General features: G+C 37.5%; 90 protein-coding genes, 25 tRNA genes, 3 rRNA genes, 1 pseudogene, 1 riboswitch and 1 other annotated feature (2 of these 121 running past the window's edge). Of the genes and pseudogenes, 100 read left to right on the top strand and 19 right to left on the bottom strand.

Annotation, left to right across the window (positions count from 1 at the left end):
• The 7 genes from IGL98_RS15200 to IGL98_RS15170 all read left to right on the top strand — a co-directional run.
• Positions 1-783 carry the 3' portion of a tyrosine-type recombinase/integrase gene (locus tag IGL98_RS15200; protein ID WP_206842800.1) on the top strand. 324 nt of this gene lie to the left of the window's left edge, so only the last 783 of its 1,107 coding nucleotides appear in the window; its start codon lies off the left edge, out of view; the stop codon is at positions 781-783.
• Between the two features lie 345 nt (positions 784-1,128).
• The gene (locus IGL98_RS15195; RefSeq protein WP_206842799.1) at positions 1,129-1,842 is read left to right on the top strand and encodes a winged helix-turn-helix domain-containing protein; all 714 of its coding nucleotides are present in this window, start codon (positions 1,129-1,131) and stop codon (positions 1,840-1,842) included.
• 49 nt (positions 1,843-1,891) lie between these two features.
• The gene (locus IGL98_RS15190) at positions 1,892-2,548 is read left to right on the top strand and encodes a hypothetical protein (protein ID WP_206842797.1); all 657 of its coding nucleotides are present in this window, start codon (positions 1,892-1,894) and stop codon (positions 2,546-2,548) included.
• Between the two features lie 41 nt (positions 2,549-2,589).
• A complete protein-coding gene (locus tag IGL98_RS15185) occupies positions 2,590-3,423 on the top strand; it encodes a DUF916 and DUF3324 domain-containing protein (RefSeq protein ID WP_339099535.1) in 834 nt (277 codons plus the stop codon).
• 45 nt (positions 3,424-3,468) lie between these two features.
• Entirely contained in the window at positions 3,469-3,657 is a 189-nt protein-coding gene (locus IGL98_RS15180) for a hypothetical protein (RefSeq protein WP_339099537.1), read from the top strand.
• A 1-nt stretch (position 3,658) separates the two neighbouring features.
• Complete coding sequence (locus tag IGL98_RS15175) at positions 3,659-3,976, top strand: hypothetical protein (protein WP_069645586.1); 318 nt, start codon at positions 3,659-3,661, stop codon at positions 3,974-3,976.
• Between the two features lie 42 nt (positions 3,977-4,018).
• Positions 4,019-4,756, top strand: coding sequence for a hypothetical protein (locus tag IGL98_RS15170; protein ID WP_339099539.1), 738 nt, complete (start codon positions 4,019-4,021; stop codon positions 4,754-4,756).
• A gap of 96 nt (positions 4,757-4,852) precedes the next feature.
• Here the strand turns inward: IGL98_RS15170 and IGL98_RS15165 are convergent, their stop codons facing one another.
• Positions 4,853-6,037: an IS110 family transposase gene (locus IGL98_RS15165; protein ID WP_339099541.1), complete on the bottom strand. Its 1,185-nt coding sequence runs from the start codon at positions 6,035-6,037 to the stop codon at positions 4,853-4,855.
• A gap of 318 nt (positions 6,038-6,355) precedes the next feature.
• On the opposite strand from IGL98_RS15165, the gene IGL98_RS15160 reads away from it, so the two are divergent.
• The 3 genes from IGL98_RS15160 to IGL98_RS15150 all read left to right on the top strand — a co-directional run bounded on the left by IGL98_RS15160 (position 6,356) and on the right by IGL98_RS15150 (position 8,972).
• The gene (locus IGL98_RS15160) at positions 6,356-6,826 is read left to right on the top strand and encodes a nucleoside deaminase (protein ID WP_206847346.1); all 471 of its coding nucleotides are present in this window, start codon (positions 6,356-6,358) and stop codon (positions 6,824-6,826) included.
• A gap of 268 nt (positions 6,827-7,094) precedes the next feature.
• Positions 7,095-7,658: an elongation factor P gene (gene efp / locus IGL98_RS15155; RefSeq protein ID WP_069647519.1), complete on the top strand. Its 564-nt coding sequence runs from the start codon at positions 7,095-7,097 to the stop codon at positions 7,656-7,658.
• 150 nt (positions 7,659-7,808) lie between these two features.
• The gene (locus IGL98_RS15150; protein ID WP_206911368.1) at positions 7,809-8,972 is read left to right on the top strand and encodes a cation:proton antiporter; all 1,164 of its coding nucleotides are present in this window, start codon (positions 7,809-7,811) and stop codon (positions 8,970-8,972) included.
• A 50-nt stretch (positions 8,973-9,022) separates the two neighbouring features.
• Here the strand turns inward: IGL98_RS15150 and IGL98_RS15145 are convergent, their stop codons facing one another.
• Entirely contained in the window at positions 9,023-10,492 is a 1,470-nt protein-coding gene (locus IGL98_RS15145) for a peptide MFS transporter (protein ID WP_206846686.1), read from the bottom strand.
• 188 nt (positions 10,493-10,680) lie between these two features.
• Between IGL98_RS15145 and IGL98_RS15140 the strand changes: the two genes are divergently transcribed.
• The 7 genes from IGL98_RS15140 (at position 10,681) to IGL98_RS15110 (ending at position 18,133) form a co-directional block, all read left to right on the top strand.
• Entirely contained in the window at positions 10,681-11,058 is a 378-nt protein-coding gene (locus IGL98_RS15140) for a YbgA family protein (protein ID WP_206846687.1), read from the top strand.
• Positions 11,059-11,270: 212 nt separating this feature from the next.
• Positions 11,271-12,107, top strand: coding sequence for an ABC transporter permease (locus IGL98_RS15135; RefSeq protein ID WP_069647522.1), 837 nt, complete (start codon positions 11,271-11,273; stop codon positions 12,105-12,107).
• The gene (locus IGL98_RS15130; protein ID WP_206846688.1) at positions 12,100-12,879 is read left to right on the top strand and encodes an ABC transporter permease; all 780 of its coding nucleotides are present in this window, start codon (positions 12,100-12,102) and stop codon (positions 12,877-12,879) included. The genes IGL98_RS15135 and IGL98_RS15130 overlap by 8 nt, the downstream gene beginning before the upstream one ends.
• A gap of 57 nt (positions 12,880-12,936) precedes the next feature.
• Entirely contained in the window at positions 12,937-13,977 is a 1,041-nt protein-coding gene (locus IGL98_RS15125; protein ID WP_206911369.1) for an ABC transporter ATP-binding protein, read from the top strand.
• 27 nt (positions 13,978-14,004) lie between these two features.
• On the top strand, positions 14,005-15,069 hold the full coding sequence (locus IGL98_RS15120; protein ID WP_206846691.1) for an ABC transporter substrate-binding protein: 1,065 nt from the start codon (positions 14,005-14,007) through the stop codon (positions 15,067-15,069).
• A 21-nt stretch (positions 15,070-15,090) separates the two neighbouring features.
• A complete protein-coding gene (locus tag IGL98_RS15115; protein WP_206846694.1) occupies positions 15,091-16,830 on the top strand; it encodes an adenine deaminase in 1,740 nt (579 codons plus the stop codon).
• Positions 16,814-18,133 (top strand): amidohydrolase, encoded by a 1,320-nt coding sequence (locus IGL98_RS15110; protein WP_206911370.1) that lies wholly within the window; start codon positions 16,814-16,816, stop codon positions 18,131-18,133. Before IGL98_RS15115 ends, IGL98_RS15110 begins: the two co-directional genes overlap by 17 nt.
• 50 nt (positions 18,134-18,183) lie before the next feature.
• On the opposite strand, the gene IGL98_RS15105 is transcribed toward IGL98_RS15110, so the two are convergent.
• Positions 18,184-19,287, bottom strand: coding sequence for an NAD(P)/FAD-dependent oxidoreductase (locus IGL98_RS15105; protein ID WP_206911371.1), 1,104 nt, complete (start codon positions 19,285-19,287; stop codon positions 18,184-18,186).
• 225 nt (positions 19,288-19,512) lie between these two features.
• On the opposite strand from IGL98_RS15105, the gene IGL98_RS15100 reads away from it, so the two are divergent.
• Positions 19,513-21,159 (top strand): peptide ABC transporter substrate-binding protein, encoded by a 1,647-nt coding sequence (locus IGL98_RS15100; RefSeq protein WP_206911372.1) that lies wholly within the window; start codon positions 19,513-19,515, stop codon positions 21,157-21,159.
• Between the two features lie 28 nt (positions 21,160-21,187).
• Positions 21,188-22,249, top strand: a complete 1,062-nt coding sequence (locus tag IGL98_RS15095; RefSeq protein ID WP_206911373.1) for a C45 family autoproteolytic acyltransferase/hydolase — start codon at positions 21,188-21,190, stop codon at positions 22,247-22,249.
• Positions 22,250-22,293: 44 nt separating this feature from the next.
• Here IGL98_RS15095 and IGL98_RS15090 read toward each other — a convergent pair whose 3' ends face one another.
• Genes IGL98_RS15090 through IGL98_RS15080 form a run of 3 tightly spaced genes read right to left on the bottom strand, consistent with a single transcriptional unit; the run spans position 22,294 to position 26,472 of the window.
• The gene (locus IGL98_RS15090; RefSeq protein WP_206911374.1) at positions 22,294-24,462 is read right to left on the bottom strand and encodes a DUF4129 domain-containing transglutaminase family protein; all 2,169 of its coding nucleotides are present in this window, start codon (positions 24,460-24,462) and stop codon (positions 22,294-22,296) included.
• The gene (locus IGL98_RS15085) at positions 24,452-25,528 is read right to left on the bottom strand and encodes a DUF58 domain-containing protein (protein ID WP_206846704.1); all 1,077 of its coding nucleotides are present in this window, start codon (positions 25,526-25,528) and stop codon (positions 24,452-24,454) included. Before IGL98_RS15085 ends, IGL98_RS15090 begins: the two co-directional genes overlap by 11 nt.
• A 2-nt stretch (positions 25,529-25,530) precedes the next feature.
• On the bottom strand, positions 25,531-26,472 hold the full coding sequence (locus IGL98_RS15080; protein ID WP_206846706.1) for an AAA family ATPase: 942 nt from the start codon (positions 26,470-26,472) through the stop codon (positions 25,531-25,533).
• Positions 26,473-26,751: 279 nt separating this feature from the next.
• Between IGL98_RS15080 and IGL98_RS15075 the strand changes: the two genes are divergently transcribed.
• Complete coding sequence (locus IGL98_RS15075; RefSeq protein WP_206846708.1) at positions 26,752-27,801, top strand: zinc-binding alcohol dehydrogenase family protein; 1,050 nt, start codon at positions 26,752-26,754, stop codon at positions 27,799-27,801.
• Between the two features lie 109 nt (positions 27,802-27,910).
• Here IGL98_RS15075 and IGL98_RS15070 read toward each other — a convergent pair whose 3' ends face one another.
• Positions 27,911-29,884 (bottom strand): MucBP domain-containing protein, encoded by a 1,974-nt coding sequence (locus IGL98_RS15070; protein WP_206911375.1) that lies wholly within the window; start codon positions 29,882-29,884, stop codon positions 27,911-27,913.
• Positions 29,885-30,209: 325 nt separating this feature from the next.
• Here IGL98_RS15070 and queG point away from each other — a divergent pair, with 325 nt between their 5' ends.
• Entirely contained in the window at positions 30,210-31,355 is a 1,146-nt protein-coding gene (queG, locus tag IGL98_RS15065) for a tRNA epoxyqueuosine(34) reductase QueG (RefSeq protein ID WP_206911376.1), read from the top strand.
• Positions 31,356-31,407: 52 nt separating this feature from the next.
• On the opposite strand, the gene IGL98_RS15060 is transcribed toward queG, so the two are convergent.
• Positions 31,408-31,707, bottom strand: coding sequence for a hypothetical protein (locus IGL98_RS15060; RefSeq protein ID WP_206846711.1), 300 nt, complete (start codon positions 31,705-31,707; stop codon positions 31,408-31,410).
• 229 nt (positions 31,708-31,936) lie between these two features.
• On the opposite strand from IGL98_RS15060, the gene IGL98_RS15055 reads away from it, so the two are divergent.
• From IGL98_RS15055 to IGL98_RS15045, 3 genes are read left to right on the top strand one after another with little or no spacing between them, the layout of a single operon-like run.
• Positions 31,937-32,641, top strand: a complete 705-nt coding sequence (locus IGL98_RS15055) for an NAD-dependent protein deacylase (protein WP_206846712.1) — start codon at positions 31,937-31,939, stop codon at positions 32,639-32,641.
• Positions 32,642-32,653: 12 nt separating this feature from the next.
• A complete protein-coding gene (locus IGL98_RS15050; protein ID WP_206846713.1) occupies positions 32,654-33,493 on the top strand; it encodes a chorismate mutase in 840 nt (279 codons plus the stop codon).
• Between the two features lie 21 nt (positions 33,494-33,514).
• Complete coding sequence (locus IGL98_RS15045; protein WP_206911377.1) at positions 33,515-34,033, top strand: transcription repressor NadR; 519 nt, start codon at positions 33,515-33,517, stop codon at positions 34,031-34,033.
• 172 nt (positions 34,034-34,205) lie between these two features.
• On the opposite strand, the gene IGL98_RS15040 is transcribed toward IGL98_RS15045, so the two are convergent.
• On the bottom strand, positions 34,206-35,186 hold the full coding sequence (locus tag IGL98_RS15040; protein ID WP_206846716.1) for an L-lactate dehydrogenase: 981 nt from the start codon (positions 35,184-35,186) through the stop codon (positions 34,206-34,208).
• Positions 35,187-35,533: 347 nt separating this feature from the next.
• Between IGL98_RS15040 and pth the strand changes: the two genes are divergently transcribed.
• The 50 genes and pseudogenes from pth to IGL98_RS14790 all read left to right on the top strand — a co-directional run bounded on the left by pth (position 35,534) and on the right by IGL98_RS14790 (position 69,602).
• A complete protein-coding gene (gene pth / locus IGL98_RS15035) occupies positions 35,534-36,100 on the top strand; it encodes an aminoacyl-tRNA hydrolase (protein ID WP_206846718.1) in 567 nt (188 codons plus the stop codon).
• 33 nt (positions 36,101-36,133) lie between these two features.
• Positions 36,134-39,667 (top strand): transcription-repair coupling factor, encoded by a 3,534-nt coding sequence (mfd, locus tag IGL98_RS15030; RefSeq protein WP_206911378.1) that lies wholly within the window; start codon positions 36,134-36,136, stop codon positions 39,665-39,667.
• Between the two features lie 285 nt (positions 39,668-39,952).
• A complete protein-coding gene (locus IGL98_RS15025) occupies positions 39,953-41,536 on the top strand; it encodes a putative polysaccharide biosynthesis protein (protein ID WP_206911379.1) in 1,584 nt (527 codons plus the stop codon).
• Positions 41,537-41,541: 5 nt separating this feature from the next.
• On the top strand, positions 41,542-41,817 hold the full coding sequence (locus IGL98_RS15020; RefSeq protein WP_069647547.1) for an RNA-binding S4 domain-containing protein: 276 nt from the start codon (positions 41,542-41,544) through the stop codon (positions 41,815-41,817).
• Between the two features lie 62 nt (positions 41,818-41,879).
• The gene (locus IGL98_RS15015) at positions 41,880-42,341 is read left to right on the top strand and encodes an FtsB family cell division protein (protein ID WP_206846721.1); all 462 of its coding nucleotides are present in this window, start codon (positions 41,880-41,882) and stop codon (positions 42,339-42,341) included.
• A gap of 43 nt (positions 42,342-42,384) precedes the next feature.
• The gene (locus IGL98_RS15010; protein ID WP_206846722.1) at positions 42,385-42,858 is read left to right on the top strand and encodes a S1 domain-containing RNA-binding protein; all 474 of its coding nucleotides are present in this window, start codon (positions 42,385-42,387) and stop codon (positions 42,856-42,858) included.
• 94 nt (positions 42,859-42,952) lie between these two features.
• Positions 42,953-44,335 (top strand): tRNA lysidine(34) synthetase TilS, encoded by a 1,383-nt coding sequence (gene tilS, locus IGL98_RS15005; protein ID WP_206846723.1) that lies wholly within the window; start codon positions 42,953-42,955, stop codon positions 44,333-44,335.
• Positions 44,336-44,414: 79 nt separating this feature from the next.
• Entirely contained in the window at positions 44,415-44,960 is a 546-nt protein-coding gene (hpt, locus tag IGL98_RS15000) for a hypoxanthine phosphoribosyltransferase (RefSeq protein ID WP_069647551.1), read from the top strand.
• 100 nt (positions 44,961-45,060) lie between these two features.
• Positions 45,061-47,223: an ATP-dependent zinc metalloprotease FtsH gene (gene ftsH, locus IGL98_RS14995; protein ID WP_206846724.1), complete on the top strand. Its 2,163-nt coding sequence runs from the start codon at positions 45,061-45,063 to the stop codon at positions 47,221-47,223.
• 133 nt (positions 47,224-47,356) lie between these two features.
• A complete protein-coding gene (gene hslO, locus IGL98_RS14990; protein ID WP_206846725.1) occupies positions 47,357-48,253 on the top strand; it encodes an Hsp33 family molecular chaperone HslO in 897 nt (298 codons plus the stop codon).
• 12 nt (positions 48,254-48,265) lie between these two features.
• On the top strand, positions 48,266-49,270 hold the full coding sequence (gene dusB / locus IGL98_RS14985; protein WP_206846726.1) for a tRNA dihydrouridine synthase DusB: 1,005 nt from the start codon (positions 48,266-48,268) through the stop codon (positions 49,268-49,270).
• A 94-nt stretch (positions 49,271-49,364) separates the two neighbouring features.
• Positions 49,365-50,861 (top strand): lysine--tRNA ligase, encoded by a 1,497-nt coding sequence (lysS, locus tag IGL98_RS14980; RefSeq protein ID WP_206911380.1) that lies wholly within the window; start codon positions 49,365-49,367, stop codon positions 50,859-50,861.
• Positions 50,862-51,577: 716 nt separating this feature from the next.
• Positions 51,578-53,138 (top strand): 16S ribosomal RNA (locus IGL98_RS14975).
• A gap of 281 nt (positions 53,139-53,419) precedes the next feature.
• A 23S ribosomal RNA gene (locus IGL98_RS14970) occupies positions 53,420-56,331 on the top strand.
• Between the two features lie 96 nt (positions 56,332-56,427).
• A 5S ribosomal RNA gene (gene rrf / locus IGL98_RS14965) occupies positions 56,428-56,543 on the top strand.
• Together the 16S, 23S and 5S rRNA genes with 25 tRNA genes alongside form the textbook arrangement of a ribosomal RNA operon.
• Before the next feature lie 14 nt (positions 56,544-56,557).
• A tRNA-Val gene (locus tag IGL98_RS14960) sits at positions 56,558-56,630 on the top strand.
• A 6-nt stretch (positions 56,631-56,636) separates the two neighbouring features.
• Positions 56,637-56,709: transfer RNA gene (locus IGL98_RS14955), tRNA-Lys, on the top strand.
• Between the two features lie 12 nt (positions 56,710-56,721).
• Positions 56,722-56,803 (top strand) — tRNA-Leu (locus IGL98_RS14950).
• Between the two features lie 35 nt (positions 56,804-56,838).
• Positions 56,839-56,911 (top strand) — tRNA-Thr (locus IGL98_RS14945).
• A gap of 8 nt (positions 56,912-56,919) precedes the next feature.
• Positions 56,920-56,991: transfer RNA gene (locus IGL98_RS14940), tRNA-Gly, on the top strand.
• Between the two features lie 15 nt (positions 56,992-57,006).
• A tRNA-Leu gene (locus tag IGL98_RS14935) sits at positions 57,007-57,092 on the top strand.
• 98 nt (positions 57,093-57,190) lie between these two features.
• Positions 57,191-57,264: transfer RNA gene (locus IGL98_RS14930), tRNA-Arg, on the top strand.
• Positions 57,265-57,274: 10 nt separating this feature from the next.
• A tRNA-Pro gene (locus IGL98_RS14925) sits at positions 57,275-57,348 on the top strand.
• A 10-nt stretch (positions 57,349-57,358) separates the two neighbouring features.
• A tRNA-Ala gene (locus tag IGL98_RS14920) sits at positions 57,359-57,431 on the top strand.
• 18 nt (positions 57,432-57,449) lie between these two features.
• Positions 57,450-57,523 (top strand) — tRNA-Met (locus IGL98_RS14915).
• A 20-nt stretch (positions 57,524-57,543) separates the two neighbouring features.
• Positions 57,544-57,617 (top strand) — tRNA-Ile (locus IGL98_RS14910).
• A 37-nt stretch (positions 57,618-57,654) separates the two neighbouring features.
• Positions 57,655-57,744, top strand: a tRNA-Ser gene (locus tag IGL98_RS14905).
• 60 nt (positions 57,745-57,804) lie between these two features.
• Positions 57,805-57,878 (top strand) — tRNA-Met (locus IGL98_RS14900).
• Positions 57,879-57,935: 57 nt separating this feature from the next.
• Positions 57,936-58,009, top strand: a tRNA-Asp gene (locus tag IGL98_RS14895).
• 12 nt (positions 58,010-58,021) lie between these two features.
• Positions 58,022-58,092, top strand: a tRNA-Gly gene (locus IGL98_RS14890).
• Between the two features lie 4 nt (positions 58,093-58,096).
• Positions 58,097-58,170: transfer RNA gene (locus IGL98_RS14885), tRNA-Ile, on the top strand.
• A 19-nt stretch (positions 58,171-58,189) separates the two neighbouring features.
• A tRNA-Ser gene (locus tag IGL98_RS14880) sits at positions 58,190-58,277 on the top strand.
• A 9-nt stretch (positions 58,278-58,286) separates the two neighbouring features.
• Positions 58,287-58,358 (top strand) — tRNA-Glu (locus tag IGL98_RS14875).
• Positions 58,359-58,376: 18 nt separating this feature from the next.
• Positions 58,377-58,466 (top strand) — tRNA-Ser (locus tag IGL98_RS14870).
• Positions 58,467-58,526: 60 nt separating this feature from the next.
• Positions 58,527-58,600 (top strand) — tRNA-Met (locus tag IGL98_RS14865).
• Positions 58,601-58,657: 57 nt separating this feature from the next.
• Positions 58,658-58,731 (top strand) — tRNA-Asp (locus IGL98_RS14860).
• 15 nt (positions 58,732-58,746) lie between these two features.
• A tRNA-Phe gene (locus IGL98_RS14855) sits at positions 58,747-58,819 on the top strand.
• Positions 58,820-58,836: 17 nt separating this feature from the next.
• Positions 58,837-58,907 (top strand) — tRNA-Gly (locus IGL98_RS14850).
• Between the two features lie 12 nt (positions 58,908-58,919).
• Positions 58,920-58,993 (top strand) — tRNA-Ile (locus IGL98_RS14845).
• 16 nt (positions 58,994-59,009) lie between these two features.
• A tRNA-Glu gene (locus IGL98_RS14840) sits at positions 59,010-59,081 on the top strand.
• 254 nt (positions 59,082-59,335) lie between these two features.
• Positions 59,336-60,175 carry a BglG family transcription antiterminator LicT gene (gene licT / locus IGL98_RS14835; protein ID WP_206846908.1) on the top strand — a complete coding sequence of 280 codons (840 nt, stop codon included), beginning with the start codon at positions 59,336-59,338 and terminating at the stop codon, positions 60,173-60,175.
• Positions 60,176-60,327: 152 nt separating this feature from the next.
• Positions 60,328-62,229, top strand: coding sequence for a beta-glucoside-specific PTS transporter subunit IIABC (locus IGL98_RS14830; protein WP_206846907.1), 1,902 nt, complete (start codon positions 60,328-60,330; stop codon positions 62,227-62,229).
• A gap of 78 nt (positions 62,230-62,307) precedes the next feature.
• A complete protein-coding gene (locus IGL98_RS14825; protein ID WP_339099554.1) occupies positions 62,308-63,741 on the top strand; it encodes a 6-phospho-beta-glucosidase in 1,434 nt (477 codons plus the stop codon).
• A 16-nt stretch (positions 63,742-63,757) separates the two neighbouring features.
• Positions 63,758-64,579, top strand: a complete 822-nt coding sequence (locus IGL98_RS14820; protein ID WP_206911782.1) for a histidine phosphatase family protein — start codon at positions 63,758-63,760, stop codon at positions 64,577-64,579.
• Positions 64,580-64,712: 133 nt separating this feature from the next.
• The gene (locus IGL98_RS14815; RefSeq protein ID WP_206911783.1) at positions 64,713-65,471 is read left to right on the top strand and encodes a tyrosine-protein phosphatase; all 759 of its coding nucleotides are present in this window, start codon (positions 64,713-64,715) and stop codon (positions 65,469-65,471) included.
• 27 nt (positions 65,472-65,498) lie between these two features.
• Positions 65,499-65,981 (top strand): nucleoside deaminase, encoded by a 483-nt coding sequence (locus IGL98_RS14810; RefSeq protein WP_206847223.1) that lies wholly within the window; start codon positions 65,499-65,501, stop codon positions 65,979-65,981.
• A gap of 195 nt (positions 65,982-66,176) precedes the next feature.
• A complete protein-coding gene (locus IGL98_RS14805) occupies positions 66,177-66,494 on the top strand; it encodes a cupin domain-containing protein (RefSeq protein ID WP_206847224.1) in 318 nt (105 codons plus the stop codon).
• Positions 66,495-66,515: 21 nt separating this feature from the next.
• Entirely contained in the window at positions 66,516-68,153 is a 1,638-nt protein-coding gene (locus IGL98_RS14800) for a peptide ABC transporter substrate-binding protein (RefSeq protein WP_206847225.1), read from the top strand.
• 192 nt (positions 68,154-68,345) lie between these two features.
• Positions 68,346-69,063 (top strand): annotated as a pseudogene (locus tag IGL98_RS14795) (DUF1003 domain-containing protein).
• Between the two features lie 98 nt (positions 69,064-69,161).
• Positions 69,162-69,602, top strand: coding sequence for a GNAT family N-acetyltransferase (locus tag IGL98_RS14790; protein ID WP_206911784.1), 441 nt, complete (start codon positions 69,162-69,164; stop codon positions 69,600-69,602).
• Positions 69,603-69,640: 38 nt separating this feature from the next.
• Here IGL98_RS14790 and IGL98_RS14785 read toward each other — a convergent pair whose 3' ends face one another.
• Together IGL98_RS14785 and IGL98_RS14780 are read right to left on the bottom strand one after the other, a co-directional pair.
• Positions 69,641-70,216, bottom strand: a complete 576-nt coding sequence (locus IGL98_RS14785; RefSeq protein WP_206847229.1) for an NAD(P)H-dependent oxidoreductase — start codon at positions 70,214-70,216, stop codon at positions 69,641-69,643.
• Between the two features lie 23 nt (positions 70,217-70,239).
• Positions 70,240-70,680 (bottom strand): MerR family transcriptional regulator, encoded by a 441-nt coding sequence (locus IGL98_RS14780; RefSeq protein WP_206847230.1) that lies wholly within the window; start codon positions 70,678-70,680, stop codon positions 70,240-70,242.
• A gap of 431 nt (positions 70,681-71,111) precedes the next feature.
• Here IGL98_RS14780 and IGL98_RS14775 point away from each other — a divergent pair, with 431 nt between their 5' ends.
• From IGL98_RS14775 to IGL98_RS14720, 12 genes are all read left to right on the top strand, one after another.
• Positions 71,112-71,543 (top strand): hypothetical protein, encoded by a 432-nt coding sequence (locus tag IGL98_RS14775; protein ID WP_206847231.1) that lies wholly within the window; start codon positions 71,112-71,114, stop codon positions 71,541-71,543.
• 819 nt (positions 71,544-72,362) lie between these two features.
• Positions 72,363-73,052 (top strand): winged helix-turn-helix domain-containing protein, encoded by a 690-nt coding sequence (locus IGL98_RS14770; protein WP_206847232.1) that lies wholly within the window; start codon positions 72,363-72,365, stop codon positions 73,050-73,052.
• A gap of 331 nt (positions 73,053-73,383) precedes the next feature.
• A complete protein-coding gene (locus IGL98_RS14765) occupies positions 73,384-76,731 on the top strand; it encodes an isopeptide-forming domain-containing fimbrial protein (protein WP_339099558.1) in 3,348 nt (1,115 codons plus the stop codon).
• 16 nt (positions 76,732-76,747) lie between these two features.
• Positions 76,748-77,095 (top strand): LPXTG cell wall anchor domain-containing protein, encoded by a 348-nt coding sequence (locus tag IGL98_RS14760; protein WP_339099559.1) that lies wholly within the window; start codon positions 76,748-76,750, stop codon positions 77,093-77,095.
• A complete protein-coding gene (locus tag IGL98_RS14755) occupies positions 77,092-77,898 on the top strand; it encodes a WxL domain-containing protein (protein WP_206847235.1) in 807 nt (268 codons plus the stop codon). Before IGL98_RS14760 ends, IGL98_RS14755 begins: the two co-directional genes overlap by 4 nt.
• 38 nt (positions 77,899-77,936) lie before the next feature.
• A complete protein-coding gene (locus IGL98_RS14750; protein ID WP_206847234.1) occupies positions 77,937-78,773 on the top strand; it encodes a WxL domain-containing protein in 837 nt (278 codons plus the stop codon).
• 97 nt (positions 78,774-78,870) lie between these two features.
• Positions 78,871-79,956: a DUF916 and DUF3324 domain-containing protein gene (locus IGL98_RS14745; protein ID WP_339099560.1), complete on the top strand. Its 1,086-nt coding sequence runs from the start codon at positions 78,871-78,873 to the stop codon at positions 79,954-79,956.
• A gap of 28 nt (positions 79,957-79,984) precedes the next feature.
• Complete coding sequence (locus tag IGL98_RS14740) at positions 79,985-80,653, top strand: hypothetical protein (protein WP_206912921.1); 669 nt, start codon at positions 79,985-79,987, stop codon at positions 80,651-80,653.
• Between the two features lie 19 nt (positions 80,654-80,672).
• The gene (lepB, locus tag IGL98_RS14735) at positions 80,673-81,392 is read left to right on the top strand and encodes a signal peptidase I (protein WP_206847172.1); all 720 of its coding nucleotides are present in this window, start codon (positions 80,673-80,675) and stop codon (positions 81,390-81,392) included.
• 135 nt (positions 81,393-81,527) lie between these two features.
• Positions 81,528-81,669: riboswitch (SMK box riboswitch) on the top strand.
• The gene (metK, locus tag IGL98_RS14730; protein ID WP_206912919.1) at positions 81,667-82,854 is read left to right on the top strand and encodes a methionine adenosyltransferase; all 1,188 of its coding nucleotides are present in this window, start codon (positions 81,667-81,669) and stop codon (positions 82,852-82,854) included. It overlaps the preceding riboswitch by 3 nt.
• A 369-nt stretch (positions 82,855-83,223) precedes the next feature.
• Positions 83,224-84,687, top strand: a complete 1,464-nt coding sequence (locus IGL98_RS14725; protein ID WP_206912917.1) for a DHA2 family efflux MFS transporter permease subunit — start codon at positions 83,224-83,226, stop codon at positions 84,685-84,687.
• A 240-nt stretch (positions 84,688-84,927) separates the two neighbouring features.
• A complete protein-coding gene (locus tag IGL98_RS14720) occupies positions 84,928-85,716 on the top strand; it encodes an alpha/beta hydrolase (RefSeq protein ID WP_206841587.1) in 789 nt (262 codons plus the stop codon).
• Positions 85,717-85,769: 53 nt separating this feature from the next.
• On the opposite strand, the gene IGL98_RS14715 is transcribed toward IGL98_RS14720, so the two are convergent.
• Positions 85,770-86,417: a TetR/AcrR family transcriptional regulator C-terminal domain-containing protein gene (locus IGL98_RS14715; protein ID WP_206841591.1), complete on the bottom strand. Its 648-nt coding sequence runs from the start codon at positions 86,415-86,417 to the stop codon at positions 85,770-85,772.
• Positions 86,418-86,654: 237 nt separating this feature from the next.
• Here IGL98_RS14715 and IGL98_RS14710 point away from each other — a divergent pair, with 237 nt between their 5' ends.
• Positions 86,655-88,364 (top strand): ABC transporter ATP-binding protein, encoded by a 1,710-nt coding sequence (locus IGL98_RS14710; protein ID WP_242590282.1) that lies wholly within the window; start codon positions 86,655-86,657, stop codon positions 88,362-88,364.
• Positions 88,357-90,126: an ABC transporter ATP-binding protein gene (locus tag IGL98_RS14705; RefSeq protein ID WP_206841598.1), complete on the top strand. Its 1,770-nt coding sequence runs from the start codon at positions 88,357-88,359 to the stop codon at positions 90,124-90,126. The genes IGL98_RS14710 and IGL98_RS14705 overlap by 8 nt, the downstream gene beginning before the upstream one ends.
• A gap of 356 nt (positions 90,127-90,482) precedes the next feature.
• On the opposite strand, the gene IGL98_RS14700 is transcribed toward IGL98_RS14705, so the two are convergent.
• Positions 90,483-90,968 (bottom strand): hypothetical protein, encoded by a 486-nt coding sequence (locus tag IGL98_RS14700; protein ID WP_206841600.1) that lies wholly within the window; start codon positions 90,966-90,968, stop codon positions 90,483-90,485.
• Positions 90,969-90,986: 18 nt separating this feature from the next.
• Entirely contained in the window at positions 90,987-92,282 is a 1,296-nt protein-coding gene (locus IGL98_RS14695; RefSeq protein WP_206841602.1) for a helix-turn-helix domain-containing protein, read from the bottom strand.
• Between the two features lie 448 nt (positions 92,283-92,730).
• On the opposite strand from IGL98_RS14695, the gene IGL98_RS14690 reads away from it, so the two are divergent.
• The 6 genes from IGL98_RS14690 (at position 92,731) to IGL98_RS14665 (ending at position 99,853) form a co-directional block, all read left to right on the top strand.
• The gene (locus IGL98_RS14690) at positions 92,731-95,703 is read left to right on the top strand and encodes an isopeptide-forming domain-containing fimbrial protein (RefSeq protein WP_206912908.1); all 2,973 of its coding nucleotides are present in this window, start codon (positions 92,731-92,733) and stop codon (positions 95,701-95,703) included.
• A gap of 12 nt (positions 95,704-95,715) precedes the next feature.
• On the top strand, positions 95,716-96,114 hold the full coding sequence (locus tag IGL98_RS14685) for an LPXTG cell wall anchor domain-containing protein (RefSeq protein WP_206841609.1): 399 nt from the start codon (positions 95,716-95,718) through the stop codon (positions 96,112-96,114).
• Positions 96,111-96,920 (top strand): WxL domain-containing protein, encoded by an 810-nt coding sequence (locus IGL98_RS14680; protein WP_206841612.1) that lies wholly within the window; start codon positions 96,111-96,113, stop codon positions 96,918-96,920. The genes IGL98_RS14685 and IGL98_RS14680 overlap by 4 nt, the downstream gene beginning before the upstream one ends.
• A gap of 40 nt (positions 96,921-96,960) precedes the next feature.
• Entirely contained in the window at positions 96,961-97,743 is a 783-nt protein-coding gene (locus IGL98_RS14675) for a WxL domain-containing protein (RefSeq protein WP_206912904.1), read from the top strand.
• Between the two features lie 328 nt (positions 97,744-98,071).
• Positions 98,072-99,058: a DUF916 and DUF3324 domain-containing protein gene (locus IGL98_RS14670; RefSeq protein WP_242590281.1), complete on the top strand. Its 987-nt coding sequence runs from the start codon at positions 98,072-98,074 to the stop codon at positions 99,056-99,058.
• 114 nt (positions 99,059-99,172) lie between these two features.
• Positions 99,173-99,853: a winged helix-turn-helix domain-containing protein gene (locus IGL98_RS14665; protein ID WP_206841619.1), complete on the top strand. Its 681-nt coding sequence runs from the start codon at positions 99,173-99,175 to the stop codon at positions 99,851-99,853.
• A gap of 124 nt (positions 99,854-99,977) precedes the next feature.
• On the opposite strand, the gene IGL98_RS14660 is transcribed toward IGL98_RS14665, so the two are convergent.
• The 5 genes from IGL98_RS14660 to IGL98_RS14640 form a co-directional block, all read right to left on the bottom strand.
• Positions 99,978-100,559, bottom strand: coding sequence for a tRNA (mnm(5)s(2)U34)-methyltransferase (locus tag IGL98_RS14660; RefSeq protein WP_206841622.1), 582 nt, complete (start codon positions 100,557-100,559; stop codon positions 99,978-99,980).
• On the bottom strand, positions 100,559-101,527 hold the full coding sequence (locus IGL98_RS14655) for a TIGR01212 family radical SAM protein (protein ID WP_206912903.1): 969 nt from the start codon (positions 101,525-101,527) through the stop codon (positions 100,559-100,561). The genes IGL98_RS14660 and IGL98_RS14655 overlap by 1 nt, the downstream gene beginning before the upstream one ends.
• A 14-nt stretch (positions 101,528-101,541) precedes the next feature.
• Positions 101,542-102,192 carry a phosphatase PAP2 family protein gene (locus IGL98_RS14650; RefSeq protein ID WP_069646455.1) on the bottom strand — a complete coding sequence of 217 codons (651 nt, stop codon included), beginning with the start codon at positions 102,190-102,192 and terminating at the stop codon, positions 101,542-101,544.
• A gap of 189 nt (positions 102,193-102,381) precedes the next feature.
• Positions 102,382-103,413, bottom strand: a complete 1,032-nt coding sequence (locus IGL98_RS14645) for a DUF4097 family beta strand repeat-containing protein (protein ID WP_206841628.1) — start codon at positions 103,411-103,413, stop codon at positions 102,382-102,384.
• A gap of 1 nt (position 103,414) precedes the next feature.
• Entirely contained in the window at positions 103,415-104,071 is a 657-nt protein-coding gene (locus tag IGL98_RS14640) for a DUF1700 domain-containing protein (RefSeq protein WP_206841630.1), read from the bottom strand.
• A 309-nt stretch (positions 104,072-104,380) separates the two neighbouring features.
• Here IGL98_RS14640 and IGL98_RS14635 point away from each other — a divergent pair, with 309 nt between their 5' ends.
• The 6 genes from IGL98_RS14635 to IGL98_RS14610 all read left to right on the top strand — a co-directional run.
• Positions 104,381-106,459 (top strand): muramidase family protein, encoded by a 2,079-nt coding sequence (locus IGL98_RS14635; RefSeq protein WP_206912892.1) that lies wholly within the window; start codon positions 104,381-104,383, stop codon positions 106,457-106,459.
• A gap of 51 nt (positions 106,460-106,510) precedes the next feature.
• Positions 106,511-106,792, top strand: a binding site (T-box leader).
• Positions 106,793-106,998: 206 nt separating this feature from the next.
• The gene (gene leuS / locus IGL98_RS14630; RefSeq protein ID WP_206841634.1) at positions 106,999-109,512 is read left to right on the top strand and encodes a leucine--tRNA ligase; all 2,514 of its coding nucleotides are present in this window, start codon (positions 106,999-107,001) and stop codon (positions 109,510-109,512) included.
• Between the two features lie 72 nt (positions 109,513-109,584).
• Positions 109,585-109,986, top strand: coding sequence for a FosX/FosE/FosI family fosfomycin resistance hydrolase (gene fosX / locus IGL98_RS14625; RefSeq protein WP_206841636.1), 402 nt, complete (start codon positions 109,585-109,587; stop codon positions 109,984-109,986).
• 436 nt (positions 109,987-110,422) lie between these two features.
• Positions 110,423-112,024 carry a ribosomal protection-like ABC-F family protein gene (abc-f, locus tag IGL98_RS14620; RefSeq protein ID WP_206912883.1) on the top strand — a complete coding sequence of 534 codons (1,602 nt, stop codon included), beginning with the start codon at positions 110,423-110,425 and terminating at the stop codon, positions 112,022-112,024.
• A 348-nt stretch (positions 112,025-112,372) separates the two neighbouring features.
• Positions 112,373-115,024, top strand: coding sequence for a fibronectin type III domain-containing protein (locus IGL98_RS14615; protein WP_206912875.1), 2,652 nt, complete (start codon positions 112,373-112,375; stop codon positions 115,022-115,024).
• Positions 115,025-115,034: 10 nt separating this feature from the next.
• Positions 115,035-115,343: the 5' portion of a hypothetical protein gene (locus IGL98_RS14610; protein WP_206912871.1), read on the top strand. 231 nt of this gene lie beyond the right edge of the window; 309 of the gene's 540 nt are visible here — the first part of the coding sequence; it begins with the start codon at positions 115,035-115,037; its stop codon lies off the right edge, out of view.

The following is a 115,343-nucleotide window of genomic DNA, read 5'->3' as shown; positions in this document are numbered from 1 at the left end:
TTACATCGTGTGGATAAGAAGCAACTGGAACGGTTAGTCGATCAGCTAAAAGAAAAACTGTCTCCAGCATCTATTCACATTGTCTTTCGATTAGTAAAAAGCTGTTTGAAAGGAGCCAGAGACAGAGGCTATCTCTATACAAACCCGGCGGAAGACATCTCTTTGCCGAAGGTTCAAAAAGAACAAGTCCCCGCATTAAATCGCCAACAACATACCAAAATTTTAAAAGAAAGTAAGAAAACCATCTACGGGCTCCCCATCGTTATTGCGCTAGAAACAGGCATGCGGATTGGCGAAATCAGTGCATTAAGATGGGAAGATGTCGATTTTGAACAACAAGTGATCCATGTACGTCGAACAAAACAACGTATTTTTGATTATGTAAATAAGTCATCCAAAACAAAATTGATTGAAACGGCGCCTAAAACACAACGGGGGAAACGGATTATTCCCATGACTCCTTGTTTAAATGAACAGCTTATTCAGGCAAAGAGTCAAGCAACGTCCTCATATGTCATAGAATATCACGGGAAATCAATAGAGCCAAGAACGATTAGCTACCGATTTGAACGAATTAAAGCAAAAGTAGGGATAGGAAATGTCGGTTTTCATGCGCTACGCCATACATTTGCGACCCGTTGTGTAGAATTAGGGATTAGCATCAGTACAGTGAGTGCTTTATTAGGGCATGCGTCTATCAAAATGACATTGGACACGTATACCTATTCTTTTCTTGAGGATCAGCGTCAAGCAATGAGTAAATTCTCCCTTTTATCAGTGTAAATTTGCTAAAAAAATTGGAAAAGTGGGTTAAAGCCCTTTTCTCTCACAATTAAATAACGTTCGTTATTTAATTGTGAGAAGTACAAAATAAAATAGTAAGAACAACTAGCCGATCTATTTTTGATAGGCTTTTTTTTATAACCGTCACTTTCGCCGTCAAAGGGGAATTCAATCCCCTACCTATCAAATAAAAATAGAAGTCATTCTCGTTTTGCTTAAAAACGAGAATGACTTCTATTGATAATTACTATTACCGATTTTACGTTCATATGAAAAAAAGTGCAACAGATAACCCTAAGAAATGAAACAACCAAGGGATATAAAACAAAGGAGGTAAGAGAAACAATGTACAAGCTAGGTATTTTAAAAGAAGAAAGACAACAAGATACACATGTGAATGAGTTTTCTAACTCTTCCGCATTCACTCCTTCTTTTTTCACCTGTATAAATAAAAATGAAGAGATCTTGTCGAATATGAATGCGATTCTGATTGAAGAAGGCGAGAACAGTGGATTTGAATCCATTTGTGAATCAATTCTGGAATTGAGGAAATGGTTTGAAGGCGTCATCTGGGTATTCTCGACGAAAATTTCCGATTTCCATCAAATGATTTATTACCAATTAGGAGCGGATGGTATTTCAGATGTAGAAGGAAACAAAGGATTGTTTCTATTACAACTGGAAAATTTATTGAAACACACAGGGCATAAAACCGAAGTAATCAAAGAGACACAAGAAGGACCAGAGAAACTTAGAGACTTTGAACTGAACGAAGGAAGCTTGAGCCTAATCCTAAAAGATGGCTTTGAGATTTCGCTAACAAAATTAGAGTTCTTTGTTTTAAGAGAATTATTTAACCGTTCAGGTGAAACATTATCGTATGAAGAGCTTTACCAAAAAATTTGGACAGAAAAAAAGAATGGCACGGACGCAACATTCAGACAATATCGGGTCACCAATCTTATTTTTCATTTACGGAAAAAATTTGAAGCAGCACCTGGAAGCCCAGAATACATAAAAACAATCCGTTCGAAAGGCTATAAATTAGATATTAAATAAGTGACACATACTGGCTAGGAAAGTCAAAAATAAATAGGGTGATTGAGGGTTGAAAAAAAGGATGACGACAGAACAAACAGAAAAACATCAAAATAAAGGGTTGAAATATATCCTAGTAATAGAAGGAATCTTTTCCATCATGTGGGTCACGTACTTAGTGATGTTTTATTCCTACTATAAGGAAGCATACTTTTATGTGGATAAACGACTCTCCTTATTCTATCAATTGTTGCTTATCGTGAATGATAACGGACTTGAATCTATTGTGTACTTTGCACTGAGTGCTCTGTTAATGACCATGACTTTCGTGTTTATGTACTTTCTATTTCTTACGAATAAAAGAAGACCGTATCCTAAAGCCATGTTGGTTGGATTTATAGGTCTAAATCTTCTTTACTTCTTACTATTATTCATCAATGTATATGGGGTTGCTTTTTTCATCATAGCCGCTCTATCTGGAAGTATTGTGTATGCGTTGGCGATGATTGGGAAAAAGGAAGACTTTGAGGAAGAATTAGAATATGAAGAAGGCGATGTGATTGAGACAAAGGGACCATTTGAAACAAAGGCCTCCGCGCACCAAGCAGCTCAATTGTTCTTAGAAACATGGCAGGAAAAAGAAACCGTGATTTTAGAAGAAGATTTGTATCAAGAAGAAGACAATCATTACTATGTAGACATTTATGTTGAAGCGATAAAAAAATAATGTTTCTAGAGTGTGATAGATAAGGAGCAATTGAAAATTCAATGAAAAAAAATAATTATATAGCTGTCCTGTTACTTATGGGACTATGTTTTATCTTATTTCCAAACCGAGCACATGCAGCAGATAATCTAGGATACACTGTTTCAGCTGTCCCAAGTAGTAAGCAAATAGATTTCGAACAAAGTTACTTTTATCTCCAAACGACGCCAGGGGAAAAACAACAATTAAAAGTAAAAGTAAAAAGTACACAGAAAGAGCCAGTAAAAATAAAAATTTATCCAACGGATGCTTACACCGGTGAAAAAGGAACAATCGAATATACAGAGGATTCTAAGTTATTAGATGAAACTTTAAAAGAACCAGTTAGCTCATTAGTGAAAGTGGAAACACCAACTATAACAGTAGAGAATTTTGAAGAAAAAGAAGTAACGATTCAGTTAACTCCACCAAAAGAAAGTTATTCAGGAGTCAAAATGGGTGTACTAGTATTTGAATTAGATGATTCTGGGGAAAAGAAATCAATGGTGAAAAATAAATTTTCATTTCGACTTGGTTTAGTCATCTCAGAAACGGGTGATGATTATAGAGATTCAAAATCTTTAAATCTATTAGAGGCAAAATCAACACTTAGACGAGGGAAAAAAATGGTTTTAGCGACCTTACAAAACCCAGAACCTAAAGTATTATCTGACTTAGAAATACAAGCGGAAGTAAAGGAAAAAGAAAGTAATAAAATTATCAAAAAAGAGACAGTTAAAGGGTATAAAATGTCGCCAAATAGTCGCTTTGATTTTGAAATGGATTGGGGAACAGCAACAATCAAAGGAGGAACCTATGTATTAAACATGACGGTAACCAATGGCTATAATGATTGAAAATTTGAAAAAGAATTTAGAATTACGAATGAACAAGCAAGAGACATGAATGATAAAAGTGGCTTCAAAATTATTACCCCTACATGGATAAAAGTAGCTACTACTATGTTAATACTATCAACGGGAGTCATTGTGATTTTGTTACTTGTTAGACGAAAGAAATTGGAAGAGCAGTGGAAAATAAAGAAAAAGAAAAGAAAGAGGAAGAAGAGAAAAAAGAAAGAAGGAAAATAAGATGAAAAAAGGAATCATTGTTCTATTTTTTCTAACCTGTTTTGTTAGCTTGTTTTTTGGAGAAATGACAGAAGCGAGCGCTCGCAAAGGTGAGACTGAAGTAGGCATTATATTTTCTGAAAAACAAAAAGATAGTATACAGCCACCTAATAAAATAACGCCAAATACGTCGAAACCGATAGGGAAATTACCTTCGACAGGGGAATTGATTACCTCAGTCATTTGGATGCTTTTAGGTACCTCTGTCCTTATCTTTTTTGTGGGAATGATCAGTTTAAAAGCGATTATGTCAAATAATCTATGGGAGAGAGTCTGCTAAATGATAAATTATTTATGGTTATTCATATTGGGGGGAATAGCAGTGACTGCACTACTATTTTTCTTATTAATGTTGTCACGAGATGCATTTTTAATCAGAAAGGTGAAAAGAAAGAAAGGACCATTGCTCGTAAACTTTAGCTTACTTGTGATTACATTGAGTAGTTTAGGCTTAGCTGGAATCGATCAAAATAGTTTGGACGTTCATCCGCTGAATCTACCATTGATCGATGAGGTTCGGGAAAAATTAAATCCGAATCAACAATATATTCGTGGTTTATTTACTGGTGGAACGCTTTGTGATGAAGCCATGTTCACTGCAAAAGAACGTTTTTCTGATGTGTATAGTAATATCGCTACGGATCAAGAACATCTTTTGCATTTTGGTGATGCAAGCAAAGCACACACGTTTATTGATTTCGGTGCAGATGAATTTACCAATGGCAAACCGCATCCAATGATCGATCCGTCTAATCGAATCGCTCGTTTTACAGAAGAAGCAGCTGATCCTACAGTGGGTGTTATTCTAATGGATTTTGTACTAGGATATGGCGCGCATCCAGATCCGGTCGGTGTGATGGTTCCTGCGATGAAAGCAGCGAAAGAGCGAGCGGCAGCCGAAGGTCGACATTTAGAAATCATTGGCTATGTTTTAGGAACAGATTTAGATAAACAAAATATCAATGAACAAGTCGAAAAATTGACATCGATCGGTGCAACATATGCCAGCAGCAGTCAAAATGCAGGATTATTGGCAAGAGAATTTGTTGTGAAAGACTAACTATAAGAAGTCAAGTAAAGAATAAAAAAATTAGTCCAAAATTTAATAACAAAAAAGTGCATAACAAATAAGAGAAAGCAAAGGTATTTTTTTGAGTTACATTCGTATTTCGTAAGGTTCGTTCTTTTTGAGAATCGCATGAACGATGTAACATAACTTTCTGGAAACTGCTCCAAGAGCTGTGAGGTGGTGTTTCCCTTCAGAACGTTTCTTTTCGTAGAAGGCTTTAAGAACATGATCATGTTGTACTGCAATTAAAGCAGCTGAAAATAAGGCTTTTCTAAGATAAGGGGAACCACGTTTACTCATAACGTTATGTGTTGCTTGATATTGACCAGACTGAGAAACAGTCGCGTCTAGACCAGCGTATGCGACTAATTTTGTAGGATTGGAAAATTTACTAATGTCTCCAATTTCCCCAAGAATAGTAGCGCCATTGATTGGTCCGATCCCTGGGATCGTTTCAATGACAGAATGCAGAGTAACCATGATTTTTTTGATTTCAGTTTCAGTATCTTTAATTTGGGCTTCCAGAAATTTAAGTTGTTCAATCATTGATCGTAATTGGAAAGTAAAGGTCTCTTGAGCAAAAGTAATACCAAAAGATCGACTCGCAGCACTTTTTAAGGCATTGGCTTTATCTATCCCTAAACGATTGTGACTCGCTTCTTTAAGTAGTTTCGCAAGAGTATTCGCAGAGATATCATGGAGTGTTTCAGGAGAACTAAATTCAAGTAAAATTTCTTTTGATGCTTTACCAAAAACACCTGATTTACCGAATACTGAGTCATACTCAGGGAAAACTTGGTCTAATACGGCAATGATTTTACGTTTAAAGTCACTCGCTGTCCCAACTAGGTAAGTACGATAACGGGAAAGCTGTTTAAGAGAAAAAATATTTTCATCAGAGAGTGTCGTTTCAACAAAGGAACCGAAGCGAATCAGATCTGCAATTAAAACTGAATCAATAATATCATTCTTACGTTTACGAATTTCTGTCCCTTTACGCCACCCATCCGTTTGGAGGGGGTTAAGAACATGAATTAAAAACTCTTTTTCATGTAAGTATGAAAAAACCGTTAACCAATAATGACCGGTAGCTTCCATACCTACAGTAAAATCATCTGATGAAGAAGAAAAATCATGAATTTTTCCAAGTAATTTTTCTCCACCTTCAATGGTATTCGGAAAAGAAAATCCTTTAAGAACAACCTTTCCTTCATCATTCATGATTGAAGCAACATGGGAACGTTTCCCAATATCAATTCCAATGTAGAACATAATTATACCGCCTTCATAAGGATTTGGATTGAAATCCACTCAACTGAAAAGCGTTACTACCTTGTTCTAGATACGGAGTAAAGCCAGAAGGCTTTCAACATCTAACTCATTCGTAAACAGCTAAACAGAGAGAGGTGTCAGTCTTTCGATGACGAGCTCATAGACTCAAGGAGAAAACGACATAGCCTCTCAATCCAGTAATTATATTATCTCAAATTTATTGAGTTAATACCTAATGAAAAATAACAATGGTTCATAAGGTTATCCACTAAAATCGGAAGATTAAAACCTTAAATATAATATACAAGGAGAAAAATCATGAACTATATGAAAATGGCGGCAGAAGCGACAGTTGCCGGAATGGAAAAGAAATTTGGCGGCCCTTTTGGTGCAACCTTAGTTAGAAAGGGTGAAGTGATCGTGTCAGTCAGTAATACGATGATGCGAGATACAGATCCATCAGCGCATGCAGAAATGGTTGCAGTGCGTGAAGCGTGTAAAAAATTAGATACAATGGATTTATCCGATTGCGAAATTTATGCAACGTGTGAACCTTGCCCAATGTGTGTTGGGGTTATTTTATGGGCAGGAATCAAAACAGTTTATTATTCAAATACTAGAGAAGATGCAGCAAAACATGGTTTTTCGGATATGCATTTACGAAATTATCTAGATGGTTCCGACCAATCATCGCTAGCAATGGTTCATATGGAAGGATGCCCGGAGTGTGATTCTTTATGGGAAACATTTAATAAAATCAAGTTGAATGACGAGTTGAATGAAGCCTAGTGTTTTTTTTTGAAGCTTTTGTTGATATGGATTATGAGTGGCTGGAAGATAACCCAAAGAGTTATCTCCCAACCACTTTTTTCTTTCTAAAAATGAGATTTTACCGCAAAAAAATGAATCCAACTAACGTATTCTCTAGAATATCGGCGGGGAATCTGCTACAATAGGTGAGAAGATTTTTTTAAGAAATAGCTATAATCTAGAGGCACTACACTAACGTTTCGATCAGACTTTTCGGTCGAACCTTAAAGAAAGAGGAGAAAACAACATGATAGCAGTAAGTGATCTTAAAGCAGGTATGACTTTTGAACAAGACGGCAAATTAATCCGTGTAATGGATGCTAGCCACCACAAACCTGGTAAAGGAAATACGGTTATGCGTATGAAATTGAAAGATGTTCGTACAGGCGCTACAACAGATACAACGATGCGTCCAGACGATAAAGTAAAGAAAGCTTTTATCGAAAGCAAACCTGTTCAATATTTATACAGCCAAGATGATACAGCCAATTTCATGGATTTAGAAACATATGAACAATATGAAATTCCAACTTCTGTGATCGAATATGAATTAAAATATCTTCTAGAAAATATGGAAGTAAAAATCCAATTTTATGGATCAGAAGTAATCGGCGTAACATTACCGACAACAGTTGTTTTAAAAGTAAAAGAGACACAACCATCGATCAAAGGTGCAACTGTTTCAGGTTCAGGGAAACCAGCAATCATGGAAACAGGACTTGTAGTTAACGTTCCTGATTTTATCGAAGCGGATGAATTATTAGAAATCAATACACAAGAAGGTACGTATTTAAAACGTGCATCAAAATAGTTTAACTAAAATAGCTGACAGCTGACAGGTGAGAAATCAATCTGTCAGTTTTTCATTATGCTCATGTTTAGTAATCCTTTCGTAATTACTAAATCCAGCTGGCATGGTACAATAGGTTATGTATTTTTATATGTAGAAAGGGAGAGAAGTATGGGTTTTCTATTAACATTGTGTCTGGTCTTATTGTTTACCAAACTTGCTGGACACTTTTGTAATCGAGTGGGGGTTCCTTCTGTAATTGGGGAATTGTTAGTCGGTATTTTGATTGGACCAGCATTATTAGGCTGGATTAAACCAGATGATTTTATGCATTATTTTTCAGAAATCGGTGTTATTATTTTAATGTTTATTGCAGGATTGGAAAGTGATTTGGAATTATTGAAAAAATATTGGCGGCCAGCCTTATCAGTTGCGCTTTTAGGCATTGTATTTCCAGCAGCGATGGGGTTTGGTGTTGGGGAAATGTTTCAGTTTTCCTTGCAGAATTCGATTTTTTTAGGTGTTCTTTTTAGTGCCACATCTGTTAGTATTTCGGTTCAAGTTTTAAAAGATTTGAAAAAAATAGACAGCGAAGAAGGGGCGACGATCCTTGGTGCGGCTGTGGTCGATGATATTGTTGTTGTTTTGATCTTGGGAATCATGTTGAGCTTGATGAATCGCTCTACGCCAGGCAGAAGTTTGCCGATGTGGGAAGTTTTATTGTTGAAAGTCTTCTTCTTTGTTGTGATTTTTGCGGCCAGCAAATGGCTAGTACCTTGGCTCTTGAATTTGAGTAAGAAGTTGATTGCGATTGAAGCGGTTTCTGCTATTTCCTTGGTGATTTGTTTAGGCTTTGCTTATTTTGCAGAGATGTTGGATATGGGCGCGATCATTGGGGCCTTTTTTGCAGGTGTAGCAATTGCACAGACTGATTATCGTAAGCGAGTGGATGAGAAATTAGAAACAATTGGCTATACTGTGTTTATTCCGATGTTTTTTGTTTCTATTGGTTTAAATATGACATTTGCCGGCATGTCGAAGCATTTTCTTTTTATTATCGTTTTAACGGTTGTTGCCGTGTTGTCGAAATTACTAGGTGGTGCTTTAGGTGCCCGTGTAACGGGGTTCAAAGGCGTATCTACATTGATCATTGGTTCAGGAATGGTATCTAGAGGGGAAATGGCACTGATCATTACCCAAGTCGGATTGACCTCAAGTTTTCTTTCAGAAGAGTATTATTCTTCTGTGATCATTGTTATTATTGCTACAACGATCATTGCACCATTGTTGTTAAAAGCAACAATCATGAAACAAGAAAAACAACTTCAGTATTAGAATAAAAAACAGTTTCTACCAAAGCGTGCTTTGATAGAAACTGTTTTATTTTAGTGGATAGAACCCATTAATTTTTTGATTGGATTCTTAGAAAGAATCAGTAGAATACCCGCAATAACCGCCACGATTCCGACGATCCCGAAATAGGCTGATTCAGTTTGAGGTGTGTAAAAACGTGCGATTTGAGCATTGATGGCTTGTGAAGCAGCATCGGCCAATAGCCAAATTGCAACGGTTTGTGATTCAAAGGCTTTAGGAGCAAGCTTTGTTGTAATCGATAGTCCAACTGGTGAAATACACATTTCCCCTACGATCATAATGAAGAAACTAAAGAATAACCACAATGGACTAACACGTGTATCCGTACCATAAAGCAATCCAGGCAGCATTAACAGTACAAAAGAAAGACCTGCAAAAACCAATCCTAATGAAAATTTGACCACGGTTGACGGTTGTCTTTTCCCCAATCTTGTCCATAAAGTCACGAAAACGGGTGTTAAAACAACGACAAAAATCGGGTTTAATGATTGAAACCAACTAGGTGCAATCGAAAAGCCAAATAATGTATCATTTGTTCGTTCATTTGCAAATAATGCTAAAATTGAAGAGCCTTGTTCTTCTAATGACCAAAAAACAATTCCAGCTAAAAATAATGGGATGTAACCAAGAACCCTAGGTTTTTCTTCTGCTGTTACGTTTTTGGAAGTCAGCATCTTGATAAAATAATAAACAGGCAACAAAATTCCCAGCACACTAACACTATTGATAAAGAAACCAATCGTTAAATGGCCCATAAGAAAGGCACCGCCAAAAAGTATAATGACAAAAGCAAGAGCAATCAAAGAGGAGCGCATGAACGTTTTACGTTCTTCTGTCCCAATCGGGTTTGTCGGTTTTAAGCCGATACCAGCTAATGATTTTTTACCTTGTAAATAATATTGCAGTAAGCCGAAAAACATACCGAACGCAGCTACAGAAAATCCAACATGATAGTTATAGGTTTGACCTAATGTTCCGACAATAAATGGTGCCAATAATGCGCCGATATTGATTCCCATGTAAAAAATAGAAAAACCAGCATCACGACGGGTATCTGTTTTTGAATAAAGATGTCCGACCATACCAGAGACATTTGGTTTTAACATCCCTGTGCCGATCACGATCAGTAAAATAGAAAGAAATAATGCTGCGATGCCAAATGGTGTCGCTAGAACAATGTGACCGATCATAATGAATACGCCACCGAAGAAAACCGTTTTTCTAGCACCAAACACTCGGTCGGATAGCCAGCCACCAACAATGCTGGACATAAAAACCAGAGATCCGTAGATCGACATGATTGCCAAAGCTGTTTCTTTTGGTAAACCTAAACCGCCATTTGCTACTGTATCATAGATATAGTACAGTAAAATGGCCCGCATACCGTAGTAACTAAATCTTTCCCACATCTCAGTAAAGAAGAGTGTAGACAATCCTTTTGGCTGACCCAAAAACGACTTGTCTAACTGCTGCTCGTCCATAAATAATAACCTCAATTCTTTTTAATATTCAGAAAATTCATTTAACCTAGTGTTTCTGAAAAAAGTATATGACATATATTCTAAACTTTTACTCTTTTAAATATCATAAATTTTCATGAATAGACTATAAGAAAATCGGTGTTTTTATTCATTTTTTTATCATATAAGAATAGAAAGGAAGAGTTTTATTGAAAATAATAGCACAAAGACAGCAAGAATGGCGCTCACTGAAGTATTTGATTTTGTCAAAGTCTCAACCAGATTATAGAGCGATCAGGAGATTGTTTACGGATGACGAGTGGGATGAAAGAAAAGAACAGGCATTTCGAGGTTATCTGCAACACGCATTAGCTGAGCCACCAAAAAAAGGCAATCTTCTAAATGCGTACCAACATGTGTGGGGATATTTTAAAAACAGAGCGACAGAGACAGAGCGACAAAAATATGAAGAACTGATTGAAACATTTTCTATAGATCAGGATGAATTACTCTCTTTTTTTAAAGAACTCACATTAAAATACCAAGAGCCATATCTACTACAGTCAAAACTTCTCTTTCCTCAATAGGACAAATAACTAAATAATCAGAAAAAAGCGATTCAAATAGCGAATCATAGTTTTAAGTTCGTTATAAATGTTTGAATTCGCTTTTTTCTATGTGTAAAGACGATTATTTGTCAATACACGAATATTTATTGTTTGAATTTAAAAAATATATTGAAATTGGTTTGTAAAATGAGTATACTGAATCAGTGGAAAAACGAACGAGGAGTGTACAAATGAACAAGAATGTTCCGTATTTTATTGTAGCACCTGGAATGATTTTATTACTATTTTTCTTAATGATTCCTTTGGCTACAAGTATTTTACCAACTATTTTTTCAGACCAAGGGGTGACGTTGAGTAACTACCTTGATTTTTTTAAAGACGAATATAATCTATCGATCTTTTGGCGCACGATCAGAGTTTCGCTGATTGTTACGTTTATTTCAATTTTACTGGGGATTCCAACCGCTTATTACATCGCGGGAGTCAGTAAAAAATGGCGTGGAATTTTAATGGCGATGACCTTGTTTCCGCTATTGACTAATTCAGTTATTCGCAGTTTTGCTTGGATCAACATTTTAGGAAAAACAGGCGTGGTCAATTCGTTGTTGTTGAAAACAGGTTTGATCGCTCAGCCCCTGAATTTACTTTATACAGAATTTGCTATTATTATTGGCTCTGTTTATCTTTTTTTACCAACGATGATCATGACGCTTGTAGGCGTTATGGAAAATATTGAAGGGGAAATGTTGGAAGCAGCCGAAACGTTAGGTGCAAGTCCATTCACGGCTTTTCGGAAAGTTGTATTGCCGCTTTCAATTCCTGGGACGATTGTTGGGAGTATCTTAGTTTTTACTGGGACACTGACAGCCTACACCACACCGCAATTGTTAGGCGGCAATCAGAAAATGATGATGTCGACCTTTTTATATCAAAAAGCCAATACATTAGGAGATTGGAAAGCAGCAAGTGTTTTAGCCTTGATTATGATCGTTGTAACGTTGATCGTTATGAAGGGACTTGATGTAGTCGCTAAAAAAGTTGATAGGAGAGAGGCAAACAATGCGTAAACAAAAAGGGATGACGCTGATTGCGATCCTAGTATTCTTATTTTTATTCTTACCACTTTGCTTGATTGTTGTTACGTCCTTTGGAACAGCTGCAGCAATTCAATTTCCAATCAAAGGATTTACTTTAGATTGGTATGCAAAAGCTTTGCAATCAGATACGTTTATGAGCAGTTTTAAATTGAGTTTGGTCATCGGTGTACTAGCGACTGTTTTAGCCTTAATTGTTGGGATTCCAGCTTCTTACGCTTTGGCACGCTATTCAGTTAAAGGAAGAAACTTTATTAAAAGCTTCTTTTTATCACCAACTGTGATTCCCGGAATTGTCGTGGGGTATACATTATTTCAATATATTGTCATCAAATTAGGTTTGCCAATTTTTCAAGGCTTATTGATTGGTCATTTTTTGATTAGTTTGCCGTATATTATTCGAGTGGTCGGTTCAAGCATGGAGCAGTTGGACTATTCGATGGAAGAAGTTGCCTGGACCTTGGGGTGTACAAAAACGCGTGCATTTGTTCAAATCGTTTTACCGAACGTTTCTTCAGGTATATTTGCGGCTTTTATGTTAGCTTTTGTAAATTCATTTAATAATGTTCCAGTGTCGATGTTTTTATCTGGACCAGGAGTTACAATGTTACCGACTTCGTTACTTAGTTATATGGAATACAACTATGATCCAACTGTTTCAGCCATTTCAGTAATGCTGATGTTACTGACAATGGGCTTGATGTTTTTGATCGAAAAAACATTAGGATTAGCTTCGATTGCGTAACTAATAGAAAGAGCAATCGTAAATTTCGGACTTAATAGGTAGAAAGAGGAGAAAATTTTGACTTTTGTTGATTTAAAAGAGATACGTGTCAGCTATGATGGCAAACAAGATATATTAAAAGATTTAAGCATTTCAATGGAAAAAGGGGAATTGGTTTCACTTCTTGGCCCAAGTGGTTGCGGAAAAACAACAACGCTCCGAGTGATCGCGGGATTGATCAAACCAAACGACGGTTCTTTTAAGCTGGATGAGGATGATTTGACGAAAGTACCTGTGCATAAACGAAATTTTGGTATGGTATTTCAAAGTTATGCTTTATTTCCACATTTGACAATCGCTGAGAATGTTGCATTTGGGTTGAAATTAAGAAAAGAATCGAAAGAAAGTACAAAAGAAAAAGTGGAGAAAATGTTAGAAGTTTGCGGTTTAGAAAATCTTGGCGATCGTTATCCCAAGCAGCTCTCAGGCGGACAAAGACAACGTGTCGCTTTAGCTCGTGCCTTGATCATTGAACCGAAACTATTATTATTAGATGAACCTTTAAGTAATTTAGATGCGAAATTAAGAGTAGCAATGCGAATCGAAATCAAACGGATCCAACAACAATTAGGGATCACAACCGTATTTGTGACGCACGACCAAGAAGAATGTTTTTCTATTTCAGACAAGGTCGCGATCATGAATAACGGCGTGATCGAGCAATATGATTCACCAGAGATGATCTATCGGTTGCCAAGAACAAAATTTGTAGCACAATTTATCGGATTTGAAAATTTCTTTGCTGTGACGAAAAATGCTGAAGGGCAATATAAAAGTGAAAATGGTCAACTATTCACTACGACGAATCCACAACCAATGGCAACTGAGACAGTTGCAACGATTCGCCCAGAAGACATTGAAATTGTGGCCGCAACAACGCAAAATTCAATCGAAGGAACAGTTCTGGTTAGAACCTTTTTAGGGAAAAGTTATCAATATGAAGTAACAACGCCGCTTGGAAAACTATTAGTCAATGGAACGAGTGAACAGATTTATGAAACAGGAGACAAAATCAACTTGGTATTTCCAGCAGATAAACTAGTTGTTTTAGAAAAATAAACGATAAGATGAAGGGGAGTAAATAAAATGAAAAAGAAACTAATGATCAGTGTTTTAGCAACAGCAACTTTGTTAATGGCAGCATGTGGGAATAGCGAGGCAAACACGAAAGAAGAGAGCAAAAGTGGCAGTAAAGCACTTGTTGTTTCTACCTTTGGTTTAAGTGAAGATCTTGTAAAAAAAGATATTATTGCCCCTTTTGAAAAATCAAATGATGCAAAGGTTACCCTAGAAGTAGGAAATAGTGCAGATCGTTACACAAAATTATTGAATAATCCCAATGCTGGAATCGACGTGATTGAATTAGCGCAAGCCAATGCAACACAAGGCGAAAAAGAAGGTCTTTTTGAAAACATAACAGAAAAAGAAGTACCGAATATCAAAGATTTAACTGCTGGCGCAAAGGAAGTCTACGAAAGTGGAGCTGGTATCCCAATCGCAGTTAATAGCATAGGTATTGTTTATAACAAAGAAAAAGTCGGCAAAGAAATCACCAGCTGGGACGATCTATGGTCATCTGACCTTAAAGGGAAAATTTCTGTACCAGATATTTCAACAACGGCTGGACCGTTGATGCTATATATTGCGAGTGATCACGCAGGGGTAGATATCACGACCGATAAAGGCAAAGCAGCGTTTGACGCAATGAAAGAGTTAAAACCAAATGTTGTGAAGACTTATTCAAAATCATCAGACCTTGCCAACATGTTCCAATCAGGTGAAATTGAAGTAGCAGTCGTTGCTGATTTTGCTGTAGACATCATTCAAGGTGCTTCTAAAGAGGCAACATACGTTGTTCCTGAAAGTGGCACCTATGCAAATTTCAATACAGTAAATGTACCTAAAAGTTCTAAGAATAAAGAATTAGCGTATACATTTGTCAATGAGAGAATTAGCGAAGCGTCACAAAAAGCAAAAGCCATTTCACTAAACGAAGGCCCGACAAATAGTAAAGTAACACTTGACGAAAAACAAGCAGAAAATAAAACCTACGGTAAAGTAGCAGATCGAGCAAAAACAGTTGATTTTTCATTCATTAATGACAACTTATCCAATTGGGTCGACCAATGGAATCGTACAATGAACCAATAAACAACAAGAAAGGCGATAAGTATGAACGTAGATATGATCATTCAAGATGTTTGGGTTTTCCAAACAGCAACACAATCCTTTATCAAAAAAAATGTCTCTATTAAAGATGGGAAATTTTACTACATCAGTACTACAGAGATGAATAACTTAACGCCTGAAACAATCATCAAAGCCGAGAATCAGTATATGATTCCCGGCTTGATTGATGCCCATATGCACATTGAAAGTTCAATGACGACACCGACGATTTTTTCAAAAGCAGTATTGCGTTATGGTGTAACAACGGTCGTGGCAGATGCACATGAAATGGCAAATGTCTTTGGTTTAGAAGGCTTAGAGGAATTTATGAAAGCAGAAACTGAGTTGGATATTTTTCATGCGATTCCATCTTCGGTACCTTCGACTACACCAGAATTAGAAACAACTGGCGGTATCATTGGACTTGCCGAAGTGGCAGAATTATTGAAAAATCCTAAGATTGTTTGTCTAGGTGAAGCGATGAATTTTAAAGGAATTGCCTACGAACCAGAGTCCTTGATCCGACAAATTATCGATTTATGCAAAAAAGAACGGCCGACGATGCCTTTAGAAGGGCATTGCCCAAAGATTTACGAGGAAGAGTTGGCAGCTTTTTTATTTAGCGGAATCACCTCAGATCATACGCATCAGTTTCCAGAATCGTTAAAAGAAAAAATCGAGGCAGGCGTTTTTATCCAATTCCAAAATAAATCTATCACGCCTGAAAATATGCGCGTTATTATAGAAAATGAGTTTTATGAGTACGCCAGCATCATCACCGATGACGTGATGGCGGATGATTTGCTCCATGGGCATTTGAACGAGAACTTAAAAAAGGCAGTAAAAGCAGGTTTGCCGATCGAAAAAGCCATTTATATGACAACTTACACACCTGCAAGACGGATGGGCTTCCATGATCGTGGGGAAATTGCGCCAGGTCGTACGGCTGATTTCATTTTATTAAATGATTTGGAAGAGTTTACGTTTGATGCTGTTTATAAATCAGGCAAAAAAGTTTATGAACAAGGAGCAAAAATCGAATATCCTACTGTGATTGAGTCATTTCCAGCTGAGTACAAAAAATCTGTCCACTGCAAACCACTTACAGTGGCTGACTTAGTGATCAAAGTAGCAACTGACAAAGAAACTGTTCGCTGTAACGTGATCCAAAAACAAGAAATAGGAACATTCACCGAGCGGATCACGAAAGAAATTCCAGTGAAAGCTGGGATTTTACAATGGCAAGAAGCGGACTGCGCTTTATTGCTCGTGATGGAAAGATACGGTAAAAATGGCAATATCTCGATATCGTTGATGGATAAACCAATCAGTGAAAAAGGTGCCATTGCTACAACTTGGGCGCATGATCATCACAATGTAATGGTTATGGGCAATTCGTTAGAAGATATTGTACTGGCGCAAAATGAATTAATCGCGATCCAAGGTGGTTACATTGTTGTTACAAATGGAGAAATTACAGGGAGATGTCCGTTGCCAATAGGCGGAATCCTCTCACAAGCGCCAATTGAAGAGCTAGGTGGAGACTTACAAAAAGTCCGTGCAAGTATGCAAGCGTTAGGCTACAAAAACATGAATGAAATCATGTCTTTTTCTACATTATCTTTGCCTGTTTCACCCGCTATCAAGGTGACAGATATGGGGATGATGAATACGAAAACACAAGAATTTTACCCATTGATTTTTCCAGAAGATGGAGCGTTGCTGAATGAAGACTCTTATTAAAAATGTTCATATCCTTTCAATGGATGATTATTTTTCAGAAGTTAAAGATGGATTTGTAATGATCGAAGATGATTTAATTACAAAAATGGGGAATGTTTCTGAACTTGTTTCAGTAACTATTCAGGCTGATAAAGTAATCGATGGAAAAAACGGATTACTGATTCCTGGTCTGATCAATACGCATACACATGCCGGGATGATCCCATTTCGTTCTTTAGGAGATGATGTACCAGATCGACTGCGACGTTTTTTATTTCCTTTAGAGCAACATATGACAAAAGAATTAGTAAAAGCGAGCAGTGATTATGCGATTGCTGAAATGTTATTGAGTGGTGTGACGACGTTTTGCGATATGTATTATTTTGAAGACGAGGTCGCAAAAAGTTGTAAGGAAATGGGAATCAGAGCCCTTTTGGGTGAAACGATTATTGATATGCCAACTTGTGACAGTCCGAGACCATCTGGCGGCTATGAGTACTGTGAAGCCTTTTTAGGAAAATGGCAGGACGATCCGTTAGTGACACCGATCATTGCGCCACACGCACCCAATACAAATAATTTGGAAATGCTGGAGAAAATCGTGGCACTTAGCGAAAAATACAATGCACCAATTACGATGCATGTATCTGAAATGACCTATGAAATTGAGGAGTTTCAAGAAAAATACAATCAAACACCAATAGAATTTTTACAAACTTTAGGGTACTTTGAACGCGATTTTATTTTAGCTCATTGCATTTTAACAACCGAAAACGATTTAGATATCCTTGTGGCCTCAAATGGAAATGCTCGTGTGGCTCATTGTATCGGTGCGAATACAAAATCAGCAAAAGGGATTGCGCCCGTCAAACAAATGCTTGAAAAAAACATCGTTGTAGGCCTAGGAACAGATGGGCCAAGCAGCGGCAATACCTTAGATTTATTTAGCCAAATGCGTCTATTTGCTAATATGCATAAAACCCATAATCAGGATCGCACGCTTTTTCCTGCAAAAGAAATTGTCCGTCTAGCAACAATTGGCGGCGCAGAAACATTGGGTTTAGCAAATCAAGTAGGGTCGATCGAAATCGGAAAAAAAGCAGATTTAACCCTAATTGAAACGGAGTCTGTTAATATGTTTCCCATTTTTGATCCATATTCAGCCATTGTCTATTCAGCTAACGCCGGCAATGTGGATTCAGTTTGGGTAAATGGTCGCCAATTAGTTAGTGAGAAAAAAATGGTTGATCAAGGGTTGGAAAAAATCAAAGAAACGTTATATTATGAAATGAAAAACTTTGTTGTGGAAGCAAAAAAATTATAATAAAAAATGAGCAGGAATAAAACATGTCGGGTTTTATTCCTGCTCGTTTTTTATTTTGATACGTAAGTTTCGATCGGTTTTTGATAGTTCTCCCAATCGTTGTTCCCCTCATTGAAATACTTCGCTAAAAGAAAACCAATATACGGTCCAGTTGTCAGTCCAGAAGAACCTAAACCACTTGCTACAACAGCCGTGGGATTATCCGATAAATAATTGAAAAAAGGAGCAAAATCGGATGTATAAGCGCGTGTTCCTACACGATAGGCAGCATGGTAGGTTTCAAAAAAAGTCGATTCAGTCAAAAAAGGAACTGTTTTTTGTTGTAGCAGAGAAAAAGCTTCTTTTGTTGGCGTTAAATCAAATCCACCATCATTCTCATGTGTTGCGCCAACTAGAATTTGCCCATCTTCAAAAGGAATCAAATCGCTTTCCCCATCTAACATTGCGACGGGCCAACTGCCGCTGTTTTTGAAAGGTGTTTCAAATGCTAATAGTTGCCCTTTTTGCGCTCTAATATCCGTTGAATATCCAAGAGAATTTAACAATGAAGGCAAGCCTGGACCAGCACATAGTGCAACTGCATCAAATTGTTCTGTTTCGTCAGTTGTCTGAACGAGCCATTGATCCTGTATTCGACTAAGCTTAGCGGTATCATTTTTTAGAGTGATCCTTTTTGTGAGGGCACGTTGTCTTAATGTTTCTAAGTAGCTAGCACCGTCTAATTTCCCGCCACCTGTGATAAATAAGGCAGGTTGCGCTTTTAATAAAGGCAGCTTTTCTGCGACTTGTTCCGCAGTCAATAATTGGATTTCTCCGATTTCAGGAGCGGACTGTTTTCGTTCTTCTGCAAGCTGCATAAGAGGACCAAGCTCACCATCTTTTCGAAGAATCAGAGTGCCGGTTTGTTGATAAACGTTATTGGGTAGAGAAAAGTCCTGAACTAATTTAGGATAAAATGCGGCTCCATCTTTCGCTAGTTGGTACCATTTTTTGTTGCGGCGTTTTGAAAGCCACGGTGAGATGATGCCGGCGCTAGCTTTAGTGGCTTGCCCAACAGGATTGTCATAAACAGTTACACTATATTTTGTTAAATCAATGTAGTTGGCTAAGGTCAAACCAATGATCCCGCCGCCTATGATCGCTAATTTTTTCATGAGGAACTCCTTTTATATACGTATAAAATCAAGTAACTCATTTTCACATAAGATTGTAGAGGATGCAAGAAATTTTGAAGACTAAGGGGTTAGAGAATATTTTCGGAAAAATAAAATTTGGTAAAAGAATAACATGATTTTAATGAGAAAACGCTTATTTTTATGGTATGATAATGAGTGTTATATTTTTTGAAAATAAATGTCGATCATGTAGGAGGTTACTAAATGAGAAATACAAGATTAGGGTATTTACTAGCTGCAGCAAGCTGTATTATTTTGCTTGGCGGATGTGGTTCTGGTAAAGAAAAGACTGACGAAACGAGTCAAAAATCAGCAAACAACGGACAAACATTTTCAGTTGTTGCAAAACAAGAAATTCCATCGATCGATGCATCTGTCACAAACGATGTTGTCGGTTGGGGTGTTCTGAAAAATACGGGTGAAGGGTTATTCCGTGCAGATAAAGCAGGAAAATTAGTTCCAGCAGGTGCGGCAGAAATGCCAAAAGTCAGTGAAGATGGTTTGACTTATACGTTTAAATTACGCGAAGATGCGGTTTGGTCAAATGGTGATCCTGTTATTGCAAAAGATTATGTGTATGGTTGGCAACGGACTGTTGAACCAAAAACTGCATCAGAAGTGGCTTACCTATTTGAATCAATCAAAAATTATCAGGCAATCATGGACGGAAAAAGACCGGCAGAGGAATTAGGTATAAAAGCATTGAGCGATCATGAATTAGAAGTGACGCTTGAATCACCTGTACCATATATGGAATCTTTATTGTCTTTACCACCGTTTTTCCCGCAAAATGAAAAAATCATCAACGAAAGTGGCGAAAAATATGCCAGTTCAAGTGAGCATATGGTTTATAATGGACCGTTCGTATTAAGTGATTTTGAAGGGGCAGGAACAGATACAAAATGGGCATATATGAAAAATGAGAAGTATTGGGATCAAGCCAATGTTACGATGGAGAAAATCAATTTTGATGTCGTAAAAGAAGATGCTACAGCTTTAAATCTATTTCAAGATGGTCAAACAGATGACATTGTTGTGACGGGGGAACTTGCTCAGCAAATGGTAGATGATCCAGCCTTTTTCTCACAAGATATGTCGAATGCGACTTATGTGGAATATAATCAAAGCAAAAAAGAATTCCAAAATGAGAATCTTAGAAAAGCCATTTCCTACGCATTAGATCGTCAAACTCTAGTAGACCAAGTTTTAGGAGACGGGTCGATCGTGGCAACTGGCTTAGTGCCGAAAAATATGTCATTTAACCCTGAAACAGAAGCTGATTTTGTGAAAGATTCTGGTAATCATTTGAAGTATGATCCAGAAAAAGCCAAAGAATATTGGACTAAAGCAAAAACAGAACTAGGAATCGTCACTTTAAAAATCAATTTGCTTTCGTCAGATGCCGATTCTGCAAAAAAAGTGGTAGAATACATGCAAGGTGCAATTCAGGGAACCTTGAAAGGTGTGACAGTCGAAGTTTCGTCAGTACCACTTTCTGTTCGTTTGGAACGTGGCAATAAAGGCGACTTTGATATGATTTTAGTGGGCTGGGGTGCAGAATATAACGATCCTAGTGTATTCCTAGAATTATTTGCATCGGATAATATCAATAATAGTGGTAAATATACCAACAAAGAATTTGATAAATATTTGAAAGCTTCTGCTACAACGAATGCAGGTGATCCAAAAGCTCGTTGGAATGATTTGATTGAAGCGGAAAGTGTTTTAATGGATACGATGGGTGTTTGCCCGGTTTATCAAAAAGCTGAAGCGCATTTGCGTAACCCAAAAGTCAAAGGTATATTGCCATCTGGTCCGGAATATGATTATAAATGGACATTCATTGAATAGTAACTGAACGTAGAAAAGGTGGGATTAGATGATTCATCGCTATATAGAAGTAACAGGCTCAGCATTTGAACGTGGGGTCAAAATTGGCGAAGTATTAAAAATGCAGATCGAAACAAACTTAACCAGTCAAAAATTATTTTATAAAGATCCAACTGAGATCATTGCCAAATGGTTGGAAAAAGCACAGACATATCTTGAATTTACAGAAAAATTTGCACCTGATGTAGCCGCTGAAATGCGGGGCGTTGCGAAAGGGAGCGGGTTGGATTTTCAAGAGATTTTGTATTTGTATACTGTTTATGAACGATCATTTTTTGACGAATTGATCAGTGATAAATGTACCTCATTTGCAGCGAAAGGAAATGCTACTTTTGACGGGTCCGTGATATGTGGTCAAACCAATGATGAACGCCTTGATGAATATCGTTCTGAGGTCGATTGTGTTGTACATCATCGTGATAGTGAATCTGATTTTGAATCTTTGATTTATAGTCATCCAGGCATTCCAGCTTATATGGGAATGAATAATTATGGTTTAGCCGTGATGTGGACGTATATCGATAACGGTCAGCGCAAAGAGGGCGTTCCGACAGCAGGAATTATTAGAGAGCTGATCAATAAGAAAAGCTTGAAAGAAGCACGGGATTACCTGTATAGCGTCCCTCGTGCTGTGCCGAATCAATTCAGCTTATCTCATGCTACTGAAGGAATCGCAAGCTTTGAGTGTTTTCCAAATAAGATTTATGAAAACGAGCAGGCAGATGTAATGATCCATGCAAATCATAATAGTATTGCGTTAGAAGAACCAGAAGAAGGCGGCTCTAAAACATCTCATTCTCGTTTTGAAGCGATGGAAGCAATCGTTAATGAAAATTACGGTATTATCGATGCGGATCTGGGAAAACAGTTTTTAGCCAACCACCGTAATTTTCCAAAAAGTGTCTGTAATCATCCTTCACCAGAACATCCATTATCAAAATCATTAGCTTCGATGATCTTTGATTTAGGCAAAGGTGAGATGCATTTAGCGTTTGGGAATGCTTGTGAACAGCCATTTCATACGTATCGATTCAAGCAATGGTTTGGATAATCAAAAAACAATCAATGTCTTGATTTTAGACATTGATTGTTTTTTTAACGTTCCTTCTTCAAATCTGTCAATAATCGTGCCGTATGCCTCAATAATCCAGCATAATCAGCTACTTTAGGTTTTACACCACCATACAAAGTTTGCTCATACAATTCCGTCAGCTGAATAAAACTACCGTGAAGCTGCGAATACGTACGCTCAAATCGTTTCGCATAAATAATTAAGGGTTCATCGGCTTGGCGAGACAAAATATGTTCTGCTTTGCGTAGTAGTATAGTATAAGCATTGCTAAACTTGTGAGGATATACTTTAAGATACAGGCCAAAACGCAGTAAGAAAAAGTATTTTTTCAAAAAGAAACTGCAGATCCCAAGTAAAACGATCAGTAAAACCAGTACGATATTACGTAAAACTGGCACCCATTTAGTCAATGCAGAGTCCTGTGCATGTTCTTTAGTTGAGCTTTCTGTACTGTTGGACGTAATTTCTGTTGTTTCGTTTGTTTCAGTAGGAGTACTTGTTTCAGCACTGCTGTTTGTAGTTGTGCTTTCGGGCGTAGTGTTGCTAGTAACTGTAGGCTGACTAACATTATTCGTAAAACTAGGCGTCGGTTCAAATGGAATCCAACCATACCCTTCGAAATAAACTTCCGGCCAAGAGTGAGCATCGCTATTTCTAATGGTATATTCTTGATACTCGGAGTTGCTGCTACTCAGAATTTCACCAGGAGCAAATCCTTTTGCCCAACGACTAGAAATACCGATCGAACGAAGTAAAATGATCATTGAACTGGAGAAATTATCACAATAGCCAACCTTCGACTCAAAAAGAAAATAATCAACGTAATCTTCATTTTGTGGAGTAAAAGGAGTATCCGTTTTTGAGTAGCGATAATCGCCCTCTTCTTTTAGATAGTGTTCGATTGTTTTGACCTTACCGTAAAGGGTTTCCTGATTTTCCGTTAATGAAAGAGCTAATTCCCGAATACGTTTTGGGGTAGTCATAGGGACTTGTGTCATTTGCACATCTTGAGAAAATTGATAAGGAACCTGTTTTAGGACTTCTGGTGTAAAACTAGGTTTTTGCCACGCAAGCTTGATAGTATCTGGTGCAGCCAAAAGATTGATGCGCTGTTTATCTTTGAGTTGCTCTGTTTGCCCAATCTCGCTAAGTGGCACTGAGACACGTCCATAAGGATAAGGTAAATATTCTTTTTGATAGTTGAATGATAACGTAATCGTAGTTTCGATATCCGTTGTATCCTGATATTCTGGATTTGTTGAAATGGTCAGTAGTGGCTCATTAGAAACAGAAACAGCTTCTGACGTATTTTTCCAGCCCTTTCCAGTAAAATAATTCTTTGTCTCTACACGCCAATAATGTTCGCTTGTTTGTTTCGCTGTAAAAAGAATCAGTTGATCATCTGACATGGGTCCACCTAATTGGTCATCGTTATCACTAAAACCAGCTTTGGAAGGACCATTCGAGCCGTAGCCTTCAATTTGCCGATAAATCCCTTGACGATTCATATAACTACGAATGCTTGCGGTCTGAGTAATTAAAAAATTCTGCGATTGAGGAAATACAATAGGGAAAAAATAAGAACCTCCTGCAATCAAAAACAAAACAAACCCACTTAATAGGAACAATCTCCTTTTTTCTTTTCCAGCTAAAGCTAGTGAAGACTGTTTCAATCCATAAAAAAGAATAGCAAAAATTGTGATCAAAATTACCTGAACACCTAAATTTAAATGATTAAAAACTGACAACATAAGCAAGTAACCAATAAGCAACAAACAACCGAGTGTCCAACGTTCGTAACGAATAAAAAGAACACTTAATAGAAGCAACAAAAATAAAATAATAGACAAAGCAAAAAAATCAGGTAGATAATTGGTTTCACCACTAAGCATTTTCGGATAGGTATGTAGCATTTTCTGTAAAAAACTGCCAAACCAAGTAAAACCAAACAGCTTACCCAATGGAAAATAATAATAGAGCGTAAATAAGTAACTAAGAATATAAAACGGAAAAAGAATCAGTTGATTCTTGATGAGCAAGTTCATAAAACAAACGAATGCGAGCATACCAATAAAAAACAATGTATTCGCTGGGGCCAAATCATAGACTTTTAAAAAAGGCAGACTAGCCGTTGTTAGTATAAAAAAGCTTAGAAGTGCAAAGGGCCATTTTTCTTTTATTCTACTTCTCAAGAATAGGACCTCCTTTATGGATAGCACTGACTTGATCTTCCCGCTGTAGACATAGCGCTCCATCAAGAAATGTGATCAGATAGATGTCGTTTCTCTTCTTTAAATCATTTAGTTGTTCAGACAGTTGAGTGGTTTTACTTGGAGCAAAAACCACTAATTTTTTATTTGAAAAAGCGGGTAAACGACATTCTTTTGCCAAGGGAGATGCCGTTGCTAGTGTATATTCCTTTGGCGTAGAATCGGGAATCTCAGCAAGAATCGTTTGCTGCAAAGTCCGTTTAGTTTCAACCAAACGGATAAATGAATAGTAAATGGAAAGAAGCTCTTCAAAGTTTTTATGAGACAAACCATAAAATACGAAATGTGTCTCTGCTTCTGCTTCGTGCTCATATTCTTTAATGATCAACTCATTTCTTTTACCAGATTGCTTCCAGTCGACAGAATTTAACGAATCTCCTACCTGATATTTACGGAAATTACGAATCGAGAATGTCTGATTCCCTAAAGGAAAAATGAAATTCGGCATAGATTTCAGTAATTGTTGGTAAATCTGTTCCGCCAAATCCAATTGTAGTGTGGGCATGATTACAATTGGTCCTGATAATGCTAGTTCCGACTGTTTAGAGAACAGTCGAAACAAATCAGAACCAGTTAGTACAAATGAGAGCTGGTGAAAAATTCCTCTTTGTGTAGGAGTCCATTCAAACGTCAGTTCCTTTTTCTGCCCTGAATAAAGTGTTACGTATTGTTTTTTGACAAATGAATTATTTTTGAGATTAATCATCAGCATGGGCAGTCTCAGTAAAGTTGGACGATAACGAAACATTTCCAGTTTGATGTTATTCGGGCGGTTTGCTTCATAAATTATGCTTTCGATTAATCGAATCTGGATTTTTCTTAAGGATGGAATCATTGTGAGAAAATCGAATAACAATAAAAATGTCAAAAAGAAGAAGAATAGCCAACCTGTTGAAGTATTAAAAATGATCGTATACATAAAAACAGCAACATAAAAAATAGAAATACCTAGAGTTCTTATAAGGTTAGTGATCATGTATCGTTTCATCACTATTTCCTGACCGGAACAGGCACTCGTCTGAGAATTTGACCAAAAATTTCTTGTAGCTGTTCGAACGATGCCGTATGTCCGTCTTTTAATAATAACCGATGACCAAATGTTGCTGGTAAAATCTGCTGTAGATCACCAGGTGTGACATAATTTCTTCCTTCAGTCAAAGCGAAAGCTTTAGCTGCTCGAATAAAAGCAACCGATCCGCGTGGACTGATGCCAAGAGCAATTCCACCATGATTACGAGTCGCGTGAACCAATTGCAACGCATATTTAGCAACTGCTGAATCAACATAAATATCTTCAACAATTCTTTTTAATTGAGTGATTTCAGAGGCGTCTAAGACTTGTTGTACTGTATTCAATTCGTGGCCTGTTTGATTCAATATCAAGTTTAGTTCATCTGAAAATTCAGGATAGCCGATATGAAGTTTAAATAAAAAACGATCCAGTTGAGCTTCTGGCAAAGGATAAGTTCCTTCATATTCTAGTGGATTTTGCGTAGCCAAGACAAAAAAGTGTTCATCTAATGAATAAGTTTGATTGTCGATCGTGACATGGTTTTCAGATAAGGCTTCTAATAAAGCAGCTTGAGTTCTAGGTGTGGTCCGATTAATTTCATCTGCTAATAAGACTGTTGTAAATACTGGCCCACGATGAAACTCAAACATTTGAGCAGTTGTATTATAGATAGAGACACCTAAAATATCACTAGGAAGTAGATCTGGTGTAAATTGAATTCTGTTAAATTTCCCATGAGTGGCTTTGGCCAAAGTTTTTACCATCATTGTTTTACCAACACCAGGAATATCTTCAAATAAAACATGTCCGCCTGCTAAGAAAGCGGTAACAGTTAGTTGGAGGACTTTGCGTTTTCCTAAGATCACTTTTTCCATTTCATCAATGAGCAAAGTGATTTTTCTGTGAGCTGATTCGATCATATTGTGTATTCTCCTTATTTTAAAAGCTGAATGGACTGGTTGCAAACCAATCAGCAAAGTTAGATAACGTATGTATTTATTTTATTGTATAGATAACAGTAGTCCAGTGCAAGATGTCATAAGAGTTTCTTAAGATAATGATAAAATCGATAAGACTGAAATTTCCCCTTATGGAATTATATTTATAGGGAAGAATGGATTCTACAAGACAAATAAATGTCAATCTTAAAAGAATGGGTTCATACTAATCATTAAAAAAGTAACAGGAGGCAAAAACAAATGGATGAAAATAAACGAATGAAGGTAGTCGGTTTTTTTGAAGGACTCCCTATTAAAAATGAAGCTAGTTTTATAGACGGATATAAGCAAATTCCGATTCCTGGTCCGCAAGATATTCTTGTAAAAGTCAAAGCTGTTTCCGTAAACCCCGTAGATACAAAATTAAGACAAACGACAAGAAAGCAAAATCAATTAAACGTTTTAGGATTTGATGGAGTCGGAGAAGTCGTTTCTGTGGGGAAAAACGTTAAAAAGTTTACTATAGGTGACCGTGTTTTTTATGCAGGGACAACAAAACGTGCAGGTAGCAATCAAGAATTTCAATTAGTAAACGAGGAAATCGCAGCTTTAGCGCCTAGCAATTTAAGCGATGAAGAAGCAGTCTCTTTACCTTTAACATCATTGACAGCCTATGAATTATTGTTTGAAAAATTCGGTTTGATTCCCAAAAAAAATGCCAATCAAGGGAAAACAATTTTAGTGATCAATGGAGCAGGCGGCGTAGGATCAATTTTAAATCAACTTGCTCATTGGACAGGGATGACCGTTTTTGCTACAGCTAGTCAAGCAAACTTTGATTGGTTAAAAACAATCGGCGTAGATCATCCTCTTGATTACCATCATGATCTTAAACATGACTTAGCAAAAACAGGTACGCACACAGTTGACTATGCTGCGGTTTTATTCAATATTATGCCGTATTTTGATACAGTAGCGGATCTGATCAATCCCTTTGGGCATATCGGGACGATCGTTGGTTTGGATGAAAAACTAGATATCAGCTACCTGAAAAATAAGTCTGTTAGCTTTGATTGGGAGTATATGTTTGCGAAAACTGATTTCGATTATCGAATCGAAACCCAAGGAGAAGCACTCGCCGTAATCAGTCATCTTGCAGAAACTGGGAAAATAGTAGCGACTGTGGGAAAAACATATTCAAGTGGAATCAATGCAGCTAATTTAAAAAAAGCCACAGCAGATATCGAAGGCGGGCATATGAGAGGAAAAGTTGTTGTCAGTGGTCCGTTTAACGGAGTGCCGGAAAGGTAAGAATAGTTGAAAGCATCTTTAAGTTCATCAGAACAATCAAAAAACACAAGAGCAAAGCAAAAGCGTTTTATCACTTTCGTCTACTCTTGCGTTTTTGATTACAAAGCGTTTATTTTTCTTGTTTTACTTTTTTTAATACATACTGATAGTTAACGAATCCAATAATAACAAGACCGAGGACTAACCAAGCATAGTTTGATTGTTCACCAGTATCAGGAAGTTTCTTTTTAGCGGAAGCATTTGAACTCGTGCCTGTTTTTGGTGTTTGGCTGTTATTGCTAGAAGAATTAGTTACTTGATCAGCAGAATCTTTTGTTCCTGTATTATTTGTTGTTTTTTCAGTACTAGAAGTAGTCGAATTGGTCGTTTCAGAAGAATCAGTAGATGTAGTAGGATCTGTTTTATCTTCATCTTCGGTATAAATATAAGTTACTTCTTGATCTTCTTCAGCAAATGTACCTGTTGTTTTGCCTTTGACTTCTTTAAACGTGTAGCCTTTGAATTCGAGTTGCTCTGTTGTAAAGGGTTTTCCAATTGTATCAGTTTGCGGTACCTTTTTAATCACCTTGTCGTTTGTATCAACATAATAAGCAGTCACTTTACCTTTAATTTCAATGATCGGTACAGATTTCGTTTTGTACACAAATGTTACAGTTTGTTCTTGATCAGTGAAGTTGCCAGATGCATTATTAGGCAGTTGTGTTAGCTCATAATCGGGAATGTCTGGAGCCGTGATATTGAAAGCTTGCCCAACTAAACCTGAACGAGTTTCGGTAGGTAGTAATTTATTACCATCAGTATCTTGATAGTGAATCGTCACGGGTTCGCCGTCATTAAGGACATTGAATTGGTGCAAATAAGTCCCTGATGATATAGCATAAAAAGCAAAGCCTGGTGGTTGAGCGTATGATCCAGCCGGATTATTTAAACGAGCATTATATTCAAAGGTAGAGAGATTTGCAAATTCATCCTCTGTTACGCCGGCAATCGTGATTCCTTGATCTGTGATTTGTAAACGACTTGCAGGTAATTGTGTCCCGTTAAAATCAAGATAGGTATTGCTGGCAGAATTCGATGTTGTAAATGGTGGAACATAACCATCAAAGTTTGTCAGCCTGTTTGGCATCATTGAAAACGGTATGAATAACGTTTCTTGGTCAAAATCATACTCTAGGGAAGAACGACCGATTGTAGTGGGTAGATCATTTCGTCCTGTATTTTGTCCAAATGCGGCTAGATCGTTAAGAACAGGGAACTCTTTGATTACTGTGAAATCTGTGATTCCGCAAAACTGGACAGAAAGTGATTTTAGATTAGGAAGAGCTTTAAAAGGTGCAATGGTCGTAATGTTCATATTTGAATCCATGTAAATCCTTGTTAAGGATGTTAATTGAGCAATTTTAGGTAAGATTGTGTCATCGATACTTGTTGAACCTAAACTCAGATTTGTAATGCCAATATTTTTACTTAAATCAGGAAAGTTAGTACTGGTTAAACTTTTTGTTTGAAGCGTAACATAGGTTAAAGAAGTTAGTTGCTCTAACGGACTAAAATCAGTTATATTATTTGTTGTATTCATATAAATAGAATTTAGATTTGTTGCATGCTCTAATCCTGAAAGAGAGCTGATTTGAGCAGAATTAAGAGAAAGATTCGTTAGACGATCCATGTCTGCTTGTGTCAACTCGCTATCAGCAGGTAAGCCTAGCGTCGATAAAATCGTTTGTTTTAAAATCGGATCTGCAATAGTAATAGTATCAGCTCTCGGAGCAATCATAGCGGCAGGTGCATCTTCAGTAGTGGTATCTGTCGTTGAAATCGGTGTTTCATTTTCAGTTGAAGTACTTATTGCTGTACTCTCTTGTGGGACAGAACTTTCAAGCGAGCTAGAAGATTCAAGTGTTGTTTCTGACATTTCGGTGCTTTCTTGTGTTTGAGAAGGAGTCGTTTGCTCAGTTGCGAGCGTATTATCTTCGGCAAAAACAAAGGATGAAGATAGAATAGTCGGTGCTAATAGAGCAAGTAACATGACTGCGTGGATCGTTGTTTTCTTATGTAGTGGTACGATGGTTTGATTTTTCATATGTAGTCCCTCCGTGGTTCATAATAAAGTGTGTGATGATGATAAAAGAATATTATCACAAATCATTTTATCATAAAAATGTGAATAAATTTCAATTATATTTTAAAAAAATGAATATTTTTGTTAAAAAACGTTTGTTTTTATTGGAAAAATGACATTTTTTAATATTTTTATAATAAAAAATCGTTATTTTAGAGTTGAAAGCAAAAAGATGACAAGTTTTTAATAGGTAGATTATAATAAAATGAATTATTGGAAAGCGAAGCGGCTATTTTAAGACGAAGCTGAACAAGTTTATTCAGCTTTTAAAATAAGGAGTATACAGATGACATTAAAACAAAAAATTATAGAAGAAAGTAAACGTTTAGGAATCGATAAGATAGGTTTTGCTTCAGCTGAACCGTTTTATGATTTAGAGGATTCGTTGAAAGAACAAAGAGAGCTTGGTTATAACTCAGGTTTTGAGCATCAAGTGATCGAAGAACGGATTTATCCTGAAAAAACATTTGAAAATCCTAAAACGATTATTTCTATTGCATTGGCCTATCCAACGAAAATCGAAGGGAAAGTACCGAGAGATGAAAAACGCGGGATGTTTGCCAGAGCTTCATGGGGAATCGATTATCATGATGTTTTACGCGATCGATTATCAAAATTGATCGATTTTATTCACTCACAAGCCCAAAGCTTAGAGGAAACTGGTGAATGGCGTTTTGCCCCTCAAGTTGATACTGGAGAATTGGTTGATGTAGCAGTTGCCCAACGTGCAGGATTAGGGTTTATCGGAAGAAACGGCTTGTTGATCACAGAAGAGTTTGGTTCGTTTGTTTATTTAGGAGAAATCGTAACCAACATCGATTTTGAAGTAGATGAACCTGTACCTTTTGGTTGTGGAGATTGTACTCGTTGCGTTACGGCTTGTCCTACGCAAGCACTTTTAGGTAATGGCAGTATGAATGCTAAAAAATGTTTATCCTATCAAACACAAACCAAAGATATGATGCCAGAAGAATACCGGAGAAAAATGCATAACGTAATCTATGGCTGTGATATTTGTCAGTTGGTCTGTCCTTATAACAGAGGAAAAGATTTTCATTTTCATAAAGAAATGGAACCTGAGGTGGATACTGTTTACCCTAAGCTAAAGCCGATGTTGAGTATGTCAAACAAAGAATTTAAAACGCAATTCGGACATTTGTCGGGTTCTTGGCGGGGAAAAAAACCATTGCAAAGAAATGCATTGATTGCATTAGCGAATTTGGGTGACCGTAGTGCACTGCCAGAAATTTTAGTTTGTGCAAAAGAGGATGTTCGTCCTGTAATCAGAGGAACAGCTGCTTGGGCGATCGGTAAATTAGGAAATAAAGAAGCAGAAAAATGGATCGATGTTTTAACTGAGTTGTTGGAAGTAGAGCCAGAAACAGAAGTGCTTGAGGAAATACAGAATGCAATCAAACAATTGAAAAAATAATAAAGAAAAAGCGCTGAAAAGAACATCTCTTCAGTGCTTTTTGATATTAAAATTAAGCTTTAGCAGCTTCTTTAGGTTCGCGGCCTAAAATAGCTTGTAAGACGGTTAAGACACCATATGAAGCTAAAATTGTGTAAATCAAGCTAGAGTATGTTGAAATATCAAAATCCCACGTTTTGTAAATAACTAAAACAATTGCTAAAACAATAGCTGCAAGAACATTCAAGAATGCGAACGCCCATAGATTTCCGTTTTCTTTACGTGAAAGATAATAGATCGAAAACCATAAACTTAATACGCCCCAAGCGATGCAGACCAAAATAGCTGCCCAATAAATAATAAATGCTACCACGAAGTTTCACCTCACTTTTATACATTAAGTATTCTATCACGTTCTCTTTTGTTTGTCATGAAAAGACAGTGAAAAACCTAACATTCTTAAAAGCTTCTCACTTGTTTTTGGCCGTTTGTAAGTAGCATTTCAATTGAGTAGAATAAAGTATTTCTTTTTTATTTGATGCGAATATTTTTTCTCTCTGCTCCTCATATACGCTATAATGGACCTAATGGGAGATGAAAATATGCAAACGATTGATGAGAAAAAAGCCGTAAGCCTGATTGAGCAAGCCGGAAAGATCACATTCTTAACTGGCGCTGGCGTTTCGACCGCTTCAGGTGTGCCTGATTATCGCTCGCTGTCTGGAATATATCATGGCATCGAACGCCCAGAATATTTGCTAAGTCATTCTTGTATGCTTGAAGAACCAGAGAAATTTTATTCATTTGTGCAAACTTTATATCATCCACAGGCAAAACCGAATAGTATCCATTTGAAAATGGCAGAATTGGAAAAAATAAAAGACACATGGGTCATTTCACAAAATATAGACGGGCTTCATGCAGCAGCAGGAACACAACGCTTAGTTAATTTTCATGGGGATTTGTATGATTGCTATTGCAGAAAGTGTGGACAAAAAGTTTTAGCGAAGACGTATTTACTATCTGATCGTCATGATCAATGCGGTGGTCAAATCCGTCCAAATATCGTATTGTATGAAGAAGGTTTAGACGAACAAGCGATTGCGGTATCGATTGAAGCCGTTGCTAAAGCGGAACTGATCGTTATTGTAGGCACTACTTTCCAAGTACATCCATTTTGTGACTTGATTCATTATGCAACAGATACCGCAAAAATCTTAGTGATCAACCAAACTGCGGTTCAATTAAATAGAGAGGCTTACTTTTTTAAACAAGATGCAGTGAAGGTCTTTGAAAATATTTTATAGAGGAGTTTTTTTATGGAAGAAATCAAATCAGAACGACAAAAGATGATCGATGGCGAACTTTATTTTGCAGGTGACCCAGAACTCGCCACAGCCCGCAAATTTGCGAGAGAACAAATGAAGTTGATCAACAAAGAAGAAGATAGTCAAATTCGCCGTCAATTAGTAGAAGAAACATTCGGAACAGTAGGAACAGGTAGTTACATTGAACCGTCGATTAGCTTTGATTACGGATTTAATATTCATGTAGGGAAAAATTTCTATGCTAATTTTAACAGTATTTTTCTAGATATATGTCCGATTACGATCGGTGATAACTGTATGTTCGGACCAAACGCTCAATTATATGCAGCAACGCATCCGTTACATCCCGTTAAACGAAATAGCGGTTTGGAATACGGTAAGCCTATTACCATCGGTGATAATGTTTGGCTGGGTGGTGGTGTTGTAATCACGCCGGGTGTGACTTTAGGAAATAATGTCGTGGTAGCAGCAGGTTCGGTTGTCACAAAATCATTTCCGGACAATTGTGTGATCGGCGGAAATCCTGCGAAAATCATCAAGGAAATAGAACTAGATGAAAAACGGTCACCACTCACGATTCAGCGCGATAAAATCAATGCGCTAGACAAACAAATTGTTGCTTTATTAGAAGAGCGCATGGATGTAGTTGAAGCAATCGCTACAATCAAAAAAACATCAGAACAGCCAATATTAGATATTTCAAGAGAGCAAGAAGTTCTAGCAAAAATCGACACATATATTGAGAACGATCAATACAAAGAAACAATCAAAGAAACGTATCAAGGGATCATGGATGCTTCGAAACGATTCCAGCAAAAGCAAATGGATTAAGAGACAACAGGAGGAAATTGGATGGATGGTATTAAAAGACGAGAAGCAATTTTACTCGAATTAGAATCAGCAGATAAACCAATGAGTGCCAGTCGTTTTGCAAAAAAATTCAAAGTCAGCCGCCAAATCGTGGTTGGAGATGTAGCACTGTTAAGGGCCGCAGGTTATGAAATTATCGCAACAGCTAGAGGCTATTTGCTTGAGTCTGAAAAAGACAAACAAGGCGTTGTCCGAAAAATAGCTTGCCAGCATATGCCGGAGCAAACCGAAGACGAACTACTAACAATCGTTTCTCTAGGTGGCGAAGTGCTAGATGTGGTGGTCGAACATCCGATTTATGGTGAATTAACAGGAGGCCTGCATATTCACACGGAAAAAGAAGTGAAAGAGTTTGTTAAAGCCTATGAAAAAAGCAAGGCTTCGTTATTATCTGAGTTGACCGGTGGAATTCATTTGCATATGATTCGTTGTGAAAATGAAGACACCCTTAACCGTATCAAAGAAGCATTAGCACAAAAAGAAATTTTGTATAAAGGCTAATGGTAGAAGCCGGCTTTTTTCTCGCCATTTATTTTTGGTTTAAAGTGTGCAAAGAAAAAACAAATCATGTTAGAGTATTTACCAAGATAAGTAGAGAAAATAAAATAGATCCATAAAAAAGCTTTATCAGAAATCAAAATGACTTCTGATAAAGCTTTTCAACTGTCTTTTTTTAATTATCTTCTGCTTCAAATTTCTCAAAAGCAGATTTAATGACTTCCTTCAGTGCGTTAGCAGAAGCATTCATGCGATCCATTTCAGAATCTGTCAATGGAATTTCAATGACTTGTTTGATTCCTTGACGATTGATTACAGCAGGTGCGCCGATGTAAATATCATTTTGTCCATACTCGCCATCTAAATAAACAGATAGTGGGAAGACAGAATCTTCATCGTCTAAAATTGCTTTTGTAATTCGAGCTAAGGCAGCAGCGATTCCGTAGAATGTCGCACCTTTTTTCTCGATGATTGAATAAGCAGCATCTCTTACATTGAAGAATAAGTTGACCATTGCTTCCTCATCTACATCTGGGTTGTTTTTGACCCATTCATAAATTTGTAAGCCGGCAACGTTGGCATGAGACCAAACTGGAAATTCGGTATCTCCGTGTTCGCCTAAGATATAAGCATGGACATTACGAGCATCTACATCAACTAATTCAGCGATTGCTTGACGGAAACGAGCTGAGTCAAGAGATGTCCCAGAACCGATAACGCGTTCTTTTGGAAATCCTGAGAATTTCCATGTAGAATAAGTTAAAATATCAACTGGGTTAGCAGCGACTAAGAAAATGCCGTTAAAGCCAGAATCAACGATGGCAGTGACGATTTGTTTGTTGATCTTTAAGTTTTTATGAACTAAATCGATTCTTGTTTCACCAGGTTTTTGTGCAGCTCCGGCCGTCAATACGACAAGATCAGCATCATGACAATCGTCATAAGTGGCCGCATAAATCTTTTTAGGAGAAGTAAATGCTAATGCATGAGATAAATCAGCCGCATCTCCTTCGGTTTTCTTTGTATCTATATCAATAATACCAACTTCTTGAGCAATATTTTGAGTGACTAAGGCAAAAGCATAACTAGATCCGACAGCGCCATCTCCAACTAAAATTACTTTTTGGTGGTCTTTGTTCCCAACTGCTGCAGTCATGTGTATCATTCCTTTCAGATAATTGTTTTATCACAATGATAATACCACCGTTTGTGAGGTTTGTCACGTTTTTTGTTTATATAAATTAATACAGTTTTCAGGGGTGTTTCATAAGAAAACTCTTTCATGTGCGGTATTTCACTATTTGCGATTTTACTGAATTTTTTTATCTTTAAAGAATTAAATCAAGCTTATGGCTTTTTTAAGAATTTAAATGAGTCGGCAATCGTTTGTTTTATGGTATAATTATAAAAAACTGGGCAAGGGATTCTCCTGCCCAGATATTTTGTGTTGGAGAATGAATAAATGGTGGTAAAAGAGCACCTCTTTAAGGAGAATATAAATAGATGAAAATGATCGTCGGATTAGGTAATCCTGGAAGTAAATATCAAGAAACAAAACATAATATCGGGTTTATTACTGTAGATGAAATCGCTCACCGATACAATGCAACCTTTAATAGAAGTCAATTTGAAGCAGATATTGCTGAATTTTTTATAGGAACAGAAAAAATTATGTTGGTCAAACCACTTACGTTTATGAATGAGTCTGGCCGTTCAGTAGGTCCTTTAATGACCTATTATGGTGTAGAAGATGAGGACTTGATCGTTATTTATGATGATCTAGATTTGGAAATAGGTAAGATCCGTTTACGTGGAAAAGGTAGTGCTGGTGGCCATAATGGTATTAAGAGTTTGATTTCGCATTTAGGAACAAATGTGTTTCCAAGAATCAAGATTGGCATTGGTCGTCCTATTGGCAGTAACACAGTTGTCCATCATGTATTGACTGGTTTTCCTAAAGAAAAACATGAGGAGATTTTATTAGCAGTGAAAAGCGCAGTTGATGCCGCGATTTATGCATGTGAAGGACATACGTTTGTTGATACGATGAATCAATTTAATGGAAAATAAGCAAAATAGAACGTGTAGAAGGAGGAGCCCGTTTTGAACATCATTGAACGAATTGGTGCAAGTGAACTAGCCCGAGAGTGGCAAAAGCAACTAACAGGAAATACGCGCCAACTGATTACAGGTTTAGCCGGCTCTGCTAAAACATTGGTCATGACGAGTGGCTACAAAGAAAAAAACAAAAAAATCGTTGTAGCTGTTCCAAACCTTTATTATGGAAACCAGCTAGTTGAAGATTTTCGTAATATTTTATCAGATGAAGAAGTGTATATATTTCCTGTAGATGAAGTATTGTCTGCTGAAATGGCTTTTTCTTCACCAGAAGCTAGAGCAGAAAGAGTTGCGGCACTTAATTTTCTTTTAACAGATCAAGCGGGGATCATCGTTGTTCCTGTAGCAGGTCTAAGAAAATATTTGCCAAGTAAACAAACGTGGAAACAAGCACAGCTTTACTGGGAAATTGGCGGAGAAATTGAACTGGATACATTGGCACAGCAACTAGTTTTGATGGGCTATGAGCGCCAATCTTTAGTTGGCAAGCCTGGTGATTTTAGTATTCGGGGCAGTATTGTCGATGTCTATCCGTTAAATTATGAATATCCAGTCAGAGCAGAGTTATTCGATATTGAAATTGATTCTCTACGTTATTTTGAAGCAGATACCCAACGCTCTGTAGAAGCAATTGAATCTGTGATGCTTTCACCAATGACTGATCTTGTCTTTTCAAAAGAAGACTTGATTCATGGTGAAAAAGAATTGAGCAAAGCGTTAGAAAAAAGAGTAGCGATTGCTAAAGATACTGCTGAAAAAGACTTTCTTCAGGATTACTTTGGTCAGTTAGCGACCTCGTGGAGTCAAGGGATTCCTACAGACACAGCGCATTACTATACAGATCTTTTATATGAAACAAAAACAACGTTGCTGGATTATATCGGAGAAGAAAGTTTAGTCTTTGTGGATGATTATGCGCGGATTTTAGAAGCCGAACGTGAAATTATTCGTGAGGAAAATGAGTGGCAAGTGCTTAAATTAGAAGAAATGCGTGTTTTCCCAGAGCAAACATTTGGCTTGGAGTTTCATGAGCAAGTAAGGAAAATGACCTTTTCGACAACGTTCTTTTCATTATTCCAAAAAGGAATGGGCAATCTACGTTTTCAAGCAGTTCATAATTTTCAGTATCGTTCGATGCAACAGTTTTTCGGTCAAATGCCGTTACTAAAAACGGAAATGGATCGCTGGCAAAAACAAGATCAAACTGTTGTGGTTTTTGTACCAACGAAAGAACGTAGTCAAAAAGTCGAAGAGCTGTTTCGTGATTTTGATATTTCAAGTGTGACCGTTTCTGCTGATAAATTAATAGAAGGAAAAATTCAAATCGTTGAAGGTTCGTTGCAATCCGGGTTTGAATTACCTGTAGAAAAAATCGTAGCCATCACGGAAAAAGAAATTTTCCATACCACAACGAAAAAAAGAGCACGCCGCCAAACCGTTTCAAATGCAGAACGCTTAAAAAGTTATAGTGATCTAAAAAATGGGGATTATGTCGTTCATGCGAATCACGGTATCGGTAAGTATATTGGGATGCAAACACTAGAAGTTGATGGCGTTCACCAAGATTACATCACGATTTTATATCAAAATGATGATAAGCTATTTATTCCAGTCACGCAACTCAACCTGATCCAGAAGTTCGTAGCGTCTGAAGCAAAATCGCCTAAAGTTAACAAATTAGGCGGTAGTGAATGGAGCAAAACTAAGCGTAAAGTGTCTTCTAAAATCGAAGATATCGCAGACGATTTGATCCAACTTTACGCCTCAAGAGAATCTGAAAAAGGCTATGCTTTTCCGCCGGACGATGCTTACCAAAAAGAATTTGAAGATGCCTTTCCTTATAGTGAAACAGATGATCAGTTGCGTAGCACTGCTGAAATCAAACATGATATGGAAAAAACACGACCAATGGATCGATTGCTGGTCGGTGATGTGGGCTACGGAAAAACAGAAGTAGCGTTACGTGCTGCATTCAAAGCAATCAACAATAATAAACAAGTGGCTTTTTTAGTTCCGACAACGATTTTAGCACAGCAACATTACGAGACTATGTTGGACCGATTTGAAGGGTTTCCTGTCGAAGTAGGCTTGTTGAGTCGTTTTAGAACGAAAAAGCAACAAAGTGAAACAATCGAAAAAATCAAACATGGACAAGTGGATATCGTAGTTGGAACCCACCGTTTGCTTTCTCAAGATGTGAATTTTAGTGATCTTGGGTTGTTGGTAATTGATGAAGAACAACGTTTTGGTGTAAAACACAAAGAGCGTTTGAAACAATTACGAGCACAAGTAGACGTTTTAACACTGACTGCAACGCCGATCCCTAGAACATTGCATATGTCGATGCTTGGCGTACGTGATCTTTCAGTCATTGAAACACCGCCAGAAAATCGTTATCCTATCCAAACGTATGTCATGGAAAATAATCCAGGTGCAATCAGAGAAGCAATCGAAAGGGAAATGGCTCGCGATGGGCAAGTTTTTTATCTTTATAATCGAGTTGACACGATCGAGCAAAAAGTTGAAGAAATTCAAGCGCTGGTTCCGGATGCCAGAATTGCATACGCGCATGGCCAGATGACTGAAGTTCAATTAGAAAATACCTTATTTGACTTTATTGAACGGCAATACGATGTTTTAGTTACAACAACGATCATTGAGACAGGTGTTGATATTCCCAATGCCAATACCCTTTTTGTAGAAAATGCTGATTATATGGGCTTATCTACATTGTATCAATTACGTGGCCGGGTTGGTCGGAGTAACCGTGTCGCATATGCTTATTTCATGTATGAGCAACAGAAAATTTTAAATGAAGTCAGCGAAAAGCGTTTAGAAGCAATCAAAGATTTCACGGAACTAGGTTCTGGATTTAAAATTGCGATGCGTGATTTATCCATTCGTGGTGCTGGAAATCTATTAGGCGCGCAACAACATGGCTTTATCGACTCTGTCGGTTTTGATATGTACTCACAAATGCTTTCAGAAGCAGTTGCCCGCAAACAAGGGAAAAATATCCAAGACCAAAAAACATCTGTTGAGATCGACTTGGGTATCGATGCTTATTTACCAACGAGTTATATTTCAGATGAGCGTCAAAAAATTGAGATTTATAAACGAATTCGTCAGTTAGAAAATATGGATATGTATGATGAACTAGAAGCAGATCTGCTTGATCGATTTGGAGAATACCCAGATGAAGTGGCTCATTTATTAACGACAGGTCAAATCAAAATGGATGGTGACCGTGCCCTAGTTGAAACAATTCGTAAGAGAAAGCAGGAAATTACCTTTACTTTAAGTAAAATAGGTACGAAGACCTATAATGTCGAACAGATATTTGAGGCGCTATCTCAGACTCAATTAAAAGCGGATCTCGCTGTCGATAATGAAAAAATGTCCGTTCGTTTAAAAGTGCCTAAAGATATGAAAGAAGCTGCTTGGTTGCAGGAAGTAGCGTTGTTTACCACAGCATTGAGACAAGAAAAATATAAAACTACGGCTGTTGAGACAGAATAAAAAAGACGGGTTTATTCAGATTTTAAACTTATCTAGCTTCACGAGCTAACCTCTCGGAAAAAAGATAAAAATAGAGTGAGGTAAAAAGCACCTCAATCGATTTTTCCTATTTTTCAGTCGAGGTTAAACGAGCTCGTTACGCTTTTAAACTTATCTAGCTTCATGAGCTAGCTCTTCGGAAAAAAGATAAAATATGAATGAGGTAAAGAACACCTCGGTCCTATTTTCCTATTTTCTGTCAGAGCTGAACGAGCTCATTCAGCTTTTAAAATAGGAGGTCAACGAATGGCACATAAGGAAATGCGGTCAATGATGCAAGGTGCAGCTATTCTAACTATTGCATCGTTTATTGCCAAAGTGCTGAGTGCGGTTTACCGGGTGCCTTTTCAAAACTTAGTTGGTGATGAAGGGTTCTATGTTTACCAACAGGTTTATCCAATTTATGGTATTGCCATGACCTTAGCATTGTCGGGGCTGCCTCAGTTTATTTCGAAAGTCGTAGCAGAACAACCAGACATTAGTGAACAGAAAAAAGTTTTACAAAAACTCTTTCCCTTTGTCTTTATGATTGCTGTTTTATGTTGGGCGTTTTTCTTTTTGGGGAGTCATGAAATTGCCTTTATGATGGGAGATTATCGATTAGCCTCTTTGATTCAAGTTGTTTCTTTTACATTCTTATTAGTGCCGATCTTGTCATTTTATAGAGGGAATTTTCAAGGACACCTATTGATGGTTCCAAGTGCTGTTTCCCAAGTGATGGAGCAAATTGTCAGAGTGGGTGTGATTTTGGTTGCAGCCTACTCTTTTAGCCGCTTTGGCTGGTCTGTTTATCAGACGGGGACGATTGCAATGGGCGGAGCTTTGTTAGGTGGTCTTGTTGCTGCAGGAATCCTTTGGTATTACGATCGAAAAATTCGTGTAGGAAGTTCAGCTTATCTGACGCAATGGAAAGTTGAAAAAGGTTCCAGAAAGTTATTTGGACGTTTAATGATAGAAGGTGGGATCGTATCTTTATATAGTGCTTTTCTGATTTTCTTTCAATTAATTGATTCTTTTCTGGTTAAAAATTCCTTGGTTGCATCAGGAATTAGTGATTCTGCTGCTAAAATCGATAAAGGGGTCTATGATCGCGGTCAGCCTCTCGTTCAATTAGGCTTAGTTGTTGCATTAGCGTTAAGTTCAAGTTTTTTACCAGCGCTGACAAAATATTTCATGAGCCAAGAAAAGGGGCGGTTCTTGCAAGCGGCTAAAATATTTTTACGCTTGACAACAACCATTGCTGCAGCCGCTTCGATAGGTCTAACACTGTTATTGCCGTATATAAACTTTGCTTTATTTAAAGATTATAAGGGGAATGGTGTTCTAGGTGTATACGTTTGTTCGATTGCTTTTATGGCAGTAATTCAAGCCTACCAGAGTATTTTACAAAGCCGGAATCAATTTTTCACGTCGATATTTTCGGCTGGGATCGGTTTATTGGTCAAGCTGTTCTTAACAAGCTCTTTGACCTATACTTTTGGAACAATGGGTGCAAGTGTTTCAACAATCGCAGGCTTAGTGGCCACCTTATTTTTACTGATACTTTTTTCAAAAAAAGAGATCAATCGTTTTATTGTAGAAAATCATTTCTTTAGAAAATTAACGATTAGTTTAGGAACGATGGGATTTGTGTTACTCTGTTATCAAGGCGGTATTGCAATTTTATTAGGAGCTATCGAGCATCGTGGACAAGCGATGATCATTGCAATAATAGGTGTTTTAATTGGCGGGGCAACATTTATTTTTATTATTATTAAAATACAGTTATTTACAATTCGGGAATGGTTGACATTACCGTTTGGAGCGAAAATACTAAGAATGAAGAGGTAAGGTTTATGCGTTTAGACAAATTTTTAAAAGTTTCACGTATTATTAAAAGAAGACCTGTAGCCAAAGAAGTTGCGGATAAGGGTCGGATTCAAATCAATGGTATCTTGGCGAAATCATCAAGTAACGTAAAAATCGGTGACCAAGTGAAGATCCAATTTGGTAATAAAATCTTAGAAATCGAAGTACTTGAACTTCGTGATTCGACGAAAAAAGAAGATGCAGAAAAGATGTATCAGATTGTTTCAGAGAAAAGAGTCGAAAATAGTGATAATTTAGATTAGACAAGCTTCTTAGATGTTGGTATAATAAGACAGACAAACCAAAAACGAGTGGAGCGTAAGACATGGGAAAAAAGAAAAAAGACATGGAGAAAGTTGCTGCATTAGATAATGAGTATACAAAAGAACAGTATGCCGAATTTCAAAAACAGCAAAAGCAGTTGATTTTCAGGCGCCGCCGTCTGGCAGTTGTTTTTCTCGTAGCGTTTGTGATTTTTATCGTTTCAGGTATCCAGCTAGTGAAAGACTATCAGCAACTGAGTGCTTTTAAAACACAGCAAGCTGAAGCTGTAGCTGAGTCGGCAGAAGCAGATAAGAAGTTAAATCGTTTAGAACAAGATGTTGCTCTTTTAAGAGATGACGATTACGTGGCGAAGTTGGCCCGCAGCCGTTATTATGTTTCTAAAGAAGGCGAACAAATCTACAACATTCCAGAGTTAGGCGGAACGACTAGCTCTAGTAATGAACAAAAATCATCAGATAGTCAATCACAGTCTCATTCATCTGAAAAACAATCAGGCGAATAACTGCAGATATAATAGGGTAAATAATAGGAGGAACATTTTTTTTATGTCAATTGAAGTAGGAGCGAAGTTGCCAGGAAAAGTGTCTGGCATCACGAATTTTGGTGCCTTCATCGATCTAGGTGAAGGAAAAACAGGGTTGGTTCACATTAGTGAAGTATCAAATGGGTTTGTAAAAGATATCCATGATGTATTGACCGTAGGGGATGAAGTGACGGTAAAAGTTACCTCAGTCGGTGATGACGGTAAAGTAGGCTTGTCTATTCGTAAAGCGCAAGAACAAGCTGCGGAACCAAAACGTGAATATCAACGTCGTGAGAACAATGGACATCAAGCAAGTCGTGACCGTGGAGCACGTCCAGCACCTAAAAAACAATTTACAAGAGCGCAACCTATGAATTCAAGTCAAGATTTTGATTCATTAATGACCTCATTTTTAAAAGATAGTGATGATCGTTTAACTTCATTGAAACGTAATACAGAAGGTAAACGTGGCGGGCGCGGCGGACGCCGTAACTAACCAATAAATAATTGAAGCTGAGCGAAAGCTCGGCTTTTATGTTTTTGGCATTTTTTTGATAAGTCTATAAACTATGGAACAAAGAGGTGAGTAGATGTTTCAAGAATTTTATGATCATTGTAAAAGAAATGAATATTGGCAGTCAAACCAAAAAATTCTATTGGCAGTTTCAGGTGGAGTCGATTCAATGATTTTGTTAGAATTGATGCAAATTGCTGCCCAAAAAGACCACTTGGAGTTGGTAGTAGCCCATATCGATCACCAGTTACGTATAGAATCAAAGGCGGAAGCAGACTATCTAAAAAGCTATTGTCTAAAAAAAGAAATTCCATACTATAGTAAAGTCTGGGAAGAATTAGACAAAACAAAAGATACAGAAGCTCGTGCTCGTAAGTTCCGCTATGATTTTTTTGCTGAAATTATGGAACAAGAAGAAATCTCTTTACTTTTGACGGCACACCACAGCGATGACCAAGCTGAGACGATTTTAATGAAGCTGACAAGAGGAAGTGCTCTACTAAATTTAGTAGGAATTAGAGCAAAACAGTCATTTGGGAACGGTGAGCTGATTCGTCCTTTCTTAATTTTTTCCAAAGAACGATTAGAACAGTTCGCTAAAGAGTCAGCAATTGTGTATTTTGAAGATAGCTCAAATCAGAGTAATACATATATGCGCAATCGTTTCAGGCATCAAGTTGTTCCACTCTTAAAAAAAGAGAATCCAAAATTTTTACAGCATATAGCAGATTTTAGCGAGCAAATCACGTTAGCTGACGAAATTATTCAGTTCGTTATAGAACCGAAGTATAACAAGTGGGTGACCGAAACAACAGATGGCTGGCTTGTCCAGCTAACTGAGTTGAAGCAAGAAAAAAGAAGTGTACAGACCTTTTTCTTAATGACCCTATTTCAACGTACGATTGTACCTATTGGTGTGGCAATCAGTCGAATGCAGATCGAGCAACTTTTGTTGTTATTGGATCAACCGGAGCCTCAATTGTCTATGGATTTTGAACAAGGTTGGCAAGCCGTGAAAGAATATAACACGTTTCGCCTTAAAAAAAACGAATTAGCTCATGAAAAACAATTGTTTCATTTAAATAGTAATGACCATATCTTTCTTTCGGAAAATGAATGGTTAGGGATAGAAACATCAGAAAAAAAAATCGTCCCTCCTGAAAAAATAAAAGATTGGTCAGAATTTTCTTTGCTTATAAGCGAACAAACGTTATTACCGTTAACGATCCGTCATCGAAAAGATGGAGATAGAATTTCGTTAACACCAAACCTAACCAAAAGATTAAATCGACTTTTTATTGACCAAAAAATCCCCAATTTAATCAGAGAACGAGCCTGGGTCATTCTTTCAGCTGACGATAAGATTATTTGGGTTCCAAAATTTGTAAATTCATATTTGAGTATTCCTAAAGAAACTGATAAAATACTCTACAGGCTCCTTTATAAAATAAAAGAGTAACACCTAAAAATTATTTTTATTCAAAGAAGCAAAATAACATAAAATAATAACTAAAGACCTCAAAGGAGAAGGAAGCAATATGTTAGAGAATGATATTAAACAAGTTTTGATCACGAAAGAGCAAATTCTTGAAAAATCAACTGAACTTGGTAAACAACTAACAGAAGATTACAAGGATAAAAATCCTTTAGTAATCGGTATTTTAAAAGGTGCAATACCTTTCATGGCTGATATCACACGCTGTATCGATACTCATTTAGAAATGGATTTTATGGCTGTATCTAGCTATGGAAATGCAACCGTATCTTCTGGTGAAGTGAAAATCATCAAGGATCTTGATACAAATGTTGAGGGACGTGATATCCTGATCGTAGAAGATATTATCGACAGCGGACGCACATTAGCCTATCTAGTTGATCTTTTTAAATACAGAAAAGCAGCATCTGTGAAAATCGTCACGTTGTTGGATAAACCTGAAGGTCGTGTGGTTGATATTGTCGCAGACTATGTCGGCTTTGATGTACCTAATGAATTTGTTGTAGGTTATGGTTTGGATTATGCAGAAGCATACCGAAATCTACCTTACGTAGGCGTGTTGAAACCTGAAATCTACGAATCAAATTAATATCTCTCTTAGATTTAGTTATGTTACAATGTAATGGTCAGAATTGATAAAAAATAAACCGTAAAATTAAATTACGCGCACTAGTCAAAGGAGGACAGGCATGAATAAAAAGAATAGCGGCATGAAAAATGGCCTATATTATGTATTGCTGATTTTGGCGATGGTCATGGTTGTTTATTTCATTTTTGGAAATAACAATCCCCAGTCACCAGATATCGAATACTCAACCTTCAGTACCCAGTTAGAAGAAGGTAAAGTGAAAGAACTGACGATCCAACCAACAAATGGTGTGTACAAGATCACAGGTCAGTACAAAGAAAAACAAGAAATCAAAAACACTGGCGGTCTTTCATTGTGGGGATCAACAGAAGTTTCTACAAAATCATTCACTACGATTGTCTTGCCAAGTGATATCACATTATCTGGTATTCAAGATATGGCCCGAGAAAATAATGTAAAACTTTCTGTGAAAGAACAATCATCAAGTGGTGCCTGGCTTTCTATCTTATTTAGTTTCTTACCGATCGTATTGTTCATCTTCTTATTCTATATGATGATGGGGCAACAAGGCGGCGGTGGAGGTGGCGGCGGCCGTGTCATGAACTTTGGTAAATCAAAAGCTAAAGAAGCAGACAAAAAAGCGAACCGCGTACGCTTCTCTGATGTAGCCGGAGCAGAAGAAGAAAAACAAGAATTAGTCGAAGTAGTCGAATTCTTAAAAGATCCTCGACGTTTCGTTGAATTAGGTGCTCGTATTCCCGCAGGTGTTCTTTTAGAAGGACCTCCAGGAACTGGTAAAACCTTACTTGCTAAAGCCGTTGCCGGTGAAGCAGGCGTACCTTTCTACTCTATCTCAGGTTCAGACTTCGTTGAAATGTTTGTCGGTGTCGGTGCAAGCCGTGTCCGTGATCTATTTGAAACAGCGAAGAAAAACGCACCAGCAATCATCTTCATCGATGAAATCGATGCAGTTGGTCGTCAACGTGGTGCTGGTATGGGTGGCGGACACGATGAACGTGAACAAACCCTAAACCAATTACTTGTTGAAATGGATGGATTTGATGGCAACGAAGGTGTTATCGTCGTAGCTGCAACAAACCGTTCAGACGTGTTAGACCCAGCGTTATTACGTCCAGGTCGTTTTGACCGTCAAATTTTAGTTGGCCGTCCGGATGTGAAAGGCCGTGAAGCCATTCTTAAAGTTCATGCTCGTAACAAACCATTGGCTGATGACGTTGATTTGAAAGTCGTGGCACAACAAACACCAGGTTTTGCTGGTGCAGATTTAGAAAACGTCTTAAACGAAGCGGCTTTAGTAGCAGCTCGTCGTAATAAGAAGAAAATTGACGCATCTGACGTGGATGAAGCAGAAGATCGCGTAATTGCAGGACCAGCGAAGAAAGATCGCGTAATTAATAAAAAAGAACGCGAAATGGTTGCGTACCATGAAGCTGGGCATACAATCGTTGGTTTAGTATTAAGTCGTGCCCGTATCGTTCACAAAGTAACGATTATTCCTCGTGGACGCGCTGGCGGTTACATGATTGCTTTACCAAAAGAAGATCAATTCTTAATGACTAAAGAAGACATGTTTGAACAAATCGTTGGTTTACTTGGTGGACGTACAGCGGAAGAAATTATTTTCGGTGTTCAATCAACAGGTGCATCTAATGACTTTGAGCAAGCAACAGGCATTGCCCGTAGTATGGTAACTGAATATGGGATGAGCGACAAATTAGGTCCAGTTCAATATGAAGGAAACCACCAAGTCTTCGTTGGCCGTGACTATGGTCAAACAAAAGCATATTCTGAGCAAGTTGCATATGAAATCGATCAAGAAGTACGTCGTATCTTGATGGAAGCTCACGATAAAGCGCGTGAAATTATCGAAGCACATCGTGCGCAGCACAAACTAATTGCTGAAAAACTATTAGAGTATGAAACATTAGATGCTCGTAGTATCAAATCATTGTTTGAAGAAGGTGTTATGCCTCAAGACGTTATCGATAGCCAATTCCCTAGTGAAAAAGCACAGACGTTTGAAGAAGCAAAACGTGCATTAGAAGAAAAAGATGCACAAAGACAAGCCGAAGAAAAACAAGATTTTGAAGAAGCAAAACAAGAATTACATGACGAAGCGGAAGAAGTAAAAGCGGACAGCGAAAAAACAGAAGAAAAAGTCCAATCAGAAGTTAAATCTGATGATGAAACTAAAAAAGATTCTGAATATGACCGTAATAATTTTGATGATCGTTACAAATAAAACACGTAGAGCATCCCTTTTATGGGGTGCTCTTTTCTATAAGTTAAAATTATTTAGTTGAAAAAATGGCTAATTCCTAGTATTATCTGGTAATGAGTCAGAAAATGTACCAATCGAGAAGAGGGAAATAAAAATGGAAGATTACTTAGTAAAAGCATTATGTTATGAAGGATCGATTCGCGCATATGCGGTTTGCGCAACAAATACAATTTCAGAAGCACAAAAACGCCATGATACATGGAGTTCATCGACGGCTGCGTTAGGCAGAACGATGGTGGGCGCTTTACTACTGGGCGCAACATTAAAAGGTGAAGATAAATTAACTGTGAAAGTTCAAGGAAATGGACCAGCAGGAAGCATTGTTGTTGATAGTGACGGAAGTGGTAATACAAAAGGTTACATAAAGAATCCGCACGTTAGCTTAACTCTGAATGAAAGTGGTAAAATCGATGTTCGCGGTGCAGTTGGAGCAGAAGGAATTTTTACTGTAATCAAAGATTTAGGTTTGAAAGAAACTTTTTCAGGACAAACTCCGATTGTTTCTGGTGAAATTGGTGAAGATTTTACTTACTTCATGGCGGTCTCAGAGCAAATCCCGTCAGCAATCGGCTTGAGTGTTTTAGTTGATACAGATGAAAGTGTCAAAGCGGCTGGCGGATTTATGATCCAAGTGATGCCAGGAGCAGATGAAAAAACAATTGATTTCATTGAACAACGCTTGCAAGAAGTACCGATGATTTCTCGTTTGATTGATGAAGGCGAATCACCTGAAGGGATTTTAGAACGTCTGCTTGGTAAAGACGAAATTGAAATCCTGGAAAAAATGCCTGTTCAATTTAAATGTAACTGCTCAAAAGAAAAATTTGGTACAGCAATCATTGCAGTTGGCTTAGATGAAATCAACGCAATGATTGAAGAAGATCATGGTGCAGAAGCAGTTTGCCAATTCTGTGGTAACAAATATCATTATAGTGAAGAGGATTTAATTGAACTACGCGATGAAGCAATCAAAAATACCCGTGAAAAGTAGGAGAGAAGCGCTATGTGGAAAATAGGGAATGTTGAAATTCCGAATCGCGTTGTAGTAGCACCAATGGCTGGTATTAGTAACGCTGCTTTTCGTGTGACTGTTAAAGAGTTTGGTGCAGGACTTGTTGTCTGTGAAATGATCAGTGATAAAGGAATCCAGCAAAGAAATAAAAAAACCTTAGATATGCTTCATATAGATGAGCGAGAATATCCGCTAAGTGTGCAAATTTTTGGTGGTGATAAAGAAAATCTAGTTGAAGCTGCGAAATTTGTAGAAGAAAATACCCAAGCTGCAATCATCGATATCAATATGGGCTGTCCGGTAAATAAAGTCATCAAAGCAGAAGCAGGTGCAAAATGGCTTTTAGATCCGAATAAAGTATATGAGATGGTAAATGCTGTTTCCTCTGCTATAGATTTGCCAGTCACGGTTAAAATGCGAACTGGTTGGGACGAAGACCACCTGTTCGCAGTTGAAAATGCATTGGCAGCTGAAAAAGCAGGAGCATCCGCCATCGCTATGCATGGTCGCACAAGAGTTCAAATGTATGAAGGTCAAGCAAATTGGGATGTTTTAAAAGAAGTGAAACAGCATCTGACCATCCCTTTCATGGGAAATGGAGATGTTCGTACACCAGAAGATGCAAAACGTATGCTGGATTATGTAGGGGCCGATGGTGTGATGATCGGCAGAGCTGCATTGGGAAATCCGTGGATGATCCAACGAACCAAACAGTATCTAGAAACAGGAGAACTGATACCTGAACCAACCCCTCATGAAAAAATCGAAACAGCTAAAGTTCATTTGCAACGTTTAGTCGATTTAAAAGGTGAAAAAATCGCGACGAGAGAATTTCGCCAACATGCTTCATACTATTTAAAAGGAATTCCACGTGCTGCTAAAGTAAAAGTAGCTATCAATCAAGCGGAGACCCAGCAAGTGATGGTTGATTTGCTGGATGCATTCGAAGAAAAAGCAGAAAAACATGCAGAAAAAGAAACAATTGAAACAATCTAATAAAAAAAGCAGGCTGAAACAAAAATTCGGCTTGCTTTTTTTTGTTTCAATGTGGCATTATAGGGGTATGTGATTTCAGAATGGAGGAAATACAGTGGCAGATGAACAACAAGCGCACTTAGAAGATCTAAATGATCAAATGCTTGTGCGTCGTGAAAAAATGGAAAATTTACGTAAAGAAGGGATCGATCCTTTCGGAAAGCGTTTTGACCGAACACATAATTCAAAAGAATTACATGACCAATTTGATCAATACTCAAAAGAAGAATTGAATGAAATGGATTTATCAGCAAGCGTCGCTGGTCGAATGATGACAAAGCGCGGCAAAGGAAAAGCTGGATTTGCTCATTTGCAAGATCGTGATGGCCAAATTCAACTTTATGTACGTAAAGACCAAGTAGGCGATGAAGCATACGAAATTTTTAAACACGCAGATTTAGGTGATTTCTTTGGTGTGACTGGACAAATCATGAAAACTGATACAGGTGAAGTAACTGTTAAAGCGAAAACAATCGTGTTATTAACGAAAGCATTACGCCCATTACCAGATAAATACCACGGTTTAACGAATATCGAACAACGTTACCGTCAACGCTATTTAGATTTGATCAGCAATAAAGACAGTTTTGATCGTTTCATGAAACGCAGCCAAATCATTAGTGAAATTCGTCGTTACCTTGATGGTAATGGCTATGTAGAAGTAGAAACACCCGTTTTGCACAATGATGCTGGTGGTGCAGCTGCACGTCCGTTTATCACGCATCATAATGCATTAGATATGGACTTATATTTACGAATTGCTTTAGAGCTGCATTTGAAACGTTTGATTGTCGGTGGTATGGAGAAAGTCTATGAGATCGGACGAGTATTCCGTAATGAAGGGATCGATACAACACATAACCCTGAATTTACTATGCTAGAAGCGTATACTGCATATACAGATTATAAAGATGTGATGGATCTAACTGAAGGAATCATCCGCAATGCTGCAGAAAAAGTCTTAGGAACAACGACTATCACTTATGATGAAAAAGAAGTTGACCTAGGTTCTGAATTTAAACGCGTGCACATGGTAGATGCAATCAAAGAACAAACAGGTGTGGATTTCTGGCAGGAAATGACTGTTGAAGAAGCTCGTGCTTTGGCGAAAGAACATAATGTAGAAATCAATAATAATATGGCAGTGGGTCATATTTTAAATGAATTCTTTGAAACCTTTGTCGAAGAGACGCTTCAACAACCAACATTTGTCTATGGACACCCAGTAGAAGTATCTCCTTTAGCGAAGAAAAATCCAGAAGATGGTCGTTTTACCGATCGTTTTGAACTATTTATAGTAGGAAAAGAATTTGCTAACGCATTTACTGAGTTAAATGACCCGATTGACCAACGTGAACGTTTTGAAGATCAAGAAAAAGAACGTGAACAAGGAAATGATGAAGCTCACGGTGTAGATGAAGACTTTATTGAAGCATTAGAGTATGGTTTGCCACCAACCGGCGGATTAGGAATTGGTATCGACCGTTTGGTTATGCTCTTAACGGACGCTCAATCAATTCGCGATGTCCTATTATTCCCAACCATGAGATAAAAAGTGAAAGAGGAGATTATTATTTGATAATCCCTCTTTTTATTTTCCGGAAAAGCATCATGGAAAACCAGCGGATTCTGCTATTTAAATAGAAAAAAACGAACAATAAAGAACAAAAGTAATAAAACAATCGGTAACGAAAAAAACTTTAAAAAAAGTACAAATTTTAGTTGACCTAAGCCCATAATCTTGGTATATTATATCTTGTCGCAAGGCACTGATGTAACACGCCGAACGATAAGAATAATATAACAGTCTAAGTTTGAAAAAAACTTTGACAATCAGCGAAATAGTTGTTGACAAATAACAACAGTCCTGATAAACTAGTGAAGTTGTCATCGAAAACAATGACGATTAACTAAAATAGAATAACAATTCAGGTTTGAAAAAACTTGAAAAATCAGTAAGAAAGTTGTTGACAAACAGCGAGTAACCTGATAAACTAATGAAGTTGTCGCGAAATATTCGATAACATCAAGCAGAAAAAAACTTTGAAACTTTTTAAAAAAAGTGTTGACATCAAATCGAAGATTTGATATGATATAAAAGTTGCTGCGAGGTAACACAGTAGACCTTTGAAAACTGAACAAAGTAAGACGAACCAAATGTGTAGGTTGTTTTTACAACGGTAAAAACAAACAACAATTTTTAACAAAAGCGAAGCAATATGCTAGCAACCAAATGAGCTTAACAATCTTCGGATTGTGTTCAACTTTTATTATGAGAGTTTGATCCTGGCTCAGGACGAACGCTGGCGGCGTGCCTAATACATGCAAGTCGAACGCTTCTTTTCTACCGAGTGCTTGCACTCAATTGAAAAGAGGAGTGGCGGACGGGTGAGTAACACGTGGGTAACCTACCCATCAGAGGGGGATAACACTTGGAAACAGGTGCTAATACCGCATAATAGTCGACACCGCATGGTGTTGATTTGAAAGACGCTTTCGGGTGTCACTGATGGATGGACCCGCGGTGCATTAGCTAGTTGGTGAGGTAACGGCTCACCAAGGCCATGATGCATAGCCGACCTGAGAGGGTGATCGGCCACACTGGGACTGAGACACGGCCCAGACTCCTACGGGAGGCAGCAGTAGGGAATCTTCGGCAATGGACGAAAGTCTGACCGAGCAACGCCGCGTGAGTGAAGAAGGTTTTCGGATCGTAAAACTCTGTTGTTAGAGAAGAACAAGTAGGAGAGTAACTGCTCTTACCTTGACGGTATCTAACCAGAAAGCCACGGCTAACTACGTGCCAGCAGCCGCGGTAATACGTAGGTGGCAAGCGTTGTCCGGATTTATTGGGCGTAAAGCGAGCGCAGGCGGTTTCTTAAGTCTGATGTGAAAGCCCCCGGCTCAACCGGGGAGGGTCATTGGAAACTGGGAGACTTGAGTGCAGAAGAGGAGAGTGGAATTCCATGTGTAGCGGTGAAATGCGTAGATATATGGAGGAACACCAGTGGCGAAGGCGACTCTCTGGTCTGTAACTGACGCTGAGGCTCGAAAGCGTGGGGAGCAAACAGGATTAGATACCCTGGTAGTCCACGCCGTAAACGATGAGTGCTAAGTGTTGGAGGGTTTCCGCCCTTCAGTGCTGCAGCTAACGCATTAAGCACTCCGCCTGGGGAGTACGACCGCAAGGTTGAAACTCAAAGGAATTGACGGGGGCCCGCACAAGCGGTGGAGCATGTGGTTTAATTCGAAGCAACGCGAAGAACCTTACCAGGTCTTGACATCCTTTGACCACTCGAGAGATCGAGCTTTCCCTTCGGGGACAAAGTGACAGGTGGTGCATGGTTGTCGTCAGCTCGTGTCGTGAGATGTTGGGTTAAGTCCCGCAACGAGCGCAACCCCTATTGTTAGTTGCCATCATTTAGTTGGGCACTCTAGCGAGACTGCCGGTGACAAACCGGAGGAAGGTGGGGATGACGTCAAATCATCATGCCCCTTATGACCTGGGCTACACACGTGCTACAATGGGAAGTACAACGAGTCGCTAGGCCGCGAGGTCATGCAAATCTCTTAAAGCTTCTCTCAGTTCGGATTGTAGGCTGCAACTCGCCTACATGAAGCCGGAATCGCTAGTAATCGCGGATCAGCACGCCGCGGTGAATACGTTCCCGGGCCTTGTACACACCGCCCGTCACACCACGAAAGTTTGTAACACCCGAAGTCGGTGAGGTAACCCTTGTGGAGCCAGCCGCCTAAGGTGGGATAGATGATTGGGGTGAAGTCGTAACAAGGTAGCCGTATCGGAAGGTGCGGCTGGATCACCTCCTTTCTAAGGAATATTACGGAAACTTACACATTCGTCGATACTTTGTTCAGTTTTGAGAGGTTTACTCTTATAAATAGAAGTTAATCATCGGATTATCTTTCTTCTTATATGATACTCTCAAACGAATTGTTCATTGAAAACTGGATATTGAAGTAAAAAAGTAATCAAAACAAACCGAGAACACCGCGTTGGATAGTAAATTTATTTATTGTTCGAAGCTTATTTTATTGGTAACGTCTCTATCGCTAGAGAAACGAACCAAACAATTGACCGTAAGGTCATAAGGTTAAGTGAATAAGGGCGCACGGTGGATGCCTTGGCATTAGGAGCCGATGAAGGACGGGACTAACACCGATATGCTTTGGGGAGCTGTAAGTGAGCTATGATCCAGAGATTTCCGAATGGGGAAACCCAACATCTTTTATAGGATGTTACTTTCCAGTGAATACATAGCTGGTTAGAGGTAGACGCAGAGAACTGAAACATCTAAGTACCTGCAGGAAGAGAAAGAAAATTCGATTCCCTGAGTAGCGGCGAGCGAAACGGGAAGAGCCCAAACCAACAAGCTTGCTTGTTGGGGTTGTAGGACTCCGATGTGGTAGTCTGTCAAGATAGTCGAAGAACCTGGAAAGGTTCGCCAAAGTGGGTAATAGCCCCGTAGACGAAATGTTGGCAACACCTAGGAGTATCCTGAGTACGGCGGAACACGAGAAATTCCGTCGGAATCCGCGGGGACCATCCCGCAAGGCTAAATACTCCCTAATGACCGATAGTGAACCAGTACCGTGAGGGAAAGGTGAAAAGCACCCCGGAAGGGGAGTGAAATAGATCCTGAAACCGTGTGCCTACAACAAGTCAAAGCCCGTTAATGGGTGATGGCGTGCCTTTTGTAGAATGAACCGGCGAGTTACGATTGCATGCGAGGTTAAGGTGAAGAGCCGGAGCCGCAGCGAAAGCGAGTCTGAATAGGGCGAATGAGTATGTAGTCGTAGACCCGAAACCATGTGATCTACCCATGGCCAGGTTGAAGGTGTGGTAAAACGCACTGGAGGACCGAACCCACGTACGTTGAAAAGTGCGGGGATGAGCTGTGGGTAGCGGAGAAATTCCAAACGAACTTGGAGATAGCTGGTTCTCTCCGAAATAGCTTTAGGGCTAGCCTCGGAATTAAGAATGATGGAGGTAGAGCACTGTTTGGACTAGGGGCCCATCTCGGGTTACCGAATTCAGATAAACTCCGAATGCCATTCATTTATATCCGGGAGTCAGACTGCGAGTGATAAGATCCGTAGTCGAAAGGGAAACAGCCCAGACCACCAGCTAAGGTCCCAAAATATATGTTAAGTGGAAAAGGATGTGGGGTTGCACAGACAACTAGGATGTTGGCTCAGAAGCAGCCACCATTTAAAGAGTGCGTAATAGCTCACTAGTCGAGTGACCCTGCGCCGAAAATGTACCGGGGCTAAACATATTACCGAAGCTGTGGATTACACCTCTGGTGTAATGGTAGGAGAGCGTTCTAAGGGCGTTGAAGGTCGATCGTGAGGACGGCTGGAGCGCTTAGAAGTGAGAATGCCGGTATGAGTAGCGAAAGACGGGTGAGAATCCCGTCCACCGTATGACTAAGGTTTCCTGGGGAAGGCTCGTCCGCCCAGGGTTAGTCGGGACCTAAGCCGAGGCCGAAAGGCGTAGGCGATGGACAACAGGTTGATATTCCTGTACCAGTTGTTTTTGTTTGAGCAATGGAGGGACGCAGGAGGCTAAGAAATGCATGCGACTGGAAGTGCATGTCCAAGCAGTAAGTCTTGAGTAGAGTCAAATGCTTTACTCTATACGGACAAGCTGTGATGGGGAGGGAAATAATAGTACCGAAGTTTCTGATGTCACACTGTCAAGAAAAGCTTCTAGTGAGAAAACAACTGCCCGTACCGTAAACCGACACAGGTAGTCGAGGAGAGTATCCTAAGGTGTGCGAGTGAACTCTCGTTAAGGAACTCGGCAAAATGACCCCGTAACTTCGGGAGAAGGGGTGCTGACTTCGGTCAGCCGCAGTGAATAGGCCCAAGCGACTGTTTATCAAAAACACAGGTCTCTGCAAAATCGAAAGATGAAGTATAGGGGCTGACGCCTGCCCGGTGCTGGAAGGTTAAGAGGATGGGTTAGCTTCGGCGAAGCTCAGAATTGAAGCCCCAGTAAACGGCGGCCGTAACTATAACGGTCCTAAGGTAGCGAAATTCCTTGTCGGGTAAGTTCCGACCCGCACGAAAGGCGTAACGATTTGGGCACTGTCTCAACGAGAGACTCGGTGAAATTTTAGTACCTGTGAAGATGCAGGTTACCCGCGACAGGACGGAAAGACCCCATGGAGCTTTACTGTAGCTTGATATTGAGTGTTTGTACCACATGTACAGGATAGGTAGGAGCCGATGAACCCGGAACGCTAGTTTCGGTGGAGGCGCTGGTGGGATACTACCCTTGTGTTATGAACCCTCTAACCCGCACCACTTATCGTGGTGGGAGACAGTGTCAGGTGGGCAGTTTGACTGGGGCGGTCGCCTCCTAAAGAGTAACGGAGGCGCCCAAAGGTTCCCTCAGAATGGTTGGAAATCATTCGCAGAGTGTAAAGGCAGAAGGGAGCTTGACTGCGAGACTTACAAGTCGAGCAGGGACGAAAGTCGGGCTTAGTGATCCGGTGGTTCCGCATGGAAGGGCCATCGCTCAACGGATAAAAGCTACCCTGGGGATAACAGGCTTATCTCCCCCAAGAGTCCACATCGACGGGGAGGTTTGGCACCTCGATGTCGGCTCGTCGCATCCTGGGGCTGTAGTCGGTCCCAAGGGTTGGGCTGTTCGCCCATTAAAGCGGCACGCGAGCTGGGTTCAGAACGTCGTGAGACAGTTCGGTCCCTATCCGTCGCGGGCGTTGGAAATTTGAGAGGAGCTGTCCTTAGTACGAGAGGACCGGGATGGACTTACCGCTGGTGTACCAGTTGTTCTGCCAAGGGCATTGCTGGGTAGCTATGTAGGGAAGGGATAAACGCTGAAAGCATCTAAGTGTGAAGCCCACCTCAAGATGAGATTTCCCATTTCTTTAAGAAAGTAAGACCCCTGAGAGATGATCAGGTAGATAGGTTGGAAGTGGAAGTGCAGTGATGTACGGAGCGGACCAATACTAATCGGTCGAGGACTTAACCTAAGAAACGAATAAAAAAGTGTTTAACCACGTTTTGATTACGTACTTCAATCCAGTTTTGAGTGAATAATCACTCAACTTAATAGCAACAACACCCAGTGTGGTGGCGATAGCGAGAAGGATACACCTGTTCCCATGCCGAACACAGAAGTTAAGCTTCTTAGCGCCGATTGTAGTGAAGGGTTTCCCTTTGTGAGAGTAGGACGTCGCCACGCTAAAGTGTTGTCTTGGAGGTTTAGCTCAGCTGGGAGAGCACCTGCCTTACAAGCAGGGGGTCGGCGGTTCGATCCCGTCAACCTCCATTTTTTGAGCCGTTAGCTCAGTTGGTAGAGCATCTGACTTTTAATCAGAGGGTCGCAGGTTCGAGCCCTGCACGGCTCATAGGAATATTTTGCGGGTGTGGCGGAATTGGCAGACGCACTAGATTTAGGATCTAGCGCCTTACGGCGTGGGGGTTCAAGTCCCTTCACCCGCATTTTTAGTCTCGTTTTATTACTAGGCGATTATAACGCCGGCTTAGCTCAGTTGGTAGAGCATCTGATTTGTAATCAGAGGGTCGAGGGTTCAAATCCTTTAGCCGGCATCCAGACTGCGGAAATAGCTCAGTGGTAGAGCACCACCTTGCCAAGGTGGGGGTCGCGGGTTCGAACCCCGTTTTCCGCTTAGCCTTTTCAAAACGCCGGGGTGGCGGAACTGGCAGACGCACAGGACTTAAAATCCTGCGGTGAGTGATCACCGTACCGGTTCGATTCCGGTCCTCGGCATTGCTTTGAAACACTATGAATGGCAATTGTAAAATTGACAGAATAGATGTTGAAAGGTACAAAGCAGATGAATATATCTGACTTTGATCCTTGTTTTAGCACCCATAGCTCAACTGGATAGAGTGCTTGACTACGAATCAAGAGGTTAGGGGTTCGACTCCCTTTGGGTGCATTTTTAAATACGGGAAGTAGCTCAGCTTGGTAGAGCACTTGGTTTGGGACCAAGGGGTCGCAGGTTCGAATCCTGTCTTCCCGATTTATTTTGTGGGGCCTTAGCTCAGATGGGAGAGCGCCTGCTTTGCACGCAGGAGGTCAGCGGTTCGATCCCGCTAGGCTCCATTAGTACTTTTATATTTTCGCGGTGTAGCTCAGCTGGCTAGAGCGTCCGGTTCATACCCGGGAGGTCGGGGGTTCGATCCCCTTCGCCGCGATATTTCTTTTTAAGAGCCAAGGACCTTTAGCTCAGTTGGTTAGAGCAGACGGCTCATAACCGTCCGGTCGTAGGTTCGAGTCCTACAAGGTCCATTGTAGTGACGATATAATTAATAGTACTTTTTATTCCGGAGGATTACCCAAGTCCGGCTGAAGGGAACGGTCTTGAAAACCGTCAGGCGGGTAAAACCGTGCAAGGGTTCGAATCCCTTATCCTCCTTACAAAGTTCCTATAAAGGAATAATGTTACTTTTTCTATAAGATTACTTATAGATATTATCGCGGGGTGGAGCAGTCAGGTAGCTCGTCGGGCTCATAACCCGAAGGTCGTAGGTTCAAATCCTGCCCCCGCAATTGCTTTTAATATTTAATTAAAGGCGTAGTAATAAAGTGATGTAATACATTTACCTTGGTTTGGTAGTTCAGCTGGTTAGAATGCCTGCCTGTCACGCAGGAGGTCGCGGGTTCGAGTCCCGTCCAGACCGTTTTAAAGTATTGCGGGTGTAGTTTAGTGGTAAAACCACAGCCTTCCAAGCTGTTGTCGCGAGTTCGATTCTCGTCACCCGCTTTATGGGCCTATAGCTCAGCTGGTTAGAGCGCACGCCTGATAAGCGTGAGGTCGATGGTTCGAGTCCATTTAGGCCCATTTTTTAAATTATTTTCTTGGGGAAGTACTCAAGTGGCTGAAGAGGCGCCCCTGCTAAGGGTGTAGGTCGGGAAACCGGCGCGAGGGTTCAAATCCCTCCTTCTCCGTTTCATAGCGGCCCGTTGGTCAAGCGGTTAAGACACCGCCCTTTCACGGCGGTATCACGGGTTCGATTCCCGTACGGGTCATTTTTTAATATTTATTCCGGAGGATTACCCAAGTCCGGCTGAAGGGAACGGTCTTGAAAACCGTCAGGCGGGTAAAACCGTGCAAGGGTTCGAATCCCTTATCCTCCTTACAAAGTTCCTATAAAGGAATAATGTTACTTTTTCTATAAGATTACTTATAGATATTATCGCGGGGTGGAGCAGTCAGGTAGCTCGTCGGGCTCATAACCCGAAGGTCGTAGGTTCAAATCCTGCCCCCGCAATTGCTTTTAATATTTAATTAAAAGCGTAGTAATAAAGTGATGCAATACATTTACCTTGGTTTGGTAGTTCAGCTGGTTAGAATGCCTGCCTGTCACGCAGGAGGTCGCGGGTTCGAGTCCCGTCCAGACCGTTTTATTAATTTTTTGGCGCAGTAGCTCAGTTGGTAGAGCAACGGATTGAAGCTCCGTGTGTCGGCAGTTCGATTCTGTCTTGCGCCATTTCAAAGAAGAAACATGCGGGTGTAGTTTAGTGGTAAAACCACAGCCTTCCAAGCTGTTGTCGCGAGTTCGATTCTCGTCACCCGCTTTTTTTCTTTAAGGGCCTATAGCTCAGCTGGTTAGAGCGCACGCCTGATAAGCGTGAGGTCGATGGTTCGAGTCCATTTAGGCCCATAATTTAATTTTAAAAGGCCCGTTGGTCAAGCGGTTAAGACACCGCCCTTTCACGGCGGTATCACGGGTTCGATTCCCGTACGGGTCATGTCTTTAAAACATTTTGCTATGTGCTTAATGTTTTTTTATTTTCTTTAAAATATTTCTATGAAAACGTTGACATTGTTATTGTTATAGGGTATTCTATGCTTGTACACAACAAGTGAATATCTGGATAGTGATTGTTTAAATACAAGCTAAACCTAATTTTTTCAAAGAAGGAGAATGTCTTCTTTTTTGGAAAGGTTGGGTTTTTCTTTTTTTACAATTAAAGGAGTTAAGCATGATGAAGGGAGCGAAGAAATGATTATTCAAAAAATTTTGAATAATAATGTTGTGATTACGTTGGATGTGCATGAACAGGAACAAATTGTGATGGGACGTGGTATTGCATTTAAAAGAAAAATTGGAGACTTTGTTACAGAAGAACAGGTTGATCAAGTATTTCGTTTAGCGAATCAGGATACTTCATTAAAATTCCAAGAACTATTGGGGGAGCTGCCGTTAGAAGTAATGCAGCTGTCAGACGAAATTATTAAATATGCAAAAACAAAACTTGGTAGGAAGTTAAATGATACAATCTTTATTTCTTTAACGGACCATCTCCATACAGCTTTAGAGCGAATAAGGCAAGGGATCGAAGTAAAGAACTTTCTATTATGGGATATCAAACGTTTTTTTTCAGATGAATATTTGATTGGAAGTAAAGCTGTTGAGATGGTCAAAGATAAGTTCGATGTTCAACTGCCAGAAGATGAAGCTGGGTTCATTGCTTTGCATCTAGTTAATGCAGAAATGGATGAAGAAGTTGGTAACGTTTATGAATTAACAAAAATTATGCAAGAAATTACGAATATCGTTAAATATCATTTTAAAATTACTTTTAATGAAGACTCTGTTTATTTTTATCGTTTTAGTACTCATTTAAAATTTTTTGCTTATCGTTTATTAAACCATAAAGAATTTCATGATGAAGATGATGGAGAATTGTATGAAGTAATCAAAAAAAAGTATCGTAATGCGTATAATTGTGTGAATAAAATCGCCGAATTTTTAACTGAAAGTTATTGTTATACTGTATCAAAAGAAGAAAAGATGTATTTGATTATTCACATTGCACGTGTAGTACAAACCAACCGTTAGTAGATTATTAAATCTTTATAGATTAGTAATGTGATGAAAGGTGGATAGAAGAGAAGTAGTAGCGCAGTAAGACCCCTTGGATAGTGACATTAAGTTGGCTAAACCTTCAAAAGTAATGTATTGAAAAAAACTAAACTTTGGAGGAACAAAAAATGGGAAAATATCATGATTTAGCAGAGAAAATTGTTGAAAATGTGGGCGGAAAAGGAAATATTAATAGTTTGACGCATTGTATTACACGCCTGCGTTTTAAATTGAAAGATGAATCAAAAGCAAATGACGATGTACTAAAAAATATGGACGGCGTAGTTACTGTAATGAAAAGCGGCGGGCAATATCAAGTAGTAATTGGTAATCACGTACCTGCAGTGTATGAAGATGTTGTCAGTATTGCTGGAATTTCAGCAGATGCAGAACAAGAATCATCTGGTGGAAATTTATTTAATCGTTTGATTGATATTTTAAGTGGCTGTTTCCAACCCTTCTTGGGTGCATTAGCTGCAGCTGGTATGGTAAAAGGTCTAAATGCGTTACTTGTTTTCTTGAAATTATATTCAGCTACTTCTGGAACGTATACAATGTTAAATGGTATTGGCGATGCAATCTTCTATTTCATGCCAGTGATTCTAGGGTATACGGCAGCTAGAAAATTTAATTTAAACCCAATGGTAGGAATTGTTATTGGGGCAGCTCTTTGTTACCCAACAGTACAAGGAAGTGCCTTGCAAGCGGCCTTTGAAAAAACGGCAGGTGCAGGTGCAGCCGCTCCATATAGTTTGTTAGGATTACCTGCTTATGACACGTTTTTAGGTATTCCATGGGTTGGTGCGGGATATACAAGTAGTGTTGTACCAATCATATTCATTGTTGCCTTTGCAGCGCAAATTCAAAAACTCTTCAAGAAACTTATTCCTGAAGTTGTTCAAACTTTCTTGGTACCATTCTTTGTAGTATTGATTGCATTACCAATTGGTTTCTTAGTAATTGGTCCAATCATCAGCATGTTAACAGATTTACTAAGTGCAGGTTTCCAGGCTTTAATGGGCTTTTCACCAGCATTGTATGGCGTTATTCTTGGTTTCTTCTGGCAAGTATTGGTTATTTTCGGCTTACACTGGAGTGTTGTGCCGCTTGCAATCATGCAAATTACTCAAGAAGGGGCAAGTCAAGTTTTGGTTGGTTCTTTTGCAGCAAGTTTTGCTCAAACAGCAGTAGTTATGGCAATGTTCTTCAAATTAAAAGATGCAAAAATGAAAGCTCTATGTCCGCCAGCAATAATTTCCGGTATCTTCGGTGTAACTGAACCTGCCATCTATGGTATCACTTTACCAAGAAAAACACCTTTCATTTTTTCAATGATTGGAGCGGCCGTTGGTGGTTTATATTTAATGATTAACGGGGTAACTTCTTACACAATGGGTGGATTAGGAATTTTTGGTGTATTAAACTTTATAAATGGGGACAATGCAAGTGGGATGATTCATTCTTTTGTTGCCATCTTAATTGCCGTTGTTATCGGTTTTACATTAACATTCTTCTTCTGGAAAGATGATACAGTGGTGGAAGAAGTAACAGAAAATAAAAAAGCACAAAAAGCAATCAAGGAAGCCGTTTTAAGTCCAGTTAAAGGACGTGTCTTACCGTTAAGCAAAGCAAGTGATCAAGCATTTGCTCAAGGTACTTTAGGAAAAGGTGTTTTAATTGAACCGACAGAAGGCGTTGTTAGAGCTCCATTTGATGGCACAGTGATGACTCTGTTCCCAACATTGCACGCAGTTGGATTGATATCAGATCAAGGGATGGAGTTATTGATCCATATAGGTATGGACACGGTTCAGCTAGAAGGAAACGGTTTTGAAGCAAAAGTAGCACAAGGCGATAAAGTGAAAAAAGGACAAGTCCTAGTAACTTTTGACATTGAGGCAATCAAAGCAGCAGGATATAGTGTAGAAACGCCGGTCATTGTGACAAATACTGGTGATTATCTAGACATCGTGGAAACACAAGAACATGATGTAACCTCAAACGATACATTGATTACTGGATTAACTTAAACATAATAGATGAGAACAGAGCTTGCAGTAAAGCAAGATAGGTTTTACTGCAAGTTTATGTGAGAAAGGAATTTTGATATGGCATTTAGAAAAGACTTTTTATGGGGCGGCGCAACAGCGGCCAATCAATGTGAAGGCGGGTATAACGAAGGCGGACGCGGTTTGGCTAACGTAGATTTAGCACCCGTTGGACCGGATCGTTTTCCAGTAATCACAGGGGAGATGAAAATGTTTGATTTTGATGACGAACATTTTTATCCAGCTCAAAACGCGATCGACATGTACCATCGTTATAAAGAAGACATCGCATTATTTGGCGAAATGGGTTTTAAAACCTACCGTCTCTCAATTGCTTGGAGTCGAATTTTCCCTCTAGGAGACGAAACTGAGCCGAATGAAGAAGGCTTGAAGTTCTATGAAGATTTGTTCAAAGAATGCCGCAAACACAATATAGAGCCCCTTGTAACGATCACTCACTTTGATTGTCCAATGCATCTAGTAGAAAAATATGGCGCATGGCGTAGTCGTGAAATGGTTGGCTTTTATGAAAACTTATGTAACGTAATTTTCAATCGCTACAAAGGCTTAGTTAAATATTGGTTAACATTCAACGAAATCAATATGATTTTACACGCACCATTTATGGGGGCAGGTCTTTATTTTGAAGAAGGTGAAAATAAGGAACAAGTGAAATACCAAGCGGCGCATCACGAGTTATTGGCAAGTGCTATCGCGACAAAAATTGCCCATGAAGTCGATCCAGAAAACCAAGTAGGCTGTATGTTAGCGGCAGGCACAAACTATGCGTATACATGTAAACCAGAAGATGTCTGGGCAGCGCGTAAAGCGGATCGGGAGAATTTCTTCTTTATTGATGTACAATCTCGTGGGGAATACCCAGCGTATGCGTTGAAAGAATTAGAGCGTGAAGGCATTGAATTACCAATTGAAGAGGGCGACTTAGAATTACTGAAAGAACACACAGTAGACTTTATTTCATTCTCTTATTATTCATCACGCGTTCAATCGACTGATCCTGCGATCAATGAACAAACAGCAGGAAATATCTTTGCCTCAGTGAAAAATCCATATTTAGAAGCAAGTGAATGGGGCTGGCAGATTGATCCATTGGGATTACGTGTGACAATGAATGACTTGTACGACCGTTACCAAAAACCATTGTTTATCGTAGAAAACGGCTTAGGAGCAGTAGATACGCCAGACAAAAACGGCAACGTGATCGATGATTATCGTATCGACTATTTAGCTGCGCACATCCAAGCGATGAAAGATGCGGTAGAGCTTGATGGTGTAGATTTACTAGGCTATACCACATGGGGCTGTATCGATCTTGTTTCAGCAGGAACAGGAGAAATGAAAAAACGCTATGGTTTTATCTATGTAGACCGTGATAATGATGGAAATGGTACATTGAAACGTTCGAAAAAAAAATCATTTGATTGGTATAAAAAAGTGATTGCGACAAATGGGGAAGATTTGACGAACGAATAAAAGGGGAGGTAATCAGATGAAAAAGAGAGGAAAACTGTTAGGGATTTTAATATTAGGTTTATTAGTAGTCGCAGGATGTGGTAGCGGAAATGCCAAAACAGGGGATACCGGAACTGCTAAAAAGACACCAGAAGAGTTGACTTTGTATATCGTTCGCCACGGTAAAACAATGCTAAATACAACAGATCGTGTCCAAGGTTGGTCGGACGCAGTCTTGACTAAAGCAGGTGAAGAAGTCGTAACCGCTGCAGGTGTTGGGCTAAAAGATATTGATTTCCAAAATGCATATAGTAGTGACAGTGGTCGCGCCATTCAAACAGCCAATTTAATTGTGAAAGAAAATGAAAAATCATCTGACTTAAAAGTCATTACGGATGAACGATTGAGAGAATTCAATTTTGGAACATATGAAGGCGATTTGAATCACACCATGTGGCAAGATATAGCGGATGATCAAGGAGTAACGTTAGAAGAATTCTTGAAAAATATGACACCAGAATCTTTTGCTAACTGTGTAGCCAAATTAGACGCTAAAAATGTAGAAGAAGCTAAAATCAATTGGCCGGCAGAAGATTATAAGACAATTACGACTCGACTTAAAGCAGGGATAGATGATATTGTTGAAAAAGAAATGAAGAATGAAGGTTCAGGAAATGTCTTGATCGCATCACATGGACTAAGTATTTCTGCTTTACTCGCTACCTTATCCGATGATTATAAAATCCCAGAAGGTGGCTTAAAAAATGCGAGTGTTTGTACTGTAAAATATAAAGATGGAAAATACACGTTAGACAAAATCAATGACCTAAGTTATGTTGAAGCAGGACAAAAAAAATAGAAGAACGATTGAGCTAGAAACAGTAAATCGATAATCCGTTTCAAACTCATTGGCACAAAATTCGATCAAAGAAACAATTTTGATCGAATTTTGTGTATAATAAGAACAAAAAGAAGGAAAAAGGACAAAAATTATGGTGACTATTACAAATTTTCGTGATATAGGTGGTATCAAAAATAAAGAAGGTAAACAAGTTAAGAAAGATGTGTTTTTAAGATCAGGTGAGTTGTCTAGTTTAACAAAAGATGATGAGCAGCGTTTAGAAACAAAATACCGTGTAGGTAAAATCATTGATTTAAGAAGCGGAGCTGAAGTAGAAGAAAGACCTGATATGTCTGTTCCAAAAGCAGAATATATCCATATTGATATTTTGGAAGACATTCAAGATGAAGGAGCTTCGATCGGAGATTTTGTTAAAATCGGCTCACCAGAGAAGTCGGCTTCTTATATGGAAAAGCTATATTCGGATATTGCTTTAAATACGATATCTCAAAAAGGCTACAATAAATTTTTTGAAGAAATCTTAGCGTTACCAAAACAAGAAAGTATTCTATTCCACTGTTTTGCAGGGAAAGATCGTACGGGAATTGCCGCATTATTGGTATTAGAAACGCTTGATGTACCAAGAGAGGCTATATACACAGATTATTTATTAACAAATGACTTAAGAAAAAAAGAAAATGCAATGATCTTAGAACAAGCAAAAAAAGCAGAGCTGGAAGAAGCTAATTTAGAAGCTTTGCATGTTGCTTTAAATGTAGATAGCAGTTATTTAGATCGTTTTTATCAAACGGTTGAAAAGCAATATGGAGATGTTTCTACTTATCTAAAGCAAGCTATTGGTATCGATAAATTGACGAGAGAAGCATTGAATAAACGTTTTGTTGAGTAAAGAAGATTGAAAGAAGAGGGACTAGTTATGACGAAAAGTCAGCATATTGAACTATTGAATCGTTGCATCGAGATTTCCCGAAATGCCCGTGAGCATGGCAACACTCCCTTTGGCGCATTACTAGCCGATAAAGAAGGAACGATTCTTTTAGAGCAGGAAAATATTGAAATCACAGAAAATATCTGTACAGGACATGCCGAGACGACATTGGCAGCCAGAGCATCACAAAAATATAGCAAAGAATTTTTATGGGAGTGTACGTTGTATACTACGGCTGAACCTTGTGCGATGTGTACTGGAACAATTTACTGGGGAAATATCGGAAAAATTGTTTATGCGATGACCGAAAAACGTTTGCTAGAATTAACAGGTGATAATGAACAAAATCCAACTTTCGATTTGCCTACAAAAGAAATACTGAGTCATGGTCAAAAAAATATCCAAGTAATTGGACCATTTCCAGAAGTTGAGCAAGCGGCTGCCGCTGTCCATCAAGGCTATTGGAATTAATAAAAAAATCAACATCATTTCAAGGGTGTGGGGCAAAACTGAATTTCAGGGTTGACCCACATCTTAACTTTAACTATTTTGCAGTTCAACTCCGAATGAAATGTCAGAATTTTCAAAAATGTTATTGACTTATTGAAGGGTTAAGGCAATAATAGATAAAATCACCTATAAAAGTAAAAGGAGTTGTTATAAAGTATGATCATTAAACCATCACTGCCACAAGAAATGACGATTTTTTTCGATGCAGAAAATCAACCAAATGAAAACGTTCAGATGGGTGTGATTGTTTTACAACCAGGAGAAAAAAGACCATTAGAAGGATTTGCTAGACATGACCAAGATGAATATTCTTATGTTGTTTCGGGTGAGGCCCATACGATTTTAGAAGACGGTCAAGATCTGGTAGGAAAACCTGGTGATGCGCAGCTAATTGAAGCAGGAGAAGGACATATCAATTATAACGATGGAGCCGAAGTTGCAATTGTTGTTTGGATGTTAGTTGAACGCACATAAAATGAAATAGGGGAGAAACGTATGAAAAAAGTAGTCAAATCAATTATCGGTCTAACACTGATACTGACCATCATTTCGGGGTGTTCTGGTGGCAAAGAAGCAAAGCAAACAAAGGAAACAGATCCATTAAAGTTAATGTCGCCCTCGGAATTAACGACATTAGATACATCAGTTATGCTGGATTTCCCAGATGCCATTGTCCAAACAGCAGCTTTTGAAGGATTATATGCACTAGATGATCAAGATCAACTCATTCCAGCAGCGGCAAAAGAAATGCCGGAAATTTCTGACGATGGTAAAACATATACCATTAAATTAAGAGACGATGCGAAATGGAGTAATGATGATCCCGTGACAGCAGCGGATTTTGAATACGCCTGGAAAAAAATGATTGATCCTAAAAATGGCTTTGTGTATAGCTTCTTAGTTGCGGATACGATTTTAAACGCAGAAGAAATTTCAGAAGGAAAAAAATCAATCGATGAACTTGGTGTAAAAGCTATTGATAACCAAACGTTAGAAGTAAAGTTAAAAGAAGCAAAACCATATTTCACTTCAGTCCTTGCTTTCCCTACATTTTTTCCACAAAATCAAAAATTCGTTGAAAAAATGGGAACAGATTACGGAACAACAAGTGAAAATGTTATTTATAATGGACCATTTACCGTAGAAAATTGGAAGCAAACAGATTTAAGCTGGGATTTAAAGAAAAACGAAAAATACTGGGATCAAGCGAATGTGAAATCAGATAAGATCCATTATGAAGTTGTTAAAGAAGCCTCAACAGCATTGAATCTTTTTGAAGATGGACAGTTAGATGTAGCGACAGTCACTGGAGAATTAGCAAAACAAAATCAAAGTAATCCAAACTATCACTCCTATCCAACAGCAACCATGAATTATATTCGCTTAAACCAAAAACGTAAAGACAAAGAGACACCATTAAAAAATGAAAACCTAAGAAAAGCCTTAGCATTAGGGATTGACAAAGAAAATCTCGTGAATAATATTATTGCAGATGGATCAAAACCTTTGTATGGAGCAGTTACAGAAGGTTTTGTAAGTAACCCAGAAACAGGAGTAGATTTTAGAGAAGAAGCCGGCGATTTAATGACCTACAATAAAGAAGAAGCTTTGAAATATTGGGAACTAGCTAAAAAAGAGTTAGGCGATAAAATTACGTTGGATTTAATGGTAACAGACGATGGTTCATATAAAAAAATGGGTGAAAGCCTTCAAGGTAGTTTAGAAAAACTATTCTCTGGTTTGACAATCAATATGACAGCATTACCAACTGAGACAGCATTAAATCTTAGTCGTGAGAGTGACTACGATATGTTCTTGATTTACTGGACACCAGATTATCAAGATCCGATTTCAACATTAAACATGTTACGTACAGGAAACGATCGCAATTACTCGAACGCTAAGTATGATGCTTTATTAGACGATGCTTCACAAAAATATGCGACCGATCTAGAAAAACGCTGGGAAACCTTGATCGCTGCTGAAAAAGAAGGGATTGAAAACACAGCAGGAATGATTATTATCAGTCAAAATCAACAATCGGTTTTGCAAAATGAACAAGTCAAAGGGGTAAATTATCATACATTTGCAGCACCATTAACGTTGAAAAATATCTATAAAGAAACAAAATGACTTTCCTAAAAGAGGCTGGGAAAGAAGTGTTTATTTCCGAAGGAATTGCTTCTGCTCCCATCGTTTATTCGGATTCCTTGAGGCTGAGGTGTGACTCGTAGAGTTATGCCTCAGCCTCTTTTAGTCAAATTGATGTATGAAATCGACAGACCATTGTATGATAGAGGTATAATGAAAATAAGGAGTAAAAAAATGGCAAAACAAAACAGTAGCGAAAAAGCAGAAAAAAAGAGTTCTACCCACAATAACACAATACAATTGAAAAATACCGAAGAGGAAATACAGCTGTACATTCTTAAAGTACGCCCTGAGCTGACAGAAGAGTCAGAAATTACGTTTCCAGAGTTACTGAATTATAGACTAGATTATATCAAGCAACTGATTTCAACTGATTCAGGGAAAATGGAACAGTTGAATGAAACGATCGTTCAAAGCATTAAAGACAATACAACGATTACCGATAAGCTGAATCCTTCTCCAGCTAAAAAATTGACCACAGGACAAAAAACAGCTGATGGTATTGCTAAATTTGGCGGCAGTTGGCCGTTTATTTTCATTTTTTATCACCGTACTAGCTGTTTGGATCATTGTTAATTCTACGATGATTTTTTTTACACCATTTGATCCATATCCATATATTTTACTTAATTTGGCATTATCATGTTTGGCAGCGATTCAAGCACCTATCATTATGATGAGCCAAAATCGACAAGAACAAAGGGATCGAGCAGAAGCAAACAATGATTATCAAATCAACTTAAAATCTGAAATAGAAGTTAATTTACTTCATGAAAAAATGGATTATCTAATCAATAGTCAATGGCAACACTTAGTTCAAATGCAGAACATGCAGATTGAATTATTGGGAGAATTACAAGAGCAGATCAATGAATTGAACGAAAAGAAATGAGCTGAGCAAAAGATGTTTTTAGTAAAATTATCGTTAAAAAAGTGAAGAAATGCTATCATGAAATCACGTAAGAAGACAAAATAGTTAAGGAGAATAACATGGATCAGCACCAAGCAACTGAAAACGAGTACAGTAAACTCGTAGAAATCTGGGCAAAATCGGTTAAACAAACACATGATTTTTTGAGCACTGAAGATTTTGAAACAATAAAGAATGAGCTACCGACATATTTTCCTCACCTAGATGTAAGAGTATGGACAGATCATGACAAGATCATCGGCTTTTCGGGTGTGGATGGAAATAAATTAGAAATGCTTTTTTTAGATCCACTCTATATTGGAAAAGGATATGGCAAACAGGTAGTAACAAACTTACTTAAAGAAAATGATATTCAAATTATTGATGTTAATGAACAAAATCAGTCTGCCAAAGCCTTTTATCGAGTAATGGGTTTTGATGAATATGAAAGAAGTGAAGTTGATGATGCAGGCAGACCGTATCCAATTTTACATTTAAAAAAAGGCACTAAGGAAAAGTAAAATTTTTCTTAGTACCTTTTTTTATTTCAAAATAAAAATCAAGCAGATAATTTAGAAGCTTGCTCGAACATCTTCTGTAGAAAGTTTTTTCGTTGCGTGTCATTTAGATTTTTCATGGAAGATAGTGAATAGTGTTTGACCTTTTTGATACCAAACATGTTTAATACTTGTTTTTTCAAAATGGTTCCATAATCTTGTTGAAATAACTTCTTATACCATTTAGGTGCATCTTCAGTTGTGATGATCCATGCTGATTTTTCTTTTAAAAGTCCGACAGGGAGACTACCTTTATATTTATAAGCGAAACCTTTACTGAAGACTTTATCGATAAAACCTTTTAAAATCGCAGGCATACCGCCCCACCAAATCGGGAATATAAAGATAAGATGATCTGCCCATAAAATTTGTTCACGGTAAATGGCCGTTTCTTCATCAAATTGCATATTTCTTCTTTTTTTCTGTTCGTTAAACACCAATACCGGGTCGAAGTTTTCTTTATAAAGATCAATGATTTTAACGGTATTTTGTTGTTCTGTTCCTTGATGTATATTATTTAAAATGGCATGAGTATAGCCTGTTGTATTGGGATAAGCATAGATAATCAATATCTTCATTTGTGATACCTCCAGGTAATTTTTTAGGGATGCAAATCTTCAAAGATTGTATTAGTGAATTGTGCTAATTCCTTTTTCATTTGTTCATAGTTTGATTCGCATTCTTCATAAGTTTTGGGAATCGGCAGTGAGTTGATTGAGTTGATGATCAATTGATAATGCTGAATCATTGTCTCTAAATCATTGACTTTGTTTATCATCAGTTCTCGACTACGATTGTTGCATTCTAAAGACACTGGTTGATCGAATAAATTCAATACTTCTTTCATTTCCTTTAAAGAAAAATGAGCATACTTCATGACAGAGATATACTTTAAACGTGCAATATCATTCTGTCCATATAATCGGTAGTTATTCTCTCCTCTTTGGGGATGTATCAAGTCTTCTTTTTCATAATATCGAATAGTATCTTCACTTAAATGAACTTGTCGAGCGATTTCTTTGATCGTCCACCTTTTCTCCATTTCGATCACCTCAAAATCATCTTAACATTGGAGCATACTCCAATGTCAATGACTAAAATTAGTTTTTTCGAGCATTATGTTTTAATCTCACTATACTAATGTGTATAATTCCTATTAACAGCTTATACCTATTTATAAGAAATTAAAGTAACTAAAAGTATTATTTTTGAAAATTCGATTTATAATAAAATCAAAAAAATAATAATATAGAATTAACGATAAATAAAATAAAAGTAGCTCGATTCCCTTGCAAACACTGAGGAATGGGCTTTTTTTTTATTTTAAAGTAGAAAAAAAATAGACATAGGAATGAAAAAAATGACAAAAAATTGTATTTTAATAGCATATTACTTGATATAAGAGATTGAGAGATACTATAATAAACATAAGTCAGCGTTTTTAGCTGCTTAGTTATGGGAGGAGAGAGCATTATGTTTAGTTATACAGATATGATTTTGTCAGTAATGCAACGAGTTGAAGTCTACAATGAGATTTTTAATGCCATTTCTAAGGAAGTACAAGAGAACAGCTGTAGTCAAGCCATTAACAGAAGAGGTAAAGATACATATTTATTTTGCCGCAGCAATGTTAACCGGTTCTTTGTAGAAGAAGCAAGTTTTAGAAAAAACTTAGTATTTTATGGTGAAAAAGAAGCAACAAAAATTCTTTTGGAAGGCTTAGATACCTATAAAGAAGGGATCTACTTTTGGCTAGAAGCATTAAACGAAAAATGTGAAGTCATCGATGAAATCAAGTACAAACGTGGATTGAATAGTACAGAGAGTTCGTTTAGACTGATTAATCAAGCCTGTAAAGAAGCATGTGGTGGCATTCAAAGCGCGCACAGTGTCCATAAAATGTAGTGACATGTACTATAGATAATAGAGTTTGAGTGTATAGTAAATACTCTGTAAATTTTTTTTTAAAATTATCTGAAATAATTAGTATTCAAAGCCTATCATAAGGTTTTAATTTTATTCTGTTTTAATTTTTTGATCGTTTATTTTGAAACTCAGAAAATACCAAGACTAAATATATATTTAGTCTTGGTATTTTTTTCTTTCTATATTGTAGTTGAGAATTTTTTGATCAAGAGGCCTAATGCATTAGCGATTTTATGGATATTGTTCAAGGTCTCAATGTAAAAATAATGATGGAAATGAGTTCAGATCAATTAACAGTGTTCATTCTGATTGCTTGCTTTTCCTTATAAAGACCAGCAATTATCATATGCTCATCAATTGTCTGAATTCTATAAAATTCATCGAGAATAAATTTTTTTCTCAACAAATAGAGTCAATAGGTTTTTAATTTATCTTTTCCATTCCATTCTAATTATTAGAACAAAAGCGTTGAAATAATGATTTTTCATAAAGAAAGTCTTATAAATCAACGCTTTTCTTCAAGAGATTTCAAAAAAAGATAGTAGAGATTTTAATGGAAAATGAAGATTCCATTCACATAATTCTCAAATATTTGCGTTATTTATCAAAAATCTGATAAATAAAAGGATGAAATTGTGTAGACTTGATAAAAAAAATAGATTAAACTTATTTTAGTTTTGTTAATATATCTTTAATATATCTAATTCATACATTTTTTAAATTAAAAAAGTTATAAAACAGAGACTTGTTAATCAGAAATGACTAATTTAACGATAAAATCATAAAGGGGAACACCACATGTACAACATAGGATTCGTTTTGCTTGGTAATACAGATGAACAAAAATACATAGATTCATTAAAGAGCATTCAGTTGCACGTACACGCAACAAACAAAAATGAAGTTGCTAAAACAATAGAAAATTATGATGGTATCATCATCAACGAACAGCAATCACAGAATATCGGTATAATCTGTGAACTGATTATTCTATTAAAGAAAAAGCAAAATAATTTTATTTGGGTAATTTCAGAAAAAAACAATAAGATGAATCATATTGTTTATTTACAGCTTGGTGCAGATGGAATATTTGATAATGAATGTGACCCAGAAGAGTGGCAACTTACTATACTAAATGCATTCAATAGATACAATAATATGAATGAAAAAAATGAAGAGCACTCGAGAAAAACTATTAATGAAACAACTTTTCAACTTCGACCATGTAATTTTAGCGTTGTATTAAATGGAGAAGAGATCAATTTAACAAAACTTGAATTTAAAACAATTGAGTTTCTACAGACACAACAAGATGTGGCGGTCTCTTATGAAGAAATTTACAAAAATGTTTGGGAGAATGACGGGAATGACAAACAATATCGCGTATCGAATTTGATTTTTCATTTAAGACAGAAAATCGAAAAAGATGCCGCACATCCCGAATATATTAAAACAGTTCGTTCCAAAGGGTATAAGTTGACGATATAGATTACTTATTTTTGATTACTGGGATAAACGGGTCTGTCATGGCGGTTGATCTACTATTTTATTAAGACAATGACGGTGACAAAAAAATATGTTTTCTTTTTTTCAAGCCAATTGTTAAGCATAAACAAAAATAGAGAAAATCAGTGCTCATATACTAACGTCCAGAACGAGAACAGCCATTCTCAATGGGCCAGTAAAAAATAAGCGCTAATTTTCCCCTGCATTGTGAATGTATCAAAAAATTAAACAATTGGCAAGAAAAATAGAAATAGATTGTGCGTTCTTTTAAGACAGACGTGCAAAAAATTATTAAGGGAGGAGTTGAGAATATATGAAAATCGGAAAAAAGTCTTATTTTATTGGACTAGCTTTTGTTCTGTTGAGTGTTTTAGTGGTTGTTTTGCTTAATAACGCTACTCAAATCAAAGCATCTGAAGAATTTTCGACAGAAAATAGAGAGGGTTCTAATTCGCCAAAAACAGAAGCAGATTTGCATAACCAAGAGAATATTACTGTACCGCAGATGGAAGCTTACATGGATGGAACTGCTTATCAATCAGTTGAGAATAAATCTAGCAATAAAATTACTGGAAGCATGACAAATGAAGAATATCAGTCCCAATACAAAACGTTAAATGCTCAGCAAAACGATGAGTGGAATGCGAAATATAATTTTCGCCCAGAAACAAAAGTAGTTCATGTAGCAGATTGGGCAACTTTTAGAGCAGCGTTTGAAGATGATTCAGTTTCTAAAATCATTCTGGATGCAGATATTTATTATGGCACTGCAATTCGCATTTCTAGAAAAGAATCTCTTGAGTTGGATGGACAAGGTCACTTACTAGAAATGATTAATGGTTCACTTAATGTAGATGGCGTTACATCCCTAGCAACCTTTGGTAAAGCTTTTTCCGATGTACCGGTTTTTCATATGCATGATATTCAAGTTGCAAATAATACGGGATATGGTGCGTTAGAAGGAAACTTAGGAACTGCTTGGGCCTTTATCAACGGAAATGGCCAGTGGGGACCAGGAGTAAATTATGGTCAACAACGTGGATTGTGGCGTTATCGTATCGGGAATGTTTACACACCATATGATAAAAGTAAGAAAAGTAGTAACCAACGTATTGGTGGGCGTTTGATCAATGGGAATCGTGCAGAAATTAGTATTTATGGCTATAACACTGTAGTGACTGGAGCCGAGAACTTTTACACTGGTGGTATCACATACGATCCATCGACTTTTTATAAAGGGACAAATGCCTACTATGATTACTCAGTTATTTGGTTCATTTCGAACACTGGTATTGATGATAATGGAGCCGTTACTGGTACTAGAAAATTTGATATTGGTGATAACAGTTTTGTTTATCTAAATTATACAGCTAGTGGGACGAACTACCCTGCTGTTTACAACATGTTTGATGAATTGCACGTTGGTAAAAATGCGACATATAACGCGAATATGCCAGGTTCAGCTGCTTATTTTAACGTCGACAATGCTACTTTTACGGCGGAAGAAGGTTCTACTGTTAACTTACTTTCTCGTGCTGGGAGCCGACCAACTGTACAATCAGGTGCAGTAAACGCGACAAGTGCAGGCTCACAAGCGAACCCTAAAAACACTAAATATGAATTTAAGCCAAAATCAAATGTCTTTATTGTTGGAAATAACAATGGTGGAGTAATTGCTTATAACTCAACAAATGGTGGTAATCAATTTATATTTGATAGTCCTGAATCATTTGATATTCGGAATTCATTTAATAGTACAACGACAACAAATGCCTTTTTAGGTGACACGACGTCAAATAGGGGGAGTAATAGTTTCCAGATAAAAAACTCCGATATATCTGTTTGGAATAATCAAGCTGGCATAGATGGTGCTCCAACCTATGATTATTCAAATGTAACTGATTTTACTGTAACAAATTCATCAGCAAGTGGAGGCGTTACAAGTTCCGATCCAGCTCTTCAAAGCCAATTCACTCGTCCAAATTACAAACGTATTTCCGGAATGAACAGTACACCTGAATTGACGTGGACCCCGGTCACAGATGCTGATTTTGACCAACAGACACGTATCTTGATAGGTTACACAGCAGTTGGTGGAAACGATCCGTTTGACGAAGATGGCAATGCCAAAACAAAACCTGTTTATGCTGATAGCATTCGTAAGGCTTATGTCGATTTTACTGATACTTTGGGAAATACTTATACAGGAACAAGTACCGATGATAACTATGTCCATTGGAAAAAAGCGGATCATGTGATACCAGGCTTTCAACTTGCTAAAAAAGATATGTTTGGAACACCTTATCGTGCATCGTATGTCAATAGTGTTTTGACCCCATACAGAATGGGAGAAAAAACACCAACAACAGTAATCGATGTTACCCCTCCTGAGCCTGCAATTGTTACTGGCGATAAAGTAACAAACGTCATGAAACAATTAGTGGGTAAGGACGCTGAACCAAATGCAAAAATTTACGTTGACATCGATGGTGTTCGTCAAACAACTGTTGGAACCGTCAATGACGATGGTACATGGGCATATAATTTGCCTCGTTATCTAAATACAGGTGAAACAGTCCAAATTTTCTTAGAAGATAATGCAGGAAAAATTACAGAATCACTTACGCCAGCAGTACCGCCAACCAATAATGACAATGGGAATATCAATCCAGCAACTGAACTTAAATACCGTGATGCAACGTTCAAAGCTGCAACGAAATATAGTGTAGAAGATGGTATTTCAGATAAGCCATTAATGGAAAAGACTGTTGTTTCTTCTGGCGATAAAACAACGCAAGTCGGTGATATCTTAACCTATACGTTAACAGCAACTAATGGAAAAAACGCTAGTCTAGATGCTGTTTGGAATAAAGTTACTATAAAAGATACGATTCCAGAAGGATTAAAATTTGATCCAGCAACAGCAAACGTGACGATTAATGGTAAAGCGGCATCTGAGACGGACTTTACCTATGATGTCGATTCTCGTTTATTGACAGTGAATGTCGGGAATTTGAAGGCGGGAGCTTCTGCGATTGTAACCTTTAAAACAGAAGTTCAGCAATCAGCAGTTGGTAAAGTAATCAATAACGTCGGGACAGCAACTGGTTTTTCATCAAGAGAATCCGGGGAATTTATAGAAGGACCTGACGATCCTAACCGAGCACATGATGTATTTTCTAAAGATGCAAACGTTGATAATCCAGGAGGAAGTATTTTCGGTATTTTGGAACTTGTTTCAGCACCCAAAAATATTAATTTTGGAACAACTATCTTTAGTCCTAAAGGAACAAAAATCAATAATCCTTCTTATGAAGGAGCGGATTTAGTCGTGAAAGATGGCCGTGCGGTTCAAGAAACATGGACTTTGAATGCCCGTTTAGAAAAAGAATTAGCCAAAGTTGGTGAGCCGGATGTCTTTATCCCTAGAGCGATTCGTTATGTACACAAAAATGATGAAATCACGTTAATGGGAGCATCGCAGCCGATCATCTCACGTAAAAATGATAATAATGATCCATATAACATCAGTAGTACTTGGTCACCAGATGGCGACGGCTTCAAATTAAATGTTGATTCTGGTCAATCCATAGCTTCTGGTAAATATGAAGCAACAATTGTTTGGGAATTGGTCGCAGGACCACCACCAGAAAATCCATAAAATAGGAGTGAAAAGTATGAATAAAAAAAGAATAATTATTATGCTGGCTTCTATTGTGTGTCTGGTGGCGTTCACACCGACTTCATTGACTGTGACTGCAGCTGAAAACCAAAATGGAGGACAAGTAACAACTGAAGGAATCATTACGTTCTATGAAGACTCGACTGAGCCGACAACAGAACCGTCAAAACCAACGCCGTCTAGCCCATCAGAACCTAAGGTAACAAAACCTGTTGGAAGATATCCGTCCACGGGCGAAATTATCAAGGGCTCAATTGGGATTGGCGGAATTGCGCTAGTAGCTATTGCACTGTTTCTTTTCTTTAAGAAACGTAAAAAAGAGCAGGAGGCAGATAATAAATGAAAAAGAAAACATTGATTTTAGCTGTCGGCGTCCTGTTTTTACTAGCAATGAGCACGAAGACTATCGTTTCTGCTGAAGAAAATACTATAGGCGGACATGGAACGGTCGAGTATACTGGCGAACATCCCAAAGAGCCAGTTGATCCTGAAAATCCAGTGAAACCAGTTGATCCAGGACCCGGACCTTCAACAGATGGTGATCTTAGATTCGATTTTGCACCAACGTTGAATTTTGGTAGAAGTAAAATCACTGAAACAGATCGTAATTTTTATGTAAATGCGCAACTATTTCATGATGGAACGCCTGCCAGAGGTAACTTCTTGCAAGTGACAGATTCTAGAGCAGAAGCTTCAGGCTGGACGCTTCAAGTCCGACAAGAATACCAATTCAAAAATGATGTCATTCAAGAAGAGACTGAAAAAAAACTAAGAGGGGCTGTCTTATCTTTTGATAAAGCGTGGGCAAATTCTGCGTATACTCAAGAAAAATCGCCCCAACTCAGTAAAGATATCATTCAATTGAATGCACCAGGCACAACCTTTCCAGTAGCTACGGCCAATCAAGGGCAAGGGAAAGGAACGTGGATCATTTCGTTTGGAGCATCCGCTGAGAACGCTGGTGACCAAGCAAGCACACTTTTTCCTAAAGTTGATGAAAAAAATCAACCGATCTTAGATGAGAACTTTGAAAATCAGCAAGTTCAGGGAAATAAAGCCATCTTTTTATCCGTACCGGATGCCGTAAAAATCCATCCCGTACAATATCAAACCGAGTTAACTTGGATATTAGCCGAGTTACCATAAAAAAACACACACATATAAAAAACTAGGAGGAAACACACATGAAATTCAAAACATTATGTTCAGTAGCAGTAGTAGCAGCAATCACAACAGGAGCTTTAGCACCAATGGCGGCAAATGCCGAAACAGAAGCAAAATCGTTAACTGGTAAAGGTGAAGTAACATACGAAGAAGATAACGGCAAAAACGAACCTGGTGATCCAGAAGATCCAGATGGAACTAAAGTAGATCCAGATGAAAATCCAGATATCACTGTTAACCCTGATGGTGGACCAATCACGATCGATGTTGTTTCTAACGTGATCTTCCCTAACCAAAAAATTGGTGTATCATCAAAACCAACAACAGCTAAAGCAAATCCTGTTACGTTAACTTTGACAGATGGAACAACTGTAACACGTGGTAACTATGTACAATGGACAGACAAACGTGCAGGAAATGACCACACTTACCAAATCAAAGCAGCAATGACAAAACAATTTACCAATGGTTCAAATAAATTAGAAAACGCAACAATTGCTTATTCTAATGGTTTCCTTAATTCAGAGATGGGAGAAGCAAACTGGCCAAAAACTCGTCCAGCAGACTTTGTTTTATCTCAAGACGGAGTAAGTCAAGTTGTTCTTGATAATAATACGGCTGAATCAACAGGTGCCCGCGGTTTAGGTACTTTCTACGCTGAATTTGGAACATCAACTGCAGATGCTAAAAATACTCTTGCAGAAGCTTCTACTGGTTTAGCAGGCGATTCCGTTGAATTAACAGTTCCAGCTGGACAAAACATCGTTAAAGGAAAATATGTTGCAGACATTACTTGGTCAATCGAGTATACTCCAGCACCAGCAGCGCCAGAAGTTCCAGAAACTCCAACAAAATAAAAGATAATAAAAAAAAAATAGTCAATACTCAAGATACTGGTTCCTTTATTGGAATCAGTGATCTTGTTTAGAGTATAGAATGGAAGAAGGAAATTTTATGAAAAATAAACTAACATACATAGTAACAACGATTCTTATCTCAATCATTACACTTAGTACATGGCCAACGACTAGCATCGCGCAAGAAGCAGGCGGTGCAACAGGATTTGTTTATGAAATAAAATTTACTGAAAACCAACAAAAAGAGGCCGGCTATTTTGATTTAAAAATGACACCCGGCCAAAAACAAACAGTACAAGTGTTACTAAAAAATCCAAGAGACAAAGAAATTACCGTTGAAACAAGCCTAAATGGCGCTAAAACGAACATGAACGGTGTCTTAGAATATGGCCCAATCAATCTAAAAAAAGATGCCTCCCTAAAATATGATTTTGTTGATCTTGTTAAAGCCCCAGAAAAAGTGGTGTTACCACCAAACTCTGAAAAAACATTAGACATAGAAATTACCATGCCAAAAGCCTCTTATGATGGCGTGATCGTCGGCGGTATTCAATTAAAAAAAGCCGATGATGAGGATCAAAAAACACAAAACGGCGCCAACGTTATTAACAAATACGCCTACGTCATCGCAATGGTTTTACAAGAAACAGAGGCTAAAGTAGAACCCGAACTGAGCTTGAATAAAGTCAATGCAGGCCAATCAAATGCACGAAATGTAGTTTATGTAGATGTATCCAATACGAAAGCAAACTTCTTAGACAATTTATCAATGGAAGCACAAATCATGTCTGATAAAAGCGATGAAGTATTATATGAAACAAAGAAATCTTCTATGCGGATGGCACCAAATTCTAATATGACGTTCCCAGTCAGTATGCAAGGGGAGAAAATGGTTCCAGGTAAATACCGTGCCCATATATTGGCAACTGCCGACAGTAAAAAATGGGAATGGACGGAAGAATTTGAAATCACCGCAGAAGAAGCCGATAAATTTAACCGTGAAGATGTTGGTTTAGTGCAAGAAAAAGGCACGAATTGGCCGTTGATCATCGGTGCCGCTGTTGGGTTATTCGTTATTATTTTGGTTATTTTCTTTATTATCCGGACGATTCGCAAAAAAAGAGAAGACGCTAAAAAAGCAGAACGTCGTAGAAATAAAAAAGATCAAGGTACAAGTAAATAATGCTGGGAAATAATGGGAGGGAAGGATCATGACAACCTTAGATTGGTTTTTTATTATAGGATTAGTGTTGGCAGTCCTTGCCAGCCTATTTTTCATCCTTTTCCTATTTTTAACAATTAGAACAGGAGCAAAGGTAAAAAGTTTAAGTAAAAGAAAACCGAAAACAAAGAAAAAGAAGAAAAGACTTCACATTGCAAAAAAGAAATTGATTCGACAAAAGAAGAATCAGCGGACCGCGGCGATTATTTCATTAGTAGCAAGTCTATTACTAGGGGCTGGAGCTTTTTATTCTGCCTACTATCAAGCAATGAACTTAACCACAGATGACTCAGATTCAATTTCTAAGGGGTATTATCTTTTAAGTGATTTTAATGGAGAATTGTCAAAAGCAGGCAGTGCATCAGAATCTCAGGATAAAACAGAAACCAATTTGCGTTATCTTGCCAATAGTATTGCGAGTTATGGAACAAAAAAAGCAAGTACTGTTAATACGCAAGAAGGGCAATTGACATTAAATCGTTATTATAATGCAATGAAAGAATTGGGCACAAACGTAATGAGAAATTACACTCAAATTTATAATAATCCAGATCTGGCAAAAGAGTATCAGGAAGATGTAAAAAAAGTTAAAGAGTACGAGCAAAAAGTATTTAAGCTGTACAATATCAATGAAGCTGCTTTGGATCAAAAAAAGTAAACAATTGAGGTGATTTATCATGGAATCACGAAAACGTACAGTCAAAAAGAAAAAGCATCATACTAATCCAAGTCCAAAACAAAAAAAGAAGCCGCAAAAACAAGAACAATCGAAAAAGAGTCAACAAAAAAGAAAAAAACGACCTAAAGGAAAATCGAAAAAAGCACTGATTGAAGCTCAAAAGAGAAGGAAAAAACAAAAGCGTAAATATCTTTTATTTGAATTTTTAGGTGCAATCGCAATTACTAGTATTCTTGTTTTACTAATGTCTGTATTTCTATTTTCTCTTCCTAAAGTTGAGGGGTATTCGATGGTTTCCACATTGAGAGATGGAGATCGGGTTTACGTAAATAAAATTGGGAAACTCAAAACTTTTGAGCTAGTATATGTTCAGATACCAGGAACAAAAGGAAAAGAAGTTCGACGAATCATTGGAATGCCAGGCCAAAAAGTAACCTATAAAAACGATCAGCTGCAAATAGATGGACAAGATAGAGAAGAAAAATTTATCTTTGATGAAAAGCAAACCTCTCAAGAAAACGGCCGCCTTTATACAGATGATTTTTCGATTTTTACTTTAACTGGAGTATCAGAAATTCCAGAAGGAAAATATTTAGTTTTAGGTGACAACCGCCCTTATTCGGTGGATAGTCGTCAGTATGGACTGATAGATCAAAAAGATATTATCGGTGTGGTGGAAATGAGAATCTTGCCGCTTCATCTATTGCAAAGTTTCTAGTTTGTTTCAAATTAGGGCGGTATTTCATTTATCCAATTGATAAGACGAGCAGAATTGCTTTGTCTTATTTTTTAATATCAAAAGGTGTTTTTTTGCAAATAGGGAGTCTTTTCTTCAATAATCTGTTATACTAATAAGCGTTACAAGTTCCCGAAAGGATTTGTTGTAAAATAGTAGACTTTTCGATGAAATATTCTTTTTGGATATGATGCGGGTTGAGCTACATTTTGTACAAAGATGCCTTGTAACCGACTAAAATTAGGGGGAATACATTATGACAGAGAGACATTTATTTACATCAGAATCCGTTTCTGAAGGCCATCCAGACAAAGTTGCCGATCAAGTGAGCGACGCAATACTAGATGCGATTTTGGAACAAGATCCGTTGGCCCGTGTGGCATGCGAAACAAGCGTTACAACTGGTTTGGTTTTAGTTTTTGGAGAGATTTCTACGACTGCTTATGTAGATATCCAAAAAGTTGTTCGACAAACATTGAAAGATATTGGCTATACACGAGCTAAATATGGATTTGATGGCGATACCGTTGCAGTTCTTGTTGCAATCGATGAGCAATCACCGGATATTGCACAAGGTGTGGATGACGCATTAGAAACACGTGGTGAAAAAGATACCAAAGATGACATTGGTGCTGGAGACCAAGGCTTGATGTTTGGTTTTGCAGTGGATGAAACCCCAGAACTAATGCCGTTACCGATCTCTTTAAGTCATAAACTTGTTCGTCGTTTAGCGCAATTACGCAAAGAGGAAAAACTACCTTATCTACGTCCGGATGCAAAATCACAAGTGACAGTAGAATATGATGAAAACGGCAAACCACAACGTGTAGACACAGTCGTGATCAGCACACAACATGATGAAGAAGCTACGCTGGAGCAAATTCAAAAAGACGTGAAAGCACTCGTTATTGAAGACGTTATCCCAGCAGAATTACTAGATGAAGAAACAAAATACTTTATTAATCCGACAGGTCGCTTTGTAATTGGTGGACCTCAAGGAGATGCCGGCTTGACTGGACGTAAGATCATCGTAGATACGTATGGTGGATACGCTCGTCATGGTGGCGGTGCCTTTTCAGGAAAAGACGCTACTAAAGTCGATCGTTCTGCAAGTTACGCAGCACGATATATTGCAAAAAATATTGTTGCAGCAGGATTAGCTGAAAAAGTTGAAGTTCAGTTAGCTTATGCAATTGGTGTAGCACAACCTGTATCGATTTCAATCAATACTTTTGGGACAAGTGAAGTCCCTAAAAGCAAATTGATTGCAGCTGTTCGGGAAAACTTTGACCTGCGTCCAGCAGGAATTATTGAAATGCTTGACTTACGTCGTCCAATTTATAAACAGACGGCAGCATATGGTCATTTTGGTCGTACAGACATTGAACTACCTTGGGAGCAGACAGATAAAGTCGATGCAATCAAGAAAAGCTTGATGGAGTAAACGAGGCGGCGCTACTAATGAAAATTAGTGGCGCCGTTTTGCTGTGAAACACTGCGACTGCTACGCAGAGCAGATGTTGAACAGTACTTGGCGACCAAAGGGAGAGAAGTTACCTTACTAGTGAAACGCCAAACGCTATAATGCTAATAACAAATAGAAGTCAGCAGCCAAAGAGAGTGCAACCACCAACCGCCATAAACCAAACAACAAATAAAATCCAGCAATCCACAAAATTAATCATGAGTAGATTACAACAAACCTAAAAAATCTGATAGTAATGTAAAATCTCACAAAAGTACCAACAAACCTCTGTAAATGAATTTATAAGTAACTTTACTAAACCAAAAAAATCAAAAAGGATGGAGATACATGGAAAGAAAAACAAACGTCAAACTTGTAACGATCAGTGTTTTCGTTGCAACATTTATGACAGCAATCGAAGGAACGATCGTTTCAACAGCGATGCCGACGATCGTAGGATCACTGCACGGCATGGAAATTATGAACTGGGTTTTTTCTATTTACTTATTAACAAATGCGATGCTAACACCAATATACGGAAAGTTAGCAGACAAAATTGGACGTAAACCGATATTTATGATTGGAATTATTATTTTTATTATCGGTTCGTCACTTTGCGGCTTAGCGCAAAATATGATCACCTTGATTATTGCTCGCGCAATTCAAGGAATCGGAGCAGGAGCCATCATGCCAGTAGCTTTGACAATTTTAGCGGATATCTATTCAATTGATAAGCGGGCAAAAATGTTAGGTCTAAATAGTGCAGCTTGGGGAATTGCTAGTATTTTTGGTCCACTTGCAGGTGGTTTTATTGTAGATACAGTTGGTTGGCACTGGATTTTCTTCATTAATGTACCGATTGGACTTGTCTTGATGGGCTTGATCGCTTACTTTTTAGTGGAACCAAAAAGAGAGAAATCTAAAGTACCAATGGATATCTTGGGGAGTGTTCAGCTGATGTTCGTGTTATTAACGCTATTATTAGGATTCCAATTAATTGGTGACGGGGGTTTTAGTTTAAAAGTGTTCCTGTGTTTGGGGGCTTCAGTTTTATTCTTTATTGGCTTTGTTTTTGTGGAAAAAAGAGCCAAAGATCCAGTTATCGATTTGATGCTGTTTAAAAATTCTACGTTTGTGATCGTCAATATTGTAGCAGCTTTAATCAGCGGATTTTTGATGGGCGTAGAAGTTTATATTCCAATGTGGATGCAAGGCGTATTAGGTAAAAGTGCTGGAATCGGTGGATTAGTATTAGCACCAATGTCGATTTTATGGATGGTAGGTTCGTTCATTGCTAGTAATTTAATGGAGAAACATACAACAAAAAGAGTACTGACAATTGGCTTGAGTATTACTTTGCTAGGCGGTATTTTCTTAGTGTTGGTTCCAGCAACGATTTCATTTGTTTGGTTCTTCGCGATTTCTTCTGTTTTGGGAATTGGTTTTGGGATTACGATCACAACCACAACTGTGACTGCTCAAAGCAGTGTAGATCCATCTGAAATGGGGGTTGCAACGTCGTTCAATACATTAGCTAGAACGATTGGGCAAACACTGATGGTATCGATTTTTGGTGTGATCATCAATGCAGTAACAACTTCTGAATTAGCGAAAAGTACATTACAGGTCGATCCTGATGTGATGAATCAACTCGTTAATCCGCATACGGCCAATACGATACCGGCAGATTTACTGAGACCTTTACGGGGCATGCTATATGCTGGCCTTCATAATGTGTACTTAGTCGGAATCGGCTTAATTATCGTCGCGATCATTTTAAATGTGAGCGTTAAAAAGAAAATAGCTAATTAGAGGAATTTCTATTTCTTTATAAAAAAGGACCATAGAATACTAAATTTTGACATGAAAAGTTCATATTTACTTTGTATTATATGGGTATACCAATAGAAAACAACTTAATCAAACACATTTTTCATTTTAACTCCTCCTCTGCTCGTTCTTCTTAGAAGAACGAGTTTTTTGTTTTATATATATCAAAAAATAATTGATTTAATGCTACAATAATAGAAAACAGAAAATGAGGGATATTGGATGGCTTTTTTGCAAGCGAATATTTATTCTAACGTATTAGAAATGGAAGTATCAGTGAATGTTATTTTGCCTCAAAAAACGGAGAAAAAAATCGGTACAGCGACAAAAGGGAATCTTACAGATGTCCCTGTCATGTATCTACTTCATGGAATGGGTGGAAATCATAGCGTATGGGAACGTCGAACATCGATAGAACGTTATGTTTCAGATTTAGGATTAGCGGTGATTATGCCGTCTACAGATCTTGGTTGGTACACGGATACAACGTATGAAATGAATTATTGGACGTTTGTCTCTGAAGAATTACCGATTATCTGTCATGAATTGTTTCCACAATTAACGACGAAAAGAGAAAAAACATTTGCGGTAGGATTATCAATGGGTGGATATGGTGCTTTAAAACTGGGACTGGCTAAACCAGAAAACTTTGGTGCTGTGGCTTCTTTATCAGGTGCAGTGAATCTCGCTGACAGAATAGAAGATTTGTTGGCGGTGAAAGGAAGAGCATTTTGGGAAGGAATTTTTGGTCCGTTAGAAAATGTTCAAGGATCGATCAATGATCCCGTTTTTTTACTTGATCAGTTAATTGCAAGTGGGAGAACTGTACCGAATATTTTTCTTTGTTGTGGTGAAGAGGATTTACTTTTACATGGAAATAAATCAATGGCGGCAAAACTTATAGCTTATAATATTGAACATACATTTGAAACAGGACCGGGTAACCATGATTGGATCTTTTGGGATGAGTGGATTCAACGAGTATTAGAATGGTTGCCGCTAGATAAATAAAGAAAAAAAGCTTGGACAAATAAAAAATGTCTAAGCTTTTTGCGTATTTACTATTAGACGAAAGTATCTAGCCCATTCAAAAATACCCGCAATGTTTTCATAAAAAAATCTTTTTGTTTTTCTTTTTGCCGATATTGAATACTTTCACTGATATTATTCAGCTCATGATCTTGAACGTATTGTTTCATCAAGATAATTTGTTTTTTCAAATAATCGTCGCCAGACACCACTTTATTATACAATTTCTTCTCTTCAGCAGAATCCAACAGCATACCAAATAATAAATGCTGTAAAGAGGTGATCGTCATATAACTTAATTCGATGGAAAATCCGGCTTCATTAAGAATACCCAATATTGCGTCGAGATTTCTTAAACGAGAAGGATAAGAAGGAATCGTTTGGATTTCAATTTCTATAGCACAAGGATATTGTTGATACAATTCATAATAATTTTCCATATAAGCATAGATTGTTTCTTTCCAATTCTCTTTTGGTTTTGGCGGAATAAAATGATCTTCTATTTCTTCAGCCATACTTTGCAGCAAGGCTTGTTTATTTTCTACATGCCAATAAATCGCGGGGGCTTGTATATCAAGTTTTTGAGCGACTTTACGCATGGATAATTTTTCTAATTCAGGATTTTCTCTTAATAATTGAAATGCAGCTTGAACGATTTTTTCTTTTGATAATTTTGATTCCAAATTTTCTCATCCTTTTATCTAAAAATGTAAGCTAAGTTCTTGAATTTCGTTTCTAAAAATGGTAAATTGTTATGCGGCCTAATTTTACAGTGTTAAGTTTGTGAAGTCAATGAAAGTGAACGTGTCTAGCGTATTATCTATGACCACATAATAACACTAAATGATCGTTGAAAGTTGCACAACGAATCAGATAAGGCTAGTTCTACTAAGAAAGTTGGGATATAAGTGAGTATTATTATGGAGCATGTCAAAAAGTACAAGCTGGAAGTTACTATAGCATTGTTTACTGTTGTTGTCATGGTCATGTCGGCATTATGGCAGCCTAAACTATTACAAAAAGTGTTAGAAGCAATTATTAAAGATGATAAGAGTCAAATGAAAGAACTTGGATTGTATTTGATTGGGATCGCAGGATTAGGCTTGATCGCCGGCGTTTTCAACACGATTTATTCTGCAAAAGTTGCACAAGGTGTGAGTGCAGATATTCGTGAAGCAACATTTCGTAAGATTCAAACCTTTTCATTTGGAAATATCGAAGAGTTTTCGGCTGGTAATTTAGTTGTTCGTTTAACCAATGACGTGACTCAAATTCAAAATGTGATCATGATCGCATTACAGTCATTATTTAGAATACCGATTCTGTTTATCGGTAGTTTTATTCTAGCAATGATGACATTGCCGCAGCTGTGGTGGGTGATTGTCTTATTGGTTATCGCTGTATTCATTATCACAGCACTATCGTTTTCACAAATGGGCAAACATTTTACGATCATCCAAACATTGATCGATAAAGTGAACGGATTAGCCAAAGAAAATCTTTTAGGGATTCGTGTCGTTAAATCCTTTGTTCAGGAAAAGAATGAATTAAACCGTTTCACCAAAGTCAGTGAAGAATTGACGAAACACAACTTGATTGTTGGAACACTATTTTCTGTGATGATCCCATCCTTTATGTTGGCAGCTAATTTAGCTGTTGTAGGGTCTATTTTCCTTGTAAGTAATCTTGTAAAAGATGATCCAACTGTTATCGGTGGTATTGCCTCATTCATGAGTTATTTAATGCAAATCATGATGGCGATCATTATCGGTGGAATGATGATGATGATGACTTCTCGTGCTGCTGTTTCAATCAAGCGGATCAAAGAAGTCATGGATACAGTTCCAGCACTAACATATAAAGATGTACCAGAACAAAAATTAAATGGTAGTGTGGTTTTTGATCATGTTAGTTTCCGTTACCCAGGAGATGATACAGATACGTTGAAAGATGTATCGTTTTCTATCAACCCTGGTGAAATGGTCGGGATCGTAGGCGCGACTGGTGCCGGTAAGTCGACTTTGGCACAATTGATTCCACGATTATTCGATCCGTCTGAGGGAAAAGTGGAAGTTGGCGGAATTGACTTGAAGGATGTCAATGAACATAGTTTGCGTAAAGCTGTGTCTTTCGTATTACAAAAAGCGATTCTTTTCTCTGGTACGATCTCACAAAATTTACGTCAGGGAAAACGAGATGCTAGTGAAGCTGATATGTCTCGGGCAACTGAAATTGCGCAAGCAAAAGAATTTATTGAAAAATTATCATTACAATACGAAGCACCAGTTGCTGAACGAAGCAACAACTTCTCAGGTGGACAAAAACAACGTTTATCTATTTCACGAGGGGTGATCGGTGATCCTAAGATTTTGATCTTAGATGACAGTACAAGTGCCTTAGATGCCCGTTCAGAACGTTTAGTAAGAGAAGCGTTGGATAGAGATTTAAAAGATACAACAACGATTGTGATCGCACAGAAAATTTCTTCTGTTGTGCATGCAGACCGGATTTTAGTTTTAGATAAAGGTCAATTAGTGGGTGAGGGAACACATGAAGAATTAGCGAAGACAAACCCAATCTATCAAGAAATCTATGAAACACAAAAAGGAAAGGATGAAAATAATGACTGATTTAATAAGAGCAAGTAAATTCTTTTTTCATTATTTAAAACGTTATAAACTTTCCTTCTTGTTTATCTTTGTGACAATTGTTATTGCCACGTATTTACAGGTTAAAGCACCTCAATTTATTGGTGAAGCAATTCAAGAATTGGCAAATTACGTGGGTGCTTTGGCGCAAGGAACAGATGATAAGAGCAAATTCATCGATATTATCTGGAAGTTATTGATTTTTTATGTACTAACAAGTGCAGCAAACTTTATTTACAGTATACTATTTACCCAAGTTGTTGGAAAATCAACAAACCGGATGCGTATCGGCTTATTCAATAAATTAGAAAAATTAACGATTCGTTTCTTTGATTCACATCAAGATGGTGAAATTTTAAGTCGTTTTACCAGTGATTTGGATAACATCCAAAATAGTTTGAATCAAGCCTTACTTCAAGTGTTGACGAATGCCGCATTATTTGTTGGAATCTTGATCATGATGTTCCGTCAAAATGTTCAATTGGCGTGGGCAACGATTGCTTCTACGCCTGTAGCGATCTTGATTGCTGTAGTTGTTATTAGCAAGGCAAGAAAATATGTTGATATCCAACAAGATGAAGTCGGTAAATTAAACGGATATATGGATGAAAAAATTAGTGGACAACGCGTGATCATCACAAATGGTTTACAAGAAGAAACAATCGATGGATTTTTAGAACATAATGAAACAGTGCGTAAAGCAACGTTTAAAGGACAAGTTTATTCTGGACTGCTATTTCCAATGATGCAGGGAATGTCTCTTGTAAATACTGCTATTGTGATTTTCTTTGGTGGTTGGTTAGCTTTAAATGGTGATTTGGAAAAAACAGTTGCTTTAGGTTTAGTCGTAACATTCGTTCAATATTCACAACAATATTACCAACCATTGATGCAGATTTCGTCAGGCTATAGCATGATCCAATTAGCGATCACAGGAGCTCGTCGTTTGAATGAAATGTTTGATGAGCCGGATGAAATCAATCCAAAAAATGGCAAAGAAATCGATGGTATCAATGAGTCTGTCTCGTTGAATCATGTTGAGTTTGGCTATGACCCAGAAGTACCGATTTTAAAAGACGTTTCAATTAACGTAAGCAAGGGTGAAATGGTCGCTTTAGTTGGGCCAACGGGTTCAGGTAAAACGACGATCATGAATTTATTGAATCGTTTTTATGATGTGAATAGCGGTTCGGTTACATTTGATGGTACAGATATTCGTGAAATTGAATTAAGTAGTTTAAGAAGTCATGTAGGAATCGTTTTACAAGATTCAGTTTTATTCTCTGGAACAATTCGAGCAAATATCGCTTTTGGTAAACCCGAAGCTACTGAGGAAGAGATTATAGGGGCTGCTAAACAAGCAAATATTCACGAGTTCATCATGGAACAAGAAAATGGCTATGACACTGAAATTACTGAGGAAAACAATATTTTTAGTACAGGTCAAAAACAACTGATTAGTATCGCACGTACAATCATCACAAACCCATCATTATTGATTTTAGATGAAGCTACAAGTAACGTAGATACTGTAACAGAAGCAAAAATTCAAAAAGCGATGGATGAAGCAATCAAAGGCAGAACCAGCTTCGTCATTGCTCACCGCTTGAAAACAATTTTGAATGCAGATCGTATTGTTGTTTTAAGGAACGGTGAAGTGATCGAAGAAGGAAGCCATCATGAATTGTTGAAACAAGAAGGTTTTTATTCAGAATTGTATCACAATCAATTTGTATTTGAATAGAAGAAAAAGACAACCCTTTATTTTTATAGGGTTGTCTTTGTTTATTTATAGAGGAAATGAAGACACAAAACCCCAAAAAATTAAGAAAATATCTTGTAGATTCTGAGATAATAATCAGTTGTTATTGATTATTGTTTCACTTTTTTATAAAAGCAGGTTTGTTTTGGAAACATGGGGTGAAGACTTCCGTTAGGCTGGCATTGAATGGAATAGGAAAATTCATAGAGAGAAAAGTTTACATAACCGAAAAACAAGTCTGATTTTGACGATTATTATCAAAAATCAGGCTTGTTTTCTTTTAGTAAAGGACTATTGTCTCAGATACGTCTTTTTGTTCATCATGAGGAAGTTAAAATTTAGTCTTTGCATTTTCGCCCATAAATCAGTATACCTGATAATCTGGCTAAAGATTGACCTGTTTGAGTGGTAGGTTCGATAAAATCTGATGAGCCTCCACCTCTGCTTGGAGAAGGTTCAAGCAATACTCCTTCATTACCGATTGGGTAAAAAGAAAGCTTTTTAATATTGTGTAATTTAGATTGTTTCTTCGCTTTAGTTTCAGGTAGAGTAGGCTTATTTTCCTCTTTCTCTTCCTCTTCCTCTTTGCTAAAAGTAATGGAATATTCACTGTTCACTTGATTTGTTCCGCTTAATTCGTTTGATTCACGTTCATTTTCCGATTTTTGGTCTGGTGGTGGGGCTGTTGGCTCAACTGTTACCTCAGGATTTAACGGATTTACAGGCGAAACGCCCCCGTCATCAGGCGAGGCAATACTTTCTATGGGTGAAGTAATAAGTAAACTAGCAAGTACAGCATTACAAATAAAAAGTGTTGAGAGCAATTTTTTTTTCTATCTATCCTATCCATATATGTAGTCTCCTTGTTCTTTTAATTTAACGACTTTATTGCCAAAATGCTCCCAATCAGAAGCGAGCGGAGGCTTTTTCCAAATAATATAATCACATGTTAAACCAGCGGGTTTAAGGTCGGATAAATATAAAGCTGTTCGTTCAGAAAGGCTCTCTTCAACGACAATATTCAGAAATTTGAATGACTGGATATTATCTAAAATAAATGAATTGTATGATTCACCATAGGAAAAATCGATACAAATATATATAGGTTTACTAAAAATTGCAGCAGGAACACATTGAATCAGCAAAAATAAATAATCATATTTAAGGGCATTCGTTTTATTTTCATCTAACTGCTGCTTACGTATAAATGAGTCAATAAACAGAAAAAAATCAGGATAGTTCTCTTTAAAAAAACTAAAGTCAAAATCAAAACTATATGCTGCGTCTGTATGAGTAAAATGAAGAAATTTATAGTGAATACGTAATAATCCCCATTTAATATTGGAAAAATTCGGAGTTTGTTGATTTATCCCCATAACCGTTTTCAATTCTTTTAGCAGTAATTTATTTAAGGAGAAGGCTTCTGGGCAAAAGGTATCTATATGCTCAGCGATTCCCTTTGGATTATTACTCATAATCAACTGTTCAGCAATCAAAAATGAATAGATAAAAGACACTTCCTGCACAATTTCTTTTAATGTCAATGTTGTATGGTCAGAAAACCAATTTTTTATCGACATCACTTTTTCAGAGTATTGAGCACTTTTGGTTTCTAATGGTTTTCCATGTAAAGCAATCGTATTTCCAGCATATAATCGCTGAAATAAAATGGCTAAGTAAAATCTTAGTTTTGCAGCTTGTGAAGGTGCATAGTTCATCGAATAAAGTTTATCAATTCGATGGAGCAGAAGGTTGGTCAAAGTGACAATTTCTTTTGAAAAAGGGAATTCTAAACTATTGAAAGAGTAAAAATAGACATCGTAAAGAAAAATCCGAATCGTTGTTTCGTTTCCTGACAAGTTTAAATTAGAGTCGATCTTAATGTCATATGTAGTAAGCAGTTTATCAAGCTCAGATTTTAAAAGGTATGCTGCAGAAAGACTCAAATAATACTTTGACGAAAAATCCTCAAATGAAAAATCCTCGGACTTAAAAATGGCGTCTAAAAGCAAAAATAGCTTTGATTCTTTTTGATAATGCCATTGCAAGGTCAATAAAGAATCTTTTCCAGTTGAATAAAAATAAACATCTTTATCCTTAATGATTATTTTAAAATTTGAGAGTTGAAAGATTTCCAAGTCCTCAATTATTCTATTTATTTCTTTTTTTATGACATAGGAAGAGAGAGCTAGTTCAGCACTGAGTTGCTTGAATGAAGCTCTTTGTAAAGGTTGAATCTCAAGGTATTTAAAATTTCTAACCTTTGCTGATACTCCTTATCTAGTAGTTGTTTCAAAAATCCTCCATAAAATATTTTTAAATAATGTAGTAATGATATTTAAATTTAATCTTTATTATAGCCTTCATTTCATAGGGAATACAAGATGTATACGTATAAAAAATAGATTATGGGGTGAAAATGGTGATGGCAGAAGCTTTTGTAGATCTTTCCAAAAATATTTAAAAAATTTGAAAAAAATTGAAATGACAAAGAACTCTCAAGAGAATAGAATAATCTCATGTCTTAAGGACAAGGTGCACCAACTCCTTTTTGAAGACAAATATTCACTGGAAAGGACATCGTGAATGACAATAAAACAGAAAAAGAATGTTATTTTTGGTAAGTATTTGATTCTTATTTTCTCTCTTTTATTTGTTTTAATTGGTAGTGTAGCCATGTCTACTTCTAATAAAGTTTCCGCAAAAGACAAAACAATTCAGTTGAGTATGACTGAGGAAACGGTTCAAGTTAATAGGGTAGCTAATTTCTCTATCAAATTAAACAATATAGAAGAGGACGCTTTGACACTAAGCTACCCAAAAAGTTTTCAGCTGAATGAAGAAAGATTTAGACAGGAAAATACAGACAAGATAGAAAATATCGAGATTACTTCTGAAAAGCATCAACTTTCATTTGTATTGAAAAATAAACAAGTAAATACTGTTATATTTTCTGGACGATTTCTTCAAGAAGGAAAGCAGAATATAATACTTCAGGCTGGTGAAGAAAAAGAACAGGTTACAGTGGCTGTTGAAAATTCAACAGAAGAAATAGCTGAAGATGAGGAAACAATCTCAGATCTATCTACTCAAGAAACTACAACAGAAATGCTACCAGAAAGTTCGTCAATAACGACTGTTAGTACCGCAGAAGAAATCAGTCCAAGAGTTACGTTACCTAGTTTTGATTGGAAGCAATTAAACAATGATGGGTTAGATTTATCAACGTTTAAACAAGTTTCTGTGAATACACCAGTTAAGTTGACAGGTGGAGTGTTTGATAATCAACTACGAGATTACTATATGTTTTTTGGGCATATGGGTAAGTCAAATATTTATAATTATACTACTGGATTTTCTACTATTGGTAATATGTTTGCGCCGCTAGGATCAGATAAAAAATTACCATTACTATCTCCGATGATGATTGGCGTAAAAAAACCGGATGGTGTTCAAAAGAGCACAGGAGTTTTCGGTTACGATTATGACTATGCGTTTAACTCTGTTGGTTCATCAGGAGCCAATTTTGATATTGGAGAGGTAGATCCTACAACAGGTTCCATTTCAAAGTCAGGAGCAAGTTTAGAAGGGGAAACTACATCCACTTGGATAACTTCTCAATATGTAAAAGACAATGAAGTCGTTTCATATGGTTTTTTTGAGACACGTGGGAAAGCTGGTACGGATACAACACCTTATTATTTACCTGTGAGGGTTCATGGTTATGTAGTAAGTGAAGGGACTGGAAGAATTCGTTATGATGTAAGTTTTTACAATGATAGTACTACAGACAAAGACTATGCTATAACATACGGAGCGCATATGGATGTTGGTGGATCCCATACAAACTCTCAGTTATTTTCTTATGGTAAATCAGGTTTGTATTTCAATGAGCCAAATAAAACACCAGTAGATAAATTGCCTGCACGGATTTATTTCTATACGAATAATGGTTATGGAGATGCCGCTGGACCGAAAGATTATAAATCAGGGAATTTAACCGAGGCCAGCGGAGGTGGTGGAAGAGGTCTATTTAAAATTAGTTATTGGGGTTCCATCAAGTCTGAACAATGGTTACATCCTATGGTGGGTTCTACAGCTCCTTCTGAAGAGTGGGATCCAATTCAACCATTAGGGTATAAATTTCCCTTAAGCCATCCTGTTTTTGCTCTCAGATGGAATAAGATGAATGTAAAACAGGGAAGCGTAGGGACTGGTTCCTTGGATTTATCAATTGAAGAACCTGCACCTGTAATACCTTCTGTAGAAAAAACATATGAAAATGATCGAACTTCAGGAGAAAAGGCTGAGGTTGGCGATACTCTTTCGTTTAGCGTAATTGCAAGAAATCGTGGAGATATGGATGTTTGGAAACAGGTGGAATTAACAGATACATTGCCGCAAGAATTAGAGTTGGACACAAGTTCGTTAAAACTAGTAGATGTAAATGGCACAGAATCACCTCTAGATCCTTCGATTTATGACAAAGCATCACATAAATTCACAGCTGGATTATATGATATAGCTGCCCAGTCACAAGTTGAAATAAAGTATAAAGCGAAAATTATCTCTGGAGCGGATCAAACAATTATCAATAAGTTTGCTGCTACTAATAACCTTGCACAAAATGCAAGTATAGATGCCAAAATACCCGTTCATGAAAAAATAAACTACCAGGTAAAACAAGAAGTTTTTCATGAAGATGGAAAAACTGTTGCGGATAATGCTGTACAAGGAGAAACGCTGATTTATCGTACAACTGTATTAAATCCGAAGTCTTTAAGTAACCCTTCGTATACAGCTTTTTCAGCAAATGTAACTATGGATAAAAATAATTTAGAAAATATCCGGAATCTTACTGTGAAAAACGAAGCTGGAAAGTCGATTGGTTACGGAGTTATCGCTAACACAGAAGTGGTATTTTTAGGCTTGGATATGGAGCAACTTAAGAATGAACCTCGCAATCAAAATCTTGTTTTTGAATTTGAAGCGACTGTGAAAGAAGACGCACTCGACGGAACAATAATTAAATCAAAAGTAAATTCATTTTTTGGAGCATTTACTGATGATTCAAAGACACCACAAGATATAGAATCTAATGAAGTACAAACAGAAATCAACAAAAAAAGAGGAGATCTTGTCTTCATTTCTGCTCCTAAAATGCTTGATTTTGGCCAAAACTTAAAAATATCTGCAAAAGATCAAGTCTATCCAATTGGAACAAAAGACGATGATTTAGTTGTTGAAGATCATCGTGGTGTTGGTGAAAAGTGGTCAATGAATGCGACATTACAAAAAGAATTGACAAGCACCTCAGGTCATGAGTTATCAAATAGTCTTCATTACAAAGATCAAAAAAATGACTATATCTTTACCTTAGGAAACGCTATACCAATTACAGAGAAAGAAACAGTCGATGAACAAGCTGTGAATATTTCAAATGATTGGTCGGGAACGAAGATTGGCCCATTTTTAGATGTAAAGGCAGGTAAACCACGAGCAGAAAAATATTCAGGAACCATTCAATGGACATTGCAAGATGTTCCTGCCAACGAATAGGAGGAGGAATAAATGAAAACAAAACAAGCATTTCTATTTGTATTGTCGCTATGCGGTTCTTTCCTTTTATTGATTGGGAGTCTCAATGTTTATGCAGCCGATTCTAAAGAATATGAGTCTCGTACAGGAGTGGGATTCTATGGTTCTTATGAATACCCAGAAGAAAATTCATCATCTGAAGAAGTATCATCGGACACCATTGACGACTCTTCTAAAGTGATTTCAGACTCAGGTATAGTGCCTGCTAATAATGATCACAGTCAGCTTGGAAGTAAACCATCTAAAATCTTTCCAAACACTGGGGAAAGCAGTAATCGTTATATAGGATTGATAGGTATCTTTATTTTAGTGATTATCCTATTGATTATCCTTATAAATAAGAAAAAGAAAACAAAGGGGAATATGAAATGAAATTAGTTAATTTTAAATCAGCAGCGGTGTTAATGATCCTTGCTTCACTGTCTGCGTCAAGTGTGAAAGTTTTAGCAGCTGAAAGCTACGAAAGAAACTATCAAAGTGGAGGAATCGTTGAATTTGTTCCAGATACTAACCCAACAGATCCCGTTGATCCAGAAAATCCAGATCCTAACAATCCGGTTGAACCATGGGACCCAACAACACCTGATCATAAACCAAATCCAGGAACAGAAGGACCATTAAGTATCGATTTTGCTTCAAGTATTGATTTCGGTAAAAATAAAATTACGAATAAAGATGAATTATATTACGCAGAACCACAATATTTATGGAATGAAGATCATTCAGATTTTGAACCATCATCAGCAAAACCTAACTATGTACAAATTTCTGATAAACGTGGAACAAACGGTGGTTGGACATTGACTGTTAAACAAGATGCTCAATTTAAAAATGACAATACATTGAATAAAGAATTGACAGGTTCACAAATTGTTTTCACTGAAGGTAAAGCAGCATCAAATAGTACTAATGTAACAGCACCAAAAACAGTGGATATGACATTAGTTCCAGGAACAGCAACAAAAGTAATGGCTGCTGAAAAAGGAGCTGGAGCAGGTACATGGGTAGATCGCTTTGGAACACTTGAAGATGTAGACGTAGACGGTAAAACAGTGAAAAAAAATAAAGCAATCACATTATCTGTACCAGGAACAACACCAAAAGATGCAGTAAAATATGAAACAAAATTGATTTGGTCATTAACAGACGTACCAGAAAATGCAACAGTGGAAGAATAAATCTAATAAAAAAATTGATATAAACAGAGGAGAAATTTAAATGAAATCATTAAAACTAACAACACTAGCAGGTGCTTTATTATTCAGTACAGTAATTTTCGGTTCACAAGCTTTAGCAGCCCCTGAAGAAATTCCTGCAAACCGCGACACAGATGCACAAGTAAAATTTGTTGAAGATGATGCACCGACCGACCCAACAGATCCAACAAATCCAGATCCAGAAAAACCAGTTGTACCAGTTGACCCAACAGATCCAGAAAAACCAGTGGAACCTGGAACAAATGGTCCTTTGAGTTTAGATTATGCTTCGATTCTAGATTTTGGTACCCAATTGATTTCTAATAAAAACCAAACATACTTTGCAAAACCTCAATTTTTAAAAGGAGCAGATGGCAAGGTTGATGAAGCAAATCCAGTACCAAACTACGCTCAAGTAACTGATAAACGTGGTGGCGAAAAAGGCTGGGCGCTTAGCGTGAAACAAAATGGTCAATTTAAATCATTAAAAAATAAAAAAGAATTAACTGGTGCACAAATCACTTTCTTGAATGGTGAAGCGGCGACTGTTTCTTCTTCAAAAGCGCCAAGTGCTGTAAAAGACACATTCACTTTAGGTACAGACGGATCAGGTATTGCTCAAAACGTGATGGCTACATCTACAGGTGAAGGATTTGGTACGTGGGTATACCGTTTTGGTGATGAAAATACCATGAAAGAAAGCATCAAACTAGATGTTCCTGGTTCTACAGTTAAAGAAGCTGACACATACAAAACAACTTTAACTTGGACATTAACTGATATTCCAGAAAATATAGAAGAGTAAACATAAAAGTATCACTTTAGAATAAGACATGAGATAAGACTGGTGATACTCATTGCCAGGTAGATAAACAATGATGAGGGAATAGTATCAACAACAAATTTCCTCATCAGGTTCTATCTACTAAACGCATCCATTTAAGAAAATTTACATGCCTACCTTATTTATTTTCTTAAAGAATGAGTATCTCGTTCAACTTATGACTTTATTCTAAATACATAAAAAGAAAATGGAGGAAAATAGTTGTGTTAAAATTTAAGAAGAATTTAGGTTTTTTTTTATTATTTTAGTTGGTTTAATGAGTTTTGTTTCTAAAACAGAAGCTTCTGAATTGAAGTTTAGTGTCGAACCAGTGATACCAGAAAATCAAAAGGATACAGGTCATACATATTTTGATTTAAATATGACCCCAAAACAAAAACAAAAGCTAAAAGTCCATATGCGTAATGATACAGAAAAAGAAGTGATCGTAAAACCATCTGTTCACGCAGGGACAACGAATATCAATGGTGTTGTAGAATATGGAGAATCTAATACAAAAGTTGATGATACTGTACAATACAATATCGAAGATATCGTCAAACCAACCGTCGATGAAGTGAAAATTCCTGCTAAAGGCTCAAATGATTTAGAGTTGGATATTCAAATGCCGGAAGGAAAATTTAAAGGGATTTTAGCTGGTGGCATTACATTAGAAGAAAAAGAAGAAAACAAAAAAGAGGAGAAAGATAAAGCGCAAGGACTGGCAATTGAAAATAAGTATGCCTATGTTGTTGCAGTTGTCTTACACGAGTCAGATGAAAAAGTCGAGTCTGAATTAAAACTAACCGAAGTAAAACCTGGACAAGTTAATGCCCGAAATGTCATCAATGCGACTATTCAAAATACGCAGCCAAAATATATGAACCAGCTATCAGTAAATACAAAAATTACAAAAAAAGGTAAAAAAGATGTCTTGTATTCTTCTAAAAATGAAGGAATGCAAATGGCGCCAAAAAGTTCTTTTTCTTATCCAGTATCGTTAAATGGAGAAAAGTTGAGACCGGGGAAATACACATTAGATATGTACGCAAATTCTATGAAAAAAGAGTGGCATTTCGTTCAAGATTTTGAAATCAAAGCAGATGTTGCAAAAAAACTAAACGAAACGGATGTAAGTGTGAAAAAGAATGATATGTGGATATATATATTGATTGGCGTATTATTCCTCTTAATAATAATTTTGATCGTCATCCTATTAAAGAAGAAAAAAAGAGAGAAAAAAGAAGCAGAACGCCAAATGAAAAAAAGCAAAAAAAGAAAAGTTAAACATAAATAATTCTAGAGATTGTCATAACATTTGAAAATCGTGCGAACTATTCAAAAATAAACATAAGGTGTGAACTGAAGTGAGCAATATTGGTTTATTTTATTTAGGATCGGAAAAAAGGAAGTGCAAGAAGAGTATCTAAAAGAATATCCTAGAATTGTTTTGTTGAGGGATGTGGCTGAACTTTTTGAGCAATTAAATCAATTAGAGGGCGTCATTATTTTAGAAGAAGAAAAAAATCGGTTAGGTGCAGTTTGTGAGTTGATTATGACCATAAAAAAACAGTCAACTTGTTTTATTTGGATTATTTCTTCTATAGAAAAAGAAATGGATAAATTAGTATATTTGCAATTAGGTGCAGATTTTGTGTTAAATAAAAACTCCAGTAAAATGGAGAAAGAGCTGATTATTAAAAATGCTTTGCTAAGAAATCATTTTTTGCTAGAGAAAGATGCAAGCATTAAAGAAAATACAAAATCGCGTAGGCAAAATATCGGAGAATTTCATTTGATTCCAGATAACTTTAGTGTGATGATCGATGGAGACGTTGAAGTTTCACTAACAAAATTGGAATTTAAATTATTAGATGTTCTTTCACAAAAACCTAAAATGACATTCAGCTATGATGAGATTGAAAAACAAGTCTACGGGTCTGATTCTAAAACGAGACAATATCGGATAACCAATCTCATTTATCACTTAAGAAGAAAACTTGAAAGAACCACAGGTCAAAATAAAGTCTATATAAAAACAGTTCGCTCTAGAGGATATATGTTGGATATCTATAATAATAACGTTCGTTAATACTAAATTTCAAAGGTTCTAGGAATGATAAAATAGTCATGACGATGGCAAAGACCGTTCGAAGAGCAGTTAGGAAAATCGTGAAAGTTTCCCCTAATTGCTTTTCGGACGGTCTTTTCTGTTTCTAAAATAAAACGGAGTGCCTCTTTTTTTCAATACAAAATAAAATCGGCGGATTATTCTTCTGATTGACAAACTGATATGTCAGTACACTATACTCTTCTTGAGGTAATTTTTGAGAATACTCTTGGACCAATGCTAATTCAGCTTCGCCGCCAGTATGTCCATAATAAACGACTAAAATGATTCGTCCTTTAGGCTTTAGCCTAGCAAGCAATGCATCTAGAGCTTTTTTTGTTGTATCAGGTTTGGTAATGAGTTGTTTATCACTTTTAGGAAGATAGCCCAAATTAAAAATAGCTGCTGTCAATTGAGTTTCTTCTGGAATTGCATCTCCAAGGGTTTCATGACCTTGATGCAATAAAGTAGTCTGGTCTTTTAAACCTAATTCAGTGAGCTTCTTTTCTGTATTTATCAGGGCTTGTTCTTGGACATCAAATGCATAGACTAAACCAGTTGAACCAACGAGCTCTGCTAGAAAAGCTGTGTCATTTCCGTTTCCCATCGTAGTATCAACGACTATATCGCCAACTTGAATCACTTCTTTTAAAAGTGTATGACTAAAATGGAGAGCTGTTTGTAACATTAGCTAAATACCTCCGTAGTTTTGTGTACATTATAGATACCTTGAATACTTTCACGACGTTTCATCTCATCATCAATGGCATTCAAGACTTCCCATTTCTTCAAACTCCACATCGGACCAACTAAAGAATCAGTAGGTGCGTCCCCCGTTAAACGATGGATCACGATTTCAGGTGGAATCATTTCTAGCTGATCACAAATAACATTTACGTAATCAGTTCGGGTCATTAACTGCAAACGTCCCTCATGATAATCTCTTAGCATACGTGTATTGGTCATAAGGTGCAATAGGTGTAATTTGATCCCTTGAATATCTGAATCAAGAATCGTTCGACGAACATTTTCTCTCATCATATCTAGACTTTCTCCAGGCAAACCGTTGATTAGATGGGTACAAACTCGAATATCATGTTTCCGTAATTTTGCTACACCGTCTAAATACGTTTGATAATCATGGGCTCGGTTGATCGTACTGCTTGTGTTTTCATAGGTCGTCTGTAATCCCAATTCCACCCACAAATAATACCGCTGATTCAGTTCAGCTAAATATTCGACAACCTCATCAGGTAGACAATCTGGACGAGTCCCAATCGAAATGCCGACAACCCCTTTTTCGTTGACCACTTGTTCAAAACGATGCCGAATCACTTCAACAGGCGCATGCGTATTTGTGAAGTTTTGAAAATAGACGATATATTGGTCAACATTCGGCCACTTTTTATGCATCATATGAACTTCTTTTTGAAATTGAATCGGCAAAGGATCTTGAGGAGCAACGATCATATCACCTGATCCTGAAACGCTGCAAAAAGTACAACCGCCTTTTGCGACAGTTCCATCTCGATTAGGACAATCAAACCCACCATCTAAAGGAACCTTAAATATTTTCCCGCCAAACTGCTGACGCAATGCATAATTCCATGTATGATATCGTTTATTTGGATCTTCCGTATAGATAAATTCAGACATAATTCTTCTTCTTTCTATTGTTGTTTACTTTTAAAGCGCCAGACAAAGCGTTTTTCTAAATAAATTGGATAGGTCATCAATAGCCAAGCTAAACCAAAACAGAATCCGCCTAAAACATCACTAGGGAAATGAACACCAGCATAGATTCGGCTGATACCAATCAGAAAAACACCTAATCCTAAGAGAATTTGTAAAAATAAACAAAGATTTTTTTGCTTAATAAATTGCGGTAATAATAAAATAATCGTTCCATACAACAATACGCTTCCAGTAGAATGACCACTTGGGAAACTGTAACTATGCTCTGTTACTAAATGATTTAAGGTTGGACGAGGGCGCATAAATAATAACTTGATCAATGGGTTAGCAACACCTGCAATCAATCCAGTATTGATCAAAAGCCAAAGCATTTCCGCATAATATTTTCCTCTAAAAAATATAAAAGCAATTGCTAAAGTCAAAATCCCTACCGTCAATGGATCAGCGAACTTTGTATACCAAATGAAAAATTGATTAGCTGAAGGATAAGGCGTCCGCACGATCGTCGTGATCGTTTGGTCAAACCCTTTTAACCAACCAGGGTAAAAACGCACTACGTAGCCTAAAAACATAAAGACAACTAAAAAACAGCTGCCTGCAAATTGATAGTATAATTTATTTTTCATGAAAGATCCTTTCCAGATTAGATAAAGTTTATTATAACATCAAATAATTAAGAACACATCTGAGAATCATCAAAAAAGAGGGTGTGAGACAAAAGTCAAATCCACTTTTGTCTCACACCCTAAATGCGAATGAACAGTTGGAATAAAAGTAAACACTTTTGTTCCGATCTCTCTGAATGTAAAAGAAAATTAGTCATCTTCTCCATCTTCATAATCTGAAGGACCTTCAACTGAAATATCCCCAGAACTTGTTTGTAACGTGAATGATTTTGTTCCTTTACCTTTTTTGTAAGAAGTTCGTTCTTTTCCAAATATCGTACTATCACCCAATTTTGTTTTTGTTTTGATCGTTACATCATATAAAATTTCTTCTGTGTGCAAATCAATACTTCCTCGTTGGGTTTCAACCAGTAATTTTTTAGGAATTTCTGTTCCATATAATGAAAAATCGCCGTTGATACTCTTGACGATAGCTTCGCCTTTTAAATTAGTTGCTTGGATTTCTCCATTAGTGGTTTCTATTTTAGCGCTCCCTTTGACTGAATTTAAGGAAATATCGCCAGATCTACTAGTAGCAGACCAATTAGATGCAACAAAATTACCTATTTGAATATCACCATTTGTGGTTTTGAATGCCGCTTCGTCTGCTTGAACATCATTTTGAACGTTAAGATAACCATTGCTAGTTTCAAGCGTCAATTTTTCTGTATTGGTATTAAGAACGTTAATGTCCGTATTGGTCATTTTAATGGATAAATCTTTTGTTGTGACACCCGAAAGATTGATAGTATCGTCAGCACTGCCATCGATTATCAAGCGTTCAGTATCGTCAGGGATCGTTAATGTTACAGCTGATCCTCGATCGAAAATCCCAAATTTTATTCCGTTTAGTTCTTGTTTATTCTTATTACTGTTTGCTGAAACCGTCAGTTGGTTGTCTGTTTCCTTAACATCTAAAGAACTGTTAATTGAAATAGGCATAGAACTCCGAGTATTCATTACGATCTTATTCGAATTTTCAGTAAGAATATGAAACTCAGCATTACCTGAAAGCTTAAGATGGATTTCTTTTGTACTTTGTTTATTTTTTATCTCATATATTTGTTCTTTTGTATCTGTCATAGAATTTTCAGCGCGTCTGAAATACACGGCACCTCCTATTCCACCGATGATCATGGATAAAACACCAATGGTCAGAAAAAAAGCAGTTGTCTTTTTCATATTAAACCTCTCCTCTTAAAACGCGAATATTCCATTGCAGATATCGTTTCAAAACTTTTCCAAAGAATTTTGTTAACGGCGTCAAGATCAATAATCCGATAATGCCGGCACCAAAAAGGAAAATACTGACAAACAATTGGAATATTGCGCCATCATTAAATCCGGAAAATATTGAAACGCCTCCGAGAATTGGTGAAAATAAGAAAACGACAGCGACTAACCAACAAGAAAATACAACCATAATAAATGCAAAAATCATCCAAAACATAAAAAGAAAGTTAAATGAAAGGACTCCTGCAACCTGACAGAATCGAGTAAAACCAGTACGATGAGGACGTTCATAGGAACGGTAAGTATCATCATAAGGATGTTCAGATATTTCATCATAACGGTAGTCATTATTTACAACTGGCTGGATTTCTTGCCAACCATCTCGTTCAAGTTTCTTTTCAGGAACGGTGATATCAAACTCTTGTAAAATTTCTTCAGCGATTGCCCTTGGTTTTCCTAGACTTTTTGCAATCTGTTCTTCTGTTTCTCCAGCAGCTATGCGTTCATCAAAAATTGTTTCATATTTATTCAAGATAAAAGCTTGTTGTTGGTTGGTCAGAGGTTTTAAGTAGATTTTCAATTCGATTAAAAAGTGCTCTTTGTTCATTTTTTTCCCCCGTTTCTTTTTACAGTCTCGTTACTTCTTCTCCACTATAATTTTTTTTAGAAGTAATAACAAGTCTTTAATCAAAAAATCAGCCTAAGGTAAAGAGCGGAATCAGACTTGAGACCTAGTCGTATTGAAAATTAAAACAAACCCGTTCAGTTGAGAAGAAAATCAAATTAGAAAGAAATGTTTTACATATTTTTTTGCATTTTTGGGAAGAAAAAATAAAAAAATATTTCTATTTTCTTTGAAAAAAGGGTATACTATAAATTAAGGAATACTTTCTTTAGAAAATTCGGAGGATATATTATGGAGAAGTACAAAACATCAAGAAAAGAGCGGAGGAAAGCCGAACAGAACAAGCTTGCTTACGATCAATTTAAAAAAGGAACCACTGTGCTTAGCTCTGCAATTGTTGTTTCCTCAATTGCTGCACCGATTGCCGCGCCAAAAATTGCTGAAGCATCAGAAGATAAGATACCAAGTGAACAAGTAAGTTACTCAGATACAAATACACATACAGAAGCCGTTCAAACGCAAACAACGACAACTGACTCTAACGATTCGATGACACAAGATACTCAGACTGCAGCACCTGAGACATCTTCAAGTGAAGAAACGTCTGAAACACAAGAATCATCAGAATTAAATACATCAGAAACAACACAAAGTACTGAGACAACTGAATCAACAGAAGAATCAACTGCAACAACAGATTCTTCAACAGCTGAAAAGGAAGAGCCGAAGACACCAGAGCTTATGATGCGAGCAGCAGCTGCTCCTCAACTTAGAAATATCAGTCCAAGTGCTTTCATTGCTGAAATATCTGGACATGCCCGTTCAGTTGCAGCAGCAAATGATTTATATGCTTCTGTAATGATGGCTCAAGCGATTCTTGAAAGTGACTGGGGGAGAAGTACATTATCTGCAGCACCAAACCACAATCTATTTGGGATCAAGGGAAGTTACCAAGGACAATCTGTTACAATGAAAACTTGGGAAGTGATCAATGGGCAGTGGGTTCAGGTAGACGCAGCTTTTAGAAAATACCCTTCTTACTCAGAATCATTCAGTGACAATGCATATGTTTTGAGAAATACATCATTTCAAGCTGGCGTTTATTATTATTCAGGCGCATGGAAGAGCAATACGAGTTCATACAGAGATGCAACGGCTTGGCTGACAGGACGTTATGCAACAGATCCTAGCTATAATACAAAACTTAATAATATTATTACAACATACAATCTAACTCAATATGACACTCCTTCATCAGGCGGTGGAAATACTGGTGGCGATACTGGTAGTGGCAACACAGGCGGTAATACAGGTGGAAATACTGGCGGTGGAACAAGTAGTCAAGATGTGACACATACTGTAAAAGCCGGAGATAGTTTATGGGCATTGTCTGCTAAATATGGCACATCAATCGCTAATATCAAAAGCTGGAATAAACTTTCTAGTGATGTAATTTACGTAGGTCAAAAACTGATCGTGAAAAAAGGTTCTGGGAACACGAGTGGCGGCAATACCGGTGGAAATACTGGTGGCTCAACTGGCAACAACGGTGGTTCAGGAAATACTGGAACTTCAAACACATACTACACAGTAAAATCAGGTGATTCGTTATGGGCAATCGCTAATGCAAATGGCATAAGTATCGCTAACCTACGTCAATGGAATAATTTAAGTGGAGATATCATTTACCCAGGTCAAAAATTGATCGTGAAAAAAGGTTCAGGAAATACTGGTGGCGGTAGCACAGGAGGAAACACTGGTGGCTCAACTGGTAATGCTGGCGGTTCAGGCAATGCAGGAACCTCAAACACATACTACACAGTAAAATCGGGTGATTCGTTATGGGCAATCGCTAATGCAAATGGCATAAGTATCGCTAACCTACGTCAATGGAATAATTTAAGTGGAGATATCATTTACCCAGGTCAAAAACTGATTGTGAAAAAAGGTTCTGGCAATGCTGGCGGAGGCAACACAAGTGGAGGCAATAGCGGCTCAACTGGAAACGCAGGCGGCTCTAATAATACTGGTACAGCCAATTGCTACTACACGGTAAAATCAGGCGGCTCGTTATGGGCAATTGCCAATGCAAATGGCATAAGTATTGCTAATCTACGCCAATGGAACAATTTAAGCGGAGATATTATTTACCCAGGTCAACGTTTAGTTGTGAAAAAAGGCCAAGGGGGATCAACTAGTTCATCTGGGAATCAAGGTGGTAGTCAAACAGCAGGTTCACATACTGTAAAAAGCGGAGATACCTTATGGGGACTTTCTCAAAAATATGGAACAAGCGTCCAAAGAATCAAACAATTGAACGGCCTATCTAACGATATAATTTATATTGGTCAAACATTGAAAGTTAAATAAAACAATTGAATTTAGCTGAGATCTTTGGTAGTATGATAGCACATGATAGATATATAAACAGTGAAAAGGAATAGTAGAAAGAACCATGTTTTAGAGAGCGTATGGTTGGTGAAAATACGCACAGAAGCTTTCGAACTCGCCTTTGAGTTATTTTACTGAATGAGTGAAGAAATGCTCTTTGAGCTTTTTTCGATGTAGATGAGTGACGAGTAATAATTCGGCGATCATCTGAACTTTAGTAAGTAAAATCGGCGACGGCCGTTACAGCGTTGAGGCTTGTATTTATACAAGTAAATTTAGGTGGTACCACGTTGTCAATCACACGTCCTATAGGAAATTTTTCCTGTAGGACTTTTTGTTGTGAATCACTGCGACTGGCTAGCCAGAGCAGATGATGAACAATACAAGGCGTGCAAAGGGAGGAAGTTACCTTACTAGTGAAACAAACCAAGTAAAAACTTTAACAAGGTACAGAAAACAAACCTAAAAAAGTAAACAATCACTAACAATAAAAAGCTACATAAATAGGAGGAAAAAACGTGAGTTACGATCACAAAAAAATCGAGAAAAAATGGCAAAAATATTGGGCTAAGCATAACAGCTTTACTACTCATGACGATCCAAATAAAGAAAAATTTTATGCCTTAGACATGTTTCCCTATCCATCAGGGCAAGGTCTTCATGTTGGACATCCAGAAGGCTATACAGCGACAGATATCCTGTCTCGAATGAAAAGAAGTCAGGGTTATAGCGTTTTACATCCAATGGGATGGGATGCATTTGGATTACCAGCCGAACAATATGCTTTAGATACTGGTAATGACCCAGCAGAGTTTACGAAAAAAAATATTGAAACATTTAAACGTCAAATCAATTCATTAGGTTTCAGTTATGATTGGAATCGTGAAATCAATACGACAGATCCAGAATATTATAAATGGACGCAATGGATTTTCACAAAACTATATGAACATGGTTTGGCTTATGAAGCAGAAGTAGCCGTAAACTGGGTACCGGAACTTGGAACTGTGATCTCAAATGAAGAAGTCATCGATGGGAAAAGTGAGCGCGGCGGTTATGATGTTGTTAGAAAACCAATGCGTCAATGGATGCTTAAAATCACTGCTTATGCAGACCGTTTACTGGATGATTTAGATTTAGTCGATTGGCCTGAAAGTATCAAGGATATGCAACGTAACTGGATCGGACGTTCTGAAGGGGCGAATGTTGATTTCAAAGTCAAGGGAAGTAATGATACGATCACCGTTTTCACAACACGTGCAGATACTTTATTTGGTGCTAGTTATTTAGTCGTTGCGCCGGAGTTAAAAATAGTTGATGAGATTACAACACCAGAGCAAAAAGCAGCAGTAATAGCTTATCAAGAAGAAGTAAGCAAAAAATCTGATTTAGATCGTACAGATTTATCTAAAACAAAAACAGGGGCTTTTACAGGGGCATATGCGATCAATCCGGTGAACGGCAAAGAAATCCCAATCTGGATTGCAGATTACGTTCTAGGAAGCTATGGGACAGGCGCTGTCATGGCTGTTCCAGCTCACGATGAAAGAGACTACGCGTTTGCTGATAAGTTTGACATCGAAATGATTCAAGTTATTGAAGGCGGAGATATCACGAAAGAAGCATACACTGGAGATGGTCTTCATATCAATTCTGGTTTCTTAGATGGTCTAACTAAAGATGAAGCTAATGAAAAAATGTACCAATGGCTAGAAGAAAATGGCTGTGGTAAAAAAGAAGTCACCTATCGCTTGCGTGATTGGCTATTTTCTCGTCAACGTTACTGGGGTGAACCAATCCCTGTGATCCACTGGGAAGATGGTACAACAACGACGGTTCCAGAATCAGAACTACCATTGAAATTACCGAAAACGGATGATATCAAACCAAGTGGAACAGGCGAATCACCGCTTGCCAATATTACTGAGTGGATCAATGTAGTCGATCCTGAAACTGGCAAGAAAGGCAAACGTGAAACAAATACAATGCCACAGTGGGCCGGAAGCTCATGGTACCATTTACGCTATATCGATCCTCATAACAAAAATGAAATTGCCAATTATGAAAAATTAGAGCGCTGGTTACCTGTCGATATTTACATTGGCGGAGCAGAACATGCAGTACTTCATTTATTATATGCACGTTTCTGGCATAAATTCTTGTATGATATCGGTGTGGTACCAACAAAAGAACCGTATCAAAAACTCTATAATCAAGGAATGATTCTTGGTCAAAGTTTCCGTGACAGCCGTGGAGTACTGGTTCCTACCAATATGGTCGAGAAACGTGACGGCGTTTGGGTGAATAGTGAAACGGGCGAAGAGCTGGAAGAAGCACCAGCTAAAATGAGTAAATCATTGAAAAACGTTGTAAATCCAGATGATGTTTTGGAAAAATATGGTGCGGACACATTAAGAATGTATGAAATGTTCATGGGACCTCTTGATGCATCGATTGCGTGGAGTGAAAATGGACTTGAAGGCAGTCGTAAATTCTTGGATCGTGTATGGCGCTTGATCGTAGATGAAAATGATAAGATGCGTGACCGTATCACGACAATAAACGATGGACGTTTAACGAAAGTTTATCATCAAACAGTGAAAAAAGTGACAGAAGATATGGAAAATCTGCACTTCAATACGGCAATTTCTCAATTGATGGTCTTTGTGAATGAAGCGAATAAAGTCGATGTTTTACCGTATGAATACATTGAAGGATTCGTTCAATTACTAGCACCAATTGCACCACACGTTGGTGAAGAGCTATGGGCGATCCTTGGAAATGAAGAAAGTTTAACCAATGCTCCTTGGCCGACATATGATGAATCTGCATTGATCGAAGATGAAGTCGAAGTCGTTTTCCAAGTTAACGGAAAAGTTCGTGCAAAATTGAATATCGCTCGAGGTTTAAGTAAAGAAGAGCTGGAGGAAAAGGCTCTAGCAGCAGAAGAAATCCAATCCTTCATTGATGGAAAAACGATACGTAAAGTTATTGTTGTTCCAGATAAATTGGTGAATATTGTAGCGAATTAAAGAAATTAGAAACAGAGGTGCTGAATAAAATCAGTATCTCTGTTTCATTATATCGTAGGATGTGAGAAAAAAATGATCAGTCATATGACATTTATCGTTCAAGATTTAGAAAAGGCCACCCTCTTTTTCGAAACAATATTTGCCGCAAAAGAGGTTTATTCAAGTGGAGCAGATACATTTTCAGTAGCGCAAGAAAAATTTTTTCTGATCGATAACCTGTGGATAGCCATCATGCTAGGCGACTCTTTACCAACCAAGACATATAATCATATTGCTTTTAAGATAGAAGAAAGCGAGTATGACAATTACTTAAAGAAAATCAATACATTAGGATTAGAAATAAAAAATGGACGTCCTCGAGTAGAAGGTGAAGCAAACTCACTTTATTTTTATGATTTTGATAATCATCTATTCGAACTGCACACAGGAACCCTAGAAGAACGATTAAAATGCTATCAACAAGGGAACAAATAAACTCATTTTGCACAAATAAAAACATCATGCTACAATAGACCTAAGAAATGACGAAGGTGGTGAATAAGTACAATGGTCAACATGCCAAAAATAACAACAGGTTTTTCTTATATAATAGCGTACCTAGCTTTTTGTCATGTTATTATTTCCAATTTTTTATCTCAAGGGACAAGTGTGTCTAAAAAGGGATAAAAAATTAAATAAAACAGACCATTCAGACTTATTTACTTAAAACGAATCAGTCATAAAATAACAGGGGATAGCGATCTCATTTCACTCATCTTTACCAGAAGAAATATAGGGAATCGCTAGCTAATAGTAAATAATGGAGGTTGAACGGAGAACATTGTTCAGCTTTTTTGCGTACGCTAAAAAAAGTATAAAGACGATAAAGTTTATTTTTGTTGATCTGTCTGAATGGCAGAAAGAGGAAAAGATGTTAGTACAATTACAAAGATTTACCAAAAATTATGGAACGGAACCACTTTTTGAAGAATTAAATTTACAAATAAACAAAGGTGAAAAAATAGGATTAATCGGGACAAATGGCTCAGGAAAATCGACCATTTTAAAAATCATCACAGGAATCGAGACTGTTGATTCAGGAACGGTTAGTTGCAAGAAAAATGCGCGTATTGGCTATTTAGCTCAAATGCCAGACGTTTGCGAACAGAAGGTCAAAGATTACTTATTAGAAACGTTCACATTACTGAATTCGATCCACTATCAATTAACGCAACTGGAAGAGCAAATGACGAATCCAGAATGTGATTTAGATAAAATATTAGCTCGTTACGGTCAAAAGCAAGAAGAATTTCAACAAGCTGGTGGTTACGAGATGGAAAATAAACTTGAGATGATTGCCAATGGTCTAATGATCAATTATTTATTACCAAAAAAATTGTCAGAATTAAGCGGCGGTGAACAGACGATCGTCGCATTGGCGAGAATTCTATTACAGGAAAATGATCTTGTATTACTAGATGAACCAACCAATCATCTGGACACTCAAAGAATTACTTGGCTTGAAGGCTATTTGACCCATGAGAAAACAGCATATCTGATTGTTTCTCATGATCGGTTGTTTTTAGATCATACGGTAGAAAAAATTGTAGAACTAGAAGAGGGGCATCTACAGGAATACAAAGGAAATTATTCTGCTTATAAACGGCAAAAGGAAGAGCAACTTGAAAAGCTTAGAAAAGATTTTGCAGAGCAGCAAAAAGAAATTCAGAAATTAAAACTAGCAATTCGTCGCTTTCGACAGTGGGGACACGAAGGAGATAATGAAAAATTTTTCAAAAAAGCTAAGCAGCTTGAAAAACGATTAGAAAAGATTCAGAGAATTCCTAAACCTAAAGATGAAACAGAAAAAATAAGCCAGAAATTCAAAGAAACGAATCGCTCTGGTAAAGAAGTTCTCCAATTTAAAGAGGTCAGCAAAAGTTATACTGACCGAATATTGTTTGATAAAGTCGAATTTTCACTATTTTGGAAAGAACATTCGGCGATCATCGGCGAAAATGGTGTAGGAAAAAGTACCTTGCTAAAACTTGCCCTAGGATTGGAGGGATTTGACAGCGGTGAAATCAAGCAAGGTACGAATCTTCAAGTTGGCTATTTGCCTCAAGTTATTCGATATAAGAATCCAAAACAAACATTGTTACAATCCTTCAGTGAAGCCTGTTCTCTAGCTGAACAGGAAAGCCGTCGCGCATTAGCCAAGTACTCTTTTTATAGTGATGACGTGATGAAGCAAGTTCGATTTTTAAGCGGCGGTGAAAAAATTCGTTTGGAATTAGCTAAGCTGATGCACAATGAGGTTAATTTTTTAGTGCTGGATGAACCAACGAATCATTTAGATATTGAAACGAGAGAAGAGATAGAAGAAATATTAGAAGACTTTAAAGGAACGATGCTAGTTGTTTCACATGATCGTTTCTTTTTACAAAAAATGTTTGATACTTTTTTAATTGTTGACCAACAGAAAATCAAAAAAGAAATAGGAACTTACGTAGAGGTACTTACGTATAAGTAAATGAAACTCATAAAAAGATGAACGGATAAAACTGTACCTTGTTTTTATACCGTTTGTCTTTTTTATTTTAGTTTCATCAACATAAAAAGTAAATTTGAACCATAAAATCCCTAAAGAGCAAAAAGAATTTTGAGAGCTTAGAAAAAACTTAATATTTGTGAACAAAAGGCTTGAATAGCGATAAAAATATATAAAGTTTAAAATAATTCTCTATTAACAATAAAATAATCATATAAATTTAAAAAAACTAACGTTATTAAATTGATATTCCTCGTGAAGTGCAATACAATAATAGATAGAAGATATATTATTGTTATAAATTATATAAAATAGTAGGGGAGGACTGTCATGAAAAAAAATATTCATTTGATTTTCATTAGCTTTATCATTTTAATAATTTTTCCGACTGATTGGTCCTATGCTATAGAAATGGAACAATCTATTGATCAACCTGTATTAACATCTGAGCCAACCGAGGAAAATGAAACTTCGAAATCCGTAGAAACAACTGTTAGCGATTCTTCGTCTATTCAAGAATCGACGAAGGAAGAAGAACCAATAACTAGTGAAAAAATAACGAGTAGTAATGATATAAATAATTCAGAAAATCAAAATAATTCTGAAATAAATAGTGAAAGAATGTTAAGAGCGGATGCCTCACAAGATGCGGATGGTTTCTGGTTAGTCGATTCTGCTGCTACTTTGACAGAATACTTAAAGGATAGTCAAAAGCTGAAATTTCGTTTAACCAATAACATTGACCTTGGAACTAGTGGTTATCAACTTAAAGATAGCATGATCATCGATGGTGCAAATCACATTATTACATATGATAAAGGCGCCTCGGCTACGAGAGGTTTTTATGCTAATCAGGCAAATGCTGTAATCGAGATTCGTAATACACAGTTTGGTAACAGCGATGGATCTGGTGCAGTAGGATACTATGGTTTTTTATCTGGCGGGTCAGCTGCCAACATGACGTTTATCTTTGATGGCGTCGATTACTATTCTACAAATGGTCAAATGATTTATAACATAAACGGATCGGTCATTATGCGAGGGCAAAACATAATCGATCAAAGAGGTACGAGTACATATTCCCAAGAATGGGCAGAAATCAATTACGTAGAAGTTCAAAGTGGTCATACGTCAATCAAACATTCTTCCAATCAAACCAGTGCGTTTATTTGGTCAACTAGCACCTCTTCAGCCAATCCTTATTCAGGAAAATCCCAAATCGTAGTTAGAGAAAATGCGCAACTTGATATCCAAACCAACAGCAATATGACATATGGTACTTTAGCACCAAGCTATATCGTTGAAAGAAATGCTGTTTTCAACTTGGATAAAGTAAGTCTTGCTACAGGTGGTGCAAGAAATCAATTTTTTGCTTCTTCTCAAACGCAACCAGTACTATTTGATTTTCAAGAAAATACTCAAGTCGATTTCAAACTACCTTTACCGATCAATCTTTACACAGCTAAAGGTGGACTGACGATTGCTGAAAACGCTGATGTTTCAATCGATGTTGCGAGTGGCGCAATCTTCACGACAGCTGCTTCCAGCTCATTCTCAATCAGTATGAACAAAGCAAAGCGAGCCTCATTTTCTGGTACAGATAGTGGGACAATTGGGTTAAATGGTGCCAATGGTGCAAAGAACTTGTCTTTTACAAGCAATTATTTACAAAAAATCGAAACATTTTCAAGCAAAACAAACAGTACGCCGACACAAGAAATATTTAAAGAAGCGTCCGATTTAAGCGTTCAAGGAACAAATTTTACTAATATTGTTGGGACACCAAATCCTTTTTCAATACAAGAAATTTCAGCTTTAAAAAATTCGCAGAAAATAGTGTTTAGTGAATTTATGGAAGTTCCGAACCACTTAGGATTAATTGCGGCTGATGAAACAGATACATCCGTCCTTTTAAATGGTTCATCAGTCAACAACGGAAGTCCAGCATCAGAAGTGAAATTTTTCCTGTTTACCAATGAAGATGATACTAGCGATTTAAGAAAAGCCAAGCATATTGTGACACTGAACAATTTTGACGATCAAGAAAATACTGCACTTGATTCGACATACAAAGTAAAGGTAAATGAGTTAAACCCCAATACAACTTATTGGGCGCAAATGGTTGTCGTCAATCAAGCAGGAGAGAGTGAGTTTTCCGGTGCAACTAGCTTTACTACAAAACCTCAGCTAAAAAATATCACATCAAATGTCACAACAACTTCGGCAATCATCAACGGTGAGTTAGCAAGTGATACAGGTAAATGGACAGATTTTACAAATGGAGAAGCAGCAGCAATTCCTGATCAAACGGCTTATTATGGTGGTAATTATCAGCAAGTCAAAGTGGAATACAGCAAGAATAAAGACTTTCCGGTTGATGCAACAAAATCACAACTAGCAACTCTTTCAGGTGATAAAAATCAAAAATTTTCAACGAAATTAAAAGGTCTTGATGGAGATGTTACGTATTACGTGCGTGTGAGAGTTACGGGAGCATCTGGAGAAGAAGTTGTTTTAGCAATGAATCCTTTAACCGAATTTCAAACAGTAACAGAAATCATCAAGGTAGAAGTTCCTATTGAAATGGCTTTTCAGACCCAAAACAAGGACCTAGGTACCTCAAAAGAAGGTGAAGTGTCTTCTAGTGAATACCAAGTCGAAAATAAAGGGAATACTCCGACAAAACTATCGATAACAAATTTAACAAAGGAAAACACAGCCGCAAATCAACTACAATTGTTAGATAGTCTTTCAGGAAATTCAGGACAGGATGAACTAGCGTTGCAAATGCTAGTAGACAATAAACAGGAAGCACCACTATTTTTAACGAGTGAATTGTCAAAGAATCCTTTATCGATCGGTATTTTAAACGTGAATGAAGAAAAAAGCTTGAGCCTTAAAGGCAAGTACTTTAATCCAACAAAGCAAGCAGTTTTTCCAACCTACAAAGTGACATTCAAAGTTGAAAAAAATGAAGAATGAGAGGAATTCTATGAATAAAAATAATCAAACAAACGAAGAGAAGAAGAAAAAGAAACGACTGCTGATTTTATTATTGCTATTCTTGTTGGCTATATCAGCAGGCGGCTTATATTATTATTTTTCAACTAAAACGGAATCTGTGCAAGTTGTTTCAGGCGATTATTTACCAGATGCCAAAAGCGCTAAAAAAATGAGTGACAAAGAAGTGAAAGCAGCTGAGCAAAAAGCTGTGGATGCAAGTAAGTTCAATATGGTCATTAAATCAGAAGCCGTATTTGAAAATGGCGACAGTGAAGGCAGTCTCTATATTCAAAATCCA

The sequence above is a fragment of the Enterococcus sp. DIV0840 genome (genome assembly GCF_050527835.1).
GTDB lineage: Bacteria > Bacillota > Bacilli > Lactobacillales > Enterococcaceae > Enterococcus_L > Enterococcus_L ureasiticus.
The sequence above is the reverse complement of the archived record's forward strand: the minus strand, read 5'-3'. Positions and strand labels throughout refer to the sequence as shown.

Bases quoted from the DNA above. Each gene is read 5' to 3' on its own strand.
- IGL98_RS15185 (WP_339099535.1), top strand. From the start codon at position 2,590: ATGAAAAAAAATAATTATATAGCTGTCCTGTTACTTATGGGACTATGT.
- IGL98_RS14745 (WP_339099560.1), top strand. From the start codon at position 78,871: ATGAAAAATAAACTAACATACATAGTAACAACGATTCTTATCTCAATC.
- IGL98_RS14785 (WP_206847229.1), bottom strand. From the start codon at position 70,216: ATGAAGATATTGATTATCTATGCTTATCCCAATACAACAGGCTATACT.
- IGL98_RS14615 (WP_206912875.1), top strand. From the start codon at position 112,373: ATGAAAAAAAATATTCATTTGATTTTCATTAGCTTTATCATTTTAATA.
- IGL98_RS14725 (WP_206912917.1), top strand. From the start codon at position 83,224: ATGGAAAGAAAAACAAACGTCAAACTTGTAACGATCAGTGTTTTCGTT.
- IGL98_RS14720 (WP_206841587.1), top strand. From the start codon at position 84,928: ATGGCTTTTTTGCAAGCGAATATTTATTCTAACGTATTAGAAATGGAA.
- IGL98_RS14740 (WP_206912921.1), top strand. From the start codon at position 79,985: ATGACAACCTTAGATTGGTTTTTTATTATAGGATTAGTGTTGGCAGTC.
- IGL98_RS14780 (WP_206847230.1), bottom strand. From the start codon at position 70,680: ATGGAGAAAAGGTGGACGATCAAAGAAATCGCTCGACAAGTTCATTTA.
- metK (WP_206912919.1), top strand. From the start codon at position 81,667: ATGACAGAGAGACATTTATTTACATCAGAATCCGTTTCTGAAGGCCAT.
- IGL98_RS14815 (WP_206911783.1), top strand. From the start codon at position 64,713: ATGGTGACTATTACAAATTTTCGTGATATAGGTGGTATCAAAAATAAA.
- IGL98_RS14640 (WP_206841630.1), bottom strand. From the start codon at position 104,071: ATGAACAAAGAGCACTTTTTAATCGAATTGAAAATCTACTTAAAACCT.
- IGL98_RS14755 (WP_206847235.1), top strand. From the start codon at position 77,092: ATGAAAAAGAAAACATTGATTTTAGCTGTCGGCGTCCTGTTTTTACTA.
- IGL98_RS14690 (WP_206912908.1), top strand. From the start codon at position 92,731: ATGACAATAAAACAGAAAAAGAATGTTATTTTTGGTAAGTATTTGATT.
- IGL98_RS15175 (WP_069645586.1), top strand. From the start codon at position 3,659: ATGAAAAAAGGAATCATTGTTCTATTTTTTCTAACCTGTTTTGTTAGC.
- IGL98_RS15145 (WP_206846686.1), bottom strand. From the start codon at position 10,492: ATGGACGAGCAGCAGTTAGACAAGTCGTTTTTGGGTCAGCCAAAAGGA.
- hslO (WP_206846725.1), top strand. From the start codon at position 47,357: ATGGAAGATTACTTAGTAAAAGCATTATGTTATGAAGGATCGATTCGC.
- IGL98_RS15105 (WP_206911371.1), bottom strand. From the start codon at position 19,287: ATGAAAAAATTAGCGATCATAGGCGGCGGGATCATTGGTTTGACCTTA.
- IGL98_RS15045 (WP_206911377.1), top strand. From the start codon at position 33,515: ATGGATGGTATTAAAAGACGAGAAGCAATTTTACTCGAATTAGAATCA.
- IGL98_RS15180 (WP_339099537.1), top strand. From the start codon at position 3,469: ATGAATGATAAAAGTGGCTTCAAAATTATTACCCCTACATGGATAAAA.
- IGL98_RS14765 (WP_339099558.1), top strand. From the start codon at position 73,384: ATGAAAATCGGAAAAAAGTCTTATTTTATTGGACTAGCTTTTGTTCTG.
- IGL98_RS14685 (WP_206841609.1), top strand. From the start codon at position 95,716: ATGAAAACAAAACAAGCATTTCTATTTGTATTGTCGCTATGCGGTTCT.
- licT (WP_206846908.1), top strand. From the start codon at position 59,336: ATGATTATTCAAAAAATTTTGAATAATAATGTTGTGATTACGTTGGAT.
- IGL98_RS14800 (WP_206847225.1), top strand. From the start codon at position 66,516: ATGAAAAAAGTAGTCAAATCAATTATCGGTCTAACACTGATACTGACC.
- queG (WP_206911376.1), top strand. From the start codon at position 30,210: ATGACATTAAAACAAAAAATTATAGAAGAAAGTAAACGTTTAGGAATC.
- IGL98_RS15080 (WP_206846706.1), bottom strand. From the start codon at position 26,472: ATGATCGAATCAGCTCACAGAAAAATCACTTTGCTCATTGATGAAATG.
- tilS (WP_206846723.1), top strand. From the start codon at position 42,953: ATGTTTCAAGAATTTTATGATCATTGTAAAAGAAATGAATATTGGCAG.
- IGL98_RS14680 (WP_206841612.1), top strand. From the start codon at position 96,111: ATGAAATTAGTTAATTTTAAATCAGCAGCGGTGTTAATGATCCTTGCT.
- IGL98_RS14645 (WP_206841628.1), bottom strand. From the start codon at position 103,413: ATGAAAAAGACAACTGCTTTTTTTCTGACCATTGGTGTTTTATCCATG.
- IGL98_RS15015 (WP_206846721.1), top strand. From the start codon at position 41,880: ATGGGAAAAAAGAAAAAAGACATGGAGAAAGTTGCTGCATTAGATAAT.
- IGL98_RS14650 (WP_069646455.1), bottom strand. From the start codon at position 102,192: ATGAAAAATAAATTATACTATCAATTTGCAGGCAGCTGTTTTTTAGTT.
- IGL98_RS15025 (WP_206911379.1), top strand. From the start codon at position 39,953: ATGGCACATAAGGAAATGCGGTCAATGATGCAAGGTGCAGCTATTCTA.
- IGL98_RS15135 (WP_069647522.1), top strand. From the start codon at position 11,271: ATGAACAAGAATGTTCCGTATTTTATTGTAGCACCTGGAATGATTTTA.
- fosX (WP_206841636.1), top strand. From the start codon at position 109,585: ATGATCAGTCATATGACATTTATCGTTCAAGATTTAGAAAAGGCCACC.
- IGL98_RS14790 (WP_206911784.1), top strand. From the start codon at position 69,162: ATGGATCAGCACCAAGCAACTGAAAACGAGTACAGTAAACTCGTAGAA.
- IGL98_RS14750 (WP_206847234.1), top strand. From the start codon at position 77,937: ATGAAATTCAAAACATTATGTTCAGTAGCAGTAGTAGCAGCAATCACA.
- abc-f (WP_206912883.1), top strand. From the start codon at position 110,423: ATGTTAGTACAATTACAAAGATTTACCAAAAATTATGGAACGGAACCA.
- IGL98_RS14655 (WP_206912903.1), bottom strand. From the start codon at position 101,527: ATGTCTGAATTTATCTATACGGAAGATCCAAATAAACGATATCATACA.
- IGL98_RS14770 (WP_206847232.1), top strand. From the start codon at position 72,363: ATGTACAACATAGGATTCGTTTTGCTTGGTAATACAGATGAACAAAAA.
- IGL98_RS15100 (WP_206911372.1), top strand. From the start codon at position 19,513: ATGAGAAATACAAGATTAGGGTATTTACTAGCTGCAGCAAGCTGTATT.
- IGL98_RS14830 (WP_206846907.1), top strand. From the start codon at position 60,328: ATGGGAAAATATCATGATTTAGCAGAGAAAATTGTTGAAAATGTGGGC.
- IGL98_RS15075 (WP_206846708.1), top strand. From the start codon at position 26,752: ATGGATGAAAATAAACGAATGAAGGTAGTCGGTTTTTTTGAAGGACTC.
- IGL98_RS14710 (WP_242590282.1), top strand. From the start codon at position 86,655: ATGGAGCATGTCAAAAAGTACAAGCTGGAAGTTACTATAGCATTGTTT.
- IGL98_RS15095 (WP_206911373.1), top strand. From the start codon at position 21,188: ATGATTCATCGCTATATAGAAGTAACAGGCTCAGCATTTGAACGTGGG.
- ftsH (WP_206846724.1), top strand. From the start codon at position 45,061: ATGAATAAAAAGAATAGCGGCATGAAAAATGGCCTATATTATGTATTG.
- IGL98_RS15040 (WP_206846716.1), bottom strand. From the start codon at position 35,186: ATGACTGCAGCAGTTGGGAACAAAGACCACCAAAAAGTAATTTTAGTT.
- pth (WP_206846718.1), top strand. From the start codon at position 35,534: ATGAAAATGATCGTCGGATTAGGTAATCCTGGAAGTAAATATCAAGAA.
- IGL98_RS15020 (WP_069647547.1), top strand. From the start codon at position 41,542: ATGCGTTTAGACAAATTTTTAAAAGTTTCACGTATTATTAAAAGAAGA.
- IGL98_RS14760 (WP_339099559.1), top strand. From the start codon at position 76,748: ATGAATAAAAAAAGAATAATTATTATGCTGGCTTCTATTGTGTGTCTG.
- IGL98_RS15120 (WP_206846691.1), top strand. From the start codon at position 14,005: ATGAAAAAGAAACTAATGATCAGTGTTTTAGCAACAGCAACTTTGTTA.
- IGL98_RS14775 (WP_206847231.1), top strand. From the start codon at position 71,112: ATGTTTAGTTATACAGATATGATTTTGTCAGTAATGCAACGAGTTGAA.
- IGL98_RS15165 (WP_339099541.1), bottom strand. From the start codon at position 6,037: ATGTTCTACATTGGAATTGATATTGGGAAACGTTCCCATGTTGCTTCA.
- dusB (WP_206846726.1), top strand. From the start codon at position 48,266: ATGTGGAAAATAGGGAATGTTGAAATTCCGAATCGCGTTGTAGTAGCA.
- IGL98_RS15055 (WP_206846712.1), top strand. From the start codon at position 31,937: ATGCAAACGATTGATGAGAAAAAAGCCGTAAGCCTGATTGAGCAAGCC.
- IGL98_RS15115 (WP_206846694.1), top strand. From the start codon at position 15,091: ATGAACGTAGATATGATCATTCAAGATGTTTGGGTTTTCCAAACAGCA.
- IGL98_RS15150 (WP_206911368.1), top strand. From the start codon at position 7,809: ATGGGTTTTCTATTAACATTGTGTCTGGTCTTATTGTTTACCAAACTT.
- IGL98_RS15085 (WP_206846704.1), bottom strand. From the start codon at position 25,528: ATGAAACGATACATGATCACTAACCTTATAAGAACTCTAGGTATTTCT.
- efp (WP_069647519.1), top strand. From the start codon at position 7,095: ATGATAGCAGTAAGTGATCTTAAAGCAGGTATGACTTTTGAACAAGAC.
- IGL98_RS14635 (WP_206912892.1), top strand. From the start codon at position 104,381: ATGGAGAAGTACAAAACATCAAGAAAAGAGCGGAGGAAAGCCGAACAG.
- IGL98_RS14805 (WP_206847224.1), top strand. From the start codon at position 66,177: ATGATCATTAAACCATCACTGCCACAAGAAATGACGATTTTTTTCGAT.
- IGL98_RS14820 (WP_206911782.1), top strand. From the start codon at position 63,758: ATGAAAAAGAGAGGAAAACTGTTAGGGATTTTAATATTAGGTTTATTA.
- IGL98_RS14810 (WP_206847223.1), top strand. From the start codon at position 65,499: ATGACGAAAAGTCAGCATATTGAACTATTGAATCGTTGCATCGAGATT.
- IGL98_RS15160 (WP_206847346.1), top strand. From the start codon at position 6,356: ATGAACTATATGAAAATGGCGGCAGAAGCGACAGTTGCCGGAATGGAA.
- lepB (WP_206847172.1), top strand. From the start codon at position 80,673: ATGGAATCACGAAAACGTACAGTCAAAAAGAAAAAGCATCATACTAAT.
- IGL98_RS15130 (WP_206846688.1), top strand. From the start codon at position 12,100: ATGCGTAAACAAAAAGGGATGACGCTGATTGCGATCCTAGTATTCTTA.
- IGL98_RS14705 (WP_206841598.1), top strand. From the start codon at position 88,357: ATGACTGATTTAATAAGAGCAAGTAAATTCTTTTTTCATTATTTAAAA.
- hpt (WP_069647551.1), top strand. From the start codon at position 44,415: ATGTTAGAGAATGATATTAAACAAGTTTTGATCACGAAAGAGCAAATT.
- IGL98_RS15195 (WP_206842799.1), top strand. From the start codon at position 1,129: ATGTACAAGCTAGGTATTTTAAAAGAAGAAAGACAACAAGATACACAT.
- IGL98_RS15110 (WP_206911370.1), top strand. From the start codon at position 16,814: ATGAAGACTCTTATTAAAAATGTTCATATCCTTTCAATGGATGATTAT.
- IGL98_RS14660 (WP_206841622.1), bottom strand. From the start codon at position 100,559: ATGTTACAAACAGCTCTCCATTTTAGTCATACACTTTTAAAAGAAGTG.
- IGL98_RS14825 (WP_339099554.1), top strand. From the start codon at position 62,308: ATGGCATTTAGAAAAGACTTTTTATGGGGCGGCGCAACAGCGGCCAAT.
- IGL98_RS14675 (WP_206912904.1), top strand. From the start codon at position 96,961: ATGAAATCATTAAAACTAACAACACTAGCAGGTGCTTTATTATTCAGT.
- IGL98_RS15050 (WP_206846713.1), top strand. From the start codon at position 32,654: ATGGAAGAAATCAAATCAGAACGACAAAAGATGATCGATGGCGAACTT.
- IGL98_RS15070 (WP_206911375.1), bottom strand. From the start codon at position 29,884: ATGAAAAATCAAACCATCGTACCACTACATAAGAAAACAACGATCCAC.
- IGL98_RS15010 (WP_206846722.1), top strand. From the start codon at position 42,385: ATGTCAATTGAAGTAGGAGCGAAGTTGCCAGGAAAAGTGTCTGGCATC.